The 115,343-nt window shown below is 57.2% G+C and carries 104 protein-coding genes, 1 tRNA gene and 2 pseudogenes (2 of these 107 cut by a window edge); 58 read left to right on the forward strand and 49 right to left on the reverse strand.

From position 1 onward, the window contains the following. Together BLV81_RS00250 and BLV81_RS00255 are read left to right on the forward strand one after the other, a co-directional pair. Window positions 1-599, forward strand: partial view of a sensor histidine kinase gene (locus BLV81_RS00250; RefSeq protein ID WP_255364832.1) — the 3' end only. 2,212 nt of this gene lie to the left of the window's left edge; the window shows 599 of its 2,811 coding nt (coding positions 2,213-2,811); the start codon falls outside the window, past its left edge; its stop codon occupies window positions 597-599. Window positions 600-915: 316 nt separating this feature from the next. Continuing rightward, window positions 916-3,186, forward strand: a complete 2,271-nt coding sequence (locus tag BLV81_RS00255; protein ID WP_092351251.1) for a TonB-dependent receptor — start codon at window positions 916-918, stop codon at window positions 3,184-3,186. A 233-nt stretch (window positions 3,187-3,419) separates the two neighbouring features. Here BLV81_RS00255 and BLV81_RS00260 read toward each other — a convergent pair whose 3' ends face one another. Then, window positions 3,420-5,000, reverse strand: coding sequence for a glycoside hydrolase family 28 protein (locus BLV81_RS00260; RefSeq protein WP_255364833.1), 1,581 nt, complete (start codon window positions 4,998-5,000; stop codon window positions 3,420-3,422). A gap of 588 nt (window positions 5,001-5,588) precedes the next feature. Between BLV81_RS00260 and BLV81_RS00265 the strand changes: the two genes are divergently transcribed. Beyond that, on the forward strand, window positions 5,589-5,855 hold the full coding sequence (locus BLV81_RS00265; RefSeq protein WP_092351255.1) for a hypothetical protein: 267 nt from the start codon (window positions 5,589-5,591) through the stop codon (window positions 5,853-5,855). A 130-nt stretch (window positions 5,856-5,985) separates the two neighbouring features. Beyond that, entirely contained in the window at window positions 5,986-8,982 is a 2,997-nt protein-coding gene (locus BLV81_RS00270; RefSeq protein ID WP_092351257.1) for a sensor histidine kinase, read from the forward strand. A gap of 39 nt (window positions 8,983-9,021) precedes the next feature. On the opposite strand, the gene BLV81_RS00275 is transcribed toward BLV81_RS00270, so the two are convergent. Next, window positions 9,022-9,654: a response regulator gene (locus tag BLV81_RS00275; RefSeq protein ID WP_092351259.1), complete on the reverse strand. Its 633-nt coding sequence runs from the start codon at window positions 9,652-9,654 to the stop codon at window positions 9,022-9,024. Next, the gene (locus tag BLV81_RS00280) at window positions 9,651-12,260 is read right to left on the reverse strand and encodes a PAS domain-containing sensor histidine kinase (RefSeq protein ID WP_176992681.1); all 2,610 of its coding nucleotides are present in this window, start codon (window positions 12,258-12,260) and stop codon (window positions 9,651-9,653) included. The genes BLV81_RS00275 and BLV81_RS00280 overlap by 4 nt, the downstream gene beginning before the upstream one ends. A 545-nt stretch (window positions 12,261-12,805) precedes the next feature. On the opposite strand from BLV81_RS00280, the gene BLV81_RS00285 reads away from it, so the two are divergent. The 9 genes from BLV81_RS00285 (at window position 12,806) to BLV81_RS00325 (ending at window position 22,228) form a co-directional block, all read left to right on the forward strand. Next, entirely contained in the window at window positions 12,806-13,267 is a 462-nt protein-coding gene (locus tag BLV81_RS00285) for a type IV pilin protein (RefSeq protein WP_304441226.1), read from the forward strand. Continuing rightward, window positions 13,258-13,842: a GspH/FimT family pseudopilin gene (locus BLV81_RS00290; protein WP_176992682.1), complete on the forward strand. Its 585-nt coding sequence runs from the start codon at window positions 13,258-13,260 to the stop codon at window positions 13,840-13,842. Before BLV81_RS00285 ends, BLV81_RS00290 begins: the two co-directional genes overlap by 10 nt. After that, window positions 13,843-14,322: a prepilin-type N-terminal cleavage/methylation domain-containing protein gene (locus BLV81_RS00295; RefSeq protein WP_092351265.1), complete on the forward strand. Its 480-nt coding sequence runs from the start codon at window positions 13,843-13,845 to the stop codon at window positions 14,320-14,322. It abuts the gene before it with no gap. Next, window positions 14,319-15,497: a PilW family protein gene (locus tag BLV81_RS00300; protein ID WP_092351267.1), complete on the forward strand. Its 1,179-nt coding sequence runs from the start codon at window positions 14,319-14,321 to the stop codon at window positions 15,495-15,497. Before BLV81_RS00295 ends, BLV81_RS00300 begins: the two co-directional genes overlap by 4 nt. Before the next feature lie 129 nt (window positions 15,498-15,626). Then, complete coding sequence (locus BLV81_RS00305) at window positions 15,627-16,157, forward strand: hypothetical protein (RefSeq protein WP_092351269.1); 531 nt, start codon at window positions 15,627-15,629, stop codon at window positions 16,155-16,157. Between the two features lie 59 nt (window positions 16,158-16,216). Then, complete coding sequence (locus BLV81_RS00310) at window positions 16,217-20,098, forward strand: pilus assembly protein (RefSeq protein WP_092351271.1); 3,882 nt, start codon at window positions 16,217-16,219, stop codon at window positions 20,096-20,098. A gap of 56 nt (window positions 20,099-20,154) precedes the next feature. Continuing rightward, the gene (locus BLV81_RS00315; protein WP_092351272.1) at window positions 20,155-20,718 is read left to right on the forward strand and encodes a hypothetical protein; all 564 of its coding nucleotides are present in this window, start codon (window positions 20,155-20,157) and stop codon (window positions 20,716-20,718) included. 16 nt (window positions 20,719-20,734) lie between these two features. Continuing rightward, a complete protein-coding gene (locus BLV81_RS00320; protein ID WP_143036240.1) occupies window positions 20,735-21,097 on the forward strand; it encodes a hypothetical protein in 363 nt (120 codons plus the stop codon). A 219-nt stretch (window positions 21,098-21,316) separates the two neighbouring features. Continuing rightward, the gene (locus tag BLV81_RS00325; protein ID WP_092351276.1) at window positions 21,317-22,228 is read left to right on the forward strand and encodes an amino acid ABC transporter substrate-binding protein; all 912 of its coding nucleotides are present in this window, start codon (window positions 21,317-21,319) and stop codon (window positions 22,226-22,228) included. Between the two features lie 156 nt (window positions 22,229-22,384). Here BLV81_RS00325 and BLV81_RS00330 read toward each other — a convergent pair whose 3' ends face one another. From BLV81_RS00330 to BLV81_RS00345, 4 genes are all read right to left on the reverse strand, one after another. Then, window positions 22,385-22,744 (reverse strand): hypothetical protein, encoded by a 360-nt coding sequence (locus tag BLV81_RS00330; RefSeq protein WP_092351278.1) that lies wholly within the window; start codon window positions 22,742-22,744, stop codon window positions 22,385-22,387. A 101-nt stretch (window positions 22,745-22,845) separates the two neighbouring features. Next, window positions 22,846-23,238, reverse strand: coding sequence for a roadblock/LC7 domain-containing protein (locus BLV81_RS00335; RefSeq protein WP_176992683.1), 393 nt, complete (start codon window positions 23,236-23,238; stop codon window positions 22,846-22,848). A gap of 27 nt (window positions 23,239-23,265) precedes the next feature. After that, entirely contained in the window at window positions 23,266-23,835 is a 570-nt protein-coding gene (locus BLV81_RS00340; protein ID WP_092351282.1) for a GTP-binding protein, read from the reverse strand. Next, on the reverse strand, window positions 23,790-24,584 hold the full coding sequence (locus BLV81_RS00345; protein ID WP_143036241.1) for a hypothetical protein: 795 nt from the start codon (window positions 24,582-24,584) through the stop codon (window positions 23,790-23,792). Before BLV81_RS00345 ends, BLV81_RS00340 begins: the two co-directional genes overlap by 46 nt. Before the next feature lie 729 nt (window positions 24,585-25,313). On the opposite strand from BLV81_RS00345, the gene BLV81_RS00350 reads away from it, so the two are divergent. Beyond that, on the forward strand, window positions 25,314-25,670 hold the full coding sequence (locus BLV81_RS00350) for a hypothetical protein (protein ID WP_092351286.1): 357 nt from the start codon (window positions 25,314-25,316) through the stop codon (window positions 25,668-25,670). 26 nt (window positions 25,671-25,696) lie between these two features. Here the strand turns inward: BLV81_RS00350 and BLV81_RS00355 are convergent, their stop codons facing one another. From BLV81_RS00355 to BLV81_RS00385, 5 genes are all read right to left on the reverse strand, one after another. Beyond that, window positions 25,697-28,972, reverse strand: a complete 3,276-nt coding sequence (locus BLV81_RS00355; RefSeq protein ID WP_092351288.1) for an autotransporter family protein — start codon at window positions 28,970-28,972, stop codon at window positions 25,697-25,699. A 155-nt stretch (window positions 28,973-29,127) separates the two neighbouring features. Further along, entirely contained in the window at window positions 29,128-31,263 is a 2,136-nt protein-coding gene (locus tag BLV81_RS00360) for an autotransporter-associated beta strand repeat-containing protein (RefSeq protein ID WP_092351290.1), read from the reverse strand. A gap of 799 nt (window positions 31,264-32,062) precedes the next feature. Beyond that, the gene (locus BLV81_RS00370) at window positions 32,063-32,938 is read right to left on the reverse strand and encodes a DUF6920 family protein (RefSeq protein WP_092351733.1); all 876 of its coding nucleotides are present in this window, start codon (window positions 32,936-32,938) and stop codon (window positions 32,063-32,065) included. A 30-nt stretch (window positions 32,939-32,968) separates the two neighbouring features. After that, window positions 32,969-33,940, reverse strand: coding sequence for an Acg family FMN-binding oxidoreductase (locus BLV81_RS00375; protein ID WP_255364834.1), 972 nt, complete (start codon window positions 33,938-33,940; stop codon window positions 32,969-32,971). A gap of 576 nt (window positions 33,941-34,516) precedes the next feature. Beyond that, the gene (locus BLV81_RS00385; protein ID WP_092351298.1) at window positions 34,517-35,131 is read right to left on the reverse strand and encodes a TetR/AcrR family transcriptional regulator; all 615 of its coding nucleotides are present in this window, start codon (window positions 35,129-35,131) and stop codon (window positions 34,517-34,519) included. Between the two features lie 133 nt (window positions 35,132-35,264). Between BLV81_RS00385 and BLV81_RS00390 the strand changes: the two genes are divergently transcribed. Continuing rightward, window positions 35,265-35,729, forward strand: a complete 465-nt coding sequence (locus tag BLV81_RS00390) for a nuclear transport factor 2 family protein (RefSeq protein ID WP_092351300.1) — start codon at window positions 35,265-35,267, stop codon at window positions 35,727-35,729. A gap of 116 nt (window positions 35,730-35,845) precedes the next feature. Here BLV81_RS00390 and BLV81_RS00395 read toward each other — a convergent pair whose 3' ends face one another. Then, the gene (locus BLV81_RS00395; RefSeq protein WP_092351735.1) at window positions 35,846-36,628 is read right to left on the reverse strand and encodes an IclR family transcriptional regulator domain-containing protein; all 783 of its coding nucleotides are present in this window, start codon (window positions 36,626-36,628) and stop codon (window positions 35,846-35,848) included. 131 nt (window positions 36,629-36,759) lie between these two features. Here BLV81_RS00395 and BLV81_RS00400 point away from each other — a divergent pair, with 131 nt between their 5' ends. The 8 genes from BLV81_RS00400 (at window position 36,760) to BLV81_RS23840 (ending at window position 44,222) form a co-directional block, all read left to right on the forward strand. Continuing rightward, window positions 36,760-37,659 (forward strand): VOC family protein, encoded by a 900-nt coding sequence (locus BLV81_RS00400; RefSeq protein WP_092351302.1) that lies wholly within the window; start codon window positions 36,760-36,762, stop codon window positions 37,657-37,659. Further along, window positions 37,652-38,500, forward strand: a complete 849-nt coding sequence (locus tag BLV81_RS00405; protein ID WP_092351304.1) for a shikimate dehydrogenase family protein — start codon at window positions 37,652-37,654, stop codon at window positions 38,498-38,500. The genes BLV81_RS00400 and BLV81_RS00405 overlap by 8 nt, the downstream gene beginning before the upstream one ends. Then, window positions 38,497-39,384 carry a sugar phosphate isomerase/epimerase family protein gene (locus tag BLV81_RS00410; RefSeq protein ID WP_092351306.1) on the forward strand — a complete coding sequence of 296 codons (888 nt, stop codon included), beginning with the start codon at window positions 38,497-38,499 and terminating at the stop codon, window positions 39,382-39,384. The genes BLV81_RS00405 and BLV81_RS00410 overlap by 4 nt, the downstream gene beginning before the upstream one ends. Window positions 39,385-39,466: 82 nt before the next feature. Next, complete coding sequence (aroQ, locus tag BLV81_RS00415) at window positions 39,467-39,940, forward strand: type II 3-dehydroquinate dehydratase (RefSeq protein WP_092351308.1); 474 nt, start codon at window positions 39,467-39,469, stop codon at window positions 39,938-39,940. Between the two features lie 70 nt (window positions 39,941-40,010). Further along, window positions 40,011-41,132 (forward strand): porin, encoded by a 1,122-nt coding sequence (locus tag BLV81_RS00420; RefSeq protein WP_092351310.1) that lies wholly within the window; start codon window positions 40,011-40,013, stop codon window positions 41,130-41,132. A gap of 90 nt (window positions 41,133-41,222) precedes the next feature. Continuing rightward, window positions 41,223-42,587, forward strand: coding sequence for an MFS transporter (locus BLV81_RS00425; protein ID WP_092351312.1), 1,365 nt, complete (start codon window positions 41,223-41,225; stop codon window positions 42,585-42,587). Window positions 42,588-42,617: 30 nt separating this feature from the next. Beyond that, entirely contained in the window at window positions 42,618-43,976 is a 1,359-nt protein-coding gene (gene shiA, locus BLV81_RS00430) for a shikimate transporter (RefSeq protein WP_092351314.1), read from the forward strand. Between the two features lie 78 nt (window positions 43,977-44,054). Continuing rightward, entirely contained in the window at window positions 44,055-44,222 is a 168-nt protein-coding gene (locus BLV81_RS23840) for a hypothetical protein (RefSeq protein ID WP_176992684.1), read from the forward strand. 47 nt (window positions 44,223-44,269) lie between these two features. Here the strand turns inward: BLV81_RS23840 and BLV81_RS00435 are convergent, their stop codons facing one another. After that, window positions 44,270-44,698 (reverse strand): hypothetical protein, encoded by a 429-nt coding sequence (locus BLV81_RS00435; protein ID WP_092351316.1) that lies wholly within the window; start codon window positions 44,696-44,698, stop codon window positions 44,270-44,272. Between the two features lie 59 nt (window positions 44,699-44,757). After that, window positions 44,758-45,534 carry a COG4705 family protein gene (locus tag BLV81_RS00440; protein ID WP_092351318.1) on the reverse strand — a complete coding sequence of 259 codons (777 nt, stop codon included), beginning with the start codon at window positions 45,532-45,534 and terminating at the stop codon, window positions 44,758-44,760. A 426-nt stretch (window positions 45,535-45,960) separates the two neighbouring features. Here BLV81_RS00440 and BLV81_RS00445 point away from each other — a divergent pair, with 426 nt between their 5' ends. The 7 genes from BLV81_RS00445 (at window position 45,961) to acs (ending at window position 55,363) form a co-directional block, all read left to right on the forward strand. Next, window positions 45,961-46,992, forward strand: a complete 1,032-nt coding sequence (locus BLV81_RS00445) for a beta-propeller fold lactonase family protein (protein ID WP_255364835.1) — start codon at window positions 45,961-45,963, stop codon at window positions 46,990-46,992. Continuing rightward, a complete protein-coding gene (locus tag BLV81_RS00450; RefSeq protein ID WP_092351322.1) occupies window positions 46,989-47,537 on the forward strand; it encodes a cytochrome b in 549 nt (182 codons plus the stop codon). The genes BLV81_RS00445 and BLV81_RS00450 overlap by 4 nt, the downstream gene beginning before the upstream one ends. Before the next feature lie 391 nt (window positions 47,538-47,928). Further along, on the forward strand, window positions 47,929-49,062 hold the full coding sequence (locus tag BLV81_RS00455) for a porin (RefSeq protein WP_176992685.1): 1,134 nt from the start codon (window positions 47,929-47,931) through the stop codon (window positions 49,060-49,062). A 356-nt stretch (window positions 49,063-49,418) separates the two neighbouring features. Continuing rightward, the gene (gene adh, locus BLV81_RS00460; protein ID WP_092351326.1) at window positions 49,419-50,939 is read left to right on the forward strand and encodes an aldehyde dehydrogenase; all 1,521 of its coding nucleotides are present in this window, start codon (window positions 49,419-49,421) and stop codon (window positions 50,937-50,939) included. Window positions 50,940-51,016: 77 nt separating this feature from the next. Beyond that, window positions 51,017-51,382 (forward strand): DUF779 domain-containing protein, encoded by a 366-nt coding sequence (locus tag BLV81_RS00465; RefSeq protein ID WP_092351328.1) that lies wholly within the window; start codon window positions 51,017-51,019, stop codon window positions 51,380-51,382. 103 nt (window positions 51,383-51,485) lie between these two features. Further along, entirely contained in the window at window positions 51,486-53,201 is a 1,716-nt protein-coding gene (locus BLV81_RS00470) for a PQQ-dependent methanol/ethanol family dehydrogenase (protein WP_255364858.1), read from the forward strand. Between the two features lie 179 nt (window positions 53,202-53,380). Next, window positions 53,381-55,363, forward strand: a complete 1,983-nt coding sequence (acs, locus tag BLV81_RS00475; RefSeq protein ID WP_092351331.1) for an acetate--CoA ligase — start codon at window positions 53,381-53,383, stop codon at window positions 55,361-55,363. A 53-nt stretch (window positions 55,364-55,416) separates the two neighbouring features. On the opposite strand, the gene pqqE is transcribed toward acs, so the two are convergent. From pqqE to BLV81_RS00510, 6 genes are all read right to left on the reverse strand, one after another. Further along, window positions 55,417-56,574, reverse strand: coding sequence for a pyrroloquinoline quinone biosynthesis protein PqqE (gene pqqE, locus BLV81_RS00480; RefSeq protein ID WP_092351333.1), 1,158 nt, complete (start codon window positions 56,572-56,574; stop codon window positions 55,417-55,419). After that, window positions 56,552-56,815 (reverse strand): pyrroloquinoline quinone biosynthesis peptide chaperone PqqD, encoded by a 264-nt coding sequence (gene pqqD / locus BLV81_RS00485; RefSeq protein WP_092351335.1) that lies wholly within the window; start codon window positions 56,813-56,815, stop codon window positions 56,552-56,554. The genes pqqE and pqqD overlap by 23 nt, the downstream gene beginning before the upstream one ends. A gap of 64 nt (window positions 56,816-56,879) precedes the next feature. Continuing rightward, on the reverse strand, window positions 56,880-57,590 hold the full coding sequence (gene pqqC, locus BLV81_RS00490) for a pyrroloquinoline-quinone synthase PqqC (protein WP_092351336.1): 711 nt from the start codon (window positions 57,588-57,590) through the stop codon (window positions 56,880-56,882). Beyond that, window positions 57,587-58,504 (reverse strand): pyrroloquinoline quinone biosynthesis protein PqqB, encoded by a 918-nt coding sequence (gene pqqB / locus BLV81_RS00495; RefSeq protein WP_092351338.1) that lies wholly within the window; start codon window positions 58,502-58,504, stop codon window positions 57,587-57,589. Before pqqB ends, pqqC begins: the two co-directional genes overlap by 4 nt. 105 nt (window positions 58,505-58,609) lie before the next feature. Continuing rightward, complete coding sequence (gene pqqA, locus BLV81_RS00500; protein WP_139217194.1) at window positions 58,610-58,684, reverse strand: pyrroloquinoline quinone precursor peptide PqqA; 75 nt, start codon at window positions 58,682-58,684, stop codon at window positions 58,610-58,612. Window positions 58,685-59,290: 606 nt separating this feature from the next. Next, a complete protein-coding gene (locus BLV81_RS00510; protein ID WP_092351737.1) occupies window positions 59,291-61,198 on the reverse strand; it encodes a sigma-54-dependent Fis family transcriptional regulator in 1,908 nt (635 codons plus the stop codon). Between the two features lie 284 nt (window positions 61,199-61,482). Between BLV81_RS00510 and pedF the strand changes: the two genes are divergently transcribed. The 10 genes from pedF (at window position 61,483) to BLV81_RS00560 (ending at window position 69,425) form a co-directional block, all read left to right on the forward strand. After that, window positions 61,483-61,953 (forward strand): cytochrome c-550 PedF, encoded by a 471-nt coding sequence (gene pedF, locus BLV81_RS00515; protein WP_092351343.1) that lies wholly within the window; start codon window positions 61,483-61,485, stop codon window positions 61,951-61,953. Between the two features lie 87 nt (window positions 61,954-62,040). Next, window positions 62,041-62,880, forward strand: coding sequence for a substrate-binding periplasmic protein (locus tag BLV81_RS00520; protein WP_176992686.1), 840 nt, complete (start codon window positions 62,041-62,043; stop codon window positions 62,878-62,880). 102 nt (window positions 62,881-62,982) lie between these two features. Further along, entirely contained in the window at window positions 62,983-65,223 is a 2,241-nt protein-coding gene (locus tag BLV81_RS00525; protein WP_255364836.1) for a TonB-dependent receptor, read from the forward strand. A 103-nt stretch (window positions 65,224-65,326) separates the two neighbouring features. Then, window positions 65,327-65,554 (forward strand): hypothetical protein, encoded by a 228-nt coding sequence (locus BLV81_RS00530; protein WP_092351347.1) that lies wholly within the window; start codon window positions 65,327-65,329, stop codon window positions 65,552-65,554. A 227-nt stretch (window positions 65,555-65,781) separates the two neighbouring features. Continuing rightward, window positions 65,782-66,261 carry an OsmC family protein gene (locus BLV81_RS00535; protein ID WP_092351349.1) on the forward strand — a complete coding sequence of 160 codons (480 nt, stop codon included), beginning with the start codon at window positions 65,782-65,784 and terminating at the stop codon, window positions 66,259-66,261. Window positions 66,262-66,398: 137 nt separating this feature from the next. Continuing rightward, window positions 66,399-66,602, forward strand: a complete 204-nt coding sequence (locus BLV81_RS00540) for a hypothetical protein (RefSeq protein ID WP_092351351.1) — start codon at window positions 66,399-66,401, stop codon at window positions 66,600-66,602. 39 nt (window positions 66,603-66,641) lie between these two features. After that, on the forward strand, window positions 66,642-67,583 hold the full coding sequence (gene rarD / locus BLV81_RS00545) for an EamA family transporter RarD (protein WP_092351353.1): 942 nt from the start codon (window positions 66,642-66,644) through the stop codon (window positions 67,581-67,583). Between the two features lie 74 nt (window positions 67,584-67,657). Continuing rightward, the gene (locus BLV81_RS00550; RefSeq protein ID WP_092351355.1) at window positions 67,658-68,350 is read left to right on the forward strand and encodes an HAD family hydrolase; all 693 of its coding nucleotides are present in this window, start codon (window positions 67,658-67,660) and stop codon (window positions 68,348-68,350) included. Window positions 68,351-68,419: 69 nt separating this feature from the next. Beyond that, window positions 68,420-69,061, forward strand: a complete 642-nt coding sequence (locus tag BLV81_RS00555) for a glutathione S-transferase family protein (RefSeq protein WP_092351357.1) — start codon at window positions 68,420-68,422, stop codon at window positions 69,059-69,061. Between the two features lie 61 nt (window positions 69,062-69,122). Beyond that, a complete protein-coding gene (locus tag BLV81_RS00560; protein WP_092351359.1) occupies window positions 69,123-69,425 on the forward strand; it encodes a hypothetical protein in 303 nt (100 codons plus the stop codon). An 11-nt stretch (window positions 69,426-69,436) separates the two neighbouring features. Here BLV81_RS00560 and BLV81_RS00565 read toward each other — a convergent pair whose 3' ends face one another. From BLV81_RS00565 to imuA, 3 genes are read right to left on the reverse strand one after another with little or no spacing between them, the layout of a single operon-like run. After that, window positions 69,437-72,616 (reverse strand): error-prone DNA polymerase, encoded by a 3,180-nt coding sequence (locus BLV81_RS00565; protein WP_092351361.1) that lies wholly within the window; start codon window positions 72,614-72,616, stop codon window positions 69,437-69,439. A 30-nt stretch (window positions 72,617-72,646) separates the two neighbouring features. Continuing rightward, a complete protein-coding gene (locus BLV81_RS00570) occupies window positions 72,647-74,146 on the reverse strand; it encodes a Y-family DNA polymerase (protein WP_092351363.1) in 1,500 nt (499 codons plus the stop codon). Then, a complete protein-coding gene (gene imuA / locus BLV81_RS00575) occupies window positions 74,079-74,861 on the reverse strand; it encodes a translesion DNA synthesis-associated protein ImuA (protein ID WP_369823773.1) in 783 nt (260 codons plus the stop codon). Before imuA ends, BLV81_RS00570 begins: the two co-directional genes overlap by 68 nt. A 160-nt stretch (window positions 74,862-75,021) precedes the next feature. Between imuA and BLV81_RS00580 the strand changes: the two are divergent. Beyond that, window positions 75,022-75,382: pseudogene (locus BLV81_RS00580) on the forward strand (type II toxin-antitoxin system RelE/ParE family toxin). 35 nt (window positions 75,383-75,417) lie between these two features. Next, window positions 75,418-75,720: a helix-turn-helix domain-containing protein gene (locus tag BLV81_RS00585; RefSeq protein ID WP_092351741.1), complete on the forward strand. Its 303-nt coding sequence runs from the start codon at window positions 75,418-75,420 to the stop codon at window positions 75,718-75,720. Here the strand turns inward: BLV81_RS00585 and BLV81_RS00590 are convergent. Continuing rightward, window positions 75,702-75,884, reverse strand: a pseudogene (locus tag BLV81_RS00590) (amino acid ABC transporter permease); the annotation flags it as partial. The gene BLV81_RS00585 and the pseudogene BLV81_RS00590 overlap by 19 nt on opposite strands. Window positions 75,885-76,007: 123 nt before the next feature. Here BLV81_RS00590 and BLV81_RS00595 point away from each other — a divergent pair. Continuing rightward, window positions 76,008-76,766 carry an SDR family oxidoreductase gene (locus BLV81_RS00595; RefSeq protein ID WP_092351367.1) on the forward strand — a complete coding sequence of 253 codons (759 nt, stop codon included), beginning with the start codon at window positions 76,008-76,010 and terminating at the stop codon, window positions 76,764-76,766. Window positions 76,767-77,006: 240 nt separating this feature from the next. Here the strand turns inward: BLV81_RS00595 and BLV81_RS00600 are convergent, their stop codons facing one another. The 9 genes from BLV81_RS00600 to BLV81_RS00640 form a co-directional block, all read right to left on the reverse strand. Further along, window positions 77,007-77,288, reverse strand: coding sequence for a DUF3303 domain-containing protein (locus BLV81_RS00600; RefSeq protein ID WP_092351369.1), 282 nt, complete (start codon window positions 77,286-77,288; stop codon window positions 77,007-77,009). A gap of 230 nt (window positions 77,289-77,518) precedes the next feature. Next, on the reverse strand, window positions 77,519-78,088 hold the full coding sequence (locus tag BLV81_RS00605; RefSeq protein WP_092351371.1) for a flavin reductase family protein: 570 nt from the start codon (window positions 78,086-78,088) through the stop codon (window positions 77,519-77,521). Window positions 78,089-78,169: 81 nt separating this feature from the next. Further along, complete coding sequence (locus tag BLV81_RS00610; RefSeq protein ID WP_255364837.1) at window positions 78,170-79,192, reverse strand: SIS domain-containing protein; 1,023 nt, start codon at window positions 79,190-79,192, stop codon at window positions 78,170-78,172. Then, complete coding sequence (nagA, locus tag BLV81_RS00615; RefSeq protein ID WP_255364838.1) at window positions 79,173-80,318, reverse strand: N-acetylglucosamine-6-phosphate deacetylase; 1,146 nt, start codon at window positions 80,316-80,318, stop codon at window positions 79,173-79,175. The genes BLV81_RS00610 and nagA overlap by 20 nt, the downstream gene beginning before the upstream one ends. Further along, window positions 80,315-81,238: a glucosamine kinase nucleotide-binding domain-containing protein gene (locus BLV81_RS00620; protein WP_092351373.1), complete on the reverse strand. Its 924-nt coding sequence runs from the start codon at window positions 81,236-81,238 to the stop codon at window positions 80,315-80,317. Before BLV81_RS00620 ends, nagA begins: the two co-directional genes overlap by 4 nt. Window positions 81,239-81,292: 54 nt before the next feature. Continuing rightward, a complete protein-coding gene (locus BLV81_RS00625) occupies window positions 81,293-82,414 on the reverse strand; it encodes an ABC transporter ATP-binding protein (protein ID WP_092351375.1) in 1,122 nt (373 codons plus the stop codon). 36 nt (window positions 82,415-82,450) lie between these two features. Then, window positions 82,451-83,335, reverse strand: a complete 885-nt coding sequence (locus BLV81_RS00630; protein ID WP_092351377.1) for a carbohydrate ABC transporter permease — start codon at window positions 83,333-83,335, stop codon at window positions 82,451-82,453. 12 nt (window positions 83,336-83,347) lie between these two features. After that, window positions 83,348-84,271, reverse strand: coding sequence for a carbohydrate ABC transporter permease (locus BLV81_RS00635; protein WP_092351379.1), 924 nt, complete (start codon window positions 84,269-84,271; stop codon window positions 83,348-83,350). 295 nt (window positions 84,272-84,566) lie between these two features. After that, the gene (locus BLV81_RS00640) at window positions 84,567-85,826 is read right to left on the reverse strand and encodes an ABC transporter substrate-binding protein (RefSeq protein WP_092351381.1); all 1,260 of its coding nucleotides are present in this window, start codon (window positions 85,824-85,826) and stop codon (window positions 84,567-84,569) included. A gap of 444 nt (window positions 85,827-86,270) precedes the next feature. On the opposite strand from BLV81_RS00640, the gene BLV81_RS00645 reads away from it, so the two are divergent. From BLV81_RS00645 to BLV81_RS00655, 3 genes are read left to right on the forward strand one after another with little or no spacing between them, the layout of a single operon-like run. Then, on the forward strand, window positions 86,271-87,629 hold the full coding sequence (locus BLV81_RS00645) for an ABC transporter substrate-binding protein (protein WP_092351384.1): 1,359 nt from the start codon (window positions 86,271-86,273) through the stop codon (window positions 87,627-87,629). 6 nt (window positions 87,630-87,635) lie between these two features. Next, entirely contained in the window at window positions 87,636-88,346 is a 711-nt protein-coding gene (locus BLV81_RS00650; RefSeq protein ID WP_092351386.1) for a response regulator, read from the forward strand. Then, on the forward strand, window positions 88,324-89,838 hold the full coding sequence (locus BLV81_RS00655) for an ATP-binding protein (RefSeq protein WP_092351388.1): 1,515 nt from the start codon (window positions 88,324-88,326) through the stop codon (window positions 89,836-89,838). Before BLV81_RS00650 ends, BLV81_RS00655 begins: the two co-directional genes overlap by 23 nt. A 21-nt stretch (window positions 89,839-89,859) precedes the next feature. Here BLV81_RS00655 and BLV81_RS00660 read toward each other — a convergent pair whose 3' ends face one another. From BLV81_RS00660 to BLV81_RS00670, 3 genes are all read right to left on the reverse strand, one after another. Beyond that, window positions 89,860-90,762, reverse strand: a complete 903-nt coding sequence (locus tag BLV81_RS00660) for a LysR substrate-binding domain-containing protein (protein ID WP_092351390.1) — start codon at window positions 90,760-90,762, stop codon at window positions 89,860-89,862. A gap of 457 nt (window positions 90,763-91,219) precedes the next feature. Then, window positions 91,220-91,645: a DUF4019 domain-containing protein gene (locus BLV81_RS00665; RefSeq protein ID WP_092351392.1), complete on the reverse strand. Its 426-nt coding sequence runs from the start codon at window positions 91,643-91,645 to the stop codon at window positions 91,220-91,222. A gap of 197 nt (window positions 91,646-91,842) precedes the next feature. Further along, window positions 91,843-93,030 carry an acyl-CoA dehydrogenase gene (locus BLV81_RS00670; protein ID WP_092351394.1) on the reverse strand — a complete coding sequence of 396 codons (1,188 nt, stop codon included), beginning with the start codon at window positions 93,028-93,030 and terminating at the stop codon, window positions 91,843-91,845. 224 nt (window positions 93,031-93,254) lie between these two features. Here BLV81_RS00670 and BLV81_RS00675 point away from each other — a divergent pair, with 224 nt between their 5' ends. Next, complete coding sequence (locus BLV81_RS00675) at window positions 93,255-94,484, forward strand: SorA family sulfite dehydrogenase catalytic subunit (RefSeq protein WP_092351396.1); 1,230 nt, start codon at window positions 93,255-93,257, stop codon at window positions 94,482-94,484. 9 nt (window positions 94,485-94,493) lie between these two features. Beyond that, window positions 94,494-94,829, forward strand: a complete 336-nt coding sequence (locus BLV81_RS00680; protein ID WP_092351398.1) for a SorB family sulfite dehydrogenase c-type cytochrome subunit — start codon at window positions 94,494-94,496, stop codon at window positions 94,827-94,829. A gap of 67 nt (window positions 94,830-94,896) precedes the next feature. Here the strand turns inward: BLV81_RS00680 and BLV81_RS00685 are convergent, their stop codons facing one another. Continuing rightward, window positions 94,897-96,012, reverse strand: a complete 1,116-nt coding sequence (locus tag BLV81_RS00685) for an alkene reductase (RefSeq protein ID WP_369823774.1) — start codon at window positions 96,010-96,012, stop codon at window positions 94,897-94,899. 171 nt (window positions 96,013-96,183) lie between these two features. Beyond that, complete coding sequence (locus BLV81_RS00690) at window positions 96,184-96,780, reverse strand: TetR/AcrR family transcriptional regulator (RefSeq protein WP_092351402.1); 597 nt, start codon at window positions 96,778-96,780, stop codon at window positions 96,184-96,186. Between the two features lie 201 nt (window positions 96,781-96,981). Here BLV81_RS00690 and BLV81_RS00695 point away from each other — a divergent pair, with 201 nt between their 5' ends. Beyond that, entirely contained in the window at window positions 96,982-98,322 is a 1,341-nt protein-coding gene (locus BLV81_RS00695; protein WP_255364840.1) for an MFS transporter, read from the forward strand. A 15-nt stretch (window positions 98,323-98,337) separates the two neighbouring features. On the opposite strand, the gene BLV81_RS00700 is transcribed toward BLV81_RS00695, so the two are convergent. The 4 genes from BLV81_RS00700 to BLV81_RS00715 form a co-directional block, all read right to left on the reverse strand. Then, a complete protein-coding gene (locus BLV81_RS00700) occupies window positions 98,338-98,793 on the reverse strand; it encodes a DUF4440 domain-containing protein (RefSeq protein ID WP_092351406.1) in 456 nt (151 codons plus the stop codon). Between the two features lie 118 nt (window positions 98,794-98,911). Next, a complete protein-coding gene (locus tag BLV81_RS00705) occupies window positions 98,912-100,351 on the reverse strand; it encodes an efflux transporter outer membrane subunit (protein ID WP_092351409.1) in 1,440 nt (479 codons plus the stop codon). A 2-nt stretch (window positions 100,352-100,353) separates the two neighbouring features. Continuing rightward, window positions 100,354-103,587 (reverse strand): efflux RND transporter permease subunit, encoded by a 3,234-nt coding sequence (locus BLV81_RS00710; RefSeq protein ID WP_092351411.1) that lies wholly within the window; start codon window positions 103,585-103,587, stop codon window positions 100,354-100,356. Window positions 103,588-103,668: 81 nt separating this feature from the next. Further along, window positions 103,669-104,880: an efflux RND transporter periplasmic adaptor subunit gene (locus BLV81_RS00715; protein WP_092351413.1), complete on the reverse strand. Its 1,212-nt coding sequence runs from the start codon at window positions 104,878-104,880 to the stop codon at window positions 103,669-103,671. Window positions 104,881-105,311: 431 nt separating this feature from the next. On the opposite strand from BLV81_RS00715, the gene BLV81_RS00720 reads away from it, so the two are divergent. From BLV81_RS00720 to BLV81_RS00730, 3 genes are all read left to right on the forward strand, one after another. Then, entirely contained in the window at window positions 105,312-105,935 is a 624-nt protein-coding gene (locus BLV81_RS00720; protein ID WP_092351415.1) for a TetR/AcrR family transcriptional regulator, read from the forward strand. Between the two features lie 213 nt (window positions 105,936-106,148). Then, window positions 106,149-106,622: a transposase gene (locus BLV81_RS00725; protein ID WP_092351417.1), complete on the forward strand. Its 474-nt coding sequence runs from the start codon at window positions 106,149-106,151 to the stop codon at window positions 106,620-106,622. A gap of 114 nt (window positions 106,623-106,736) precedes the next feature. Further along, a tRNA-Lys gene (locus BLV81_RS00730) sits at window positions 106,737-106,812 on the forward strand. Between the two features lie 26 nt (window positions 106,813-106,838). Here BLV81_RS00730 and BLV81_RS24385 read toward each other — a convergent pair. Beyond that, window positions 106,839-107,168, reverse strand: a complete 330-nt coding sequence (locus BLV81_RS24385) for a tyrosine-type recombinase/integrase (RefSeq protein ID WP_369823775.1) — start codon at window positions 107,166-107,168, stop codon at window positions 106,839-106,841. 317 nt (window positions 107,169-107,485) lie between these two features. Here BLV81_RS24385 and BLV81_RS00740 point away from each other — a divergent pair, with 317 nt between their 5' ends. Next, the gene (locus BLV81_RS00740; RefSeq protein ID WP_092351419.1) at window positions 107,486-107,815 is read left to right on the forward strand and encodes a hypothetical protein; all 330 of its coding nucleotides are present in this window, start codon (window positions 107,486-107,488) and stop codon (window positions 107,813-107,815) included. 489 nt (window positions 107,816-108,304) lie between these two features. Here BLV81_RS00740 and BLV81_RS00745 read toward each other — a convergent pair whose 3' ends face one another. The 3 genes from BLV81_RS00745 to BLV81_RS00755 all read right to left on the reverse strand — a co-directional run bounded on the left by BLV81_RS00745 (window position 108,305) and on the right by BLV81_RS00755 (window position 110,162). Next, entirely contained in the window at window positions 108,305-108,850 is a 546-nt protein-coding gene (locus BLV81_RS00745) for a GNAT family N-acetyltransferase (protein ID WP_092351421.1), read from the reverse strand. 10 nt (window positions 108,851-108,860) lie between these two features. Next, a complete protein-coding gene (locus BLV81_RS00750) occupies window positions 108,861-109,430 on the reverse strand; it encodes a helix-turn-helix domain-containing protein (RefSeq protein ID WP_092351423.1) in 570 nt (189 codons plus the stop codon). Between the two features lie 117 nt (window positions 109,431-109,547). Further along, on the reverse strand, window positions 109,548-110,162 hold the full coding sequence (locus tag BLV81_RS00755; protein WP_255364843.1) for a hypothetical protein: 615 nt from the start codon (window positions 110,160-110,162) through the stop codon (window positions 109,548-109,550). A gap of 287 nt (window positions 110,163-110,449) precedes the next feature. On the opposite strand from BLV81_RS00755, the gene BLV81_RS00760 reads away from it, so the two are divergent. From BLV81_RS00760 to map, 5 genes are all read left to right on the forward strand, one after another. Further along, complete coding sequence (locus tag BLV81_RS00760) at window positions 110,450-111,685, forward strand: RNA polymerase sigma factor (RefSeq protein WP_092351427.1); 1,236 nt, start codon at window positions 110,450-110,452, stop codon at window positions 111,683-111,685. Window positions 111,686-111,875: 190 nt separating this feature from the next. After that, the gene (locus tag BLV81_RS00765) at window positions 111,876-112,241 is read left to right on the forward strand and encodes a YciI family protein (RefSeq protein ID WP_255364844.1); all 366 of its coding nucleotides are present in this window, start codon (window positions 111,876-111,878) and stop codon (window positions 112,239-112,241) included. Window positions 112,242-112,309: 68 nt separating this feature from the next. Further along, window positions 112,310-112,783: a VOC family protein gene (locus BLV81_RS00770; protein ID WP_092351431.1), complete on the forward strand. Its 474-nt coding sequence runs from the start codon at window positions 112,310-112,312 to the stop codon at window positions 112,781-112,783. A 251-nt stretch (window positions 112,784-113,034) separates the two neighbouring features. Then, entirely contained in the window at window positions 113,035-113,262 is a 228-nt protein-coding gene (locus BLV81_RS00775; protein ID WP_092351433.1) for a ParD-like family protein, read from the forward strand. After that, window positions 113,262-114,056 (forward strand): type I methionyl aminopeptidase, encoded by a 795-nt coding sequence (gene map / locus BLV81_RS00780; RefSeq protein WP_092351746.1) that lies wholly within the window; start codon window positions 113,262-113,264, stop codon window positions 114,054-114,056. Before BLV81_RS00775 ends, map begins: the two co-directional genes overlap by 1 nt. A gap of 187 nt (window positions 114,057-114,243) precedes the next feature. Here map and BLV81_RS00785 read toward each other — a convergent pair whose 3' ends face one another. Both BLV81_RS00785 and BLV81_RS00790 read right to left on the reverse strand, forming a co-directional pair. Further along, on the reverse strand, window positions 114,244-114,516 hold the full coding sequence (locus tag BLV81_RS00785) for a DUF4242 domain-containing protein (protein ID WP_092351435.1): 273 nt from the start codon (window positions 114,514-114,516) through the stop codon (window positions 114,244-114,246). A 241-nt stretch (window positions 114,517-114,757) separates the two neighbouring features. Further along, window positions 114,758-115,343: the 3' portion of a C13 family peptidase gene (locus tag BLV81_RS00790; protein WP_092351437.1), read on the reverse strand. The gene runs 1,076 nt beyond the window's last position; only the last 586 of its 1,662 coding nucleotides appear in the window; its start codon lies beyond the right edge, outside the window — the gene reads right to left on this strand; its stop codon occupies window positions 114,758-114,760.

Genomic DNA, 115,343 nt, shown 5'->3' on the forward strand with positions numbered 1-115,343 from the left:
AAGAGCGCAAGCATCTGACGCGCGAAATTCACGATGAACTAGGTCAGTATTTGTCGGCGCTGCGCATGGGGGTTTCGGTGGTAGGGATGGAGTTTGGAGAGCAGAATCCGTCGCTGCAAGGAAAAATACAGCGCCTGGTATCGCTGGTGGACGGCACCATCAAGGTTGTTCGTAACATCGTCTCCGCGTTACGTCCTGGAGCGCTGGATATGGGGATAGTGTCGGCGCTGGAATGGCTGGTGGAGGAATTTTCGGAAAACACCGGCATACCATGTACTTTGCGCGTTTGCGAGAAAACAATCACCCTGGATGAGAAACGAGCGACGACCATTTTCCGCATTGTGCAGGAATCCCTGACCAATATCGGCCGGCATGCGGAAGCGAGCCAGGTGGCAATCCGGCTGAAGAGAAAAGATCAGCATTATCTGCTGGAGGTGTGCGACAACGGCAAGGGGTTTGATCCTGCCTTGCGTAAAAAGAAGTCATTCGGCCTGGTCGGCATCCGCGAGCGGGCTAGCATGCTTGACGGCCACGCGGACATCATCAGCGTGCCCAATGTCGGCACCACAATCAAGGTATTTATTCCGATTGGCGGCTAGATGTTCGCGCGAGTCCGCATGCATCGTCGTGGTGCATGAGGTTTCATGGTGCATCATCCCAACCTCCTGCTGAAACATATTATGTGAGAATGCTTATTTCATTTTTATTGGTACGTACCAATATTAAATAAGAAATCAAATAACCCATATTCTTAGAATAATATTGTTTTGTTTTGCATGAAATAATATTTATATATGCATTGATCTGGTGCGTACCTCTATGGCTCGAAATTTGCATGTGAAGTGCTTGCTTCCACCGCGGGCGCCGTTTGATGCTGCGGTGGCCGGACAACCTTGATCTGAAACTGGAGCAATCATGCGAGAACTTGCAGCAAAGCGTTTTTCCGTCAAATTCAGCCTGGTGGCAGGACTATTCGCACCGGGTGTCGATGTCTATGCCCAGTCCAATCCGGCGGCGTCCGGTCAGGCGCCCGCTGCGGGACAATTGCAATCGGTGACCGTCACCGCCGAGCGCCGCGAGGAAAACATCAAGAATGTCCCCGTGTCGGCATCGATCATCAGCGATGAAGCGCTCAATGTGCTCAATTCCGGCGGTCAGGATATGCAGATGCTGGCCGGCCGGGTACCGAGCCTGAATGTCGAATCCTCTCTCGGCAGAGCATTTCCGCGGTTTTATATTCGTGGCTACGGCAACGTCGACTTCCATCAGAATGCTTCGCAGCCGGTGTCGCTGGTGTATGACGACATCGTTCTCGAAAGCCCTGTACTTAAAGGTTTTCCGGCGTTCGACCTGGATCGCATCGAGGTGCTGCGCGGCCCGCAGGGCTCGCTATTCGGGCGCAACACGCCAGCCGGCGTGGTCAAGTTCGATTCGGTCAAGCCGTCTTTCAAGCAGGAGGGATATGTCAGCGTCTCCGACGCCACCTACAACACGGCCAATCTGGAGGCCGCCATCAACCTGCCCATCAACGGCGAGCTGGCGGCGCGCATTTCCGTGCTCGACCAGCATCGCGACGACTGGATCGGCAATTCCCATACCGGAAAAACCGATCAATATGGCGGCTACAATGACAATGCGGCCAAGCTGCAGCTGCTCTACAAGCCCAATGCCGATTTCAGCGCCCTGGCCAATCTGCATGAGCGCACGATGAACGGCAGCGCATCGCTGTTCCGCGCAAATATCATTCAAAAGGGCACGGATAACCTGATTCCCGGCTTCGACAAAAACAATATCGCGACGGATGGCCAGAACGGCCAGCATCTGGATAATTACGGCGGCAGCTTGCGTCTGCAATGGCGGCTGGGGGATTACACCTTGCATTCGACCACTGGCTACGAGACCGTGCGCATGTTCAGCCGCGGCGACGTCGATGGCGGTTATGGCGCGGTATTCGCACCGCCGTCCGGTCCGGGCGTGATTCCTTTTCCGGTCGAATCTGCCGACGGCACGTCTGGCCATCATCAGTTCACCCAGGAATTCCGTTTGGAGTCGGACCGCAAGCAGAAGCTGAGCTGGCAGTCCGGCCTTTTTTTCTTCGACGAGAAATATAATGTCGACAGCTACAGCTACAACTCTCTGGCCGATGGCGTGCTTACCGGCGACGTCAAGTCGCAGCAGAAAAACGAGGCCTTGGCCGTGTTCGGTTCGCTCAACTATGCATTGAGCGATCGCATCGACTTGCGCGCCGGCCTGCGCTATACCCACGACAAGAAGGATCTGGACACGGCGGCCATCAACAAGCCTGACGGCAGCTCCGACCTTGATAAATCGAACGGACTGAGTGCGTCGACCAGCGTTTCGAAAATCAACTGGGATCTGAGCGGTGTCTACAAGCTGAGCGACACAAGCAATCTCTATTCCCGCATCGCCACCGGTTTCCGCGGCGCGACCATCCAGCCAGCCGGGTCCTTCAATCCGATGTCGGTCGCCAATCCGGAAACGGTCACGTCGTACGAAGTCGGATTCAAGTCCGACCTGTTTGAGCGGCGCGCGCGCCTTAACTTCGACATCTACAATTACGACGTCAGGAACCAGCAGCTGAGCGCCGTGGGCGGCACCTCCAACTCGACCATTCTTCTCAATGCCAAGAAGAGCGTGGGACGGGGTGCGGAACTGGACCTCGAAACCTACCTTACGGAAAATTTGCTGATGACGCTCGGCGGCAGCTATAACTTCACCAAGATCGAAGATAAGGACCTTACCGTCGGCGCATGTGCCGCCTGTACCATACAGAACCCGACCTTCGTGAATGCCGCCGGCGCCACCTTGGTGCGCATCGACGGCAATCCTCTGCCGCAAGCGCCGCGCTGGGTCGCCAACTTCACTTTGCGATACGGATTGCCATACAAGAATGGTGAATTCTTCGCCTACACCGATTGGGTATATCGCAGCGCGGTCAACTTCACGCTCTACCGTTCCGCCGAATATGTCGGTAAGCCTTTGCTAACCGGCGGCCTGCGCCTCGGTTACAAGTGGGACCATGAACGTTACGAACTGGCGTTGTTTGGCCGTAACATCACCAATCGCGTACAACTGATCGGCGGCCTCGATTTCAATAACCTGACAGGTTTCGTCAACGACACCAATCCGCGTATCTTCGGCCTGCAGTTCACTACTCGCTTTTAATGCTGTTGGAAACGCGGTTAAGCTATGCAGCGCGACGACGTGACCGCTGTCGCCCGCGAGCGTAGTGTTCTTCGATACGCAAGTGGGCAGCTGTTCAGTCAAGTAAGATTCTGCGAAAGGCGGCAACATCGGCCGCCCTTCGGTTTCTTTTGCGAGACTTCCGGGAACCTCGAAAACCCCGTCATTGCCCCGAACGCGGGAATGACGGGGTTTTTAGAGTTTCCCCCTCGGCGTTAGATTGGCGACGTTGTCAAGACTGATTTGAATGGCACGAATGCGGAGCTGCAATCCACCGCGCTTCCGCTGCCCGCCGTGCCGCTGATGCTCACGCCGTTGGAGGAAGACGTGATGATAGACGATGCAAAACTTACCGGTCCTGGGCCCAGCGTGAAGTGGGTGGCAGCGGGGGTGACTGGTCCGCCGTTGTGGGCAGCGGTAAACGTCGGTTGCGTACCGTCGAAGACTACATCGTCCAGCGTTATCGCCAGCGGATTGTTCTGGCCATTGATAGCGTATCCGGAAAAGGTCAGCTTGCCGCCCGCATACTTGCTGCTTCCCAGGTCATGAAAATTCCGGACCGCGATGTTGGTGAAGCTCGGATACAGGGATCCTTTCGAGCTGCTATAGAACGGATCAAAGGTGAGCGGCTGGCTGACGTTGCGCATGCAGATCTGGCTATAGCTCACGTTTGAGACCGCGCCCCCGCGCGACTGGTCCGATTTGATGCGCAGGCCGCCGCTGGTGCCGCTGTTGAAACCGTCCACCGTCAGGTCGGCAACCGCGATGTTGCTTACGCCTGCATTGGTTTCGCTGCCGATGGACAGCGCATGTCCGTAATAGAAGTGGTTATGCGCGTAGGTGTGATTGTGGGCTCCTGCACCGGAGCTCGACTTGATCGCCACATGGTCGTCACCCACGCTGATGTAGGAATAGGCGAGCAGCACCTTGCTGGAATAGCCGGTGTCGAAACCGTCTGTGTTCACGGCCGTGTCCGGCGTGAAGCAGGTGGCAGGCGTGACGACATCCGGTGTCGTGCCGGCCGGGCACGCGTAGCCGTTCTTGGTATAGGCCAGGCTCGGCGTCAGTATCTTGATGCCCCAGGCTGTCAATCCTGTCACGCCATAGGCCCAGATATGGAAATTGGGTGAGTTCTGCAGCGTGATGCCATGCAGCGTAAAGTTACTGCCGTTCTGAATCTGCAGTATGCGCGGATTCTGCTGGTTCAGGCCGGAAGTGCGGTTCTGCCAGGCTACATCCCACCATGTACGCATGTTGGCGTTTGCTCCGCTGGTGACTACGCTGCCGCCGCGCCCATCGATGATGCCGCCGCCCACGACGCCGCTTTGGGCCGTCTTATCCGCCAGGATCAGTGGCTTGCACGATTTGATGCTGGATTTAGTGGCTGTACCACAGGTGCCGACGCCATTGTCGTAGTCCTTCGGGCTGCGCGAGGCAAAAAGCGTGACGCCGGTATCGATCCATAGCGTAACGCCGGACTTGAGATTTAATGGACCACTCAGGAATGCAGTTTGTCCTGCCGAACCGGCAACCAGCCTGACCGCTTGTCCGGCCGGGCAAGCGTTGATTTTATCCTGGATAAGCGACGCATCGGGCTGCGAGCGGGACGGGTCGCCATCCAGCGAATCGACCGAACCGTTGACCGGCGTCAGCGTAGCTGCCAGCGTACTGCAAACGGTGGCGGGAAATGCAGGCTCAGAGACTTGCCCCCATTGCGTACTGACGGGCGTGCCGGCGGCATGCGCATTTGCCAATCCGGCGACAGCCAGTATTGGGAAAAATCTGATCGGGCTCAACAATATATATGCTCCATGTAAAAGGAATTGGATTTTGATACTGCAGGCCCGGAATGGCTGGAATAAGAAGATGTATCAGTGCGGGCCTCTGCACCAGAGTTCATCCTGCGGAAATGCCGATGGCATATTCAAGTCCTTGCTTGCCGGCAGAACTCTCTTCGGCTTGTCAAGGAAAGCATCCGGCTGCAGCATCTTGCGAGAAAGATTGTTTCTTTCCGTAAATTATTCTACCTGCAAAAATATCGAAAATAACCATTGATTTCTCGAATCAAGAAACAAGGAAATCCTTACGTAAAAACAGGAATTACCTTATTTTCATTGATGGGTATCCGTTGAATGCTCCTGCGCGTAGCAACAGTCCGACCATGAGTGCGCAAAATGCGCCGCGAGGTCGATAACGAATACATCGCGCATGCGCGTGGCTGGGTAAGGAATTTCTTATGTCAGCTTCTTTCTTGCCTACACGGAAATCACGATTTCCCGATGACTTAAGTCTTTCGTATTGATTAAAATTTCCAAAAGGAAATATGTGAATTCTTCCAGGGTTTCACATAGCCGGGCTTTTATCTCAACTCTCGAAGGTCGCAAATGAAACGTAAAGACAGCACAGATGAATATATAAAAAACGCAAACAGATTGTTGGATGCGGTCACTACCAAACTCGAGCTCAAGAACGACGCCGCGCTTTCCCGCTGCCTTAAAGTGCGGCCGCCGGTCATCAGCAAGATTCGCCATGGCCGGATCTCGGTTGGCGCCTCGCTTTTGATCACTATGCATGAAACCTGTGATTTATCGATTGCTGAATTGAAGAGTTTCCTGCAAACGAATGATCATTCTTCGACCGGCTTGGCGTGAGGATGCCAGCTGACCAAGCCGGGGAATATCGCTGTCGCTTAAAAGCTGAAGATATTGACTTTGCATGAATTAAAGTGTTTCATCTGAGGAAATTTATTCATCTCACTAAAAACAGGCGATTGGATCAGGGATGCCGATGATCTTGCGCTGGCGTTGTAGATTGATTGTGCTGCTGTGGCTGATTTGCATGCCGCTGCAGGGGCTTTGCCAGCAACTGCCGTTGCGCTACTACAGCCAGAGCGATGGCCTGGGGAATCTGGCCGTGACGGCTGTGGCGCAAGAGCCTGGGGGGTATCTCTGGATCGGCACTCAAAACGGCTTGTTCCGATACGACGGCGCGCGCTTTCAACGCTTTGAATTGAGCCATGCTCTGGCCAGTCCGTTCATAACAACATTGCACGTCGACGGCAGCGGTCGATTGTGGGCCGGCACTAGCGAGGGATTGTACCGATGGCAGGGGCAGCGCTTCGTGCCAATGCAATTTCAAAATGCTAAGTTCGCTTTCCATCAAGGGCAGAATTTCGCAAGCCTTGGAGCGGATCGTCTGCTGGCGATAAGCCAGGACCGATTGTGGCTGCTGAAATCGGCCGATCACGGGCAATCCTGGCAGGCGCAGGAATTTTTCGACGGGGCGCAATTGTCGCACCATCCCGAGATGCGCAGCCTTTTCAGCATTCATGTCGGCCCGCAGGGAGACCTGTGGCTGGGGTGCGGACGAGCATTGTGTCATTACGATCAGGGAAAGCTGGCTGTCCTGGGAAAAGCCAACGGTTTACCCGTTGAGAATTGGCGCGCCATGTTGCATGACCGGCACGGGGCGCTCTGGGTGCGTGGCGATAGCCGCATATTCGTGTTGCCGGCTGGCGGCCACGTGTTCCAGGATCGCTCGCGCGGGCAAGGGGGGCAGAAAAAGGCCAACGGAGTCCCTTTCCTGGCGATGGATGCAAGCGGCCGGGTATTCAGCAGATACGACCAAGGCGTCATCCGCTGGAATGGCAAGCGTTGGGAATCGTTCGGCGAATCCAACGGGCTGACAGTGGGCGGCGGCGTCGACTCCATCCTGGTTGACCGGGATGGCGGTGTCTGGCTTGGATCGCTAGGGCATGGCCTGATTCATTGGACAGGCTATCCGAATTGGGAGAACTGGACATCCAGGCAAGGCCTGCCCAGCAACGTCGTGCTGTCCTTCTTGCGCGATCGGGAAAATCGCTTGCATGTAGGCACCCGTTCCGGTTCCGCCATATTGCAAAAACCCGGATACTTTTCCGTTGTGCCGGGAACCTATGGCGGCAACTCCTACCAATGGGGCGACATGGTAGAAGACGCCAAAGGGAATATCTGGGCCGGCTCAATGTCGGGATTCGTGGTGCGTCGCGGGCGCGACGCGGAAGCGGACGTCAAGATTGCAAAACTACCCTTCATCGGCGGCTTGTTCTTCGATCCGTCAGGGCAACTCTGGATTCCCACTGAGCGCGGCATTTACCGCGTCAGGCAACCCGAATCCAATCCAGTTCCGGTAAAGGTCACGGAATTCCCGTCAATTGGGAACATCAATGCCTATCAGGGATGCCAAGGCCGGGCGGGAGTGCTGTGGTTTGTCACCGATAAAGGTGTGTTGCGTTTTGATGGCGCGCATTGGCGCAAGCAGCGGTTCAGCCCGGAGGCACAGGTTATCCAGCCTAGCACCATCGCATGCGGCCGTGACGGGACATTGTGGCTGGGCGGCGAGACCGGAAAGATCTGGCGCGCCACCGAACAGGGCGAGGTGCTGGAAATAAACGACGTCACACCGCCGTTGCTGCTGGATCAATCGGTGATATCGCTGTTTGAAGATGGCCGCGGCTGGTTATGGGTGTCGACGGGGGCGGGAATCGGCGTATGGAATCGCGCGCAATGGCGGTTTTTCAATCAGGATAGCGGCCTGGTCTGGAATGACACCAATCAGAACGCATTTTATGAGGACGGCGATGATTCGATGTGGGTGGCAACCAGTAACGGTGCTTCCCATATCTTGCGGCCGGAGGCGCTGTTCGCGCCGCTGCAGCTGGGCGTGCTGGTGGAAAGCATCGATCGCGACGGTGTAGCGCTTGCTCTCGACCAGCCGGTTCACCTGCCGTGGACCTCGGGGCCGCTCAATTTCAAGCTGACCGCGCTGTCATACCAGAATCGCGAGACCCTCAATTTCCGTTACCGGATGCAAGGCCTGGAGCCGGACTGGGCAAAAACCAATATCCCGGAAGTGCGTTATGCGGCCTTGCCTCCCGGCCATTATCACTTCCAGGTGGCGGTCGACAATTCCGCCATGCAGGCTTATTCGCCGACGCTGGAAGTCGAGGTTGTGATCCTGCCGCCATGGTGGGGCACCAGGACTTTCTATGCTGTCTGCGGCTTGCTGCTGATGCTGCTGCTGTTTTTGCTGCATCGCTACCGCGTCCGCTGGCTGATCGCCCGCCAGCGTCTCAAGGAACGGCAGGCGCGCGAGCGCGCCTATGAACTGGAAGCGTCGCGCGAAGAGGAGCGCAAACACCTGACGCGCGAAATTCACGACGAATTGGGACAGCACCTGTCGGCGCTGCGCATGGGGGTGTCGGTGGTGGGGCTGGAGTTCGGTGAAAAAAATCCATCGCTGCAAGGAAAAATCGAAGGCATGGTAGCGCTGGTGGACGCCACCATCAAGGTGGTGCGCAATGTGGTCTCGTCACTGCGGCCGTCGGCGCTTGACATGGGGGTGGTGTCGGCGCTGGAATGGCTGGCCGAGGAGTTTACAAGGCACACCGGCGTTCCATGCAGCCTGGACGTGTGTGAAGAAAACATTGTCCTGGATGATCAACGGGCGACCACCATTTTCCGCATCGCCCAGGAATCGCTCACCAATATCAGCCGCCACGCGCAAGCCAGCCAGGTGAAAATCAGTCTGGAGAGAATCGACAAGCATTACGTGCTGCAGGTGCGCGATAACGGCATGGGATTCGATACTGCTCTGCGCAAAAAGAAATCGCTCGGCCTGATCGGCATTCGCGAACGTACCTCCATGCTCGGAGGCGAGGTCGCCATCTTCAGCGTGCCTGGCGTCGGCACCACAATCAAAGTGTCGATTCCCATCGCCGACGAGGCGCCGAATCAATGAGGGCGGAGATCGATATTGTTCGCGATATTACTTAATCAATTACTCGATCAGATTGTAGGTAATCGCGTAGCGCACCAGCTCGGCGTTGTTCTGGAAGTTCATCTTTTGCATCAGCCGGGCCTTGTGGGTGCTGACGGTCTTGTTGCTGATCGACAGCTCTTCGGCAACCTGGTTGACGCTTTTGCCGCGCACCAGCAGACGCAGGATGTGGAATTCCCGATCGGACAACATTTCATGGGGCGGGCGCTGATCTGAACTGCTGGATTCGAATACCATCTGCTCCGCCAGTTCAGGGTCGATGAAGCGTCCTCCAGCGACCACTTTGCGGATCGCGTTCATCAGTGTTTCGGGTTTGTTATCCTTGGTCAGGTAACCGGAGGCGCCGGCTGCCAGCGCGCGCCGTGCAATCGGCAATTCATTGTGCATGCTGAGCACCAGAATCGGCGGATAGGATTCATGGGCGCGGATGCGCTGGATAAGATTGACGCCGCTGACGCCCGGCATGGTCATGTCGAGCAATACCAGGTCTATGCCGCCCGCATGCACGGCGTCCAGCACCTGGCCGCCGTTGACGGCTTCACCCGCAACCGCCACCTCTTTGCCAAGAGCGAACAATTGTTTTAAGCCTTCGCGCATAATCGCGTGATCGTCGGCAATCAGTACTCGTATCATGAATCCCTCAATTTCTTGTGGATAGGAATGCCTACCCTGATTATTGTTCCTTGATCCGGCATGCTGGAAATTTCAACTTCACCCTCCAGCATCAGCACGCGTTCGCGGACGCCAATCAGACCGAAGGATTGTTTTTTTTGTAATAGCGAGTTGAAACCCTTGCCATTATCGCGCACCTCCAGCAGGTAGTGGCTTTCTTTTCGCTTCAATGCGATCTGCACTTCAGTTGCGTCCGCATGACGGCTGATATTGGTCAGCGATTCCTGTGTAATCCGGAAAATTTCGGTAGCGCGTTTTTCATCCAGATCGATATCCTCTTCAACCACGCGCAACATGCATCGTATGCCGCGATGTCCACGGTTGAATTCTTCCACCAGCCATTCCAGCGCGGGCACAATCCCCATGTCGAGCGCTGACGGGCGCAACCAGGTCACCAGCTTGCGTGCTATCCGAATCGTGGAATCGACCAGCGTTATCATGCGCTGAATTATTGCTTGCGACGACGCATGATCTTCATTGTATTGGAATTCAAGGACCGACATGCCCATGCGCAATGCCGACAGGCACTGACCCAGTTCGTCGTGAATTTCACGCGACAGGTGCCGGCGTTCATCTTCTCTTGCGGTTTCGTTGTGCGCGGCCAGTTGCCGCAGCAGCAGCTGCGATTCTTCAAGACGGCGCTGGGTTTCTTTCAGGACGGTGACGTTCTTGCCGATCGCCAGCGCGCCGGTCACTTCGCCATCCGGATTGCATTCTGCGACGACGTGGAAGGCATAATCGGCAGTTTGCAGATCCGCTTTGACCCCTCTGAGAAAAATCTGCGCAGGGATCCTGGTTTCCATGACTTTACATAGCGTCGCGTTGAATTCTTCGCCCGAGATGCCGGTCCGCCATTTTGCGTCCGGCATTTTATTCATCGATTGTCTTGCCGGAATGCCGGTTTCCTGTTCATAGGCCGGATTGACGTAGGTGCGCCGGCAATCGCGGTCGTAGCGCACGACCAGATCGGGCAGATTTTCGGCCAGCGTGCGGAATTCCTGCTCGCGCTTACGCAACAATTCATCGGCGTGCTTGCGTTCGGTGATGTCGCGCCCGATCGCAAGCACGCCGATGGTCGACCCGCAGCCGTTCTTCTTGGGGATAAAACGTATTTCAAAAAGGCGTTCCCCCTCCGGCGTAGTCCGTCTGTCTTCTATCGTATGGGGCGCACCTAGCCGGATGGTTTCTTTGATTTGTTTCCCCAGTTGTCCGTCCGGATCCAGCTGCAACTCATGCAGCGTTTTACCGATGAAATACTGAGGCGAGTGACCGTAAGCTTTCGCGACGGACGGATTGACGTAAGTATGGCGGCCTTGCAAATCAAAGCGGGCAATGAAATCGGGCAGATTCTCGACCAGGGTGCGCAGCCTCATTTCGCTTTCCTTGAGCGCGGTGATGTCCCGTCCCACCGCCAATACGCTGACTACTTGCCCGTCCGGGGCCAGTTCGGGCATCAGCTGGATTTGAAGGCAGCTGGTTTTGCCGTCGGGGGAGTGCACGAAGAGTTCGGTTTCCTGTTTTACGCCGCTCCGCAGGACTTGCTGTATTGCGTGCTGATATTCCACCGTCTCGTTGTAATTCAACTCAAATTCGACAGGAGTCTTACCCAGCATTTCATGTGCTGGAGTACCGGTGATACGTGTCAGTGCCGGATTGACGTACATGCGTCGGCATTCCCGGTCGTAACGGACAATGGTGTCGGGAGAGTTTTCCACCAGGGCGCGAAACTCCTGTTCTCGCTTGTGTAAAAGCTCTTCCGTGTGTTTGCGTTCGGTAATGTCGCGCACCAGCGTGACGTTGTAACCGCGTCCGCGGTATTCGAAATATCTGGCGCTGACCTCTACCGGGAAGATGCGCCCATCCTTGGTCCGATGGCGAGTTTCAATCTTGTTGGAGCCGTGGCTCCTGATGTGATCAAAGCATTCAGGCCAGCGCGCCGCCGGCCAGTCGGGATCGATATCGGCTATGCCCATGCCAAGCAGTTCCGCGCGGCTGTAATTGAGCGCTCGACAGGCTGCATCGTTGGCATAGTGAAAGCGGGCGTGCTGATCGATCAGGAACAAACTGTCATTGACCTGATTCAGGGTGAATTCGCCCAGCGCCACATCCCGCTGACAGATATCCAGATCCGCTTTACCGACGAATTCATCGGCGGATGCGAGGCCGAAGGCGTCGATAAGCCCATGCTTCTTTGGTGATGCCGGCTCGCCAATGCAGATAAGCTGAGAGAAAAAATACTGGAGTTCTCCGCACGCGTCACGCACTGGAGAGATGTGTAACATCCGCTGGGTGATTTGGCCGTTTTTGCGGATATATCGCGATTCCAGGCATAAGCCGTCGGCCGTGTCATGGATCAATCGATCAAATCCATTCTGGATTAAAAACCGGTCGTCAGGATGCAGGATATCTGCGAAATGCTTACCGATCAATTCTTCTGCCTCATGTCCGAGGAATGCGCGCATTGCGGCATTGAGCGCCAGGAAGGTTCGGCTCGGGCCGACGATCATCGACGCAGTTGCAGACTGCTCGAAGATTTTTTGAAAAAAATCTTCCTCATTGAGTGGCAAATTTATGGCGGGCTCATTTCGCATAGAAGTCATTCAGATAGCTTTTTACGGCAGAGTCTGGTGTGTCGCAGGTGTTCAGCAATCTCTCGTTGAGCACTTGAAATAACCGATCGCTATCGATTGTAGTGCGGGCATATCCATTTTTGCTATACATGATTTGATGCGACCGGTCCCTTCAACGGTTGCCGCCTTGATCCCGGCCGGCGGATGAACGGGCGATCACGGGACGATGCTCGATTTCCATAGGGATGCGGGGCGATGACAGTTTCGGGTGCGGTCACAAATGCAGGCATTGACTTACATTGACGGTAGAAGTCCCTACGATAAATTCAAGAAATTCCGACAGTGTTTTTGTCGTTTTTAACTCCAAGTCTGTCCGTTAGGAATGTCCCTACATCAAGATCAGGATGTGCCGATATTTCCTCGGCGAAAGAGTTGTTATTCTGGATTTTGTTTCGCAAAGCGGCTAGATTTTTTTTGCTGCGCGATTGAATTCCCCGCTTGCAGATGCATGGAGAGCCGTGCTAGCCGGTTCGCAAGAGCGCTTGTTTTTAAAAATCACATCTGAAGAGAAAGTCGACATGGTCACGGCAAGTAAAGGTTTTACGCTGATCGAACTGATGGTCACAGTCGCCATCATTGCAATCCTGTCTGCCATCGCCTATCCAAGTTATACCGATTATGTGCTGCGCGGCTATCTGGTGGATGCCACCAATGGCATGGCTTCTGCGCAGGCGCAACTGGAGCAGTTCTATCAGGACAACCGGAAGTACACCGGTGGCCCATGTGCAGGCAACACCACAAATTTTGGATTTACCTGCCCCGCCAACGCTGCCGGCACCGAATATACAATCACGGCCACTGGCCAAGGACCTGCTGCTGGATTTATATATACGTACACTTACACGGTTGCTGGCGGACTGGTGAAAGCCACCACGCAGGCGGGGCGATGGGGTGGTGCGTGCGACAAAGCCTGGATCGTCAAAAAAGGCCAGTCATGCGCGTGATGCAGGCCTCCCCGGAAGAACGAGGGTTTAGCCTGGTCGAGCTGATGATCACGATTGCCTTGGCAGCAATTCTGATGGCGGTCGCCATACCTTCGTTCTCCAGCTGGATCCGGAACACCAAGATCAGGTCCACCGCCGAGGCGCTGCAAAACGGCATCCGGCTGGCAAAAACCGAGGCGGTGCGGCGCAGCCGGCTGGTCGATTTCCGGCTGACCGCAGTAAAGCCGGAAAAGGATGCGGCAAGATCCAGGAGCGGTACCAACTGGTACGTTCAGCAAAATGCTGCGCTGCTGGCATCCGATTCAAGCGACGCGGATTACAACCTTTTTGTCCAGGGATCTTCACTGTCAGGCGCAAATGCCAATGTTACCGTGGCAGGCAGTGTGGACACAGTGACATTTGATAGTCTGGGACGTGTAGTGTCTATTTCAGGTAATAGCCCTCCCTACACCTTTGACATCAATACTGCCGATGCCGGTTATCGCAAGCTCAGAGTTGTTGTCACAGCTAGCGGCCAGATTCGCATGTGCGATCCCCAAATTACGTTATCCAGCACAACTCCGACAGGTTGCTAAATGATGAGCCAATCCCCGAAACAACAAGGCGGCTTCATGCTGATCGAGGTCCTGGTTGCGATTCTGATTTTTTCGTTCGGCATCCTGGGCCTGGTTGGTCTGCAAGCCGCAAGCACCGCTAACTCCATCAGCGCCGAAGACCGCAGCCAGGCAGCGCTGCTTACCGATAATCTGGTTGCCATTCTTTGGAGTAAAAGCAAATTGGTGAATGGCAGTTGCGATCTGCTATGTGCGGCCGATGGCGGCAATGCGAAAGACTACGCAAACTGGCAGAGCAAGGTAAAGACAGCGTTCCAGGGCGGGGCAGGGGTAGCCACGCTCGATGCCAGTAATCCCGCTTTGGTCACGGTCAGCATTACCTGGACTGCCGCTGTCAAAACCGCCGTCAAAACCGCTGCCGATACGGGCGGCAGCAGCAATAAAAAAACCGCTTCCGCAGCGGCCAGTCACAGCTATAACACTGAGGTAGTGGTGCAATGAAAAAATCATTCAAATGCACCGTAGCGCCGTTATATCCGCGATTTCAGCGCGGCCTGAGTCTGATCGAGCTGATGGTGGCGATGGTTATCGGCCTGGTGGTATCGCTGGCGATTTTCAGCGTGATGTCGGTCAGCGAGGCCCGCAAAAGAAATACCACCGGCGCCAACGACATGAACCAGAACGGCGCTTTTGCACTGTATCAGCTGGACCAGGCAATCAGGAGTGCTGGCACCGGGTTTTCCCAACGGTACGCCCTGACCTTCGGTTGTGCGATCAACGCCAACAATAGCGGCAAGGCGGTGATCCCGCCGGCCTCGCTGCCAAGTCCGTTTTCCAGCCTGACGGCAAATATCGGCGGCGCCTTCCGTATGGCGCCGGTGATTATCTCGCAAGATCCAAACGGCAAGCTTTCCGATACTCTGATCGTGATGGCGGGTTCCGCCGGCTACGGTGAAATGCCGATCGAGTCGACCAGCGTCCCCACTGCCAGCCCGAGTGCGCTACACCTGTTGAATACGCTGTCTTTTTCTGCAGGGCAGCAATTGCTGGTGGCCGAGCGTCCTGGCGACAGCAGCGGATCGCTATCCGCATGTCTGCTTGAATCGGTAGATAACACGTATTCGGGTTCCGCGAGTAGCGGTGTTTTGCCGCTGGGCGGGAAATTTTATACCGCCGGCACAGACAAGGCTCTGGCCAGCTATTCTTCCAGCTCGGTCGCTCTCAATCTTGGTTTCAATCCATCGTTCCAGCTTTATGGCGTGGGATCGAATAATGCCTTGGTCGCCTTCGATCTCTTGAATGGAACTGCGGCCGGTGCCGACCTGATTGCCGACGGCGTGGTCGAGATGCACGCGATCTACGGTGTCGACAACGCCAACAACGGCACTATCGCCTGGACCGCGCCAACGGGTACCTATGCTGCCAGCGCGCTGCTGGACGGCAGTGTCGATGCCGGCAAGCGGATTGCCGCCATCAAGGCAATCCGCATCGGCTTGATCACCCGTTCCGCGGTTGAGGATAAGAACGTGGTTTTATCAACAGCGACCTTGCCGGCCATGTTCGACGGCACGGCATTTTCCTATGCCAAGACCTTAAGCGAGGGGGAACAGAAATTCCGATATCGCGTGCTGGACGCCACGATTCCCTTGCGCAATGCGCTTGTAGTGAGCGACTGACGAAGACATGCCATGATCCCATCTCCCTATTTTCCATCCGCTCAATTAGAGTCCGGCGATTTGCTTCAAGCACCCACAATCAGTCTGGCATCAAACCGATGCATAAGGCAGCGCGGATCCGTATTGATCATGGCTCTGATTTCCCTGCTGATACTGATGCTGGCCAGCGTAGCGCTGATCAGTTCGACCGACACTTCTTTGCTGACCGCTGGCAACCTGGCCTTTAAGCGCGATCTGGCGAACCAGTCTGAACGCGCCGTAGCGCAGATCCGGAGCAAGTTTGTCAGCGGCGCGCTAGTGCCGGAGACGGCTCTGTACAACGACCACCTGGACCAGAATTACTGGGCTCACGCCTTGCCGTCGACTTCGAAAAAATTGCCCGGTATCCCGGATGTATTGATAGCATCGGCAAAAAAAGACGACATCAACGACGCCGCCGCAGGCATCAGGTTGCGTTACGTGATTGACCGGATGTGCATAGCGGGTACGACGGTGCCCGACAAATCGGCTTGCACCATGGGTTCGTTTGTCGATGACAAAGGGGGGGGCGTCGACTCCAAAAAGGTGAGTGTGGATCTGGGGCCCGTCTATCGGCTCACGATCATGGCGCTCGGCCCGCGCAATACCCAGACATTTACCCAGACTACGTTCACTCACTAAAGTGCAGACGGCTGGCGGGCGCATTCTTACCCATTCGGCATAAACAGGAGCATCAGTACATGAATCGAATCCCGAAAGTGAAACAGGCGTCGCATTGGCTGAACGGCTTGCTGCTAGCAGCGTTGATGCTGGGCAGCGTAGGCGCGCCGAGTGCGGCGCAAGCGCAAACCGCGCTTAACGACACGCCGATGTTCAGCAACATCATCGTACCCTCCAATGTGCTGCTCGCCTTGTCGGTTGAATGGCCTACCGCGACCAGCCGCGCGCATACAGACCCGTATGCATCGAGCTCAACGTTTATCGGCTATTTTGATCCTGGCAAATGCTACGACTACGACAATAACAACGGCTATTTTGCGCCAAGCCAGGCCGCCAATAACCACGTCTGTTCCGGCCAATGGAGCGGCAATTTCCTGAATTGGGCGACTACGGCAACCATTGACCCCTTCCGCTGGGCGTTGACCGGCGGCTATCGGGTAATAGACACCAAGACTGCCACGGTATTGCAAAAAAGCTTTGCGCCGGCAAATCAAGGGGGGGCGAGCAAATTTCCGGTTCAGTCCATTACCAATGATTCTGCGACGATCAGCGGCGCTACGCCGTTTAGCGGCAAGAACTGGAATAATATTTATGTGCGTGTGTATAACTTGGGGACTTCGATGCGGGTGTCGAACACGAATGACCGCACCAATATTCGCGCAAGTGCAGATACGACTTTCCCTGTTTTCGTTACCAAGGTGCCCAAGTCGAAAGAAAAGGACCCCGCGGCGTCGAGCACGACTGACGGCGGTACCTACGATATACCGGTAATGGTCAAGGTCTGCGATCCGAAGGCGGTGTCGCTGGAAGCCAACTGCACCAAATACGGCAGCGATATATACAAACCTACTGGCCTGATTCAAAACTATGCCGACAAATTGCGGTTCGCGGCGTTCTCATATCTCAACGATCCGAACCCGCTGCGTGATGGCGGCGTATTGCGCGCCAGGATGAAAGCGGTCGGCCCCAAGACGCTGGTGCCGGGCTCGACCAGTATCGACAACCTGCAAAAGGAGTGGGATCCCGATACCGGTATCTTTGCAGATAATCCCGATAACGCCGACGCCGCAGCCACCGGAAACGTCACCGGCAGCACCATAAGCAACAGCGGCGTCATCAATTACTTGAATAAATTCGGCCTTGCCGGCCACAGCTACAAGTCCTCGGATCCGGTTAGCGAATTGTATTACGCGGCGATCCGCTATCTCAGGCATGTAGGAAACGTTCCTGAATACACCGGCGGTCTGACTGATGCGATGGCTGACGGCTTTCCGGTAATTAGCAACTGGGACGATCCGGTCCAGTATGCGTGCCAGAAGAATTTCATTATCGGTATCGGCGACGAAAATACCCACGCCGATTCAAATCTTCCTGGAAGCGCCTTTAAGTGGGACGCTCAGTCCAGCCAAGACGCAACTAAAAAGAGTCCAAGTCAGGAACCGACCATGCCAGCGAGTGTCGCATCGGACCTGCCGGCGTCGAAGCAGGATAAGTGGCCATTCAATGTCACGGACGCAACCAATCAAGTTGGAACTCTGGATGGGATAGCTAATCTTGGAACGACTTACCTGGCGTTGTGCGGCGGTTGCCAGCAGAGTACTTTTTTTATTGCCGGCCTGGCCTATGCGGCCCACACCAGCGATTTGCGGCCTAACGATTTTACTAAATCTGCACGCGATGCGAATGGCAATCAAGTAACCTCTAAATTGTTCAAGACTACCGCTACCACCTACTGGCTGGATGTGATGGAAGGTGGGACAGAGAGTGCAAAAAATCAATACTGGCTGGCCGCCAAATACGGTGGCTTCACGGTTGCTGATGGTTATAGCACCTATGGAAATACCAGCCCGTTGGCGCAATCGAGCTGGAACAAAACCGGCGACACGGATCGGAACGGCGATTTGCGGCCGGATAATTATTACGACGCAGGCAAGGCTGACCTGATGGTGTCGTCCCTGAGCGATGCATTTAAAAGCATCAGTTCGGCATCGCAGTTTTCTTCGTCGCTGGCGGTGGCGTCTCCCAACAACATCACCGATGGCACGATCAGCTACAGTACACAATATTTCGCGGCTGACTGGTCGGGCGACCTGGTTGCCAGTACGTTGCAGTTCGATGCGACCAGCGGTCAAATAGCCTCGAAAACATCCGTATGGGATGCGCGTGCGCTGCTGGAGGGGCAAGCGGCTGTCACCGGCAGCGGCAAAAAGCAGGTCGCAGGCTGGGACACACAACGCTTCATCGCCACCAGCGACGGCGGCCAAGGCGTGCCGTTCCGCGCCACCAATATTGGCGACGCAGGCAATGCCGCCGCCCTGGCCGTGGCAGGCGCGAGCGCCGACGAAGTCGTCAATTTCCTGCGCGGCGACCGCAGCAAGGAAGGCAAGCCATTCCGTCAACGCGCTTTTCTGCTAGGCGATATTGTTACGTCCAAGGCTTATCCGGTGGCCGCGCCGGCGGCGACCTATGCGGATTCCAGCAATCCAGGCTATAGCAGTTTCGTCAATTCCCACAAAACGCGCGGCACGGTGGTGTACGTTGGTGCCAATGACGGCATGCTGCATGCTTTCGACGGCGGCTTGACCGGCGGTAAAGAGCTGTTCGCCTACGTGCCTAGTTTCTTGTACCAGGGGCCATCCGCCACTCCTGCAGTGAACGGCCTGGCTGCGCTGACCAGCGCCAATTACATCCATCATTTTTATGTCGATGCGACGCCGGTGGTGACCGATGTCGATTTTGGCAACGCCGGCAGCGTCAAGACTTCTGCCGATTGGCGTTCCTTGCTGGTGGGCGGCCTGGGCAAGGGCGGCAAGGGCTACTATGCGCTTGACGTCACCGATCCCGGCACGCTGAACAATGAAACCAATCTCGCCAAAGCTGTCCTGTGGGAGTTTAGCGACTCCACCATGGGTTATAGCTACGGTCCTGCGAATGTGGTGAAAACCGCCAGGTATGGCTGGGTGGTAATCCTGACTTCAGGTTACAACAATGCCGACGGCAAAGGCTATTTTTATATCGTCAATCCCAGCAACGGCAAATTGCTGGAACCACCGATTTCGACCGGCGCCGGCACTGCAAGCGCACCGGCCGGCCTGGCTCAGGCGACCGCCTATGTCGGCGACTATACCGATTACACCGCCGACGCCGTGTATGCAAGTGATCTGCTGGGCAATGTATGGCGCCTGGACTTAACCAAAACCACCGGTGCCGGTTACGATGCACCGACGCAAATCGCTTTGCTGACGGATTCCTCCAGCGCCGCTACGGTACAGCCTGTCACCACCCGGCCGCTGATCGAGGTTGACAAGAATTCACTGAAACGTTACGTGCTGATCGGCACCGGCAAGTTGCTGGCGGATAGCGATATCAAGAGTAGCCAGCAGCAAACTTTTTACGCCATCAACGATGGCACCGGCAGCCGCTTCGATACCAGCGCGACCTTGCCGGCCGCTGTCGGCAAATATCCGATTACCCGCGCCAACCTGAATAACGATACGGATGTGGCAAACGGCATTGGAGCAACTCCCCAAAAGCCCTCCGGCTGGTATATCGATCTGGGGTTGAACGCTAACAATATTGCGCAGCGCGTGACATCCCAAGCAGCTGCAAACGGCGGCATAGTGGCGTTTGCCGCCAATCTGCCGGATGGCGATGTCTGCACTCCCTCGGGCAGCAATGATGTTTATGCCGTCAGCTACGGTACCGGAAAGTCACAGTTTTCCGATCTGCCATTCGTGACTACGGCGGGACTGAACAATGGTATCTATTTTGGAAATGTGAATGGAAAGGTCCCGGTGGTGACTAGCAATACTGACGGCACGGGTGATCTGCATAAGACAACTTCTCCCTTGAATAATCCATTTAATCGCTTGAACTGGCGGCAGATTCCAGTTGTGAATTGATGGCATGTGCAGTGGTTTATCGAGGCCGCAAGGGACTGCGACAGGTCCGTTGCGGCATGAAGCTGCGTCATTGGCTTGGTGCTGCGGCATCCTTTGCGATCCATCTGTCGGTATTGATGCTGTGCTGGCATCGGACGAGTGTTGCCGGATTGCCGGCGGCGCCATCTGATCGCGATATGAGCAAGCGCATGGAAGTGGTCCTTATTTCTGCCACGCCTTCCACCGCAGAACGCGCGCAGTCAATTGCGGGGAGAGCTGTCTTTGAAACACCGTCGACAGTACCGCCGCCTGCGCCATCGCTGCCGATATTCTACGGGCCGCAAGAAGTCGACAAGAACGCTTCGCCATACAGTGCGCCAGATCCGGACTTGTTGGCAGGGGTTGTTGCTTCGGGATTGCCGATCCGCTTGCGCCTGTATATCGACGCCAATGGCGTGGTGACCAGTATCGAGAAATTGCAAGCTCTTGCGGATGATCAGGAAGCATTTGAACGGATAGAGCGGATGTTGCGTGGCACCGCTTTCATGCCGGCCAGGTTAGCGGGAGCCGATGTCAATTCATATCAAGACCTGGAATTTCATATCGGCCCGGAACTGAATAAAACGGCTGTAGCGGAATAGGATGCAAGGAAGAAGCATGGTTGCAATAGATGATGTTGCGTGCCAGGGATATACGAATGAAGTACAAGAGAATCGACAGGAAATAAAAATGGAAACTTCCAGGACTAACGATATGTGGCAATTCATACAGTCGCAAAACAGTCATCTGAGAATGACGGATTTGAAGGTGGCAAGTCTCTTGGGGGCTTTGACAGGGATAACGCTGGCAATTCTCATCATGATCCGCTGGCATAGGGACGGATGGAGCGCGGATCTGTATCTGATGAGCGCGATGTGTATCGTCGGAATAAGTGCATTTTTTGTCTATGGCAGCCTGGTCCTGGCGAGAAGCAAGGAAGATTCTCCACAGAGCACAGAAAGGCGCCGCGATCCCGCATAGGCGGGCGGTGGAAGCTGTCTGGAAAAGATTTTTTTGCCGGGCGGAATTTCAGGCTTACGAACTATGCCCGTTCCTAAGTTTTGTATTCCTACACCAAAATCAGGATCTCCTGATATTTCCCTGTCCAGACTCTCATTATGCTGAGTTCGGCACGATGGCTGCCACATGCGGGCATTTGGAATGCGCCGCATTTATTTCCTCATATGACAAGGTGGCTCAATGCACACTGGTGTTTTTTTTCGGCCGGGATATTCCATTCTTGCCTCGCTGCTGCTGGGCTCATCGCTGTTCTCTCCGCCGGCAATTGCCGGCGCCACGCTGGCGAAAATCCGTGACACCCAAACCATCACGCTTGCCTATCGGGAAACCACTGCGCCATTCTCGTATCTGGATGCGGATAAGAAACCTATCGGCTTCACGCTCGATCTCTGTTCGAAAATCGTTGACGGCGTACGACGGGAATTGAAGCTGCCGCAATTGAAAGTGAATTATCTGGCAGTGACGCCTTCGACTCGCATAGCCGCGGTCACCAGCGGCAAGGCCGACCTGGAATGCGGCACCACCACCAACAATGCCGAACGGCGCAAGCAGGTGGCGTTTACGGTGCCGCATTTTTTTGCGGGAGTGCGGATGGCGGTGCGGGCAGATTCCGGGATCAGGAATTGGGCCGACTTGCGCGGAAAACGAGTCGTGACAACCAAGGGCACCACCACCGTCAAGCTGCTAAACGATAGAAATAAAGTAAGAGCGCTGGCCTTGAACCTGGTTGATGGCGCGGATCACGCCGAATCGTTCAGCATGCTTGAAAAAGGGCAGGCCGACGCTTTCGTGATGGACGACGTTATCCTGTTCGGGTTGCGCGCGAATATGAGAAATCCTGCTGATTTCGTGATCGTCGGGGATGCAATGTCGGTGGAACCCTATGCCATCATGTTAAGCAAAGATGATGCGGAATTCAAAACGCTGGTCGACCGCGAGATGGCGAACATGGAGAACGATGGGGATTTCCGCAAGATCTACAACAGATGGTTCATGAGTCCGGTTCCGCCGAAAGGGAAGAGCATGGATATGCCGATGGGATATCTGTTACGGGATTCGATTATCTTCCCGACCGATAAGGTAGGGGATTGAGCACCGCCGCAACCTTCGCCGCACGCGGAAATTCACCGAAGACACATTGAGAAATAAGGCAGCCATCGGCATCGATGGCTGCCTGCTGCGCTTAAGCCCGGATTTTTTTTACGAAAAACAGGCGCGAAGAGATGCAGCTCGGACATGCAGCAGTGCTTACATCACCAGCGCTTGCTCTGCGTCCAGTACCTTGCGGCGGGCCAGCGCCAGGTTGGATTTGCTCTTGTCCAGAACCGCATAGATGAACAGGCCTTCATGTTTTTCTATCGGGCGCAAGATGTGATACTGCTTGCCGAGAGTAATCAGGATATCTTCGATGCTGTCTTTCAAGCCGAGACTTTTCATGGTTTTTGTCTTGGCGCGCACTACCTCGGTATTGCCGGCCGCAGCCAGTTCCAGATCGATGCCGGAGCCGCCGGAACCCAGGATCATCCCGCTATTGCTATCGACGATGGCTGCCGTCAATGCGCCATCGATGCCCAATAATGTGTCAATGATAACATTCATGTTACTCATATTTTCCCCCTGCTTATATAGATAGTGGCGTTGAATGGAACAGAAACATCACCGTCGGCCGACCAGCGCCGGTGATGCATAGAGCGGATTTGGAGATGGCTTTATTTATTGAGGTCTAACTGCTGGATGAAATTGCTGACAATCTTGTCGACCGTCCAAAGCGTGTGTCCCAGGATAGCGTCCCGATTGACAACGATGCACAGCAAATAAGGATATTGCATGCCGACTGGCCGGAAGATGATTTTCCCCTCCGGGGCTTCGAGCAGCAGGCGATCGCATCCGTGAAAATCCACTTCCTTGCCTACCGATCGCGCAATCGCCACCAGGGAGCTGGTCATTGCCGACAGGCGAACCGCGCTGAATTTCCGCCCCGGGTCGTGGATGGCGATTTCCTGGCCATCCAGGGTGGTCATGACTACCGTGGAGATGCCGTTTTGGGTCGTGCCGATTTGATTGAATACGTGATGGGCGGCGCTTGTTGCAGAAGCTAGCATGGCTTTCATGTCTCTTGATAGTTGAATTTATGTTGTTACCAGCAGTGAAGAAAATATGTCCAATGCATCAAGCATTTGCGATTTTTCCCGTACGTCCGCTGTGATCGCCGGCACCGGCATGCCCAGCATTTTTGTCAGCGCCGATGAAAACCGGTCGGTCGCCTCGGCACTGATCGGACGCGCCAGCAACAGCATGCATGGCATGGTTTCTGCGACCGACAAGACGGTGCGGATATATTGCGCTGCTATCTGAACCGAGTCCGGCTGGTTGGCGTCGACCATCACGATGACGCCGATAGACATGGAGAGCAGCCAACCGCGTACGAAATCGAAGCGATCCTGTCCGGGGCTGCCGTAAATATGCAGCTGCTCGCCGCCATCCAGTTCCACCACGCCGAAATCGGCGCCGACAGTGGTGTTTTTTTTGGCGGAAGATGAGGGATCCATGTTAGGGACGTCGCAATCCACCATGAGATCCCCGCACAGAGAGCGGATGGCGGTGGTTTTGCCGATCCCCATCGGCCCTAGCAGAACAATCCGGAGTATGCACACTATGGGGTTCTCTCCAACTCTTGTGACCGAGCCCGGCCCAGCCACTGATTGATTTTCTTGACGAATAATCCGACGCCGCCTTCCCTTTGCTCCAGCGATATCTGCTGCGAGGATTGGCGGGCGAGTTGGTGCGTGATGAGTTCATGAGCGCTGAGCGCCATATCTCCTTCAACAAGCACGCTCTTCTTTTTCAATTCATCAAGAAACAGATACGCATCGCGTTCAGTCAAGCCGCCATATGTCAACAGCCAGCGCCAGTTGACGGTCTGTTTTGTCATTACCGCAAGAATTTTTTTAAACCGGACCGTAGAGAAATCATGTTCGAGACTGATCCATTTCGAGATGCGATAGTTTTTTTGCGAGAATGGATCAGCATCCATGTCCGGGCTGTCGCCAATGGTTTTCATGTCTAGCAATCGCAAGGCAGCCCGATCCAGTGCGTTAACCAAATCCGAAAGGCTGAAATTGAGCGGCAGAGTCATGTCTCCTTTACGGCCTGGATAGGAGGCGGATTCGGAAATCCAGATACACACGCAGTTAGCCGGAAGCGCCTCGCGCGCATTGAAAATCTGCATGTCCAGAAGCGCCACCGAGGCACGCTTGAGATCGGAGGGGATCCATTTGAATACCGTTTTTCCATCCGCAAGCTGCATCAGGAGGTCATAGCGCAAGAATTCTTTCTCAGCGAGATATCTGAGCGATATAGGGGCAATTTTACGCATCGCGTACGCCGATTCGAGTGCTGCTGATGGAGGCGAAGGCGGCGGTGAGGCGGCGGAATTGCGCGCTTGCATTTTCTAATTGCCAATTCAGCATGGATTCTTCCTTCAAAGACGCGGTAATTCAGTCGACATTTGCTTGCCAGGCGAGCGGCGTCTGCAAGGCATGTGTATGCAAAGTATTTTTTCGTTCCCTGGGCGTGCGACAAGATTAAGCAATGCGACGAATAGGGGGTATCAGGGAATCTTTATATTTCCGTAGGCTCAGCGTTGCCGATTGTAAGGAAATCCCTAGTTCCTCTATGAAAACTTGAGCGCCGCAATGTTTTCAAGCAGCGAATTTTGTTGTTGCCGATCCAATTTATATCGGCTGACCAGCGGAATAATTTGCGATTCTGAAGGAAATTCTTACATGGATTTCAGGAAGACCTGATTGGAATTTTCTTTGACACTATTCACTATCAGGCATAGGACTTGGCAGATCAGGAAGGTAGCCGTTGATGAATCGAGCTCTTCGAAAAATTGCTCCGCCAGCAATCGATGCGAGTACGTCAGCGGCAAGCGCTGTCTCCGGCAGGAGATTCTGTACGAATCACCAGGGAGAAGTAGCGGCGGGCGAGGGCAGTCACGTTTTGCGCAGGAATTCAAAACGCTGGATCTGTTTTCGATGCCAGGAAATCATCCGGCGCCGCAGCTAATCGATATTTTTGAATATTTTCGATGATTGCCGAACCTTGAATACATCGAATTATCTGTATGACCTTTTGCGGCTATTCACGTTTTTCAGATCGACAGGGGAACAACATGCTACAAAATATTTCAGACGACGATGCTCTGTTGCTGGCGCAAATACTGCGTTCTTTTAATCTGGACGAAACAACCAGCGCTGCGCGATTCATAGAAAGCCTGACGTTCGACGCCATTTTTCTTGAGGAGTGGGAGAGCGTCTGCGGCAGCCAGCCTCAGCTGCGGTTTTACGGCAGGCTTGCCGACGCCATTCTGGATGGACTGGCGAACCATAGCGATGTGGACAATTCTGTGCGTGAAAAAGCCACTCAGTTGCTTGCCGAAATCGAGGCGCATTATGAATGGCTCAGTAACTATATGAATACAAGCAGAGCCGTCGATGCAAGACCCAGGATGGAATTTCTGCCATATTGACGCAGATCATGGCATTGCAGCGGCGCTTACCAGCTCCAGCGCGTGCCCGTATTCGCCATCAGCGTGCGCTGTTGTGTTCCGCCGAGGTTGCCGGTGTAGCTTACGGCAACGAACGCACTGGTCGATTTGCCGATCTTTGCGGCCAAGCCAAAGTTTAGCTGGCCCGCTGTCTGATTCGCGCTGGTGGAAATGGCTGTCGCACCGTCAAAATTGCTAGTATCGTGAGCGCCGCAGCTCCGCAGTATGTTGACCCGCAGATACGGCAGCCAGGCCGTTGCCGCTGTCTCAAACCGGCCTTGCAAGCGCATGCCGAGCCGAGCCAGGAAGGCGCTGCCGTGGTTGAAGCTCACAGCAGACACGCCGTCGTGTAAATCGTTGAACCGCAGATTTTGCCAGATCACTTGCGCCTGAGGTTCGATGCTTGCGCTGGCGCCAAGCGGCATTGGCAGGCCGCCCTCGATCGATCCGATGAGCGCGCTGCCATGCGTTGTGGCGCCGACGCCATCACGCGAACGCGGATCTGCCGACAATGAACTTCCCATCAGGACTGTATCCGTGTACCAGCCGCCGGGGCCGACCTGAGTCCAGTAAGCGCCCAGGCTGTAGGCGTCGACCGACAGCTGGCCGACATCGCGATTTTGCATGGCCATCGCAAAGCCGTTGACATTCCCGGCGGCGTGCGCAAAGCCGGCAAACAGACCGTAATGGTTGCGTTGCCCGCCAGCGCTGGTGTCGGCATAGATGTCGTGGCCGGCCTGCATTCCCGTCATTGATCCATCGAACTGGGGCGAAACAGTACCGTCCTGACCTTGCCTGGTGCTGCTACCCCAGACACGCCCCCATGCGGCCGGCAATGCGCCGTTCTCGGTCAGCAGCGATTGCTCTCCCTGGCGGTCGTGGAAGTTGTCGAGCTGCTGGAGGTTGAGCTGCCGGGCGACACTGGCAATTTCTGCATAAATCGGCACTTCGGGGCGATACAGCGGGATTGCGCCGGAGCCTGTCGTGGGCTGGGTGACTGCGGGTGTAGTCAATGGCGTGGCGGGGGCGGTGCTTGCAGGTGCGACCAAGGTCGTGCTTGGAGGCGTAGTTGCAGGCGTAGCGGGCATTTGCGGCAAGGTGTTGCGCAGATACCAGTTTTCGGATGTGCCGCTGGTCACGCCGCCTTTGGCAAGATAGTAAGAATATGCGCCAGCCTTGAGCGGGCCGGCCAGCGTGAATGCACCTGCGGCCGTCGTCGCCCCATTTACGGCCTGCACCACTTCAATGCCGTCAGCGACGATGGCGGCCCCGGGGCCGCCGATATTCGCGATGCGCAAACTTGACGTTCCGCTGGCGGCGCCGCCGTTAATCACCAGCCGGTCCGACGCCGCGCCGTCGCCTGCCAGGTAAGTGTTGAGGGCGATGCTGCCGTTGCGGCCGACATAGTTACCGACGACATTGAGCCGGTTGCCAATGCCTTGGCCGCCGATTTGCACCAGGCCGGCGTTCACCAATGCACCGTTGATCGTAAAGGCGCCGTTGCCCGAACTGGCAAACGGGGGCAAGGCGTTGGCCACCGCGACGGTGCCGCTGTTGGTCACTGCCCCTGTGATGCTGCCATAACCGCCGAGCACGGCGCCTGACGAGACGGTCGTACTGCCGCCGGACAATGCTGCATTGGCGTGAGAGGCGTCGCCCACTGCCAGTATTCCGGCGGCGGCGATGGTGCCGCCGGTATATGAATTGTCAGCATTCAGCATCGTCATGCCGGTGCCTGCCTGCGTGACAGAGCCGCTACCGGAAATCACGCCGGCGAAAGTCACGTTGTCTGAACGCATGAAGACAAGCGCACCATTGTTTGCGACATCGCCCACGATGCTGCCAGTCGTGCCATCGTTACCCAGCTGCAGCGTGCCGGCCGAAATCGTCGTGCCGCCGGTATAAGTATTGCTTCCTGCAAGCGTCAGGCTTCCTGTTCCCGCCTTGTTGAAACCGCCGGAACCAGCTATGCCTTGCGTCAGCGTCGATGCAAATCCTTGCGTGTCGATCGTGCCGCCCGCTGCATTGAGCGATACCGAGCGGGAATTGGCGAGATTGAAGCCTTGCAAAAGCTGCAGCGTACCGCCGTTGAATGTCAGGCCACCGGTATTTGCACCCAGTGCGTTGTCGGCGCCGGCAGCGACAATCCCGCCAGTGAGCGTGGTGCCGCCGGAATAGGTATTGCCGCCGGCGGCTGCCGGCGCCAGCGCCAGCGTGCCGCCCAGGGTCTTTTCGAGCGCACCGGCGCCGGAAATGAGACCGGTATAGGTCCCGTTGTCGGGCTGCGCAAAACGCACCAGGCCATTATCCGCAACGGCGAGCGGCAGGTTTTGCGCGCGTGCTTCAAGCGTGCCGGCCGCATCGACGGTCACTTTTCCGGTATATGCGCTGTTGTTAGCGGTCAAAGCCAGCGTGCCTTGCTGAACTTCGGCGGTCCTGATCCCGGTGATGGGGGTGGTCAGCGTCCAGGTTCCCGAATCGTTTTTGATGAGTGATGAGAAATTGGTGATATTGCCGGGCAGGGAGGCGCTCCCGGTGCCGCTCAGGAAGAGGGCATTGTTGCCGCCGCCGCCATCGAATTTGCCCGTGATGACCGATCCTGTATAGAGTCGCAATGTGTCGTCGCCGCCGGAGAAAACAAGGTTGCCGGCGATTCGCCCCTTGTTGCTAAAGTCCACCGCGCCGTTGCCGGATGCACCGATCACATTGCCCGGCGCCTGGATGACGCCGGTTTCATTGTTGATAACCGTGTTCAGCCCGCTCGCGTTTTGAAACCAGATGGCAACAGCGTGATCCGCCTTGATCGTGCCATTGTTGACGATAAGATTGCCACTGCCTTGCGGATTGACTGCTTCGGCACTGACCGCGGTGCCGGTCGCCAGGACCTGGCCTCCTTGAGCGACAGTCAGGGTGCCGTTATTGCGAAACTCGATCGTATTGGCGCCGGCCTTATATAGTCCAGGATTGCGGACCCCGTTGGCGCTTACCGTGCCGCCGTTCTGGACCGTTATGTTTGCGTTGTCGCGCAAGCTGATTGCGTTTGCGTCACCGACCGCGATCCGGCTGCCCGTGCCGACTGTGACCGTCCGGCCATCCTCGGCCGCCAGATTGCCTCTGCCAACCGGCGTGGTCCAGGGATTCGCCGCGCTGGCGTCGCAGATTGTCGATTGCCCAGAGGTGACGCAGGCCGCATAAGCAGTCCCGGGTTTCACACTCAGCGCGGGTATCAGCAAAAGGGAAGATGCGGCGGAAAGCGCAAAACGATAGCGGACGGGATGGGACATTTTGTTTTAACTTATGAAATCGGCGTGCGCCAAGAGTAGTCAGCAAAAAGGAGGTGCGGCATCAGGAAGCCATGATTTTTATACGGAATTGCGGCATTTAATCGTAGGGATTTCCCTACGATGCGGGCTGCGCCAGCCGCAGCCCGCATTTTTCTTCATTGCACCGTCACGTAGTAGCTCGTAGCATCCTGCCCGCCTACCAAAGTAACGCCGTTGCCGCTGATGCTGGAGAAGCCGCCGCTGACGCCGCCCGCGGCCTGCACCACCACGTAGCGGCTCCCTTGCGCCGGCGTCGCAGCGAAATTGAGCGTCAAGCTGCCGGACAGAAACGCCTGTCCGCCGGCCTTGAGCTGATCGCTGACGCTGCCGATCGACAATGTGAGATTGCCGCTCGCAGTCTGCGTGTAGTTGCCGCTGACGGTGATCGCATGCTGGCTGCCGGCGGTCGCCAGTGTTGCGCCGTTGCTGACGCTGCCACTGCCTAGTGCGGTGGCGCTGGCTACGTTCAGTGTGCCGCCGCTGATCGTGGTGCCGCCGCTGTAGCTGTTGGCGCCCGCCAGGGTGGTGCTGGCGGCGCCGGCCTGCTTGACCGCACCGCTGCCGCTGATGTTCGACAAGGTGATGGCGGTCGATGTGTTGGCGATAATCAGCGTGCCGTTGTCGACGATGGCGTTGCTCAGGCTGCCGTTGGCCGATTCGGCGGTCAGCAGGCTGCTGTCCCCGGTGTAGGTCGCCAGCGTGGTCTTGCGCGTGATAGCGCCATTCGGTTCGGCTGCTGTCGGCGCACCCACGGTCGCCAGCACCGCACTGACCGGCGCACCGTTGCCGATCTGCAGCGTGGCGCCGGCGCCGATGGTGGTAATGCCGTTGTAGTTCTGCGGCATGGTCAGTATCGCGTAGTTGCCCGCGGTGGCGGCGATGGTCAGATTGCCGGTTCCGGTCGAGCCGTCGGCGTGCGGGCCGCCGCCTCCTCCTGTAATACTCACGTTGCAGCTGTACCTGCCGTTGTAATCGAACACCAGGGTCGAGCCTCTGTGCAAATTGATATAGGCATTTTTTACAGAGGAATCGGGCGCAGCGGGCGATGGCGCCGAAGGCAGGAAGAACTGATTATTTGTGCCGTCGCCCCATTGGGTCGTGCCGCCCTCGATGTTGATGCCGCGGAAACTGGAATTATGACCTCCGGTAGGGCTGCCTGAGACATTCTGCACCAGCATGGTGTTCAAGCTGGGATCGCTCAAGGACGGCTTGAGCTGGTCGCCGCTGTTGCTGTAGCTGTAGACGCCGGAAAAAATCACCAGGCCGGAGTTGGTGTTGATATCGTCGCCGTAATGGCTTTCCCAGATGGTTTTAGGATACTTCAGCTGGTGGGCCGCGGTATCGCCGAACAAGCCCTCCGGGGCCGCCGTGATGAACGACTCGTTGCTGAAAATGGTCGCATTCGGCATCGAGAAGATGACATGGTCGACGCCGAAATAACCGCCATAGAGCTGCGAGTACACGCCGCTGAACGGATTGTCGCCGACGAAGCGGACAGTACCGCCGGTGGAGCCGATGGGGGGGCGCCGGATGACGCCGCTACCGCTCAGGATACCCATGTTCAGTGCCGGACCGGATTCCAGGACCAGGGTGCCGTCGATCTGGAAATTGTCGAGATTGATCGTGGTGCCGGCAGTGTTTGGAATATAGCTGCCGATGCTGCCCCCGGTCGATGAAGGCGTGCCCAGTTGCAATGTGGCGCCGGCATTGACGATCACTGCCGGCGGATTGGGATTGTGGATGACCCAATAATGCACGTGGTTGGGATCGAAGGGGCTCTTGGTTTGCGTGGCGGTTTCGGTTTGCTGCGAGGCCGGCAGCGTGAAATTGCTGTCAGCGGTGAGCACCAGGGTGCCTGCGCCGCCGGGGGCGCGCACCGTGAGCGTGCCGGTGCCGGAGATGACGCCGCTGTATGTGGTTGTTCCGGCGGGGATGTTGACGACAGAATCGCCATTGAGAACGATGTTCTGGTCGGCCAGGATCGACGCGCTGATGTCGATCAGCGCTACCGTTGTCACCGGCGTAGTGGTCGAACCGGTGGTGCTGGTGTCGCTTGTGTTAGTGGCAGTGCTGCCGCTCGAAGTGCTTGAATTGCTGTCGGTCGCGGTGCTGGTCGTGGTGGCCTGTGTCGCCGGATTGGCGGTATTCGCTGTGTTGCCGCTGCTGTCGCTGCTGTCGCCGCCTCCGCAAGCGCTCAGCGTCGAGATCAAGGCAGCAGCGATCAGCGGCGGAATATGGATTTTAATTTTCATGACTTATGAGTGGGATGAAATTGACATCTCGGTCTGAGCACGGATCGTGCCTGACAAAAATGGGCAGGTTGCCACGGTGAGAAGAGAGGGAAGGGCAATTGAAATCCATAATTTCGGCACATCAATTCAGGAATTTTCCGTCTTAGGCAATCATCGTCATGTCGACATATTTCGAGCCGCTATGGCTGCTGCCTGAAAGATTGACATCGAAGCCGCCGCCGACATGCTTTATTGGAGCGCCTCATATTAATGCTGGCAATGTTGCCTTTTGACATAGGAAGAGTAATCAATATTGTTCAAATTCCCGATAAGGAAATCTTGATTTTTGTGTAGGGAAAGCGGAAGAGGGGCCATCAGAAGTTAATTGGATGCAATCTAACCTTGCGCCGCTAATCCGAGTTACTGCTCGCAAATTGAGGGCGTCCATATATGAACCCCTCGGGCTGGACCAAGGCCAAGCGGCGGCGCGGTGCTTGCCACGCCACGAAGCAGACGGAAGCGCAAGGATGCAACCTGCGAACAAAGTCCAGGCGACTGTATGTGCAACCTTGATCGCCTTGAGAGCGGCAGAGCGCGCCGCAGTGAGCGTTTACAATTGTGTAGCGATAACGCCTGGCGATTCTTTCCCGGATGGGCTAGGGCCTGTTAACATTCAATTTGGGAGTGCGAACGCGCGGCAGGCGTTGCGTGCCTAGGCGCAGCGACGCGACGTAGCGGTGCTACGGCAAGGAGCGGATGGCCGCCCCGTTCAACAACGGCATGCGACGCCTGCCGCGCGTTCGCACTCCCAAATTGAATGTTAACAGGCCCTAGAACTTGGGAACTCATACGCTATTGAGGTGATTGTCCCGCGCCAGTAAGGCTTGCGCCCATCAGGGCGCAGCCATGACGCCTCAGCAGTAAGCGCTACCATCATGCCGTCGCGTTCCTGGTAGTTCGACATGCGCCCCTCCCAAGGTGTGGGAACGACGATATTGTCCACCAGAGCGGCTCGCGCTTCGACGCGTACCGATTCAATCAGGCCGGCTTCGTTGAAGCTCACCAGCATCGTCGCACCGACTTTCCCATCCACCAGGGTGGCGCTCGCAGAATGTTCATCGACCGCCTCCCAATGCACCCCCTGGCTTGGAAGCAAGGCAGTAGGATACCAGGCGGATTCAGCGAGGAATCGCACGAATTCGCCTTGGGCGAGATCGCGGGCGTCGATGTGGCCAGCCAGCGAGAATAGTCCAAGAATGGCGGGATTCAGAATGCCTTCGCCGTCCACATAGGCGTCGTGAACGTAGACGGCGATGCCCGGCGCCATCGCAACGCGGGCATTCCAGACGAAGCCGGGCCTGCGAGTGACCACCCGCTGTTTTGAGGTGAAGGGTTTCCATTGCTCGCCGGCCGGATTCAGGTTGAAGGTACCGACATGTTCAACCGTCGCGGCGGCAATGATCGGCTGGCCATCCTTCAGTACGGAACGGAAGTAGCGCTTGACCGGTGCCGGCAGACCTTCGAGTTCGTCCGCGTCGTACTGCGACGTTGTCGCCGGCAGGCGGTTGCCCTCAAGCCGGAACAATAGCGCACGCGTCGAGTCAGCCCAGCGTGCCGCGCCGTACGCGGCAAGGCCGGCCGCGATGGCGGTGATGGAGCCCACGGCAAGTCCCGCCCAGAATAATATCCAGTTCACGGTGGTTTCCATCTTCGATAATTGGCGGGATCAGACCAGCACGGACTGAACCGGCCGCCGCATGGACCAGGGCAGTGCCGGCCCGCGACCAAATCGCACCACCAGATCCGGTCGCAGATGGCCCAGGCCAAGTGCCGCGGCGAACTGAGGTCGGATCGACCCGACTTCGACCGCTTGATTCAGGAATGCGTTGCGGATCCCCAGCGAAGTAGCTTGCAAAGCGAAGCGCTCATAGCAGCGTCCGGTTTCCACCCAATGCGCCTTGTCGTTGGCGTCAGAGACGAACACTGCAATGCCGGCCGAGTTGCGGATTTGCCGCGCGTAGCGTTCATTTTCAGACTTTGGCGTGAAGAACAGGCGCATCATTCGGCTACCCAGCCAACGCGGCATCGCTGGATTGCCCGACGAGCCGGAGAAGAGGCCGTCGCCGGTTCGGACGGCCTCATCATTGCTGAAACGAATCCAGGCCTTCAGTTCTTCGACGAACGCCGGATCATTCATTTGTGCAGTGTTTCCGGAGACCACATATTCCAGAACCTTCTCCATGGCCGAACGCTCTGTAAGCAGCAGCACGGCTACGCCATTGCCGCGGGCTGCTTGTTCGAGCAGGCGGAGTTCTTCCATGGAAAGCGGTTTGCCATCGTAGTCACCACGGGTGCATTGCCGTTCGGTAATTGCCTGGAACAAAGGCGACGCTAGCGCTTTTGTCGCATCGAGACTGATTGAAACCGTGCCCATGCCGCTTGCATTGAATTTGGCGTTAGCCTTGAGACCATAGGCGAGTGCCGCGTGCATAAGGTTCTCTGTTGCACAACCCAGCGAAACAAACATGTGATGGTCATCCGGATCGACAACCGGACAGCGCCGCGCAAGGTCGGGCTCGATCGTGATGAGATTGCCCTGTGCGCGAAATTTCCAGCACTGGGTGTTGTGGCTCGACGGGGCCAGCGTCGCATAGCGCACCAGTTCGTGCAGCAGCACAGAGCGGTCGCCGGTGTTCATTAAGCCAGGACGCCGGAGGCTGCGAGCGGCCTCCTCATGGCCGGCCCCGGACGAACAAGCAATGAGCGTGGAAGAGGTTGTCGCCAACGCGGTCGCGCCCAAAATAAAATGTCTGCGTATCAAAATGGGGTGCCCCCAAGGGGATGACGGGTATGCTGGTTTTATACACGATAAGCAATCCCGGTTTCAACGTCCGTTGCGCACCCAACAGACGTTGAAACCGGATTTGCACGCACAGTATCTCACCTATAAAGGTCAGCGAGTCAATGTCCGGAGATACCCTGTCGATCCATATCAACGGATGCTCTACGTTCAAGCTATGGCGCTGGTGGAAATAAGGTTTTCGGCAGTGGCAAGAGCCTGACGGCGATGTTGGGGCGCAAAGACTTGGGGAGCCGCCGTATCCGCTCTATGACGGAGGGCGACAGACGGTCCAATATTGAGTGCAGAATCGCCCTCGCAACTCATGCTGCATATAAAGCCATGTTTAGCCATTGGGGCTTGGCAACGGTAAATGGCGGGTCAATGGCGTATAGACATCGGGCTGACCGTTTAGTGAAGGACGCAGAATTTGGTTTAACTGTCTGGTGAAAAGGCGCTGATCGCCCGATCTACAATCGCGTTGGCCTGGGCCTTGAATTTATCGGGTTCCGCGCTTTTCTCAAGTAGCAGGGACGCTTCGCAAATCATCGCGCCAATCATGCGAGCGGCTAGATAGACATTTTCCACATCAAATTTACCGGCTCTGTGCAGTTCGCGCAAACCGGCAATCAGCATGCCATAGGGATAGGCCTCACCTATTTCCCGGCAGAGCGCGCTGCCCAGCACGGCCGGCGCTTCTTGTATCACTAAGCGGCGATAGGACGGCTCCGAACATATTTCCAAGAAGGCGGCTGCACCTGCACGCAACTGTCCACGCGTATCCTTTTCCATGCGAGCGCTTTCCTGCAATCTGGCGGCAGCCTGTTGCTGCAACAACCTCACTATGGCTTCGAACAAGGCTCGCTTGTCTTCGAAGTGATGATAGAACGCTCCCCTGGTCACCCGCGCAGCGCGCGCAACGACCTCAATCCCAGTCTGCTGATAACCCTTGTCAGTAAATATTTCAATGGCAGTATCCAGCAGGGCCGCGTGCGTCGCACCTGCATATTCTTCGCGGCGGCTTTTCTGGGGGATAGGAGAAATAGGCATCGAATTATTATAGTCCCAAATACCTCTTGTACTTTTACATTCTTGAAGTATATTGCATACACAGTGTATGTGAAATCAACTTTACCTGAATTTTCACATTTACTGTCATTTCTATTAACTACGAAAGCAAACCATGAGTACTTCAGTCCCAGCCTTAGCAGCAAACAAATATATCGCCCCCAACGCCAGCCAACTGGCGCAGGCGCAAAAAGTGGTCGCCCGCTTTGCCGAGAAGTGGGACAAGCCAGATGCCGACGGCCTGCGTGAGTTGATGCATTCCGACACGCAAAACCTCATACCGCCAATGACCCAACCGGCCGACCGCGAAGGCGTGGTCGAGCATTTCCGGCAGATTTTCAAGCAATTGCCGGACTTGCGCCTGGACGTTGATCGTTGGGCGCCTACTGGCGATATCGTCATGGTGGAGTGGACTGCGACAGCCACCGTCGCCGGCAAGCTGCTGAGTTGGAGCGGCATAGACCGTTTCCGCATCCGCGGCGACCGCATGGATCAGGGTATGGTTTATTGGGATACACGTCGACTGGCCGAAATGATGGCAGCTGCGGCGCAGGCTGCGAACCCTGAGAAGAGCCGGTGAGCCGCTGTTAAGGCGGACGTCGCAGACAGACTCACAGTTTTAATCCGCATATTAAAACAGGAGCGATGTCTGCAAAGGTGAAGCCCAGCCGATTCCAGTGGAAATCGGTCCCCGATTCAAACCCACATCATCAAGGTATTGGCGGTAGACTGCAGTACCGGCAGGCAGCGCGCGGTCGCTTCGGCTTTTGAACAACTGGAGATCATCATCGAGACGCTTAAAGCGCCGATCAAGGCGCCGCGGCGGCTCTTGATCGGCACGGAGATGCCGCGCAGCCCGATTTCATACTGGTTTTCGGTGACGCCGAAACCATCTTCGCGGATGGCGATCAGCTCCCGGAACAACTGTTCCTTGTCGGTCACGGTCAGGTGGGTGTAGGCGACCAGGTCGATCCGGTCCAGATAGGCACGCAGCTCGGCGTCCGGCAAGGCCGACAGCAGTACCCGGCCGGCGGTCGAAGTGTAGGCCGGCAGACGCGTGCCGGGTTCGAAGCCGGTGGTCAGCAGCCGCGGCGCATTGACGCGGCTGACATAGACCACATCGTCGCCTTCCAGCACGGAATAATTGGTCGATTCCTGCAGTTGCAAGGTCAGCCGCTGCAGGAAGGGGACTATCGCGCGCGGCAGCCGCGCCGAATCCAGATAGGAACGTCCCAGGTTGAGCACCTTGGGCGTGAGCCAGAAACTGCGGCCGTCGGTTGCCGCCAGGCCGATATGCACCAGCGTCAATAAATAACGGCGCGCTGCGCTACGGCTGAGCGCTACTTTTTCCGCCAGCTCGCTCGCCGTCAGGCGCACCGTGTCGTCGTTGAAGGCAGTGATCACATCGATGCCCTTGATCAAGCCGTCGATCAGATCGCGCTTGGCGACTTCGACTTCCAGTAATTCAGGTTTTTTCACGCCAAATAACTCCAAGAATGCGCGTTAATCGCTCAATCTGCGCGATTAGCGCAATATTACACGTTTTCGGCACTGTTTTTCTCGATACGCCATTCCTATACTTGGCCTGACTACTTCAGCCAAGGATCAGCATGACTGCGCAAGAACACAATCCGGAACCGAATAATCCGCTCGGCATAGACGGCATTGAATTCATCGAATATGCCAGCGCCCAGCCGTTGGCGCTGGGGGCGTTGCTGGAGCAAATGGGATTTGTAGCGACTGCCCGCCATCGTTCGCGTGAGGTGACCTTGTACCGCCAGGGCACGATGAATGTGATCGTCAATGCCGATCCATCCTCTTTGCCGCAAGCCGGCAGCGAGCCGCAAGCGACGGTGATCAGCGCGCTTGCGTTGCGGGTACGTGATGCAGACGCCGCGTATCGCCATGCGATCGAGATGGGCGCCTGGGCGATCCAGACCCGCGCCGGAGTGATGGAACTGAATATCCCGGGCGTGCACGGGGTCGGCGATTCGATCCTGTACTTCGTCGATCGCTTTCGCGACTTCTCCATCTACGACGTCGACTTCAAACCGATCTTGAACGCGCCAGCCAACCCGCCAGCACTGGCCGGCATGCATTTTTTTGGCGTGGTGCAAACGATAGGGCGCGACCGTTCGCCGGAATGGATAGATTTTTACCAGCAGCTGATGGATTTCAGGCCGCTGCCGCAAGGCTGCTATTTCGGGGTTTTGCCAAAAGGGGTTTTGCTGGAAAGCCCTTGTCATGGCTTTTATCTGCAACTGGTAGAGCCGCCCGAGGGCGCCGCCGGCTTGCAGTGGGATGAACAATTGGTGCGCGTTGGACTGGGCGCGCCTGATGTGCTGGACGCTGTGCGGCAGCTGAAACAAAGAGGCATCGTGTTCATCGACCGCGAACCGGCGCAGGCCAGCGCAAAGGGCGCATTGACGCAGCTCTACAAAAGCGGCATCAGTTTCGAGCTGGTAGTTAGCCGCCAAGATATCAGCCGCCAGGAGCAGCAACATGCTTGAGATTTCCGGCAACACCCGTATTTTCCCGGTGATCGGCTGGCCGGTCGAGCAAGTCAAAGCGCCGGCCTTGTTCAATGCTTACTTCAAGCAACACAACATCGATGCCCGCGTGATTCCGCTCAAGATCGCGCCGGCTGGCTATATTTCCGCGGTGCGCATGCTAATGGCGGCAGAGAACGTGGGCGGCATCCTGGTGTCGATCCCGCACAAGCCGATGAGCGTGGACGCGGTAGACCAGCCGACTTCGCGCGCAGTACTGGCGGGCGCTTGCAATGCCATCTACAAAAGCCAGGATGGACAGACCCTGATCGGCGATCTGATCGATGGCGAAGGTTTCATCCGCGCCTTCGACCGCACCTGTGGCAGCACGCCATTCGACTGGCCACGCGCCAGGGCCTTGGTAGTCGGCAGCGGCGGCGTCGGCTGCGCGGTGGCTGCAGCGCTGGCGGCGCGTGGCATTGGCCATGTCGCCATTTACGATACGCGGCGGGAGCAAGCCGAAGCGCTGCGGCAGCGCCTGCTGAACATGTTCAGCGCCACCGAAGTGGTGATCGGAACGCCGTCTGCCGCGGGTTATGACCTGGTCGTCAATTCGACGCCGCTGGGCATGAGCGCGGACGATCCGCTGCCGCTGGACCTGAATTGCGTCGCGCCGTCTTGCATCGTCGCCGACTGCGGCATGAAGATAGAAATGACGCGGCTGCTGGTGGAAGCGCAGCGCCATGGCTGCCGTATCCAGAAGGGGCGCGAGATGATGATCGAACAAGCGCCGCTGTATCTGGAACTGTTCGGCTGGCCGGGGGTGTCGTCAGATGCTTTTCGCGTGCTGGAGGCGATATGAATCTGAGTAATTTCGGCATGGACAGCATTACCTTAGCCGGACCGCTGGAGTCGAAACTGAATGCCTCCAAGGCCGCCGGGTTTTCACAAATCATGTTGTGGGCCAAGGACCTGGCCGGCCATCCCGGCGGCCTGGAGCAGGCGGTGCACCTGGTCAAGGCCAGCGGGGTTCGCGTTACCGGCATCCAGGTCATGCGCGACTTCGAGGGACTGTCCGGCGCCTTGCATGAATACAAGCTCGACATCGCCAAGAACATGTTGCATGTGTGCCAGGCGGTCGGCGCACCGCTGCTGATGGTCTGTTCCAGCACCTCCAGCCAGGCTAGCGGCGAATTGCCCTTGATCGCGCGTCACCTGGCAAAGTTGGCGACGCTGGCGGTGCCGCTGGGCGTGCGCATCGGTTACGAAGCATTGTCGTGGGGCCGTCATGTCAACCAGTATACGCAATCGTGGGAAGCGGTAGAACTGGCCGACCACGCCAACCTGGGCGTGGTGCTCGATTCCTTTCACATGCTGGCGAATCAGGCCGATCTGGACGGTTTGCAAGATATTCCCAGCGACAAGATCGCGCTGGTGCAGTTATCCGATTTCATGTGGCGCGATATCCGCAGCGCCGAAGAGCGGCTGGAAACGGCGCGTCATCTGCGCGTGTTTCCAGGCGAGGGCGCGCACTCGAAAGAGCTGTCCGATTTGCTGCGCCGGCTGGATCGGGGCGGCTATCGCGGCGACTACAGCTTCGAAGTCTTCAATGACGATTATTTGCAGCTGTCGCCCGATATCGTGGCGCGCCGTGCTCATCGCGCCGCCAAGTGGGTGACCGATCAGGTCCTGCGACGCAGCCTGCAGCTGCGTCAATCCGGCGCCGGACACCCGACCATGGCTTAGCCGGCAGTAGTAAGCCTTACAAAAAACAATAGCTGCAAACAAAAAAATAAAGCAGCTTTAGCAAGGTTATCGAGGAGACAGCATGACCCCACACCCAAAATCCGTTCTGGTTCTGAACGGTCCGAACCTGAATCTGCTTGGCGGCCGCGAACCGGCTGTGTATGGCGGCCAGACCCTGGCCGGCGTTGAAGCGATCTGCCGCGACGCCTGCACGAAGCACAACTTCACGCTGGATTTCCGCCAGTCGAATCACGAAGGCGTATTGATCGACTGGATTCACGAAGCGGGGGCCAGCCAGGCGGCCGGCGCCTTGGCTGGCGTAGTGTTCAACGCCGGCGCCTATACCCATACCTCGATTGCCCTGCATGACGCCATCAAGGGCGCTGCCGTCCGCCTGGTCGAATTGCACATCTCGAACGTCCATGCACGGGAGCCGTTCCGCCATCACTCGTGGTTATCGCCGGTGGCCCAGGGAGTAATCGCCGGGTTCGGCATTCACGGCTATGCGCTGGCGATTACTGCAATCGCAACGCAATCGATAACAACGCGGCACTGAACATTGTCGCGGCAGCATTGATCATAAATATTTAATCATTAACCATAAAAACAAACCAAATGGAGATGTCATGAAGATAAATTTCGTCGCTGCCTGCAGCCTCGCCGCTTGTTCTGCTCTGGCGCAAGCCGAGCCCAACGTCACCTTGTATGGCGACGTCGACCAGTACCTGGGCTACATCCACAGTAGCAGCGGCACCAGCGTCATCGGTCTCAACGATGGCGCCATCTTGCGCAGCCGCCTTGGCTTGCGCGGCGTGGAAGAACTGGGCGGCGGCTACCAGACCAAATTCACGCTGGAGCAAGGTTTGAACGCCAACACCGGCGGTGCGGCGGATTCCAGCCGTCTGTTCGACCGCCAGGCATGGGTCGGCATGAATACGCCGGCAGGCGAATTTCGTATCGGGCGCCAGAACAGCATTCCATTCTTCATCGGCGGCGCTATCGATTACACCGAACGCACGACTTACGGTTCGGTCATCAATACCTTCGGCGTGCCGTCGCGCTACGACAATGATCTTTCCTACAAGTCGCCGCGTTTAGCCGGTTTTCAGCTTGACGTGCATTACGCGCTGACCGAAACCGCAGGTGAGGGTGTAGGCGCACGCGGCGTCTATCAACTCGGGCTGGACTACAGCAAGGGGCCGTATCGTGCAGGTTACGCCGGACTGTGGGCCAAGCCGGCGGCGAAGGCGCTCTATTCAGAACGGGTGGTTTATCACAACCTGTATGCGGATTACGACTATGGCAAGGGCAAGCTTTATCTTGCCTACGTACGCAGCAACAACGTGACAGCCAATGCCAGCGGCAACAACGCCACCGCCATCCTCAGCAACGTCAGCATCCCCGGCAATGCCTTCGCGGGAAATAATCCAGACGTGCTGCGCATGTACAACATTTACCAGATATCGGCCGACTATCGTCTCACCCCGCAATGGCGGATCGGCGCCTTGTATGGGGTGATGAAGGACACTTCGCACCGGGATTCAGGAGCGCAGGGCGGCAACCTCGGGGCTTACTACGATTTATCCAAGCGCACCACGCTCTACAGTTTCGCCAACTACATGAAGAACGACGCCAACGCCGGTTTCCGTTTCAGCGGTTCCGCCGGTCCTACCGCCAACCTGGCCGGAGCAGACATCAATGGCAAACGCCTGGTCGGCTTGCAAGCCGGCATCCTGCATCGATTTTAAGCGCGCTATTTAAATCGCACTCTGAAAGCTATGATGAAGAGAATTCGTTCTCTTCATCAAGAAAACCACCTATAGATCATCGAGGACGTTATGTCTACATCTACAGTATCGAAACAAATTCGGACGCCAGGCGCGACCAGCGCTGCCAATGCGGCGCCGCAGGCCGCCACTCGTTCACCGCGTAAAGCGGCGCTGGCCAGCTGGATCGGCAGCGCGGTCGAGTATTACGATTTTTTCATCTACGGCACTGCGGCCGCGCTGGTGTTCGGCAAGATATTTTTTCCATCGTTCGACCCGGTAGCGGCGACTGTAGCGGCTTTCGCCACGTTCGGCGTCGGTTATGTGACGCGGCCGATCGGTGCGGTGCTGCTGGGCCATATCGGCGACAGGTACGGGCGCAAGAAAGTGCTGACCTTTACTTTGTTGCTGATGGGGATATCCACCTTCACGGTCGGTTTGCTGCCAACTTACGGCCAGGTCGGTATCGCCGCCCCGATCATGCTGGTGATACTGCGCATGCTGCAAGGCGTGTCGGCGGCAGGAGAGCAGGCGGGCGCCAATTCGATGACGCTGGAACATGCGCCGCCGCATCGGCGCGCCTTTTTTACCAGCTTCACCCTGAGCGGAACCCAGGCCGGCCTGATTCTCGCCACCCTGGTTTTCCTGCCTATTTCAGCGCTGCCTGAAGAGCAGTTATTGTCCTGGGGCTGGCGCATTCCATTTTTCCTGAGCGCGATTGTGGTGTGGGTTGGCATCTGGGTGCGCCGCACCTTGCCCGAGACGCCTGCCTTCGAACAGGAAAAATCGCAGGCGCAGGGGGATAAACAAACCAAACTGCCGTTCATGGTGCTGCTGCGCGAGCATAAGAAGAGCCTGGCGCGTGTCATCTTTGCTGCCCAGATCTCGGTAGTGAGCACGATTTTCAGCGTGTTTACGCTGTCATACGCAGTCAACACCATCCATATTCCGCGTGCCACCATGCTGACCGTGCTGATATTGGCAAATGTGGTGGCGCTGGCGGCGATTCCGGCGTTTGCCGCACTGTCGGATCGCATCGGCCGCAAGCCTGTGTTCATCTTTGGCGGGCTGGCCTGTGCCGGTCTGATCTGGCCCTATCTGTGGAGCATCAGCCAGGCCAATATCCCGCTGATCTATGTTTTCGGCCTGCTTTTGTCCGGGGTTGTCTATAGCGCGGCGAATGGCGTCTGGCCATCCTTGTACGGCGAAATGTTCGATACCCGGGTGCGTCTGTCCGGCATGGCCATCGGTACCCAGATTGGGTTTGCCCTGGGCGGCTTCGCACCGACTATCAGTGCGGCGATCTTGAAACCTGGCGCGGACGGCTGGATGCCTGTAGCGATATTCGTCAGCGCTACCGCGATCATCTCCGCCATCTCCGCAGCCACGGCGCGCGAGACCTATCGCACGCCGATGCAAGAATTGGGAAAATCGTAAGCAGCATGAATTTGACATGTGGAGACAACAATGAAAACAATAATACTTACAAGCGAGCAGATGATTGCCAACCGCCGATCCCGCAAGGCGGCGTTCGGCAGCTTCGTCGGCGCAGTCGTCGACTGGTATGATTTTCTGCTTTACGGCATCATCGCCGCGCTGGTGTTCAACAGCCAGTTCTTCCCCAGCGTCAGCCCGACCATCGGCACGCTGGCCGCCTTCGCCACCTTCGGCGTCGGTTTTCTGTTCCGGCCGCTGGGCGGCATTGTGTTCGGCCATTTCGGCGACCGGCTTGGCAGAAAACGCATGCTGGTGATCACCGTAATGATGATGGGCGTGTCCACCGCATTGATCGGCTTGTTGCCTACCTACGCCAGCATCGGCTGGTATGCGCCGCTGGCGCTGGTGGTGCTGCGCGCCTTGCAGGGTTTTGCGGTCGGCGGCGAGTGGGGCGGAGCGGCGCTGATGGCGGTCGAAAGCGCGCCGGAAGGGAAGAAGGCGTTCTACAGCAGCGGTGTGCAGGTCGGTTATGGCGTCGGGCTGGTAATGGCAACCGGGATAGTTTCGATTCTCACCCACACGCTGGACAACGACGCCTTCATGGCGTGGGGCTGGCGCATTCCTTTCCTGATCAGCATCGTGCTGGTGCTGGTGGCGGCCTGGATCCGCTCGACCATGGAGGAATCGCAGGAATTTGTCGAGAAGGTCGGCGTCCATGGCGAGCATAAGGTGAAGATCCCGGTGCTGGCGGCGCTGCGCAATCATCCAGAGAGTTTCTTGCTGATCATTGCATTGCGCATGGCGGAGATGTTCACGATGTATATCGTCACCGCCTTTGCCTTGGCCTATTCAACCAAGAATCTGGGCATGTCGCGCGATCTGTTCCTGAATATCAGCCTGCTGGTGGGCGCCGTGAGTTGCGTCACGATTCCTGCTTTCGCGATGCTGGCCGACCGGATCGGCCTGAAGCGCGTGTATGTAACAGGGGCGGTGATCGGCCTGCTTTCGGCATTGCCGTTTTTCCTGGCAATGGAAGCCCGTTCAGTAGCCTGGATCGTGATCTTTTCCGTGCTGCTGGCCAATATTGCGCACGACATGGTGGTCAGCGTGCAGCAACCTTTGTTCACCGCGTTTTTCGGCGCGGAATACCGTTACAGCGGCGCCGGCGTCGGTTATCAGTTCGCCAGCGTGATCTGCGGCGGATTTACCCCTTTTATTGCTACCGCCTTGCTTGGCGTTGACGGTTCATGGCATGCCGTGGCGGCCTATCTGGCAGGCGGTTGCCTGCTGTCGGTAGTCGTTTCCTCGCGCATGACAATGGGAAAGTCGACGGTGCAAGCGTGTGCTGCTCCAGCCTACCAGCCGCCGCAGCAACCTGAATACCAATGACCTGCGATGCGGCGATGATTTCCTCAAATAGACAGTGTATTGGAATTATTTTGAATATGGATTTTTTGAGGGAATGGAATGATTAGTGCGCCAAAAAAAAAGGGCAAACCACACCAATTTGCAAGAAAGGGCGATTACCCCAAGCCGGTAGCGATATTCGTCAGCGCTGCCGCGATTAGCGCCGCTATCTCCGCAGCCACTGCGCGCGAAACCTATCGCACGCCGATGCATGCGCTCGGCAAATGATAAAAGAGACGAATCTGCGGCGCGGGCCGCACTTTTTCCGCACTTTTTCAGTTCTTGCCGCTCACCTGGTCAAAGGTCTTTATCAAATCGGCCAGCGACTGCTTGCAAGCTGCTGCATTCGGCGTGCTTGCCCGCAGCGCCTCCAAAGCACGGTCTATGGCTTTGTCGACCAAGTGCCAATCGGCTGCCGCGCGCGGCTTCAGGCCCGCTTCGGCCGAATCCCAAGATAACTCCAGGTCTTTGATGCGCTTTTTCGCCCCTGGCAGATCACCTTTGTCCACGACAGAGGCGACGTCAACAGCGATGGCACGGAAAGCAGTCAAATCCCCAAGCTTCGATGGCGTTGCTGCTTCGACTGAAGCTATCATGCCGACGGATGACGGCGCGGCATATCCAGCGATAAATACGACGGAGGCAAACATTACTGCAGAGAGAAGGCGGGTAATATTGCTTGAATTATTGTTGATTGAATTCATGACGTTTTCCTTTAAGAACAAATTGATAGTTGCATCCGGCCGGCTAAATTATTGAGCGATTATTGCGCAGTTTCCGTCTTGAAGACTGCATTGCGCTGCGCCGCCACAACCAGTCCGATGATCACCACGAGGAACAACACACTCGTCAATTGCGCGCCGAGACCGAGACCCCCGTACTTCTCAGACTGCGACAGCAAGTCGCCAAGCGCTGCACCCAGCGGCCTCGTGAGGATGTATGCGACCCAAAAGGTCAGCACCTTATTCGCGCCCAGACGGAATGCCGCCATTGTGATGGCAATCAGCAAGCCAAAGACCAGCACTCCCCATCGGAAACCCAGGCCCAAGGCCTCGGTGGCCAGGTCGCCCGCTGCGGTGCCGAGTGCAAAAGTGCACAAGATGGCGGCCCAATAGAACAGCTCTCGACGGCGCGTGAAAATCGCCTGGATGGAAAGCGTTCCCTCCCTTCGGTGCCACACCGCAAATATCCCGGCAAGAGCGGCAGCAAAAACTGTCGTACTGAGATAGAGGCTTACGCCCAGGCCATCGGTTAACGCATCGGTGATCTGGGTGCCCGCCACGCTGACCAGCACCACGGTCAACCAGTACATCCACGGAACGTAGCGCCGTGCGCGGAGCTGCACGAAAAGTGCAATCGCCAGTAACGTTGCCATCACGCTAGCGGTAACGATTTGGCCGAAACCTGCGTTAACAGCAAGATAGTCCGCGCCGGTTTCGCCGACCGTGGTCGACATGATCTTGACGATCCAAAAACCTAGCGTGACTTCAGGAACTTTGTTTAAGCAGTCAGATGCCATTCGATTTGCCAATTTATTCATGGCGCGCTCCAGTGGTTACGATGGGACAGACTATGAGCCTAAAAACTTAGGTCAGACATAGTTGCAGGAAACGAAAAAATTGGCGCCACGGTAGCTGTGGTTTTACGAGAGGACGGCTTCGCAAGACGAATATCGGAAATATGCCGGCGGCGACGTCTAAATGACGGCTTACCCGAACGCTGAGAGCTTGACGAAGTGTCTGATGATCGGTGCAGGACGTGGGCAACTGTACCAATCTGCATCAATTCGTTGTTTGAAATTGAAACACTTCGATATCAGCTCCCAATTGTAAGTGAAGTGCCAGTCAAGCAACCAGCACCTGACTCCTATGCGGGCATGTTGGGCATGCATATTGCGTCATATGAATCGTGGCACTCATGGACACCATCGCATCCCGCTCAACCCTATTCGATAGGCAGCTGCATTATGAAGAATAACTACTTTCCGCATATCTTCTCGAAGTCGTCATTTATCGGACCATGTGCCGACCCTGGAGACAAGTTTGCCAGCCTTGTCAAACGAATGGCCTTGGCCGGGGCATTGTCTGCGTTATGGCTGCCGTGTACGTCGAGCGCGCTGCCGTTTGCCTATGTTCCTAATGAAAAATCGGGCACGATTTCGATCATCGATTGCGCCGACGATAGCGTGGTGGGGCAAATCAAGGCCGGAACCAAGCCGCGCGGCGTGGCGGTCAGCAGCGATGGCAATACCTTGTATGTCAGCGACCAGCCGGCTAATGCCTTGCTGCTTATCGATCTGAAAAAAAGAGAGCAGATCGGCGCGATTCCTTTGGGGGAGTCGCCCGAGGGCGTCGATATTTCGCATGCCGGGGATTGGGTCGCCGCCGTCAGTGAAATCACGAACACGGTCAGTTTCATTTCTACCGCGACAAACAGGAAAGTGTTCAGCGTCAAGACCGAAGGCAAGAATCCTGAGCACGCTACCTTCAGTCCGGATGGAAAATGGCTATATGTCAGCGCCGAAGAAGCGGATTCAGTGGATATCGTCGATGTGGCGAAACGCCGGCAAGTCGCATCGGTCAAACTGGGGCTGCGCCCTCGTGGCGTCGCCTTCAGCCCGGACGGCAGCCAGGCCTACATTGCGGCGGAACTGGCAAGCATGGTGTATGCGGTAGATGTGGCCACGCAAAAGGTCGTAGCGGAAATCAAGCCGGGCAATTTTTCGAATGGCGTCACCATGTCGCCTGACGGTAGCCGCGTCTATATCTCTAACGGGAAGGATGGCACGGTGTCGGTGATAGACGCGGGTAGCAATACGGTGATTGCGACGATTGCGGTCGGGAAGCGTCCGTGGAACATGGCGATCACGCCTGACGGCAAGAAACTGTATGTCGCCAATGGCCGTTCCAATTCAGTGTCTGTCATCGATACTGTAAGCAACCGCGTCAGCAAGGAAATAGCGGTCGGCGAGCTGCCGTGGGGAGTGGCGATCAGATGAGCGCGCTGCCTGCCAGCGCTGACAAAGTGCGTTATGCATTGCCGGCGATCGCTTTGCACTGGCTGATTGCCTTGCTGATCATCGGCATGCTGTGCCTGGGTTATTACATGGCGGATATCCCCAAGAGTATTCCTGGCAGAGCAGTGTATTTCAATTTGCACAAATCCCTGGGCGTTCTGGCCGGTGCGCTGATCCTGCTGCGCCTGGGATGGCGCCTGGCGTATCCGCCGCCAGCGCCGCCGCGCGGTATCTCGCGCCCGATGGCAAGGGCTGCGCAATGGAGTCATGGCCTGCTCTACCTTTGCATGGTGCTGCAGCCGGCGACCGGCTATCTGTCGTCTTCCTTCAATAAATATGGCGTCAGGCTTTTCGGTTTGGCGTTACCGAAATGGGCCTGGGAAGACAAGCATTTGCGTGAGCTGTTCATGGCTTATCACCAGCTGATCGCTATCGCATTCATCGCGCTGATCGCGATTCATGTGCTGGCCGCGTGCAAACATGTGCTGATCGACCGCGACCGGATATTCGGGCGCATGCTGCCCTGATCGGCAATGGCGGCGCGGCGTCTGCGCCCGCGATGTACGCAAGCCCGGGGTCGTCAGGTCTAGCGATCAAGATTTGAACAGCGTGTGGCACAGATGATCCTGATTTGCACAGCTGACGTCCTATGCGATTGCCCCGCATCGCTGCCGTTCGAGATTTCTGCCGATTGAATCCGAAGCCGTCATTTGGATCAAATGCAGTTTCGGAAAACACGGCATTTCATCCCTGAAAGCGACGTCTTTCCAGTGGCGGCTGCGCTTTATGCGAATGCAGTTGCGGCCGCAAAAATTTCACACGGCAATACGAGAATTCCACAGGCATACATCTTGCCCATTGGCTGTTGCATCTGCATGTCGATGCTTAGAAAAAATCAACTATACAAAGGAGATCCAGGTGGGAAAAATACTGAATAAATCGCTGTGCACATTGCTGGCCTTCGGCGCCGCAGCCGGTGCAGCGCACGCACAATCGTCGGTGGCCGTCTACGGTGTGGTCGATGCGGGACTTGTGGCCGTCAATAAGCAAAATGCGCCATCAGGCGGTACCGGCAGCGTGTTCGCACTCAGCTCGGGCGGCGTCAGTCCCAGCATCTTCGGCTTCAAGGGCGCCGAAGATCTGGGCGGCGGATTGAAAGCCAATTTCGATCTTGAAGGCCATTTCTTTTCGAATTCCGGTGCCGGCAATCAATGGGGCGGTTTGTTCGGCCGCCAAGCCAATGTCGGTCTTTCCAACAGTTACGGCACGGTGACGCTGGGTAAGCAATATTCGCCTGCGGTGCTGGCATTTGCCGCCACCGATCCGCGCGGCTTGAAAGAGACTTTTTCCGGTTTGATTTCATGGGCGCTAACCCAGAATCCCTTGAATGCCGGTATTGCAACTGCACCCGCCAATACAAATGCCGTGATTGATGTTTTTGTCGCGAATGCGATCAGCCTCAGTACAAAAATTGCCGATGTCAATTTGAGCGCTTCCTACAGCCTTGGCGAAGTTGCCGGCAATAACTCGGGCAACAGCGTCATTGCGCTGGGTGCAACGTATACCGGCCCGATCACGCTGTCGGCCGCCTATCAATCCGATCGCGGGCAAGCAGCGGGGCTGACCGGTGGCAGCGGTGTACAAACCAGGAAATACAGTGTCGGTGCGGCATATTCGATAGGCGATGCAACGTTGACCGCCAATTACCTGAACAACAAGAACAGCGATCCGGCATCGGGTTCCAGCCTGGCGCAATACCATGTCTATGGTGCGGGCCTGAATTATCGTACGTCGGCCAGCAACACCGCGACGCTGGCGTATTACTACTCCAGCAATAAGGAGGGCGTCAGCGATACCTCCGGGACATGGATACTCAGCGACGATTATGCATTGTCCAAGCGTACCACCCTTTACGCGCTGCTCTCCGGCGTCAATGCAGGGAACGGCTACACCGCCGGCGCGGCCTTCGGCGTTGCCAACGACAACGCCTTTCTCGCCAGCGCAGGAAAGACAACAAGCGCTGTGCAATTGGGCATCAAACATGCATTTTGACGTACATGCCGATGCTATCTCGACTTGAGGTTTACCGATCTTGATGGCAGCGGGGCGGCCGGAAAGTCATATGTCCCGGCCGCCCCCCGTCACGCGTTCCGGAGCAACAGGTTTCAACAATTTGGAACAGTCGATTCAAGGAGTGTTCAAAAATAGGACAGTTGCAATCTGGCCAGCCGGAGTGTTCGTTCTGCAGTTAGCGGCTTCTTATCCGACAACCGGTGCTTCTCCTCTGCGGAATTGCGATTTTAGCGGCTGGCATGGCGATTGCTGAGTAGTCCTGTATCGGAGATGGCCTATCCGAAAATTTTGATTCAACAACACACGATTCAAGCACACATTAACCGGAGGATGACATGAATCTCGCAGACATTAGTAAACTAGGTGTCAAGAACCCGTTCAAGAAGCGTTACGATAATTTCATCGGCGGCAAGTTCGTGCCTCCGGTCAATGGCGCTTATTTCGAAAACGTGACACCGGTGACGGGGCAGGCATTTTGTGAAATCGCCCGCTCCTCGGCAGAAGATGTCGAACTGGCGCTGGATGCCGCGCACGCTGCCAAGACCAGCTGGGGCAAGACCTCGCCTGCCGAGCGCGCGAATATTCTCAACAAGATTGCCGACCGTATGGAAGCCAATCTGGAAACGCTGGCAATCGCCGAAACCATAGACAACGGCAAGCCGATCCGCGAAACGATGGCGGCGGATATCCCGCTGGCAATCGATCATTTCCGCTACTTTGCCGGCTGCATCCGGGCTCAGGAAGGCTCGGTAGCCACGATTGACGACCAGACCTACGCTTACCATTTCCATGAGCCTCTGGGCGTGGTCGGCCAGATTATCCCGTGGAATTTCCCTATCCTGATGGCCGTATGGAAGCTGGCGCCGGCATTGGCCGCAGGTAACTGTGTCGTACTGAAACCGGCCGAGCAAACACCGGCGTCGATTCTTGTGCTGGCGGAACTGATCGCCGATCTGTTGCCGCCAGGCGTGCTGAATATCGTCAACGGCTTCGGCCTGGAGGCAGGCAAGCCGCTCGCTTCCAGCAAGCGCATCGCCAAGATTGCCTTCACCGGAGAAACCGGCACCGGCCGCCTGATCATGCAGTATGCATCGCAAAACATCATTCCTGTGACACTGGAGCTGGGCGGAAAGTCGCCTAACATTTTCTTTGCCGATGTGATGGATCAAGACGATGCATTCTTCGACAAATGCCTCGAAGGTTTCGCCATGTTCGCGCTGAACCAAGGGGAAGTGTGTACCTGTCCGTCGCGGGTCCTGATCCAGGAATCGATCTACGACCGTTTCATCGAACGCGCAATCAAGCGTGTCGCCGCGATCAAGCAGGGCAACCCGCTCGACAATACGACGATGATCGGCGCCCAGGCTTCGCAAGAGCAGCTGGAAAAAATCCTGTCCTATATGGACATAGGCAAACAAGAAGGCGCGCAAGTCCTGATTGGCGGCGAACGCAACAATCTGACGGGCGACTTTGGCGGTGGTTACTATGTGCAGCCTACGATCTTCAAGGGCCACAACAAGATGCGCATCTTCCAGGAAGAGATTTTCGGCCCGGTAGTGTCTGTAACCACTTTCAAGGATGAAGAAGACGCGCTGGCAATTGCCAACGATACCTTGTACGGCCTGGGAGCCGGTTTGTGGACACGCGACGGCTCGCGCGCATTCCGTATGGGGCGCGGGATTCAAGCCGGCCGGGTATGGACCAATTGCTATCACCTGTATCCGGCGCATGCGGCGTTCGGCGGCTATAAGCAATCGGGCATAGGACGCGAAAACCACAAGATGATGCTCGATCACTATCAGCAAACCAAAAATCTTCTGGTCAGCTATAACCCCAACGCGATGGGCTTCTTTTAAGGGCGTATAGCGTTGGTGGGACGCGCCTGCCTCACGGCGGGCGCGTCGCAAATCTGAGTGAGCCCAGTGAGGAAAACATGACACAGCCAACCGTTCAGCGTGTGGTTGCGACCGCTGCTGCCGAAGAATTTATCAGCTTGCTGAGCGAGCGGCACGGACCAATGATGTTCTTCCAGTCAGGAGGATGCTGCGACGGCAGTTCACCCATGTGCTATGCGTTGGGCGAATTCGGTATCAGCGATACCGACGTGCTGCTCGGAACACTGTGCGGCCAACCCTTCTACATGGGAGCGGAGCAGTTCGAATATTGGAAACATACGCAACTGATCATCGATGTCGTGGCCGGAATGGGAGGAATGTTTTCTCTGGATAACGGATCGGGGAAACGATTCCTGACACGTTCGCGATTATTTTCCGATGAAGAATACATGCAGCTCGTATAGGCAGCAGCGCCTCCCGGGGTGGATGCCATAAATCGGTAGTGAATTAGTGTTTAAAAAAAAGGAGGATGACATGAAGAGAAATCTGATAGCAGCATTGCTTGGGATGATGGCGTACAGTGCGTTTTCTGCCCACGCGGCAGGGGTTACCGATGCAATGATTGCCAACGACGCGCAGGCGCCGGACAACGTTTTGTCCTGGGGCATGGGTACGCAAGGGCAACGCTTTTCGCCACTGACGCAAATCAATACGCGGACCGTGGGCAAGCTGGTTCCGGCCTGGTCCTTCTCGTTCGGCGGCGAAAAGCAGCGCGGACAGGAATCGCAACCGTTGATCTATAACGGCAAAATGTTCGTCACCGGCTCGTACTCCCGCATCTACGCGATCGACCTGAAAACCGGTGCCAAGCTGTGGAAATACGAACACCGGCTGCCGGACGGCATCATGCCTTGTTGCGACGTGGTCAACCGCGGTGCGGCGCTGTACGACAATCTGGTCATCTTCGGTACGCTGGACGCGCAACTGGTCGCGCTCGAACAGGATACCGGCAAGATCGTCTGGAAAGAAAAGGTGGATGACTATGCTGCCGGATATTCGATGTCTGCAGCACCGCTTATCGCCAACGGACTGCTGCTGACAGGCGTGTCCGGCGGCGAGTTCGGCGTGGTAGGCCGGGTCGAGGCGCGCAATCCCAAGACCGGGCAGCTGGTATGGAGCCGGCCGATGATCGAAGGCCACATGGGGTACAAGTACGACCAGGACGGCAAGGCCACGGAAAACGGCGTTACCGGCACGCTCAACAAGTCATGGCCCGGCGATTTGTGGAAAACCGGCGGCGGCGCCACATGGCTGGGCGGAACCTATGATCCGGCCACCAAACTGGCTTATTTCGGCACCGGCAATCCTGCGCCATGGAACAGCCATCTGCGTCCTGGCGACAATCTGTATTCTGCGTCGACAGTGGCGCTGGATGTCGATACCGGAAAAATCAAATGGAGTTATCAGACTACGCCGCACGACGGCTGGGATTACGACGGCGTCAATGAGTTCGTTACCTTCGACATGGATGGCAAGCGGATGGGCGGGAAAGCCGATCGCAACGGCTTTTTCTATGTGATCGACGCCAAAAACGGCAAGCTGGAAAACGCCTTTCCGTTCGTTAAGAAAATCACCTGGGCATCCAGCATCGATTTGAAAACAGGTCGTCCGAACTACATCGATAGCGGCCGCCCGGGCGACCCTACCAAGGGCGAAGAAGGCAAGAAGGGCGCGACCGTGTTTGCCGCACCTGCTTTCCTCGGCGCCAAGAACCAGATGCCGATGGCGTACAGCCCGCAAACCAAGCTGTTCTATGTGCCGGCCAATGAGTGGGGGATGGATATCTGGAATGAGCCGGTCAGCTACAAGAAAGGCGGAGCGTTTCTCGGTGCGGGCTTCACTATCCATCCGCTTAATGAAGACTACATCGGCGCCATGCGTGCGATCGATCCGAAGACCGGCAAGATCGTCTGGGAAATCAAGAATAGCGCGCCGTTATGGGGTGGTGTCATGACGACCGCGGGCGGCCTGGTGTTTTACGGCACGCCTGAAGGATTCCTGAAGGCGGTCGATGCCAAGACCGGCAAGGAACTCTGGAAATTCCAGACCGGTTCGGGCGTTGTAGCGCCGCCGGTCACCTGGAAAGACGGCGATACCCAGTATGTTGCGGTGACCTCCGGATGGGGCGGCGCAGTACCGTTGTGGGGTGGCGAAGTGGCGAAAAAGGTCAATTTCCTGGAGCAAGGCGGCTCGGTATGGGTGTTCAAGCTTGCTTCAAAGTGATGACGGCTGCCCGCCAGGCTGTTGCGGTATAGCGTCGGCTGCTCCGCTCCTCCCTGGGCAGTTTTGGCTGACGACTGCGGTCGTCAGTTTTTTTTGCTGGTCGCCATGGCGATTGCGTATTGCATATGCATGGCCACCGGCTCAGGCAGCAATCAAACACATGCAGGATAGAGATAGATATGGACGACATCACACTGTTAAAGCAAGCATCCAGGCAATTCCACCCTTCGGCGGAGTTTGTGAAAAACGCCGCGATCTCCGGCATGGATGCGTATCGCGCCCTCTGTGCAGAAGCCGAGCGCGACTATCAAGGCTTCTGGGCGCGGCTGGCGCGTGAAAACCTGATCTGGCAAAAACCGTTTACCAAAGCGCTGGATGAATCCGATGCGCCGTTTTACAGGTGGTTTGAAGACGGTCATCTGAATGTTTCCTACAATTGCCTGGACCGCCATCTTGTCAACGGCAATGCCGATAAAACGGCGATCATTTTCGAAGCGGATGGCGGCGAGGTGACCAGGGTCACTTATCGGGAATTGCATCAGAAGGTATGCAAATTGGCGAACGGCCTGAAAGCCTTAGGCGTAAACAAAGGCGACCGGGTTGTCATCTATATGCCTATGTCGATCGAAGGTATAGCCGCGATGCAAGCCTGCGCGCGCATAGGGGCGATTCATTCGGTCGTATTCGGGGGATTCTCGGCCAAGTCTTTGCAAGAGCGCATCATCGACGCCGGCGCTGTTGCCGTCATTACGTCGGACGAACAGGTACGCGGCGGCAAATCGTTGCCGCTGAAATCAATTGTCGACCAGGCGCTTGAGATGGGCGGCTGCGATGAGGTCAGGCACGTCATCGTCCATCGCCGCACGGGAAACATGACAGGACAGGTCGCCGGACGGGATCTGTGGCTTGCCGATTTGATGGCCGCTCAATCGGAGCTGTGCGAGCCGGAATGGGTGAGCGCCGAACATCCGCTCTTCATCCTCTATACATCGGGTTCGACCGGCACGCCCAAGGGTGTGCAACATGCAAGCGGCGGCTTTTTGCTATGGGCGATGCTGACGATGAAGTGGACATTCGACCTCAAGCCGTCCGACGTGTTTTGGTGTACCGCCGATATCGGGTGGGTGACCGGCCACAGCTATATTGCATACGGCCCGCTGGCGGCCGGTGCGACTGAAATCGTGTTTGAAGGTGTGCCGACTTATCCCGATGCAGGACGTTTCTGGCAAATGATAGAGAAACATAAGGCGACGATCTTTTATACTGCGCCAACGGCAATCCGCTCCCTGATAAAAGCCGCCGACAGCAATCCGGACGTGCATCCGCAGCAATATAATTTGACGAGCCTGCGGTTGTTAGGCTCGGTCGGCGAGCCGATCAATCCGGATGCCTGGCTTTGGTATTACAAGCATATCGGGCGCGAACAATGCCCGATCGTCGATACGTTTTGGCAGACCGAAACCGGCGGCCATATGATTAGCCCCTTGCCTGGTGCGACTGCCATGGTGCCCGGCTCGTGCACTTTGCCGCTGCCGGGCATCATGATCGGCGTGGTCGATGAAGCCGGCAGGGAGCTGCCTGACGGGCAAGGCGGCATCCTGGTTGTCAAGCGCCCGTGGCCGTCGATGATCCGTGACATCTGGGGTGATCCGCAGCGTTTCATCAAGAGCTATTTTCCGGAAGAGCTGGGCGGCAAGCTGTATCTGGCTGGCGACGGCGCAATCCGCGACGTCGATACCGGCTACTTTACGATTACCGGACGCATCGACGACGTATTGAATGTATCCGGCCACCGGATGGGAACGATGGAGATCGAATCGGCGCTGGTTGCCCATCCGCTGGTGGCGGAAGCAGCGGTAGTCGGCAAGCCGGATACGACGACGGGCGAGTCGATTTGTGCTTTCGTGGTCCTCAAGCGAGCGCGGCCTGCGGGTGCAGAGGCGCAGCTGATTGCGGCCGAACTGCGTAACTGGGTGGCAAAGGAAATCGGTCCGATCGCGAAACCGAAAGAATTGCGCTTCGGGGATAATCTGCCGAAAACCCGTTCCGGCAAAATCATGCGCCGCCTGTTGCGTCTGCTAGCCAAGGGAGAGGCCGTCACGCAGGATATCTCGACATTGGAGAATCCGGCCATTCTGGAACAATTGAAAGAGGTGAGCTGAGGGGGCCGCCGGCGCTGCCGGCGGCCGGGTATATTTTTTTGGCGAGGCCGGCGTCAACCCTTGTTCTCAAAGAAAAGACGCGAATTGGCGTCGGTCCGGAACAACACCGGTTTTTCCACAGATGCCGCATCGTCCCGCGACCTGGCGTGCAAGACGATCTTCTTTACTTCGTCGTGATGCGGCGACTTGCCGCACACCGGATCCGCGCCGGCCGCATCGCCGGTGAGCGCGTATGCCTGGCAACGGCAGCCGCCGAAATCCTTTTTCTTTTCGTCGCAACTACGGCAAGGTTCCTGCATCCAGTCGTCGCCGCGATAGCGGTTGAAGGCGTCGCTATGTTGCCAGATGTCGTGCAGGCTGTACTGCGTTACGTTCGGGAATTCCATGCCGGGCAATGATCTGGCCGCATGGCAAGGCAGGGCGGTGCCGTCGGCGCCAACCGCGAGAAAGACCGAACCCCAGCCGTTCATGCAGGCTTTTGGCCGTTCCTCGAAGTAATCCGGAACGACGAACAGGATCTTGACCCGGTTGCCGATCCGGGTGCGATAGTCGTTGACGATGGCTTCCGCCGTTTCGACCTGCTCGCGGGTCGGCAGGAGCTGCGCGCGGTTGACCAGGCCCCAGCCATAGTACTGCGTATTCGCCAGTTCCAGGTATTCGACCCCCATCTCGAGCGCCATATCGATGATGCGTGCGACATGATCGAGATTGTAGCGATGCAAGACGACGTTAAGCACCATGGGATAGTCGTAGGCCTTGATCATTTTGGCGACGCGCGACTTCAGGTCGAAAGTCTTGGTGCTGGACAGGAAATCGTTCATTTCCCTGGTCGAATCCTGGAACGACAGCTGGATGTGGTCAAGTCCCAGCTGCTTCATCCGGGCGATGCGGGTTTCCGTCAGGCCGATACCGGATGTGATCAGGTTGGTATAGTAGCCGAGCTTGCGGCCTTCCCCTATCAAGTCTTCGAGATCGTCGCGCAGCAAAGGCTCGCCGCCGGAAAATCCGAGTTGCGCGGCGCCCAGTTTGCGTGCCTGGCGCATCACGTCGATCCATTGCGCGCTGCTCAATTCCTTCCTGTTTTCTGCGTAGTTGAGCGGGTTGTAGCAAAACACGCAATGCAGCGGGCAACGGTACGTCAGTTCGGCCAGCAGCCAGAGCGGCGGCGCAGCGAGCTGATCGCCCTTTTCAGGAAATCCAGTTGCGTTCATTGGCAATCCGTAGGAAATCGTTGACATCTTCTTTTAATCCGGCGACTGAGAATGCGCGTTCCAGGTCGTGCGTGATTGCGTGGACGTCGCGCTCGCCGTTGCAGAGTTTGAGGATCTCGGCGGCGCTGCGATTCAGTTTCACCATGCCTTCGGGATAGAGCAGCACATAGTCGCTTTGCGCGTCCTCCCACTGCAGCCGAAACAGTCTGGATAATTTTGGTTTTTCTGGCGGGGCATTCATGATGGTTCCAATGTGAGAAATCAGAAATGAGTTAGAAATAAGTTGGCAATAAGTTGGCAATAAGTTAGCAATAAACCTTTTCGATCGCGTCCAACATGCTCCATAACACGTCGAGTTTGAATTGGAGTATTTCCAGCGCACGTTCCTGCTGCGCACGCGTGACGAAATGATCCAGTGTCACTTGCAGGCCATGTTCGACGTCGCGTTCGGCCAGCGAGATACGGCTGCGGAAATACTGCAAGCCGTCAGGTTCGATCCATGCATAATGCCGGGGCCAGTTGGCTAATCGATCCTTATGGATTTTCGGAGCGAACATTTCAGTCAGCGACGAGCAGACGGCCTCCTGCCATGGCGCACTGCGCGCGAAATTGACATAGGCATCGACTGCAAAGCGCACGCCGGGAGCGACGTGCTGCAATGACCACAGTTCATCGCCGGGAATGCCGGCTGCCATGGCGAGCCGCGCCCAGGCTTCGATACCGCCCGCATTATCTTCCCAGCCGTCGTGGTCGAGTATGCGTTGCACCCATTTGCGACGGGTTTCGCGCTCAGGGCAATTGGCAATGATGGCGGCATCTTTTTGCGGAATCTTGATTTGATAGTAGAAGCGGTTGGCGATCCATCCGCGTACCTGATCACGGCTGAGCGAGCCGTCGTTCATCTTGAGGTTGAACGGATGATGAATGTGATAGCCCGCTCCTTTGGCGCGCAGCTGCGCTTCGAATGCGGTGCGATCCCAGGCCGGCAGGATGTTGCTTTCCATTGCGTCTTTCATAGCGTGATTTCCATTCCGTCAAATGCGACTTCAATCCCATGCTGCGCAAGTGTCGCGCGCTCAGCGGAATTTTCGTCAAGGATAGGGTTGGTGTTGTTGATATGTATCAGCACCTTGCGCGTGTCGCGAATCGCGTCCAGCACTTCTATCATTCCGTCCTTGCCGGATTGCGGCAGGTGCCCCATGTCAGCGGCCATCTTTTTTGAAAAGCCCAGCTGTATCATTTCGTCGGCGCTCCAGAAGGTACCGTCCACCAGGATGCAATCGGCGCCGTGCATCGCCTTGAGGACGTGGGGCTCGATCTGGCCGAGGCCGGGCGCGTAAAAGACTTTTTTTCCGCTCTTCTTGTCCTCGATGATCAAGCCCAGATTGTCGCCAGGCTGCGGCATTTCCCGATGCGGCGAATAGGGGGGCGCCTTGCTTGAAAGGCTCAGCGGGGTGAAGCTGATATCCGCTATCTGCGGCAACTCCACCGGCGCGGCGTTGTGACTGGCGGCGAGCATATGCCATTGGACGCCGCAATAGTGCGACAGCACGTGGACCAGCGGCAGGCCGCCGGTCAGGTCGTCCCACACTGCGCTGGTGCAATAGAGCGGCAGCGGTTTCCCTTCCCGCAACATTAATAATCCGGTGACATGGTCAATCTGCGCGTCCATCAGCATCACTGCAGCGATGCCGGTATCGCGCTTGCCGCGCGCCGGCTGCAAAGCCGGATTGGCGCGGATTTGCGTCAAGATGTCTGGAGATGCATTGATCAATACCCAATCTCTGCCGTCGGATGACACGGCAATCGACGATTGCGTACGTGCGCGGGCGTTGATGCTGCCGTTGCGTGCGCCGTTGCAGTTACGGCAGTTGCAATTCCACTGCGGGAAGCCGCCGCCTGCTGCAGAACCTAATACGATGATTTTCATTGTGCCTTCGCTTAAGCCTTGAATGAAGCGCGGTAACCGTTTTGCGGTCGCCGCGCAATCCTCATGAATCAGAGGCGACGAATAATTAAGAATTAAAGCTGAGGATTAACGATTGGCGATATACATCGTGATTTCAAAGCCAAAACGCAGGTCGGAAAATTCAGGTTTGCTCCAGGTCATGATTGTCTCCATTCAATTAGAAAAATACCGGGTACGATTTGTGATTGCATGTCAGCATTGGCTATCGTGCTTCTTGATAACTGATGCAATCATGTCGATAAACGCAAGTTCCATGCCGAAGATTTTTCCTGAACCGTTGCATGGCGGCCCGGGCAGCAGTTGTCACGCGGGCATGTGCTGGACTGCTTCGATTTGCCGCGCCAGCGCGGAGCCTGCTTGCTGCCTTGTTGGCGCATAACCGGACCTCTGACCTGGTTTTTTCAATCGCTGCAGGCGCTGGCGCCGGAGACCTGGGTAGAACTGACAAATGGATGGACACGGGAGCAAAAGGACAATGTGCTCCAATTCCTGACAGCGTTGTTGCAGAATGGAACAGCGGAACAACAACGCGACGCCGCGACGGCGCTGACTATTTTGATCCATGGCACGCGTGACTGGATCTGCCCGCCGGAGAACGCATGCCGCAGGCAGAGTTAAGGTCGCAACGCATACCCCGCCAGATGCTGCGATAAAGGCCGCGTTGACGCAGGCAATCCGCGATATGGGATGGTTGGCCTGAACGGTAATTTCGGACCGATCGTCGGCGTCAACGACAGCGCCCGGAATTTATTTTTGGACGGGAAGTTTTCGGTAAATGGTGTTGCGCGATACGCCCAGTGCCTTGGCCGTGGCGGAGACATTGCCGCCATTGGACTCAAGCGCTTGCTGGATGACCGAGATTTCCATCTCCTCAAGATTGGCGCCGTTGGACACCCGCCAGTTTGTGTTTTCTTCAGGTTTCGGCGTGCGGAACAGTTCGATGTCTTCAAGGAAATCGTCCGGCAAATGCTGGCGCTGGATGATGTTTTCGCGGTCGGCCATGACGATCGCGGTGCGCAGCAGGTTCGTCAGCTGGCGGAAGTTGCCCGGCCAGTTGTGTTGCTTGAACAGTTGCATGATTTCTGGCGAGACCGTATAGGTTTTCCCCGCAGATTCCGCCAGCAGTATTTTTTCCACGACCGTTTCGATGTCGGTGCGCTCGCGTAGCGGCGGCAACCTGACCACCAGGCCATTGAGCCGATAGTAGAGATCTTCGCGAAATTCACCCTTGGCGATCATGTCGCGCAAATTGCGATTGGTCGCGCAAATGAGTTCGATATTCACAGGAATCGACTTGATGCTGCCCAGGGGCGTGACCATGCGTTCCTGCAGCACGCGCAGCAAACGGGCTTGCAGGCTAAACGGCATGTCGCCGATTTCGTCCAGGAAAAGCGTGCCGCCGTTACCTTGCAAAATCTTGCCGACGGCGCCTTTTTTGCGGGCGCCGGTAAAGGCGCCGTCCTCGTAGCCGAATAATTCCGACTCGATCAGCGTTTCCGGGATCGACGCGCAGTTGACGGCCACGAAAGGGCCGTTGGCGCGTGGCGAATCATTGTGTATCGCTTGCGCCAGCAACTCCTTGCCAGTGCCTGTTTCGCCCATGACCAGGATCGGGATGTCGCGCCCCAATACCTTGTTGACCTTGTCGATCAATGCGGCGACCTGCGGGTCTCCGGTGTTCAGATAGCGCAGGCCGGACAGGCGCCTGGCGTTCTGGTTCGTGGCATGGGAAGACGGGGAACCCAGGTTGCTGCCTTTGACGCCATCTCTGGCTCCATCGTCATTGTAGCGGACCAGCTCGGCTGATTGCTGGAATATGCTGTTGGTGGAATTCAATTCAGCGCGTCCGTATACGCGAACGCCGCTGGGCATGCAAAGATTGAGCAGGCCTGGCATCGCCGTGCGGTAGTGGTCGAACAAGGCCGAGATGGGCAGGCCGAACAGGGAGCTGAAGGTGTGCGATTGCAGTGCCGAGAGCGACAAGCCAAGCTGGAACAAGCCGGTCTTGTTTGCGGAAAGAAAACTGCCGCTGGGCGAGAACGAAGCGATGCCTTCCATCAGTGTGCCGATGAATTCCGGCCTGGTGTTGAAGTGCAAGGTGATCGAATGCTGGAATGCGCTTGAAAACAAGTGATTTTCTATCATCTGCGCAGACATGCGCACCAGCGCCATCGTGTGCTTGTGAAAGCTGGATTGATCGCCTGTCACGTCCAGCACGCCGATCACATTGCCCTGATGATCGGAAATTGGCGCTGCGGAACAGGTCAGGAAATGATTGGCTTGCAGATAATGTTCATTCGCGTGGATTTGCACCGCTTGGTTCTCGGCGATTGCAGTGCCGATCGCATTGGTTCCCTTGCTCGCTTCGGACCAGACGACACCGGGCTTGAGCGCAACCCGATTGGCTTTTTCCAGGAAATCGTCATCGCCCAGGGTATGCACGATCAAGCCGTTGACATCGGTCAGTATGACCATGTTGTGCGTATTGATGATTTGTTCGTACAGCGTTTCCATTACCGGCAACGCATGTGCATGCAGGATGCGGTTCTGTTCCAGCAATAGAGAAAGGTCGGTCCGCGCGATGGGACTGAAATCCGGCTTTTCCGTTTCGGACAAACCGTAGGCGATCGAACGTTGACGGGATTCTTCTATCATCATATGCGCATCGCATGCAGAAAACGTGCCACTGCCTGCGGCGGTCGTAGCTATCCCCTTGGACGAACTTTTATCTGCTTCTTTCGTTGTCAATCGTGACATGACTTGTCTCCTGCTGAACTCCTGCTGAATCTGCTGGTGTTCCTTTTTATATTTTGCATTGTTGATTAATGTAGCACCTGTTCAGTTATGTGACAGAAAAATTGTGTTGCATGTGGAATTTCCGCTGGCACGGCGTTTGCTGAACTCTCCTCATTCTTTTAAAAAACTGTTGAGGAGACTGTATGAAAACCATCCGCACCATCATTTCAGCGTGCGCTTTGCTGGCTGCTGCATCCATGCCCCTGACGGCGTCAGCGCATGGCGACGTAACCCCCCAGGCTATCGACACCAAAACCTTGCCGGCACTCGGCGCCGAATGGCGAGACGAGAATCCTTACCGGGACCAGAAAGAGGCGATCAAGATCGGCACTTCGGGTTACGCGGAAAACTGCGCGCGCTGCCATGGATTGCAGGCGCAATCCGGCGGCATCGCTCCCGACCTGCGTTTGTTGGATCGCGATTGCGCCGACCTGAAAGGGGATGTCAAAAAACAAGTTTGCTACAAGGAAACTGATAAATATTTCCTGACATCCATCCGGCACGGGAAGGTGCGCAACGGCGCGGTCTACATGCCGCCGTTCGAAGGCATCCTGAATCAGGAAGCGATGTGGTCTATCAAGGCTTACCTTGAGACTGTGCGCGCGATTAAATAATTGAAGCGGCCGCGCCGCTGGCTGAGATCTGGCTGGCGCGATCATCCGGCCGATGACTGCCGATACCAAACACTGGAGCGCCGCACCATGACCAAGATTTCTTACAGAGCCTGTATCGCGTTACTGGCGCTCGTTTGCCTGTTCCTGGGCATGAGTCCGCCGGTAAGAGCCGGGGAGGATTTTTCAAAAATAAAGCAGTCGGGAATATTGAAGGTGGCGGTGTACAAGGAGTTCGCGCCATTTTCGGCAGGCGGCGGCGGGATCGACATCGATCTGGCCGAAGCGCTGGCGAAAAAAACCGGATTGAAGCTGAGTCTGCTGCCGTTCCCGGCCGGCGACGATCTCGACGAAGATTTGCGCAATATGGTGTGGAAAGGCCATTATCTCGGCTACGGTCCGGCCGATGTGATGCTGCATGTGCCGGTGGACCCGCGCCTGATGAAACAGAATGACAAGGTAGAAATTTTCGCGCCGTATCATCGCGAGCTCGTACGCCTGGTCACGGACGTGCGCAAGGTAGCGCGATTCGAGGATCTGGATTCGATCACCGGGAAAAAGATAGGCGTGGAAAAAGTGTCGATAAGCGCGGTCGTGCTGCTGGGCGCGGAAGACGGGAAATTCCGGGATGACGTAAAAATCTACCCGACCGCAACGGCAGCGCTGGAGCAGCTGAAAGCAGGCGAGCTGGATGGCGTTGTTGCCAGCCTGTCTGAAATCGAATCGGTGTTGAGAGGCGATCCGAATTATCGGATCAGTGAAGTCATGTTTCAGCGCTTGCCGCCCAAAGGCTGGGTGCTTGGCATGGCGGTGAAGAAGAGCGACCCGGAGCTTGTCAAATTATTGCAAGACGCGACGAATGCGTTGGCGGCATCCGGCGAGATGGCGGCAATCTTTGCCAAACATGGCGTGAAGCTGCTCACGCCCTGATATTGCCGCTGTTCTGATAGCACAAACAGAAAAAATCAAATAATGAGACACGCTGTTGCTGGCTTGCTGCCGGGGCTTCCCTCCAGGCGCAAAATTGTTGTCATGTTTGCTATTTCGTTCGTTGCTTGCCGGTCCGGCCAGGTACGCGCCGTCAATCCGGCTGAAGCCATGGAATTGCCGGCAATTGAAGTCATAGGCACGACGCCGCTCGCCGGGCTTGGTAGCCCGATTCGTGACGTCGCCGGCAATGCGCAGGTCTTTACGCGTAAGGATCTCGCAGTTCAGCGACAGGGCAATCTCGCCGAATTCCTGGAGCAGAATCCGACCAGCGTCACTGTCAATTCGGCGCAGGGTAATCCGTTTCAACCGGACATCAGCTTTCGTGGATTTACCGCATCGCCGCTGCTCGGCTTGCCGCAGGGCTTGTCGGTATTTCAGGACGGGGTGCGTATCAATGAAGCGTTCGGTGATGTGGTGAACTGGGACCTGCTACCGCAATCGGCGATTTCCAGCATCCAGTTGATTCCTGGATCGAATCCGGTCTTCGGCCTCAATACGCTGGGCGGGGCATTGGCGATCTACACCAAAAGCGGTGCGCAAAATCCGGGTGGGACAGTGGAAGTATCGAGCGGCTCTTCCCGACGCAAGAGCGTCGAATTCGAGCAGGGAGGGAAGGCTGGGGCGGGCGGCAATCTGGATTATTTTTTTACCGGGAATTATTCCAAAGACAATGGCTGGGCCGATCACAATCCGAGCAAGGTGCAGCAGTTCTTCGGCAAAGTGGGCTACCAGACTGGCGCCACCGATCTGGACATCAGCCTGAGCGCTGCCGACAATACCCTGCAAGGCACGCAGACCTTGCCTGTGTCGTTTTCCAGCAATATCCGCCAGGCTTATACCTATCCCGATAGCAACCGGAACCAGCTTGGTTTTTTGACGGTGAAAGGCAGTCATTTCGTTAACGAGCAGCTGCTTGTCAGCGGCAATCTGTATTATCGCCACTACAAGAACAGTGGTTTCAGCAGCAATGTCAACGGCAATGGCGGCCAGGCAGATGCTGCGGCAGGTCCGGTCGATATGGCGCAGGCGAGGAATAATCGCTCGGAAATCGATCAGACCGGATACGGCCTCGGCCTGCAGATGACCTTGCTGGGCCAGTTGGCCGGCAAGAAGAACCAGCTTGTAATGGGCGCCAGCGGCGATTTTGGCGACGCCCGCTTTACTCAGGCAAATCAGGATGCGGAATTCACGCCGACTCGCGGTACGGTCGCGATCGGCGATTTTCAGCAGGCCACCGATGCCAAAACCCGCAACAGCTATTCCGGGATTTTCTTCTCGGATGCGCTATCGATGTCTGAGCGCTGGACGCTGACATTGTCCGGGCGCTACAACCTGGCGCGTATCAGTATCGCCGACCAGACCGGCGACGCGCCGAAGCTCAATGGCGATCACCAGTTTTCCCGTTTCAATCCGGCCATCGGCGTGAACTACAACCCGACGTCGAAGCTGACCATCTATGCTTCCTACAGCGAAGGAATGCGTACGCCCACGCCAGTGGAACTGACTTGCGCCGATCCGGATGCACCTTGCCAGCTGCCGAATAATTTTATTGCCGATCCGGCGCTGAAGAAGGTGGTTTCACGCACGCTGGAGTTCGGTGCGCGCGGCAAATTCGGCACGGAGTCGCAATGGAGCGCGGCGCTCTACCGGACCGATCTGGACGACGATATCCAGTTCATCAGCAGCAATGGCGTCGCCACTAATGCCGGTTATTTTCAGAATGTCGGCAAGACGCGTCGGCAGGGACTGGAACTGTCCGCAAGCACCAGGTTTGGCGCTTTGGGGGTGTCTGCCCACTACAGTTTTATCGATGCGGCTTTCCAGTCGCCGTTTGCGGAAAGCAGTCCGAACAATTCTGCCGCGGACGCCAACGGCGTCATTCAGGTCAAGCCGGGCAAGCAGATTCCGGGCATTCCGCGTCATTCTTTCAAGCTGAGGCTTGACTACGACATGAATGAAAAATGGTCGGTCGGCGCCAACGGCGTTCTCAATAGTGCGATCTTTGCGCGTGGCGATGAAAACAATAGCGACAAGCAAGGCAAAGTACCTGGCTATGGCGTGATCAATCTCGATACCAGCTACAAAATCAGCCGTGATCTGGAATTTTTCGCACGCGTCAATAACCTGCTGGACAAGCGGTATGCAAATTTCGGCATTCTTGGCCGGAACTATTTCAACGGACCTGGCCATGCGTATGACGCCGCTAACCCCGCTATCGAGCAGTTTCGCGGCTATGGCGCGCCGCGCGGAATCTGGGCAGGTCTGCGCTATAGCTGGAAATGACAGCGGCGCCGCCTGAAGATTTCAGCTCGTTCAAGCAGTTTCAATACGTCGTGGCCGGTTTGGCGCATGGTAGGATCGCTCCTCTTAAAAGAGAGGTGCAGTGATGGAAGTAAAAGGCTATCCATATAAGGGGCATGCGGTATTTCCCCGGCTGGAACAACAGGGCAGCGGCAAATATGCGGCGTGTTTTACGATTCAGACGGGCAAAGATGGCGCCGGCGAAACACGTTACGCGCGAACCATGCCGACCAATGAATTCGATACTGAAGACGATGCAATCGCCTACATTCTCGATTTCGCCGGCGACTGGATTGACGAAAATCCGATCTAGCCGGATGCCATTGCGATACCCGCAATCTTGCAATCCGATTTCTCGGTTTGTCAGATACTATAGTCTTTTTCATCTTTTCCCGTAGAAACGCGGCCGATGCCGCACCGGTCTGGGCACAGGCGACCTCGGTCAGGCCGAGGAGAGGAATTCCCTGTATCATCAACGCCGCAGAAATTCACCAGCCTGTGTCGCCAATCCAAGCATAACCAAGCCTGAAAGGAAATCTCATGTCCAGTCATGTCGCAACTATCGAGTGGCAACGAGCGGATGCGGTATTTGTTGATAACCGCTATAGCCGCGCCCACCAATGGCAATTCGACGGCGGCGCGGTAGTGCCCGCATCGAGTTCGCCGCACGTGGTCAGGGTGCCTTTGTCGAATCCGGCAAATGTCGATCCGGAAGAAGCTTTTGTCGCCTCCTTGTCGAGTTGCCACATGCTGTGGTTCCTCGACATCGCGCGTAGTGCGGGCTATGTGGTCGACCGTTATGTCGATCAAGCCACGGGGCATATGCAACGCGGAGCGGATGGTAAAAGCTGGATAGCATTGGTCGAATTGATGCCGGCGGTGGCTTTCTCCGGCGCCAAAGTTCCAGATGATGCCGCGCTCCAGCAACTGCACCACAAGGCGCATGAAGAGTGTTTCCTGGCGCGCTCGGTGAAGAGCGAAATCCGGATCGCGGGCACGTGGAGCCATGCCGCGTTATGAACCCGTCTGGCCATCTTTATCTTGAGCAGCGCGGAGACGGGTAGAATACCGGCGGCGCATGTTTGCCGCCGGGGCCGGGATTCGCCGGCGCCGGCGTTGGCAAACTGCCGCTATAAGACGTTTAAACAGGAAAAATGATGGCAAAGAAGAATGAAGAGCTGGACCCGGAAACGCTGGCCTTGATCAATTGGTGTATCGAAGTCGAAGCTTTCCTGGTGGCCGGCGGCGCCACTCTGGAGCAGGCGCAAGAACATATCGAAGAGCAGGTGGAATGGTTCACCGACCAGTTTTATGATGGCCTGACGCCAGAGCAGGCGGCCAAAGCGGCGCTGAACGATTAATGAGCGATTAAAGATGTTTGCCGAGGCGCGTTTGACACAATGAATCAACATGAAACAGGGCGCGGCATCGGCTTGTCGGTTGCTGCTTCGATGCTGTTCGCCCTGATGTCCGGCTACACCAGATTGCTGGCGCCGCTCGACGGCCTCGATATATTTGCGTGGCGGGTAGTGTGGACGGTGCCCGGCGCGCTGGCCTTGCTGGTCCTGCGTCAGCGTTTGCCGCAGGCGGGCGCCTTGCTGCGCCGTCTCGCTCGCGAGCCCTTGACGTGCGTTGCCTTGGCGGCGGCGGCGGCGTTGCTCGGGCTGCAGGCCTGGATTTTCATGTGGGCGCCTTTGCATGGCCGCGCGCTGGAGGTCTCGCTCGGCTATTTCCTGCTGCCGTTGACGATGGTGCTGGTCGGCCGCTTCTATTATCGCGAACGACTGGATATCCTCCAATGGCTGGCGGTCGCTTGCGCTGTGGCCGGCGTGTTGCACGAGCTGTGGCTGACGCGCAGTTTCGCCTGGCCAACCCTGGTGGTGGCACTTGGCTATCCGCCTTACTTTATCCTGCGCCGCAAGATCAATGCCGATCCGGCGGTGTCATTTGCTTTCGAGATGGCTTTACTGTTGCCGATGGCAGCCATCATGCTGTATGCGCGCGATTCCTTGCCGGTGATTGCCCACAGGCCGGATATGTGGCTATTCCTGCTGCCGGGGCTGGGCTTATTGAGCACCGTGGCGCTGGGCGCTTACCTGGGCGCCAGCCGGCTGTTGCCGATGGCCCTGTTCGGTATCCTCGGCTACGTCGAGCCGGTATTGCTGGTTGGCGTCGCCATCATTTTCCTGGGCGAATCCATGGCGCCGGGACAGCTGGCGACTTACATCCCCATCTGGTGCGCGGTGGTGTTGACTGCGGTGCACAGCGTGCGCCTGTTACGCAAGGAGCGGAGGGTGAAACAGGGGCGGCAGGCAAACCGATCGGATGCGGCAGAAGTTTGACTGTCCTTCAAAGTCATCGTGCTGTCACAAGACTGCTATAAGTTGCTGTACTGTGTCCCGTGGCCAGGTAAATCATGTACAACAATAGCAAACGATTAATTATCCTTGATGCAGACGGCACGACTATCGATGCCTATAGCGCCATCGACAAGACGTTTTCCCGGCACGGCATGGTGATCGGCGATGAAGAACGGTTCCAGAAACGGCGCCGTCTGTTCAAATACCTGGGCGGCTTGAAAGAGTTTCCGTCCAATCTGAAGCGGCAGATCGGCAAGCAGAGCCGCAAGCAACTGATCGCCACCCTGACCGAGGTGTACCGGGAAGAAGCGAAACTGTATCCGGGCATTGCCGGGCTGGTGCAGAGCCTGATGGCGGCGCCGGACATTGCAGTCGGCCTGGTGACGCGGAACATGACCAATGAGCCCGAACAAACATTGAGATTGTTGTTCAGTCGCCATGATATCGATCTGGATGCCTTCGATTTTTTCGCGCATATTCCGCTGCACCTGGAAAAAATGCAGCAATTCCGGGCGATTCGCGAGCGGCTGGACATCAATCCGGCGCGCGCCTACATCTGCGGCGATGAGCACAAGGATTACCTGGCCGCGATCGGCTCCGGCATGCATCCTTTCATGGTTTCCTACGGATTCGAGAGTTACAAGCGGCTCATCAAGAAATTCATGGTGCCGGAAGAAATCATTTCCCGCTCGCCCGCGGAACTGTGCGGGCGCGTGCGGCACGCCATGGGCTTGGCGGACACTGCCTGAAAGCGCTCCACTGCATAGGCTCGCTCCCTGTTAGAATTTATTCTCCGATAGATAGATTGAGCAGGGCGCATGTACACTTTGTATGGTTTCAAGGGCTCCGGTTCTGCCGCAGTGGAACTTGCATTGGAGCTGGCTGAACTGCCTTACCGTCTGGTTGACGCGGCTTCCTGGGAGCCCGGCTCGGCAGTCGACGAGTTGCAACGTTTGAACCCCCTCAGGCAGATTCCCACCTTACGGCTGCCGGATGGCAGTATATTGACTGAAAGCGCGGCGATTCTGCTGCATCTCGGGCTGGCTCATCCATCTGCGCGGCTCTTGCCTGTCGACCCAAACCCGCGCGCGCAAGCGATCAGAGGCCTGGTGTTTATCGCCGCGAACTGTTATGCCGCAATCGGCGTAATCGATTTTCCTGAGCGTTGGTGTATCGATGCCGATGATGCCGTGAAAGAGCAAATCCGAGAAGGTGCGCGGCAGCGCTTGCACAGCTATTGGGAAATTTTTGCCGACACTTATTCTGACACTTATTCCGCGTCGCCATTCTTGAACGGCGCAACGCCGGGCGCGCTGGATCTGCTGGCTGCCGTGGTGTCCAAATGGTCGGGAGCACGGTTACATCTGGAACGGATGCGGCCTGCTTTTTTTAAGCTGATAGAGAGCGTGGAAGTCCATCCCAAAGTGGCGCCGGCATGGCGCCGTCATTGGGACATTTGATTGCCTTTATCTGCCGGCAGAGACCACGGATTGACTCTAAATAAAAATGCGGAGGCCCATCATGCAATCACAAACCGAGTTGTCCGAAGATCAGTTGACGAAGGAGCCGGCATGGTGCCGGATGCCATTGCTGATTCCGGCGCTTTGCCTGGCGCTGCTCGGCGCGGGCGCCCTGATGGCGATGCGCTGGCAGCGCAAGCGCGGCCTGGCGGCTGAGGATGACAGCGCGCGGCAGCGTTTGGTAGAGTTTCAGGACGATGGCAGCGAGGATCCTGGCGCCGGTATCGATCAGATGCTCGATCTGCATCCTGATCATCTGGAGATGCCCCACGAAAAACCGCACGCAAAACCGCCAACGCATTAACTTCGGCGTTATCAGTGAAAATCGCGGCTGCTGGTCCCTAGCTTGCCCAGCATCGGTGACATATCGATTAACAGCTTGGCGACCAGATGCCTGACGCCGTCCTGGGATTGCCAGATGCCGTTCACGCCCATCAGCGCCGCTCCGCGCAATTCCTTGCGCTGGCGGTCGGCCAGGTCCGGCCAGACGATGACATTGACGGTGCCGGTTTCGTCTTCCAGGGTGACAAACACCACCCCTTTGGCGGTACCTGGACGCTGGCGCACCGTGACGATGCCGCAAGCCCTGGCCAGCCGGCCGTTGCCGAATGTGTTCAGCACCTCGGCCGCCATGAAGCGCTGGGCGTTTAAGCGCGGACGCAGCAGCGCCAGCGGATGGCGGCCCAGGGTCAAACCTAGCGCACCATAATCGTTGACCAGGTTTTCTCCTTCCGAAGGTGCGGCCAGCAACAGTTCTTCTTCCACCACCCGGGCCTGCTTGAGCAAGCCTTTTTCCGGCGTGCTGACCAGCGCCTGCCACAGCGCCTGGCGCCGATTGCCGACCAGCGGGGCGAGCGAATTGGCGGCCGCCAGCGCCTGCAACTGATCGCGCTTCAAGCCGCTGCGCAAGGCCATGTCGTTGAGATCGGTGAACGCACGCACTGCGCGCGCCGCTTCAATTTCCTGCGCATTATCGAAGTTCAGGCCGCGTACCAGGTTGAGTCCCAGCCGCACCGCCGGCCGGCTGGCCGATGTCGGCTCCAGCGTGGCCTCCCAGTTGCTCAAGTTGATGTCGACCGGCAGCACTGCGACGCCATGCCGGCGTGCGTCTTGCACCAGTTGCGACGGCGAATAAAATCCCATCGGCTGGCTGTTCAGCAGCGCCGCCAGGAAAGCTTCGGGTTCGTGGCATTTGAGCCAGGAACTGGCATAGGCCAGCAAAGCGAAACTGGCCGCGTGGCTTTCGGGGAAACCGTATTCGCCGAAGCCCTGGATCTGGCTGTAGATGGCCTTGGCGAAACTTTCCTGATAGTGATTGTTGACCATGCCGTCGATCAGCTTACGTTCGAATTTTTCGAGGCCGCCTTTGCGCTTCCAGGCTGCCATCGAACGCCGCAGGCTGTCGGCCTCGCCTTCGGTAAAGCCGGCCGCGATGACGGCGATCTGCATTACCTGTTCCTGGAAAATCGGGATGCCGAGAGTGCGTTCCAGCGCCTTCTTCAATTTATCGCTGGGATAGACGATGTCGTCAGGATCTTTTTTCCTGTTTTGCAAATAAGGATGAACCATGCCGCCCTGAATCGGCCCTGGCCTGACGATCGCGACCTGGATCACCAGGTCGTAGAATTTGGCCGGGCGCAGGCGCGGCAGCATGCTCATCTGGGCCCGGCTTTCGATCTGGAACACGCCTATGGTGTCGGCCCGGCGAATCATTTCATAAGTCGCCGGATCTTCACGCGGGATGTCTCTCATTTCGAAAGGTTCGCCGCGTTGCAGCGCCACCATCGCCAGCGCCCGCCGCAGCATCGACAGCATGCCCAGCGCCAGCACATCGACCTTGAGTATGCGCAGCGAATCCAGGTCGTCCTTATCCCATTGCACTACGCTGCGGTCTTTCATGGCGGCGTTTTCAATAGGCACCAGCCGCGACAGCTTGCCGCGCGCAATCACAAAGCCGCCCGGATGCTGCGACAGATGACGTGGAAATCCCATCAGCGTATGCGACAGATCGGCCCATTGTTCTGCAATCGGCGTGTTTGCCGCCATGCCAAGCTCGCTGAAATTCTGTTGCAGCTGCTGCTTGTCGTCCCACCAGCGCTGCGATTTGGCGACCTGATCAACCAGGCCGGGATCGACGCCTAACGCTTTGCCGACATCGCGCAAGACGCTGCGCGGCCGATAACTGATGACCACGGCGGTGAGGGCGGCACGGCGCCGGCCGTATTTGTTGTAGATATACTGGATGACGTCTTCGCGTCGCTGATGCTCGAAGTCAACATCGATGTCAGGCGGTTCATTGCGCTCCCGGCTGATGAAGCGGCCGAACAGCAAGGTGCTTTGCGCCGGATCGACCTCGGTAATGCCGAGGCAGTAACACACCGCCGAGTTGGCCGCCGAGCCGCGGCCCTGGCACAAGATCCCTTGTCGGCGGGCAAACTGGACAATGTCGTAGACCGTCAGGAAATAAGCTTCGTATCCGAGTTCATGGATCAGATCCAGTTCGTCTTCCAGCTGTTTTTGCACCGCAGCCGGAATTTCATCGGAGAAGCGGCCGCGCGCGCCGATATAGGTTTGCTGGCGCAGATAGCTGGCCGGGGTATATCCCGGCGGCACAATCTCATCCGGATACTCATAGCGCAGCTCATCCAGCGAGAAGCTGCACGAATCGGCTATCGCGATGGTTTCGGCCAGGGCAGCGGCCGGATATAAATTGGCCAGCCGCAGCCTGGCGCGCAGATGCTGTTCGGCATTCGGCGCCAGCGCATAACCGCAGGCGGCGACAGGCTTGCCGAGCCGGATCGCAGTGAGGGTATCTTGCAGCGGTTTGCGCGAGCGGCGGTGCATGCAAACGTCGCCGCTGGCAACTACCGGCAAACCGAGTCCCTGCGCGACTTGTTCAACTACGGCGCGTTGCCGCTCATCGCCGGCCTGATGCAACATGGTCAGGCCGATCCAGCCGCGGCCAGGAAACGTGCTGCCTAGCCATGTCGCCTGGCGTGTCAGCGTTGCGCTATCGATACCATGCGCGGGCAACAGGATCAGCAGGCAATCGGGCAGCTGGCGCAGATGGGCGTTGACGCTGTCTGGCATCTCCAGGTCCTGCGGCGTGAGCAGATAATGGCCTTTGCCGGCGCGGTTGCGCGCCAGGGTGATGAGTTCCGACAGATTGCCGTAGCCTTCACGATTTTGCGCCAGTGCGATGAGGGAAAAGGCCGGGCTGCCATCGGCCTCATGCAGCTGGAACTGGCTGCCGATCAACAGCGAAAGCTGATGTTTCTTGGCTTCCATGTGCGCCCGGACTACCCCGGCCAGCGAGCATTCATCGGTAATCGCCAGCGCCTTGTAACCGAGCTGGGCGGCACGCTCTACCAGTTCCTCCGGATGCGAGGCGCCGCGCAGGAAACTGAAATTCGAGACGCATTGCAGCTCAGCATATTCTGGCAGCATGGCTGGAGAAACAGGCGGCAGCGAGGTTGCGGGGAAATTTTCGTCCATATCTACATTACCCTTGAAATTACCCGCACATCAGGCAAACAAGCCATGCAGAAACCAGCGGATTTCATCGCCGCTGCGCTCTCGGTATATCCAATAACAAGCGGCTTCTGCGCTTTCTGCGACGAAATAATCGCGTACGGTGGCGGCGCCATCCCACCAGCCGCATTCGATGCGCTCCGGCCCTGACAGCAGGCGCAGAGGCGAACCATAAAACGGCCGGTGTTGGCGCAACAACAGGGCTAGCGGTTGTTGCAAAAGCCAGAATGGCCGCTGCGGCTGGATCCGCCGCGGCGTTTCCTCCGGCGCCTGGCGGCGCTTGTTGTCAGTCGCAGCTTGCCAGGCGTTGGCGATTTCCGGCCGGTGATCGGCCAGCGCGGCCGGTTGCAGCACATTGTCACTGCCGAGCCGTGCGCTTAACAGTTCCAGCAAGCGCGCATATGCGCCGGGCGTGCCGCCCGGTTCGGGAAACAGCGAAGCAGTCGGCGCCAGCATTGCGGCTACCTGCGATGCCTGCAAGCGCAGGGCGATCACGGGTGCATCGAGTTGCAGCCGGCCTAGCCGTTCCTTTAACAAGCGCAGCAGATGCTCTTCATGCCAGGCCGGTTCGGCCAGTGAGATTTCCAATGGCGTGGGGGCGATTGCCTGGCGGCCGCGCTCGTGTTCCAGCGACAGTGAAAAGCGCGACACCGCCAGTTGCCGGGCCACCAGCCAGCCGATCATTTGCAGGATCAGGCGGCGTGCAGCAAACAGCACTGCTTCGGCATGTTCGATGCGGTCTGGCAGTTCCAGCCAGGCGCAGAATGTTTGCGGCGCCTGCACCCATTCAAACATTTCCGGCGCCGTGCCGTAGGCGCGATCCAGGGTTTCCAGGACGTGTTTGTCGCTGCGCCGCTGCAAGCCCGCGCGCGGCAATCTGCGCAAGTCGGCCAGGGTCTGGCAACCGATGCCCGCCAGCCATTCCTGGTAAGGACGCGCCGCCGGCAAGATCATGAACGGCAAGCGGTCCAGCCGGCGCTGCAGGCTGGCTAAGCGCAAGCTGCGGCGTTGCCGGGCTGAATTCGGTGAATGGCGGCTAGCACGGGGCAATTCGCAAGCCAGCAGCCATGCCCCTTGCGCCGTCGGCGCCATGCTGACACGCGGCGTGAATCCAAGTGCCTGGATACTCGCGCGGATGCGATGGCATAGCGCCAGCCGGCCGCCGAAAGCGCTCAGGCTGGCGCTGACATCGAGCAGCAGCGAATCTTCTTCGGCATGCGCCACTTCCGGCGTGTATTGCAGCAGGGTCAGCGCGATATCGTCGCGCGCGCCTTGTTCGCGCGCCGGGTCGCGCTCGCATAGCAACGCCTGCGGCGCCAGCGCCAGCGCGCCGCCGCGGCGCATGCCCGGCCGGATGCCGCTGGCAGCCGCGCTGGCGGTCATGGTCAGCACCTGGTCATGCTCCAGAACCGCGAGCATGCAGGGCTCAGACCAGCGCGGGCGCAATGTTTCCAGCGCTAGCAGCGGCAGATGTATGCCTATCCAGAGAGCCATGATTGCGTACGGTAGAAGAGTTGAGCGGAGTGAGCGGAACAGCGGCGGCCGGATCAGTCCCGGGGATGACTGCCGGCAGGGGCAGGTAAAACGCTTGTTCGTGTTGCGGTCCTTTGCGTTTGAGCAGCTGGATTTCGACGCCGCCGCGCGCCGGCCGCAAGCTCAGGCGTAAAGGCGATGGCGAGGATTCGTGGGCGGCGTTGAGCGGACGCAACACCCACAACATGGTGTCGCTGGCCTGGGCTGCCAGATGCAAACGACGCAAAGCCTCGCCCCGGATGTGCGACTGCCACAACAGCAGCGCGCCGCAACTGCCGTTACGCAACACCTGTTCCGCCGACCACAATGCATCGGCGCTGCGTACAGCCTTGATCCATAGCAGTTGCTCGCTGGCCAGGCCGCAGGCGTTCCAGGCGCCGATCTGCGGCAAATGCGGCGGTTGCAGCAAGACGATCCGGCGCTGCCGGGCAATGCGCGCCAGCGCCGGCTGCAACAAACGTATTTCGCCGCTGCCGGCTTGTTGCAACAACAGCTCTATCAATGCCGAATGCGGCCAGCCGCCATTCGGCAACTCGCGGTCCAGGGATGGATGGCCGGAAGCGGTGACTGCGCCCTGGTAAGAGCCCATCTGGTCGGCGCGCCACAAGGCATGCGGCAAAGTCGCAACGACCGATTGGGCGGCGGCGGAAATGCTGGATGGGGCGCTGGCAGGCATGGGCATGACGAAATGATATTAGGTGAAAGCATAAGCGGAGAAACATTATACTGTACATATATACAGTATAAATCCGATTTGAGCTTAGTCAATCCGTTCATCTATCTGCGTCGTGATGAGGCCATGCCACGCGTTTATCTATATTTGGGTATAATTTATGATGTCTGCTTTTACGAGGCCGCTACGCTGGGTAGGTTCGGCGAAAAAAGACCTGACAGGGATGCCAATGGAAGTGCAGGCCGCTTTTGGTTATGCGCTGCATTTGGCCCAAGCCGGAGGCAAGCATGATCAGGCTAAACCGTTGAAAGGTTTTGGCGGCGCTGGCGTATTGGAAATAGTGGAAGACCGCCAGGGGGATACGTATCGAGCCATATACACGGTGCGCTATGCCGAGGCGCTTTACGTGTTGCATTGCTTTCAGAAAAAATCCGTTAGCGGTAGCGCCACACCCCCGGCCTGATATGGATCTGATTCGGGCCCGATTGAAAACTGTCATCGCAATGCAAAGGAGTGGAGAGTGAATCAGAAAGTCACTATTAACGGTATCGATATAGAAATGGGCAGCGACAATCCCTATGCCGATCTCGGCTTCCCCGATGCCGATGAAATGTTGATCAAGGCCAAGCTGGCGCACCAGATCGCACAGATCGTCAAGAGCCGGCATCTGACTCAGCAGCGCGCGGCCGACTTGCTGAGCATGCCGCAGCCTAAACTCTCAGAAATGTTGCGCGGAAAATTCAGGGGCATCAGCCAGGCAAAGATGATTGAATGCCTGAATCGCCTCGGGCGCGATGTGGAGATCGTGGTGAAGAAGGGCGGTAGTTCGAGCCTGGGACGCACTCAGGTGGTAGTGGCCTGAAAATACGCCGCAGCCCGATCCGCGAACCGGCCCAGTCCCGAACACAGCACAAAATAAATCAAGCCGATGAACATGAATATCTCCGCCGGATAAATAATCAACCGGCTATTCACCTGCGCCGCCACGAACGACAGTTCGCCAACGCCGACGATATAGGCCAATGATTTGAATATTGCAAGTTTGTGCGACGTGTTCAGGCGATGCCGGCCTTGCACGGAAACGCCGTTAAAATGAGGGAAGTGAATGTAGAAAATCAATGTGGAAAAACCGGTCAAGGGGTACACGATATGGCAATAACGAAAAAAGTCGCGTTGGTCACAGGCGCGGGTTCCGGCATCGGCAAGCACATCGCTCTGGCCTTGCTGCGCAATGATTACAGCGTGGTGCTGGCGGGCCGCCGCATCGCGGCACTGGAGCAAACACTGGCCGCAGCAGGGGCGCTGGGCGCACATGCCTTGCCGGTGCCTGCGGATGTCAGCGATCCGGCATCGGTCAAGGCGCTGTTTGAAAAAATCAGGGAACGGTTCGGCCGGCTTGATCTGCTGTTCAATAATGCCGGCATTTTTACCAAGTCGGCGTCGCTGGAAGATGTCGATTTCGCGCAATGGAAGGCGTCCGTCGATGTCAATCTGAGCGGTGCTTTCCTGTGCACGCAGGAAGCGTTCCGCATCATGAAGGCGCAAACGCCGGGCGGCGGCCGCATCATCAATAACGGCTCGATCGCGGCCCATGTGCCAAGGCCCAACTCGGTGGCTTATACCGCGACCAAGCACGCCATTACGGGCCTTACCAAGTCGGCCTCGCTGGACGGCCGTAAATACAATATCGCCTGCGGCCAGATCGATATCGGCAATGCCGCCACCGACATGACTGAACGGATGGAGCAGGGCATCTTGCAAGCCAACGGCCAGATCGCCGTGGAACCGACGATGTCAGTTGAAAATGTCGCCAATGCAGTGCTGTACATGGCTAGTTTGCCGCTGGATGCGAACGTTCAGTTCATGACGGTGATGGCGACCAATATGCCGTTCATCGGGCGCGGATGATGCCGGCGCCGCCATGGGGCTGAACGATCGCTTCATCTCCAGCTCGACGTTAAATACTTCGTGGTAACAAAGACGATGGCGTCTGTCGTATAGGGCGCGACCGTTGTTGCACATCGGAAAATGCCGGCGATCCGGCGCATTCATGCTGCGCCAGTTCGCGCCCGCGATCGGGACTCATTCTTCAGGATTTTATCAATTCGTCCCGCCAACGGGCGCTTGCGCCAATTTGAACACTGCCTTTTAGCCGCCGAAGCGCTGCAATACCGCAGCCAGCGCTTCATCTTCAAGAACAGGGACCGTCGTTAGTTCCATCAGGTCGTTCCACATCAATGAAAACTCCGCGATGGCCTTTGGATCGTCACTCTCAATCAGATCAAAGCCGCCGCTTAAATCGACATTTGTCCAGCGTCCCAGCAACGTGACCCCTTTTGGCGGTAGTCCGCCAGTCTTTTTGAAGCGGGCAATACTTTCCTCGCGGATCTTCGGGTCAGGTTTCCAAGAGAACGTCGTTATGAATTTCATGGGATTCCTCCTTCGTCATCGGTGAAGCGCTGTCTGGCCGGCGATTTTGTCTTGACTCCTCCTATTGTCCTATCGTTTGAGCAGCGCGTTATGGCGTGCGAACACGCACGCTAAACTGAATGCTAGGTCAGATTAAGCCAATATCAATCAGGTATTAAAAAGGTCTGAGCGAAGTTGAAAATCCGCGTCGATTACGGCTGATTCCTTGTCTGCGGGGAATTGAATCCTCGTTACGTCTTTAGTTCGACATTGAATGCTTCGCCGGTGGCAAAAAATGCGCCGCCGGACAAATAATGCAGCGACCGTTGAGCGTCGGCCGGGAAATGCCAGCGGCCTGCCGAAAAGGCCGTCGCATCGGCCCAGGCGGCGACTACCTCGGCGATAAACAGATCGTAGCGCTGCTGGTTGTGCAGCTCGGGAATCACCTTGCATTCCAGCCATGCCAGGCAACCCGAGATTAGCGGTGCAGCAATTTTCTCGGATGGAAATGTCGCGATATCGAGTGCGGAAAATTTGTCGCCATCGCGGCCCGAGCTCGATCCTACCGCCAGCGTGGTTTCAGCCAATGCCCGTGTCGGAATATTCAAGGCGAACTCGCCTGACGCATCCACCAGTTCACGGGTCAGGGTGCTGCTGTCGATCACTACCAAGACTTTGGGTGGATTGAAATCCAACGGCATCGCCCACGCCGCCGCCATCACATTATTTACGCCGGCATGCGCGCTGGTGACGATGGTGGTGGGGCCGTGATTGAGCAGGCGATAGGCTTTGGCTAATTCTACTGGCTGGATATTTTGCATGTGGCTTCCGAGTGTTGCGATAGCCTCTTAGTTTATCCGAGATATCGCATCCACTGCGGACAGCAACTCAAGCGAGTCGAGCTACTGCGTTTTGGTCACTTTACTCAAATGCCGCGGCTGGTCAGGATCCATGCCGCGCGCCGCCGCCAGCTGTGCCGCCATGACGTAGAAAGCCTGGATTGCCACGATCGGATCGAGATCCGGAGCAGCGGCGACCGGCAAGGTCAGGTCGCGTGCGGCGACATCGTCCGGCGCTGCCAGCAGCACCTTGGCGCCGCGTCCGCGCATTTCTTCGGCCAACTTGAGCAAACCGGCCTGGGTCGGTCCGCGCGTTGCGAAGATCAACAGCGGATAGCCTTCGTCGATCAAGGCCATGGGACCATGTTTGATTTCAGCGCCGCTGAAGGCTTCGGCCTGGATGGCCGAGGTTTCCTTGAACTTCAATGCCGATTCCAAGGCCAGCGGCAAACTGATGCCGCGGCCCACCACCATGATGCGCGAGGAGGGCGCCAGTACTTCGATGGCGGGTGCCCAGTCGAGCTGGGCGGCGGCGCTCAACGCCTGCGGCAGGGCGTCGATGGCGGCCAGGAATGCGGCGTCGTCTTGCCAATGCGCAGTGAGTCTGGCGGCGGCAACCAGGCTGGCGATAAAGCTCTTGGTGGCGGCTACGCTCAGTTCGGCGCCGGCATGCAAGGGCATGGTCCATTCGGCGGCAGCGGCCAGCGGCGATGCGGCGTCGTTCACCAGCGCCACGGTGGTGGCGCCGCTGTCCCGGAAATAACGGATAGGTTCGATCACGTCAGGGCTTTGGCCCGATTGCGAAATAGCGATGGCGAGCGCGTTGCGGGCGAGCAGCGGCGCTTTGTTCAGGGTCACCAGCGATAGCGGCAGCGAGGCGACAATCCGGCCCAGGCGCGCCATGATCAGATAGGCGCAATAATTGGCGGCATGGTCAGAACTGCCGCGCGCCACCGTCAGGATGGTCGACGGCGGTGCGGCCCTGAGACATTGCCCCAGTTGTGCGTAGCGGTCGCTATCCTGGCTGAGCAGCAAGGCAACATATTCCGCCGCCGAGCGGGCTTCTTTAAGCATCAGCGAGGTCAATTCTTTCTCCTTCTACATATACGGCTTTGAGTTTGAGCTGGCGATCCAGCACCAGAATGTCGGCGAAGCAGCCTTCCTTGAGGCGGCCGCGTTCCTGCATGCCGAGATAGTCGGCCGGATAGGTGGAGACGCGCAGCGACGCCTCGGCTATTTCCAGGCCGAGCGAAACCAGGTTGCGCAAGGCTTGGTCCATGGTCAGGGTGCTGCCGGCCAGCGTGCCGTCGCCAAGGCGGACGCCGCCCAGGCATTTATGGACAACCTGGCGTCCCAGCATGTACTCGCCGTCCGGCATGCCGGAGGCGGCGGTGGAATCGGTGACGCAATACAGGCGCGGAATCGCCCGCAGCGCGGTCTTGATGGCGCCCGGATGGACATGCAGCAGATCCGGGATCAGTTCGGCATATTCGGCGTGGGCCAGGGCGGCGCCGGCCATGCCCGGCTGCCGATGATGAAATGAACTCATGGCGTTGAACAGGTGGGTAAACCCGGCCGCGCCATTTTTCAGGGCCGCCACGCCATCTTCATAAGTACCCAGGGTATGGCCGATCTGCACCCGCATGCCGAGTTTGGACAAGGTTTTCACCAACGCCATGTGGCCATTGATTTCCGGCGCGATGGTGATCAGTTTCAACGGCGCAAAACTGCGCAGCCAATCTACCTGTTCCAACGTCGCGGCGATCGCAAAATCGGGTTGCGCACCGAGCTTGCCGGGATTGATATAAGGGCCTTCCAGATGCGCGCCCAGCACCCGCGCGCTACCTGCGCGGCGGCCGCGGCAAGCGCGGCCGATCGCGCCCAGCGCTGCTTCCAGTTCTTCCGCCGGTGCGGTCATGGTGGTGGCCAGCATGCTGGTGGTGCCATGCTGCGCGTGCAGGCGCGAGACCACATGCACCGCGTCGCCGGCTTCCATGATGTCCTTGCCGCCGCCGCCGTGGACGTGCAAATCGATAAAGCCCGGCAAAATATAATCGCCGTCGGCCGGCGCGTGCTCCAGCGCATCGCCGCGGATTTCGGTGATCATGTCGCTGAAGCCTATGCTGCCGGCAACCCAGCCGCCGGTAGTCAAGACGTTGCCATGCAGTTGCGTCGTATCGCTACCCGTGTTGCTGCTCATGCTGCTACTCATCTCGTTTCTCCTACAGACTCTGCTTCGAGCTGCTGGCGCAGCAGCAGCAAGGCGCCGGTTGCGGCGTTGGCGCGCGGCGTAATCGCGCGGGATTTTAGCGGTTCCGGCAGATAGGCATGCAGCGGGCCGGCGAGGCCGCCGCACAGGGCGATCGGCAATTGCTGCGAAGGATCGAGCGCGCTGGCGATCTGGGCGATTTCATGGCCCGCCTTGCGCAAGATGGCGAGCGCGGCTTCATCCTGTCCGGCGTGGGCTACTACCAGCGGCGCCAGTTGCGCAAACAGGCTTTGATTGGCGCTGTTGGCCCAGGCCAGCACGCGCTCCCGGTTTTCGCCGGCGCTGCAGGTTTCACCACCGCCGCAGAAACGGACGATGGCGCTGGCCAGCGGCCCTCCTGCGGCACGGCCATCCAGCACGCGCTCCACATGATTGGCTGCGCGCAGGCCGATCCAGCCGCCGCTGGCTTCGTCGCCGGTGATGAAACCCCAGCCGCCGACCTCGCTGCGGCTGCCATCCGACCGCAAGACTTCGCCGACGCTGCCGGTGCCGATCGCTACCACCACGCCGGCCTGGCCTAAATGCGCGCCCAACAAGGTGGTGAAGGCATCGGTGCCAATCGCAAGCGCGCCGAAGCCAGGATTCTGCTCAGTAAATTGCGCGGCCCACAGCGGGTTGTTAACACCCGACAAGCCGCAACCTGCTGCAATCGCCTGCAACGGCGGGCGGCTGATGCCGGCACTCTGAAATGCACTATCCAGCGCCGCGACGATGGCGTCCCAGGCCTTGCCGGCGCCATGCATCAGCGCCGATGGTCCGCTGCTGCCGTCGGCGACATGACTGCCATCCGGGCGTTCGATGCGGATGTGGGTTTTGGTGCCGCCGCCGTCGACGCCGATCAGATATTCGTACGCTGTATTCAATTCAACTCCCACGCCTTTTTTTGAAGCTGCATAGTTTATCGTGGATCCGCATCATCATTGTTTAGATGAAATCATATTTCCTGGTTTCAACCTTGCCAACGCCAGGCCCTGGGCGTCGAATACGTGGAAAGCGTTGCTTGGCGCCGACAAGGTGACGCTGTCGCCGATATGCACCGGGTTGTTGCCGTCGCCGCGCACCAGCAGATCCTGGCCATCCTGCAGCGTGACGTAGATGAAGTTGGCTTCACCCAGATGTTCGACGATGCTGACTTTGCCGCTGAACACTTCACCACTATGCGCGTTTTCCAGAATATGTTCAGGCCGCAGTCCAACCGTGACGGCATCGCCGGCCTTGCTGCTTCCGGCGCTCACGTCGGCACGGATTTCCTGGCCGCTGCTGAGTTTGATTCTCAGGCAGTCAGCCTCGACCGCCGCCACCGTGCCGCTGAACAGATTCATTTTCGGCGAACCGATAAAGGTCGCGACGAACAGGTTTTGCGGGCGCTGGTACAGCTCCAGCGGCGAACCGGCTTGCTGGATATAACCGTCGTTCATCACCACGATCTTGTCGCCCAATGTCATGGCCTCGACCTGGTCGTGGGTGACGTAGACGATGGTGGCTTCCAGTTGTTTATGTAGCTTGGCGATTTCGAGCCGGGTCTGGACCCGCAATGCGGCATCCAGGTTGGACAGCGGCTCGTCAAACAGGAATAGTTTCGGCTTGCGCACGATGGCGCGGCCGATGGCGACGCGCTGGCGCTGGCCGCCCGACAGTTCCCGCGGCAAGCGGTCCAGCAGGTGATCGATTTTCAGGATACCGGCTGCGTGGCGGATACGCTGGTCGATGGCGGCCTTGTCGGCGCCGGCGATCTTCAGGCCGAAGGCCATGTTCTTGTACACCGTCATATGCGGATACAAGGCGTAGCTCTGGAACACCATCGCAATGCCGCGTTCGGCCGGCGGCAAATGATTGACTACCCGGTCGCCGATAGCCAGCTCGCCGCTGGTGATGCTTTCCAGCCCGCACAACATGCGCAGCAGGGTTGATTTGCCGCAGCCGGAAGGGCCCACCAGCACGACGAATTCGCCATCCTTGATTTCCAGGTTGAGGTCGGCCAGCACGTTCTGCTTGCCGTCATACGATTTGGTGACTTGCTTAACGCTTACGTTTGCCATGGAATGTCTCGTCTTCTGCTGTGTTTTACTTGATGTCTACTTTACGGCGCCGGAAGTCAGGCCGCGAATCAATTGCCGGGAGAATATTACGTACATGATCAGGATAGGAATCACGGCCAGCGACAGTGAAGCCAATACCGAATTCCAGTCGGTCACGTACTGGCCGATGAATTGCTGCACGCCGAGGGTGACGGTTTTGGTTTCATCCGAAGGCGCCAGGATCAGCGGGAACCACAAGTCATTCCAGGCCGGAATCATGGTGAATACGGCTACCGTGGCAATCGCCGGGCGGATCAGCGGCAGGATGATCTGGAAGAAGATCTTGAACTCGCCGACGCCGTCGCAGCGCGCCGCATCCTTCAATTCCTTGGGAATCTGGCGGATGAATTCAGACAGTATCATCACCGCCAGCGGCAGGCCTTGCGCGGTATACACCAGGATCAGCGCACTGCGGGTGTTGATCAGGTTGAGGCCGACCACCAGTTGCAGGATGGAGACAGTGCCGAGCCGGATCGGAATCATGATGCCCAGCGCCAGATACAGCGCCATCAGGCGGTTGCCGCGGAATTTGTATTCCGACAAGGCCCAGCCAGCCATCGCGCCGAACAGCACGATCAGCAGCAGGGAACCCAAGGTGACCACCAGGCTGTTGCCGAAGTACAGCATGAAATTAGTGTTGTGCAATACCTTTTCAAAGCCGATCAGGGAAAACGACTCCGGCGTCGGGAACGCCAGCGGGTTATCGAAGATGGCGTCGCGCGACTTGATCGAATTGATCAGGATCAAGGCAATCGGAAACAGCGCGATCACGGCATAGGCGCACAGCACCACGTGGACCCAGATGCGGCCCAGGTTGGCAAGCCGGCTAGGGCGGACAATCGGCGCAGCTGCGACTGGAGAGAGCGAGGAAATGGATGTCATGAGCGGTCCTCGTTACAGTTCGTAGCGTGTCAGCTTGCGCTGCACGAAATAGAAATAGCTGGCAACGCCGAGCAGGATTACCAGGAACATCAGGGTTGCCACTGCGGCTCCCATGGTCGGGCTGCCGATCTGCGCCTGGTAACCGAAGAAGGTGCGGTAGAAGAAGGTGCCCAGGATGTCGGTGCTGTAATTAGGGCCGGCCAGCGCTCCCTTGACCGAATAGATCAGGTCGAAGGCATTGAAATTGGCGACAAAAGTCAGGATAGTCACCAGTCCCAGCGTCGGCAGAATCAGCGGCAGCTTGATCTGCCAGAAAATACGGAACGAACTGGCGCCTTCGGCATACGCCGCTTCCAGCACTTCTTCCGGCACCGCGAGCAGGGCCGCATAGATCAGCATCATCGGGATGCCGACGTATTGCCAGACCGAGATCAGGCCCAGGGTCAGCAGCGCGCTGCTTTCTTGTCCCAGCCATGGCGCAAAATAGTCGCCCAGGCCGACATGCGTCATCAAGCCTTCGCCGACGCCCCACAGCGGCGACAGGATCAGTTGCCAGATGAAGCCGATGATCACCACCGACAGCAGGGTCGGCAGGAAAATCAGCGTGCGGTAGGTGCGGGCGCCGCGCAGGCCCTTGAGGCTGAATAGCGTGGCAAGCAGCAGGCCGATCGGATTTTGCAGCAGCATGTGAATCCCGAAAAATTTCAGGTTGTTCAGCATGGCGTTCCAGAATGCCTTGGACCAGTCCGAATCGAACAGGATGGTGTGGTAATTGGCGAGGCCGACGAAACTGTGGACGCCGGCGTCGTTGCTGGTATAAAAGCCCAGGCGCAGGGTATCCAATAAAGGCAGCGCGCTGAACATGGAATAGATGATGACTGCTGGCGCCAGGAATATCGCGATGTGCCAGGGGAATCTCTTTTTTTGAAGATACATACCGGTTTTCTTTGAGTGCAAGAAACGCAGTTCGCCCGGGGGCGCAACGACTGTCACGGGGGAGATCGTGACAGCCGCTACGGCCCCGCTGAGCGGACCATGGACGTGATGACGGCTTATTTTTGTGTCAGTGCCGTTCTTCACGGACCTGCCTTGGCGGCAGGCCTTGGCTGCAAGTGTAGTACTACTCTGGAGAATCTACACCTGCCAGCTTGTCGGCAAAGGGCGGGGGGGGGGGCGATCTGCAACCCCGCCCGCGCCAACAGATGGCATTATTGCAATGCTGGCAACAAGCTTACTGTTGCGGCTTATACCACTTGGCGAAACCGGCCTGGATTTGCGCCGCAGCTTCCTTGGGCGCCAGTTTGCCGTTGAGAACCTGGGCATTCACGTTCCACAGCTGGTTTTCCATGCTTGGTTCGCCGCGGTTGAGGATTTGCGCGTTGAGGCGGATGGTCGACGAGCAGGATTTGCGCCAGTCGATCATCTGCTTGGCAACCGGGTCCTTGACCGAGATCAGATGATCCGACAGCGAGAAAAAGCCGGTGACTCTGTTGGTATAGATGTCGGCAAATTCTTGCGAGCCAAGCCAGGCCAGGAATTTGTAGGCATCTTCCTTGTTCTTGGATTTCTTGTTGACGCCCATGCCGATATCGTTGTGATCGGAGATATAGCATTTGTCACCGGCTTTAGGCACCGGCGGCGGGAACGCACCCATCGAGATTTTTGAATTGTCGTTGAAGTAGGCGATATCCCAGGAGCCGGCAGGATAGATCGCTGCCTTGCCCAGTGCAAACTGATTCTGGCTGTCGCCGTAAGTTTGCGAGCTGGCGCCCTTGGACAGGTATTTACCCAGCTTGGCTTCATATTCAAAGGCGTTGACGAAGTTGGGATCGGTGAATTTTTCCTTGCCCGCGATCAGCGCCTTGCGGCCTTCTTCGCCTTTCCAGTAGTTGGGACCGATGCCGGTAAAGATAATCTGGCTGGATTCCCACTGGTCGTTGGTGCCCAGCGCCAGCGCTGCGTATTTGCCGTTGCTCTTGATGGCGTCAAGCACCTTGAAGAATTCGGCCTCGGTCTTCGGCGCTTGCAGGTTCAGGTCTTTGAAAATCTTCTGGTTGTACAGGAAACCGTGGATCACCGAGGCCATCGGCATACAGAACGTGTCTTTGCCATCATCGCTTTGCCAAGCCGTCTTGGCCGAAGCAGGGAAGTGTTCCATGCCTGGTTTGCCATCCAGTTTTTCCAGGTTGCCCTTCTTGTACAAAGACAAGGACACGTCGAAAGGGCGGCAGGCGATCAGATCGCCCGCGGTGCCGCCGGCCAGGCGGGCGGTCAGGCTGGAGTCGTATTCGGTAGGAGCGGTGGGCGCAAATTTGACTTCAATCCCAGGATTTTTTTTCTGGAAAGCCGGGATCAGCACGGTTTCCCACAAGGTCTTGTCATCGACGCGCCAGCTTTCAATCGTCAGCGTGCCGGCTTGTGCCGTGCCAACGGTCGCCAGGGCGATCAGTACGGCATTGCGGATAGTGCGAATTCGGTTGATGGTTTGCATCAATGTCTCCTCTTGGATTTTTATGGCTTGGATTTTATCGCTTGGGGTCTCAACTGCTTCTTTAATGCGGCTCTTTCTGGAGCTCGATGCTGATTAAAGTGCCGCGAACAGACATTAGCATCATAAAAAATGTGCTGCCATCTTAGTTGCAATCTATCTTGATAATTTGTTTAAGTAATTGATTTTATTGGTAAAAATTAAATTTCATGATTTTTGTCGATTACATATCTTTACAGTGCAAGCCACCGATTATTGTTTCTTCATCCGGCCGCGGGATCGATTGCCGGTGATACGGCCCTTCCTGAACTATAGATAAAATTACGAAAACTTACGTTTCTTTACAAAACGAGAAGAGCGTTAACGTTGTGCAGCGGACTTGCGCTATAGTCACACGCGATGCGGGAGACGGAACAAGCATTTATAAGAATATCAACAAGGCGCTAGATGATTGATAAGCGACACGCGAATAACAGGGGGGACGCGAAAGCCCGGGCTGCAAGTTCTCGCAGCTGGATCGTACTCCTGGCAGTACTTTATTTATTCAAATACACGATCAGCACGGCCGATGCCGCCACCATGGCGCCGCTCTCTCCCGCGAGCCAGGCCGCCGCGGCATTGCAGGTGGTGCACTGGTGGACCTCCGCCGGGGAGCGCAAGGCGGTTGACGTGCTGGCAAGCAAACTTGCCGAAGAAAATATTCAATGGCGCGATCTGGCAATTCCTGGCGGCGCCGGTCTTGGCGCCAGCAAGGTACTCAAGAGCATGGTGCTTGCAGGTAAAGCGCCTGAAGCCACCCAGCTCAACGGGATAGTGTTCGGCGAGTGGGCCGATCTCGGCTTGCTGCTGGAGCTGGACGATATTGCCGCGCCGGGCAACTGGCAAAAACTATTGTTTCCCACCGTGTGGTCGCTGGTGCATAATCGTGGCCATGTGGTGGCGGTGCCGCTGGGCATACACCGCATCAACAATCTGTTCTATAACAAGAAGATTTTTGACCGGCTCGGTTTAGCGGCCCCCAGGACCTGGGCTGAATTCGACCGGGTGGCGGAAAAACTCAAGCATGCCGGCATTACCCCGCTCGCGCAAAGCAGCGAGGCCTGGCAGGTCGCGACCTTGTTTGAAGCGCTGGTGCTGGCCGAAAGCGGCCCTGCTTATTACCGTTCTTTGTTCGTCGATCTGAATCCAGGCGCATTTGGCGACGCCCGCATGACCCATGCGTTGCAGCGCCTGCGGGCGCTCAAGGAATGGATGCCGGCGCCGCTCAAGGAGCGCCCGTGGCCGGACATGACCCGGCAGCTGGCCAGCGGCGACGCCGCCATGTTTGTAATGGGCGATTGGGCCAAGGGCGAGTTGCTGGCCTGGGGCTTGACCACCGATCAGGATTTTTCTTGCGTCGCGCTGCCAGGGACTGCAGACTATCATCTGTACAGCGTCGACACCCTGGCCATGTTCGCCGGCGACTATTCGCATCAGCCGGCGCAGGAAAAGCTGGCGCAGCTGATCATGTCGCAGCCGGTGCAAACCGCTTACAATCAAGCCAAGGGTGCGATCCCGGCGTGGCGCTCTCCGGATCTGTCGAAAATGGATAGCTGCGCGCGCGCCTCGTGGAGCGCGTTCAGCAAGGGCAGTGCATTCCAGGCGCCGAGCCTGGTGCATCGCATGGCCGCCGACGAAACCGCGAAAGACGCCATCGTGGCTGAAGTGCATCGTTATTTCATGGACGACAAGATGGCCGAAAGCGATATCCAGCGCAAGCTGGCGAGCATTGCCAGGTCCTTGTCGAAAACAGGTAAGCAGGAATAGGCCCAAATGCGCAAGATATTGATTGTCGACGACGACCAGAAAACCAGGGTGCTGTTAAAAGCTTATCTGGAAAAAAATCAGTATGAAGTGCGCCTGGCGCATAACGGCGAAGCGTTCCTGGCAGAGTTCCAGCGCTATGCGGACGAGCTGTCGCTGGTGATCCTGGATGTGATGCTGCCGGATACCGACGGTTTTGCCTTGTGCAAAACGGTCAGGCGCCGTTCCAACGTGCCGATCATCATGCTCACCGCCAGCTCCGATGAGACCGACCGGGTGGTCGGCCTGGAACTCGGCGCCGACGACTATATCGCCAAGCCCTACAGCCCGCGCGAACTGCTGGCGCGGATCAAGGCCATCCATCGCCGCAGCGGCATAGACAGCGCAGTCGCGCCGCGCTACTACCGCTTTGTCGGCTTTACGTTGGATACGGTGGAACGCACCCTGAGCGATCCGGACGGCCGACTGGTGGCGCTCACCGGCCTCGATTATCAATTGCTGAAATACTTTGTCGAGCACCCGGGCGACGTGCTCGACCGCGGCGTGTTGTGCGAAGAAACCCGTGGCCGCGATGCCGGGCCGCTGGACCGTTCGCTGGATGTGCAGATCAGCAAATTGCGCTTGCGCCTGAACGACGGCGGCAAAGATCCGCATTTGATCAAGACGGTGCGCGGCGCCGGTTATGTATTCTCTGCCGATGTGGCCGCTGCGCAAATCTGAAGCGGCGCCCAGGCGTAGCTGGTCAGCCAGATATAATCAGCTGCTGTCCTGGCTGTTGCCGCATACCTTGCTGGGGCGGCTGTCGGTAGTCATGGTGTTCGGCGTGCTGGTGACGCAATTGGCCGGCGGCTTGATCTGGTCTGCGCAGTTACGCAGCAAGGCGGAAGTCGAAACCAAAACCGCGGCCCAGCATCTGGCCCACACCGCGGCCAGCGCGATCCGTTTTTTCATGAGCTTGCCGGCAAACTATCGGCCGATCCTGATCCAGCAATTACGTGAAATGGGCGGCACCCGATTTTTCGTGAATACCAACGACGGCCCCGTCGCCATCCACAAGATTGCCGATAATGCCTTGGCCAACATGGCGCTGGCCGATATCGGCGCGACACTGAAAACCGATCTGCCTTTCCTGCCCGGATTCCGCCTGGCGTTTGCCTGGCCCGGCGATCTGATGGTGTCGCCCGAAGGTCTGCAGGTTGCGGACCTGCCGGACAGCTGGGTCCAGCACACGCTGCTGATCAAGCCGAATCCGGCGCCGGTGCTGGTGATCCAGACCGAGCTTGAACCTGGCAACTGGCTATACCTGGCGGCTCTGATGCCTAACCCTTATTTCCTTGATAGCGATAATCCCTTGTCGCCGGAACGCTTGCTGTTGCAAGGCGTGTCGCTGGCCACCGTGCTATTGCTGTCGATCCTGGTGGTGCGCTGGACCACGCGCCCGCTGGCGGCGCTATCGGACGCCGCCGAAGCATTCGGCAAAGGCGAGACAGCGCCGGAACTGCCGGAAACCGGCAGCCGCGAATTTATCAAGACCGCGCGCGCTTTCCGCGCCATGCGCGAGCGCATCAAACGCTATCTGGATGATCGCGAGCGTTTGTTTGTCTCTATCTCGCATGATTTGCGGACGCCCATTACGCGCCTGAAGCTGCGTACCGAATTGCTGGACGACGAGCAGTTGCGCGGCGAGTTCCATGAAGACCTGGATGAGCTCGACATGATGGTGAAAGGCGCTTTGCAATCGGTCAAGGACAGCGATATCCATGAAAACCGCACCGAGGTAAAGCTTGATGGGCTGGTCTTGCGCATGATCCGCGACGCCCGCATGGCGGGGCATGAAGTGGCGTTCAGCGAATCGGGATTGACGGTGATGGCAAAGCCGCTGGCGCTCAAGCGCGCTATCGGCAATTTGTTCGACAACGCCTTGCACTACGGTGAAAAAGTCGAAATCGCGGTGACTGCGATGACAGACGAGTCAGGCAAGCAAATCCGGATCCGGATTCGCGATCACGGCCCCGGCGTACCTGAAGAAGCCTTGCACAGCTTGTTTGATCCATACACCCGGCTGGAGCATGGCCGCGACCAGAACGCCGGCGGCATGGGACTGGGCTTGGGTATCGCACGCAATATCGTGCAAGCGCATGGCGGCGAGCTGCAGTTGCGCAACCACGCCGATGGCGGCCTGGTGGCGACCATCGTCTTGCCTGCCAGCTAAGTCAGCAGGCCTTAGGCTGTGCTACAGGCCGAAACCATAGTTCTTTGCAACGTGCAAAGCCGCCTCGCGCAGGTCATGGCCCAGTTCCGAGCGGATGCCGCCGCTTGGGTAGGCGAGTACGTATTTGTAAGTGATGTCGGCCTTGAACGGGCGCGTGATGACGCCGTGAGGGCGCCAGATCTTGGCGGCAAACGGCTCCACGATAGCCACGCCGAAACCATTCGCAACCATGGCGTAACGGGTGTGCGAGGTGTGCGTCTGAATCGTGTAATTGGGACGGATCTCGGACGATTTCAATGTCGATAATTCGCGGTCATAGGATTGCGCGCTGTTGGGCATCCAGCCGATCACGTTTTCGCCGTCAAGATCTTCCGGCAGGATGATTTCTTTTTGCGCCAGGGGATGGGTCGCCAGCATGGCGCACAGTACGGTTGCCTCCATGATCGGCTCGACCTCGATGCCGGCAAATGGCGGAAACGCCAGGCTCAACGCCATGTCGACCTTGAGGTCTTGCAGGCTGACCAGGATTTCGGGCACGGTGCAGCTATCGATCTTGACTGAGACATCCGGATGCTGTTTAAAGAAGCGCTGCAATATCTCGGGCAGCAAAGTGGTGGATAACACCGGCAGGCAGGCAATGGAGAGGCCTTCCGGCGCTTCATGGCGAATGCTGCCGGCCACTTGCATCAGCCGCTCCAGTCCCAGGAAATTTTCTTCAACCGCCTTATAAAAACGCACCCCGGCGTTGGTCGGTTCCAGGCGGCCTTTGGCGCGGTTGAACAGACGGAAACCGAGGTCTGCCTCTAAATCGGCGATCAGCCGGCTGATTGCCGGCTGGGTCACATGCATACGGCGGGCGGCGGCCACGCTGGTGCCGGAAATCATGAGTGAACGGAAGGCTTCGATTTGTCTGAAACGGATCATGGTCTTATATCAAAACAGAGTGCTGTCTCGTGCGCACCTTGCGCTATATAACAAACTGCTATGGTGCATACGAATTTGTGAGTGGACATGATATTCCATTCTTGTAACACTGTGTGTATTGGAGATGTGGTGATTGGCGCTGCCAATAATACCCGTCTTACGAAGAATTACACCGAATACATTCGATGGTATTCAGTATGCGCACGGACGGATCTACGCTGTCATCTGCGCGAAAGAATTCTGGTTATGTCCAGATTTGCCCACAAGGCACCCTGCATTAAGAGATTTCGAGGCCCTCACGAGGTGGCTTTCGGATCCTGGGGTTAAGCTGAGCCGCCAAGGCCGCAACGCTGTCAATCACTATTCCTTCCGGTTTGCCCCGTCTGCAACCATCTGCTGCTTCCATACTTCGCTTTTGCTGTTTCCTACTATTCCCTGCTATTACCTTCCATTCCCGTTAACGAATGAAATAGCCTGAAACTTTCCAGCTGCCGTCTTTTTCACGCATAGGCGTGATGGTTTCAACTGCGGATTTTTTGTTTTCGAACTGTGTTTCGTACTGGATCACCACGTATTCGCCATCGGGCGCACCGGGCAAGGTAGTCGCATATTCCTTGCTTTTGAGCTCACGTGCCTTGACCGGACCAAGCGGCGCCCTTAACGAACGGATGCCGGTTTCCCATGTGTTTTTTGCGATGCCGGTCTTAAAGAACGTACCTGCACGCTCCCAGCTCTCGCCGTACTTGCCGGCATCGGTTAGCGACATCCATGCGGTCGCTGCGGTTTGGGCTTGTTTGATGAGCTCGGCTTGCTGGTCTGCCGCGAAGGAGGGGGCGGTGGATGTCAGCAGCACGGCGGCGACTAGCGTCAGTATGGTTTTCATTTTCCGTTTCTCCCTGGATCAAATCTCAGTAGGTCGCGCAGATGGGCTTATGCCTTGCCGATGCGCTCAGATCATAGGGGCCGCCGCAGCTATCTGCAATGCAGCCGTACTGCCCATGCCGCCCGCTAACGAACTGCGGCGGCAAAAAAACATTTTCAGGGCTTTACATGGACATATTGACGTGGCTTAAGAGTGATTCAGTTGGCAAATGCCGCTATCCCGGTTTGCGCCCGCCCCAGAATCAGTGCATGCACGTCTTGCGTTCCTTCGTAGGTATTGACCACTTCCAGATTGACCAGATGGCGGATCACGCCGTATTCATCGGAAATGCCGTTGCCGCCCAACATGTCGCGCGCAACGCGCGCAATCGCGAGCGCCTTGCTGCAGGAATTGCGTTTCATGATGGAAGTGATTTCGACCGATGCACTGCCGTCGTCCTTCATGCGCCCGAGTCGCAGGCAGCCTTGCAGCGCCATCGTGATCTCGGTCTGCATGTCGACCAGCTTGACTTGCACCAGCTGATTGGCGGCCAGAGGCCGGCCGAACTGCTTGCGATCCATGGTGTATTGGCGCGCCGCATGCCAGCAGAATTCCGCTGCGCCCAGCGCACCCCAGGCAATGCCGTAGCGGGCCGAGTTGAGGCAGGTGAACGGGCCTTTCAAGCCGCGCACATCCGGGAAGGCGTTTTCCTCAGGGCAGAATACCTGGTCCATCACGATTTCACCGGTGATGGAAGTACGCAAACCGACCTTGCCTTGGATGACCGGCGTCGACAGGCCTTTCCAGCCCTTTTCAAGAACGAAGCCGCGGATAGCGCCTTCATCATCCTTGGCCCAGACCACAAACACGTCGGCAATCGGGCTGTTGGTGATCCACATCTTGCTGCCGGAGATCTGGTAGCCGCCGTCGACCTTGCTTGCGCGCGTGACCATGCTGCCGGGATCGGAGCCATGATCCGGTTCGGTCAGGCCGAAGCAGCCGATCAGCTCGCCGCTGGCCAGTCGGGGCAGGTATTTTTGCCTGGTGGCCTCGCTGCCGAATTCAAAAATCGGCAGCATCACCAGCGAGCTTTGCACGCTCATCATCGAGCGGTAGCCGGAATCGATGCGTTCTATTTCGCGGGCAATCAAGCCATAGCTGACGTAATTCAGGCCGGCGCCGCCGTATTCTTCCGGAATCGTCGCGCCGAGCATGCCGAGCGCACCCATTTCCCGGAAAATCGCGGTATCGGTTTGCTCCTGGCGAAACGCCATCAGCACCCGCGGCGCCAGCATGTCGCGGGCATAGGCAGCTGCGCTGTCGCGCAACATGCGTTCATCGCCGCTGAGCTGCTGCTCCAGCAAGAGCGGATCGTCCCAGTGGAAGCTGGCGTGTGATGAGGACATTTTTTCTCCAAAATTATTTTCGATGCGATCTGCCTATCTGCCTATCTACCTATTGCATAGGTAGATGTCAGCTTCGCAATTTGCTTTACGGCTCGTTGCTATCGAGCTAAAGTTCTTGTCATATTACCCGATGAAAAATGAGCTGGACCGGCCGCAGCGCAGTAATTTTTGCTGGCAGGCCAGCTCTCATAACTACAACAATGTTGATATTGCAGGAGAATGCCATGAAATCCGATGAAGGCAATGCAGCATCCAGCCGCCGCAAATTTTTGCAGCACGCGGGGCTTGCTGCAAGTTCACTGGCGCTTGCGCCGTTATATAGTGTTGCCGCCACCACCAGCATACCGGTGGATAACGGCGAGCGAGACCTGATCGCCTATCCGCAAAAACGCCCGTTGATGCGGATTACGACGCGTCCGCCGCATCTTGAAACGCCGTTCAGTGTGTTCAATGAAGGGCCGCTTACTGCGAACGATGCATTTTTCGTGCGCTACCACCTGGCCAATATCCCGACCTCGATTGATGCCGCCACCTATCGCTTGAAGATCGGCGGCCGGGTCACGCGCGAGCTGTCGCTGTCGCTGGCCGAGCTGAAGGCGATTGCGCCGGCAGTCGAAGTAGTGGCGGTCAACCAGTGTTCCGGCAACAGCCGCGCCTTTTCGACGCCGCGCGTGTTCGGCGCGCAGCTCGGCAACGGATCCATGGGGAATGCGCGCTGGGTCGGCGTGCCGTTGAAGGCGGTGCTGGAACATGCCGGCGTGCTGACGGACGCTAAACAGGTGAGCTTCAAAGGGCTGGATCAGCCGGTGCTGCCGACTACGCCGGATTTCATCAAGGCGCTCGATATCGAGCACGCCCTCAGCGGCGAACCGATCATCGCCTGGTCCATGAACGGCGCCGATATTCCTTTCTTGAACGGCTATCCGATCAAATTGATCGTGCCCGGCTATTTCGGCACATATTGGGTCAAGCATCTGAATGAAATCGAAGTGCTGGACCATGTCTACGACGGCTTTTTCATGGCGACGGCGTACCGTGTTCCCGACAACGATTGCATGTGCGTGACGCCTGGAACCGCGCCAGGGAAAACGCGGCCGATTTCGCGTTTGAAGGTACGCTCCTTCATCACCAGCCTTCACGATGGCTCGGTGGTCCATGCCGGACGCCGGATCGAGCTGAAAGGGATTGCATTCGATGGCGGCAGCGGTATCAAGACCGTCGATATTTCGGCTGACGGCGGCCAGACATGGAAGAGCGCAGTGCTGGGTAAGGATCTCGGAAAATACTCTTTCCGCGAATGGCGCTTCGGCATCACGCCGTCGCGCAAGGGGGAGTTGCAGCTGATGGTAAGGGCGACCGCGCAGAGCGGCGAAATCCAGCCGCTGGAAGCTACCTGGAATCCTGCGGGATATGCGCGCAACGTGATCGAAACCACAAAAATAAGCGTTGCTTAGGAGATCGCCATGAACTACGTAAAAACGATGCTTGCCGGCGTCCTGCTTGGCGCAGCTGCGATTGCATCGGCAGCGCCCTTGAGCATTACGCTGCCGCAGGAAACGGCCCAGCTCAAGCCTTCCACTCATCCGGGTTATGTGGTCGCTACGCAGATGTGCGCGATCTGCCATTCTGCCGACTACATCAACCAGCAGCCCGGCAAGATGAGTCTGACGCAGTGGACTGCGGAAGTGGCGAAAATGCAGCACGCATATGGCGCGCCTCTGAGCGATGACCAGGTTAAGCAGATTGGGGAATACCTGGCGATCACCTATGGCAGTGAAAAGCCGGCGGCAGCGCCGTAAGCTGCGCCGGCCGTGAGTCGCGACCGCTTGTGCAATTCGTGCACAAGCGGATCGATAAGATGGTTGCTTAGGCCTCGCTCAACGCCGGGTAGTCGGTATACCCATGCTCACCCACGCCGCCATACAGCGGCGCATCGGCAAACGGCACATTCAACGGCAGGTTGTGCTGCAAGCGATATACCAGGTCCGGATTGGTGATGAAGGCGCGGCCGAAAGCGACCAGGTCGCCATGACCGCTGGCGATGGCTTCGCGCGCCATCATGCGGTCATAGCCGTTATTCACCAGCCAGGCGCCGTCAAAGCGTTGATGCAGTGCTTCGTAGTCGAACGGCGCGTTATCGCGCGGGCCGCCGGTGTGGCCTTCGACCACGTGCAGATAGGCCAGGCCAAACCGGTTGAGCTGTTCCACCAGATAGTTGAACAACGGTTGCGGCTGGCTTTCGCTGGAATCGTTGACCGGCGATACCGGCGAGATGCGCACGCCGACCCGGCCGCCGCCGATCTCGGCGGTGGTTGCGGCCACCACTTCCAGCAGCAGGCGGCTGCGATTCTCAATGCTGCCGCCGTAGATGTCGCTACGGTGATTCGAGCCGTCGCGCAGAAAACTGTCGAGCAGATAGCCGTGCGCACCGTGGATTTCAATGCCGTCGAAACCTGCGTCCATGGCGCGCCGCGCCGTTTGACGGAAATCATCCACTACGCCTGGGATGTCTTGCAGCGCCAGTTCGCGCGGCACCGAGGTGTCGACATAACCCTCGCCGGGTACAAAGGTCTTGGCTTCGGCGCGGATGGCGGACGGCGCTACCGGCGCCTTGCCGTCCGGCTGGAAGGAGACATGCGACATGCGGCCGGTATGCCAGATTTGCACCACGATGCGGCCGCCTTTTTCATGCACGGCGTCGGTGATTTTTTTCCAGGCGGCGACTTGTTCCGGCGTATGCAGGCCCGGCGTGTTGGCGTAGCCCTGGGCTTGGGCAGAGACCTGGGTCGCTTCGGTTACGATCAGGCCGGCAGATGCGCGCTGGGCGTAATATTTCAGGTTCAATTCATTTGGCACATTGCCTTCGCCGGCGCGGTTGCGGGTCAGCGGCGCCATCACAATCCGGTTGGATACTTCGATGTCGCCGATGCGGGCGGGTTGGAACAGGCTGTCTTCGGTACGGGTTTCTGGGGTGCGGCTCATGTGCATTCCTTCGTGAATAAATCGCTGTCAGGCGATTGGTGGTTTGACTTGCTGCTTTAAATAAACGGCGTTACAGATTAATAAATGACAAATAAGCGACAAATAAGCGACCGGTCGTCTCGGATTTGTTTTAAAAAAATGGATTCAATTCCCGCTGTGGCTTCCGTGGCTTCATGGCAGAAAAAAATGATCGAACATCAGATTGACGCAGGCGCGCACCGGCGCCGTCGAGCGTTCGATTTTCATCCGTAGCAGGGCGCCTTCCCAGGCGTTCCAGAAAAAATCGGTCAGCTGTTCCGCGTTCAGGTCGGTGCGTACCGAGCCATCGGCCTGGGCTTTGCGCAGATAGCTGGCAAAGCGCTTGCGCCAGCCGCCGACCACTTCTTGCAGCGTGAGGCGGCAGAGTTCGCTGGACTCCGACATTTCGGCAGCAAAATTGCCCAGCAGGCAGCCGGCTTTCACTTCGCACTGTTCGTGATAGCTGATGATACGTTCGTAGGTGTAGCGCAGCGCAGCCAGCGGCTGTTCCGGACCCTCGGCAAAATAGGCCGACCACTGGTCCGCGAAGCCGGTCGCGTAGAACGAGATGACCTCGGCGCCGAAGTCTTCCTTGCTCTTGAAGTAGTTGTAAAACGAACCCTTGGGCACGCTGGCGGCATCGACGATTTCCTTGATGCCGGTGCCGTTGTAGCCTTGCTCTGCGAACAGCCGGAGGCCGGTTTCGAGCAGGCTTGCACGGGTATCGTTGGGGACGTGGAGTTTATTCATTCCGCTATTATATGACCAGTCGTCTCAAATTGCTTGGACTTAAAAAATATTAATTTATTATCATCTTTGGCGCGCTGCGAAATTTTCTCGAAAAACTGCGGAATGAGTCTTCGCTCGCGCTCATTTCACCTATGAACATCCAACATATTTAATTTGCGGCGGCAGGTAAATGCTGACGGCATTACTGCTATCATTTGGTTAATGTTCCCACCAGGAACTGTCCATGCCGCGCTTACTTACCCAGTGTTGCCGCTTTCAGAGAGTTGCCTTATTTTTAACGCATTCCGTCAATTTTTCACACGCAAGCTGTCGGCCGATCCGATGCTGCGCCATCGCGATTTCCGCCGCTTCTGGCTGACCACCGTCATCGCCAGCTTCGGCGAACAGATCAGCAGCCTGGCGATTCCACTCACTGCGGTGCTGCTGCTGCAAGCCAGCCCGGCGCAGATGGGCATGCTGATTGCATTGCAGACTTTGCCGTTCGCCTTGTTCTCGCTGCCAGTCGGCGTCTGGCTGGACCGGCGCAGCAAGTATCCGGTGTTGCTGTGGTCGGAATTCCTGTTTGGCGTCGTGCTGGCGGTGATTCCGCTGAGCTACTGGCTGGGTTTGTTGAACATGCATGTGCTCTACGCGGTCGGCTTCCTGATGGGGATAGGCTTTGTCATCGGCGGCAGCGCTTCCCAGGTGTTTTTGGCGCAGCTGGTGGGACGCGAGCATTTGCTGGATGCGCAAAGCAAGTTTGCCGCTACCGACTCGATGGCGCGCCTGGTCGGCCCGGGCATCGCCGGCATACTGGTGCAATTGCTGACGGCGCCGGTAGCGGTGCTGGTCGATGCCCTCGGCTTCGTCGGGTCGTGGTGGAATTTGCGTTATCTGCGCAAGCGCGACACTTATCCCGCGCCGTCCGATCGTCACCCCTTCCGCGAAATGGTGGATGGCATCAAGATGGTGTGGAATCATGAAGTGCTGTGGGCGCTGGCCTGGGGCACCGCCTTGTGGCAAGTGCTGTTCAACGGTTACCTGGCTTTGCAGATCCTGTTCGCCACCCATCAGTTGGGCATGTCGCCGGGGGTGTTGGGTGCGGCGCAAACGCTGGGCGGCCTGGGCGTGCTGGTCAGTTCCATATTGCTCAAGCCTTTATCGCGGCGATTCGGCAGCGGCCGCACGATCCTGATCGGCCTCGGCGGCACCGGTGCGGCGTGGCTGCTGCTGGCGATGATCCCGGCAAACCTGTTCGGCTCACCGCTGCTGAGCGCACTGGCTTACGGCGTGGTGGTGTTCATCTTCGATTGCAGCGCCATGCTGTATTTCATGCCTTACCTGGCGCTGCGGCTGAAACTGACGCCAGACGCGTATCACGGCCGCATGGTGTCGACCATGCGTTTCATGACCGTGGCGGCGGCGCCGCTGGGCGCCTTGTCGGCCGGCTGGATTGCCGAGCATCTGGGGGTGCGCAGCGGCTTGATTGCTATCGCGGCGGGCGGCAGCCTGCTGACTTTCGGCTTGCTGAAGACTTCGCCGTTACGCGATATCCGGGATTGAAATTCGAGATTAAAGTCAGATCCGATCCGGCACAGCGAGGCCGTCCCGTTCGTCTTCCCAGGCAAGCGAGACCAGTTTCCAGCTGTCGTCCATGCGGATCAATTGCAAAGTCTTGACGCCACGGGCTTGAAACGCCTGGCCGTCAAGGATTCCCGATTTTTGGTAGATGCAATAGCGCTGCGCGATGCCGCCGAAGATATCGGTGCGGGCCGATACTTCCTGCTCCTGAAACTCTGTCAATCGGCCGCAGCTCAGCAGTTGCCGGCGCGGTTCGATGAATTCCTGCAGCGTGTAGATTGCGCGCTCGGGGCCGTTGCACCTGATAATCAAGCCTTGCGGAATGAACATGCGGTGAATGGCGTCGACATCAGGCTTGATGCCGTTTTTGTTGGTAAATACGGAAAAAAAAGCCCGCGTCAGCGCGTCGATTTCGGCTGATGCAGGCAGGAGCGAAGCGTTATGTGTTTGCATGGCGGCCGGGTGAGTTGGTGGTGCTGAAAGATTAAGCCCTCGCCAAAAACCAGGCAAGCAGTATCTTCGACTATGGCGATGCGGCGCCAGTCACGCCACTGCACCGCCATACTTCAGACTACTTAGCCAGAGCCAAGGCGCTGCTGCCGGCGGCAGCTTCATTCCAGCCGCCACCCAAGGCCCGAATCAGGCCCACCGACGCCACTGCACGCTGGCCAACGGTCTGGCTTTTTGCGCGTTGCGCCGAGAGACTGGAACGTTGCGCGTCGATGACTTCAAAATAGCTGGTAGAGCCATTCCGATAGCGCGAATCGGCGAGACGGGCTGCCAGTTGCGCCGACTTCACCGCATCTTCCTGGAAGCGGATCTGATTGTCCAGGGTGCGCAGGGCGCTCAGGTTATCTTCCACGTCCTGGAAGCCGACCAGCACCTGTTGCCGATAATTCGCCACTACCGATTCATAGTTGGCGTCGGCCCGCGCCAGGTTGGCTTTGTTGCGGCCGCCGTCCAGCAAAGGCAGGTTCAGCACGGTGCCGACCAGCGGCCCCAGCAGCCAGCTGCGGCTCGACCACTGGAACAGATTGTGCAAGGCGTCTGAAGCGTAGCCGCCAGACGCTGTCAGCACCAGGCTCGGAAAGAACGCTGCCTTGGCGACGCCGATGCGGGCGCTGGCGGCAGCCAGCTGGCGCTGCGCCTGGGCGATGTCCGGCCGCCGTTCCAGCAGATCGGAAGGCAAGCCGGGCGGAACGCTGACCGTCACCGGTTGCAGAGCTTCAGTCGCCAGTGTGAACTGCGCCGGCGCCTTGCCGAGCAGGATCGCCAGGGCATGGTCGCGCTGGGCGCGGTTGCGGCTGACGCCTTCCTGTTCCGCCTGGGTGACCGACAATTCCGTATTGGCTTGCGCCACATCCAGCTCGCTGGTGTCGCCGGCATCATAACGATGCTGGACCAGGCGCAAAGCCTCCTGGCGCAGCTTGATGGTTTGTTGCAACACATCGAGTTCAGCATCCAGCGAACGGATCGCAAAATACTGCTGCGCGACGTCGGCCTGCAAGGCCAGCAAGACCGAGCGATAGGCGGCTTCCTGTCCTTCCGCATCAAGGCGAGCCGCGCGGCTGCTGTCTGACAGCCGGCCGAACAGATCGACCTCGTAAGAGGCGTTCAATTGCGCACGCCATTGGGTTGAAGCGCCGCTGGCGTCACCTTGGCGGGTTGGCCCGAAGCCGGCGCCGAGCTGAAATGCGCGGTCGGCATCGGCCAGTCCGGCCGTGGCGCGTGCTTCCTTGACGCGCGCCATCGCCATCACCAGGGTCGGGCTGGATTGAGTCGCCTCATCGATCAGCTTGCTGAGTTCGGCATCGCCGAATACCGACCACCACACGCCGCGATCGGCGGCGTCGGCAGGCTGCGCCAGTTTCCACTTGCCATCCAGTGCCGCTGCCTCGCGATACTGGCCAGGCAGGTCGAGTTTGACCTGCTCGGGCGGTTTGGTGGTGGAGCAGCCGGCCAGCACCAGTGCGGCAACCAGCGTGCTGAGTTTGAGATTGAAAGTTTTCATGTTCAGATTCCTTCTATGGGCGCCACGGTTGCAACGGCTGGCGCTGCCGGTCCGTGTGCGGTCGGCGCCGGGCCGGCATGTTGTTCCGCTATTGGTTTGGCGCTCGTAAAGCGCGATGCCAGGGTACGCAGCAATACGTAAAATATCGGTGTCAGGAACAGCCCGAAAGCGGTCACGCCAATCATGCCGGAGAACACCGCGACTCCCATCGCATGGCGCATTTCAGCGCCGGCGCCGGTCGACAGGATCAGCGGAATGACGCCGGCGATGAAAGCGATCGAGGTCATCAGGATAGGGCGCAGACGCAGGTGGGCGGCTTCGATTGCAGCGGCGTAGATGGAACGCCCTTGCAATTCCAGCTCATGCGCAAACTCCACAATCAAGATCGCGTTCTTGCACGCCAGGCCGACCAATACGATCAGGCTGATCTGGGTGAAGATGTTGTTGTCGCCGCGGGTCAGCCAGACGCCGACGATTGCCGACAAGATCCCCATAGGCACGATCAGCAGCACCGCCAGCGGCAAGGTCAGGCTCTCGTATTGCGCCGCCAGCACGAAGAACACCAGCAAGATCGACAACGGCAGGATGATAAACAGCGTATCGCCGGCGATCTTATCCTGATAAGTGATTTCGGTCCATTCGTAGCTGATGCCGCGCGGCAGCGTCTCGGCGGCGATGCGTTCTACCGCGGCCTGCGCCTGGCCGGTGCTGTAGCCAGGCGCCGGTCCGCCGTTGACGTCGGCCGAAGGGAAGGCGTTATAGCGTATCGCCTGATCGGGGCCGTAGCTTTGCGTCATCTTCAGCAAGGACGACAAGGGCACCATCTCGCCGCGGTCGTTGCGGGCTTTCAGCAAGCCGATGTCTTCGGCATGCGCGCGGAACGGCGCATCGGCCTGGACCCGTACCTGGAAGGTGCGGCCGAACTTGTTGAAATCGTTCACGTACAGCGATCCGAGGTAGATTTGCAAAGTGTCGAATACCGCCGGGATCGATACCCCCAGCTGCTGGGCGCGAACCCGGTCGACATCGGCGTACAGCTGCGGCACATTGATCTGGAAGCTGGAAAACATGCCAGCCAGCTCAGGCGCTTTTTGCGCTTTCGCCATGAATGCCTGCAAACCGTCACTCAATGCCTGGTTGCCGAGCGCGGCGCGATCTTCGATCTGCAGCTTGAAGCCGCCGATAGTACCTAAGCCCTGCACCGGCGGCGGCGGGAAGACGGCGATGAACGCACCTTGGATAGCCGCGAACTTTTGATTCAGCTGCTGTGCAATCGCAATGCCGCTCTGGTCGGCGCCACGGCGCTCGTCAAACGGCTTGAGCGTGGTGAACACGATGCCGGAGTTGGGGCTGTTGACGAAGCCGTTGATCGACAGGCCCGGGAAGGCCACGGCCGATTCCACGCCGGGTTGCTTCAGCGCGATTTCCGACATCTTGCGCATCACGTCTTCGGTACGGTCCAGCGATGCGGCGTCAGGTAACTGCGCAAAACCCACCAGGTATTGCTTGTCCTGGGCCGGGATGAAGCCATTCGGCACGGTATGGAACAGCAGCACGGTGACGCCGATCAATACCGCATACACCGCCAGCGCGGCAGACTTGCGTTTCAGGATGCCGGCCACGCCGCCGCTGTAGGAGTCCGAGGCGCGATGAAAGACCCGGTTGAACACGGCAAAGAAGCCGCCGAAGAAGCGATCGATCAGGCGTTGGAATGCATCCTTCTTGGCGCCGTGGCCTTTCAGCAGCAGGGCTGCCAGTGCCGGCGACAAGGTCAGCGAATTGAACGCGGAAATCACGGTTGAAATCGCAATCGTCAGGGCGAACTGCTTGAAGAACTGGCCGGTCAAGCCGCTGACGAAAGCCAGTGGAATAAACACGGCGCACAAGGTCAAGGCAATCGCCACGATAGGTCCGGAAACTTCACGCATGGCTTTATAGGTGGCCTCCTTGGCGGATAAGCCGTTTTCGATATTGCGCTCGACGTTCTCAACGACCACGATGGCGTCGTCGACCACAATCCCGATGGCCAGCACCAGCCCGAACAAGCTCAGGGCATTGATCGAAAACCCCAAGCCCATCATGACGGCAAAGGTGCCGATCACCGATACTGGCACTGCCAGCAACGGAATGATCGAAGCGCGCCAGGTTTGCAGGAAAATGATCACCACGATCACCACCAGCAAAATCGCTTCCAGCAAGGTGTGGACCACGGCCTCGATGGACGAGCGGACGAACTGGGTCGGGTCGTACACGATCTTGTAGTCCACGCCTTCCGGCATATCTTTCTTCAACTCGGCCATGGTGCGGCGGACGTTGTCGGAGATTTCCAATGCGTTGGAGCCGGGCGCCTGGAAGATAGGAATCGCTACTGCCTGCTTATTGTCGAGCAAGGAGCGCAACGCATATTCGCTGGCGCCGAGTTCGATGCGCGCCACATCTTTGAGATAGGTGACGACGCCATCCGGCGAAGTGCGGACCACGATATTGCCAAATTCTTCCTCATTGGCGAGGCGGCCGCGGGCATTTACCGAGATCTGATAATTTACGCCGGGCACCGACGGCGAAGCGCCAATCACGCCGGCGGCGACATTGACGTTTTGCTGACGGATGGCGTTGACTACATCGGTGGCGGCCAGACCGCGTTCGGCCACCTTGCGCGGATCGAGCCAGATGCGCATCGAGTAATCGCCGGAGCCGAACAGCTGGACCGAACCGATCCCTGGCAGGCGCGCCAGCCGGTCTTTGACATTCAGCACCGCGTAGTTACGCAGGTAAGCCATGTCGTAACGGTCGTTGGGCGACAGCAAGTGCACCACCATGGTCAGGTTGGGTGAACTCTTGACCGTGGTGACGCCGAGCCGCTGGACCACGTCCGGCAATCTCGGCAAGGCCTGATTGACGCGATTCTGCACCAGCTGCTGGGCCTGGTCCGGCGAAGTGCCCAGCTTGAAGGTGATGGTCAGCGTCATCAAGCCGTCCGAAGTGGCTTGCGAAGACATGTACAGCATGCCTTCGACGCCGTTGATCTGTTCCTCGATCGGCGTCGCCACGGTTTCCGCAATGGTCTGCGGATTGGCGCCCGGATACTGCGCCTTGACGATCACCGATGGCGGAATCACTTCCGGGTATTCGGAGATCGGCAGGCTGAGCATGGAAATCAAGCCGCCGATCAAGATGATCGCAGATAGAACGCCCGCAAAAATCGGGCGGTCGATAAAGAATTTTGAAATATTCATGGTGTTGGGCTCTGCTGAGTGTTTGGCATTGATGCCGGCGTCGATGCGATGGTGCGATGGTGCTGGTCGTCGTTGCCTTTCTTATTTAGTGCTAGCCACCGTCACTGCGGCCTTGGCGGAAGAAGTGCTTTCTCCCTCCATGGGGACAGTCACCGGCGTGACCAGGTCATTCGGGCGTATCCGCTGCAAGCCGTTGACGACGATCCGTTCATCTTTCTTGAGGCCGGAACGCACCACGCGCAAGCCATCGACAATCGGGCCGAGCTTGACCGGGCGATACGTGACCTTGTTGTCGGCGCCCAGCACCATGACGTATTTCTTGTCCTGGTCGTTGCCGACGGCCTTGTCGTCGATCAGCACCGCCGTTTCAGCCGCCGAACCGCCGGTGCGTACCCGGGCGAACATGCCGGGGGTGAGGGCGCCGTTCTGATTGTCGAACACGGCGCGCACGCGCATGGTGCCGGAAGCGGTGTCAAGCCGGTTGTCGAAAGCCTTGATCTGGCCTTGATGCGGATAACCGTCTTCGCTGGCCAGGCCGATAGAGACCGGCAAGCGACTCACGCCGGAATTGCCGACAGCGCCGTTGGCGGCGTAGCGGATGTAGGTTTGTTCATCCACCTCGAAGCTGACATACACCGGCGACACCGATACCACGGTAGTCAAGGCCGGCGACGCGACGCCGGCGCCGACCAGGTTGCCGACCGTGATTTCAGCGCGTGAGACACGGCCGCTGACCGGCGCTGAAATCGACGTGTATTGCAGGTTCAGGCGCGCGGTTTGCACCGCCGCGTCCGCCGCCTTGAGGCTGGCGTCGGCTTCCAGCAGAGCATTGTTGCGCTGATCCAGTTCGCGCTGGGCTACCGCGTGTTCTTCGATCAGGCGGCTGGTGCGGGCCAGTTCGGTTTTTGCCAATGCCAATCCGGCCTGGGCGCCGGCCTGGGTCGCTACTGCACGCGCCAGTTCGGCTTGATAGGGACGGGGATCGATGGTGAACAGCAGATCGCCCTTTTTCACCAGCTGGCCTTCCTGGAAATGCACGGCGTCGATGGTGCCGGATACGCGTGGCCGTATTTCAACCCTTTCGATGGCCTCCACCCGTCCCGAAAAATCATCCCATTCAGTGACCGTTTTTTCCAGGGCGGCAGCCACCGAGACCGATGCCGCGGCAGGCGGCGGGCTGACCGCTTTAGCCTGGCGGCTGCTCAGGGTGAAGGTGCCGGCGGCGGCAAGGACGAGGATGCCTACCGCAATCGCAATTGCTTTGCGAGAAAATAATGGTGTCGAAGTTTGCATGTGAGACCCCTGGATATATGTGTGGAAACTGCGTGAAAACGGAAACGGATAACTGCGTAATTGGAAACAATCGCTTGAGCGGACGGCCGTATGGCGAAGATTTCGGCTAAGTCGGGCGACCGGCATTGGCGTTCTTGATTGGCTGGGAGTGCCTTAAATCATGATTAGCAATATATGGGCGTCTGGCCTTCAGCCGATAGCCGCTTACTGCACGCTTCTTGTCCGATCCTCCAAATGTGCCGATTTTCTCCTTGCCTGAAAGCAAAAAAACGCGCTCGGAAAGCATCAAATTTAATTCTGTGAGACACTAATATTTCTTTTTAGCCACATCCGGCATCTTCACAATTTATATTTAATAGCGATCACTACGTATTAGAGTGCGACTCTAACGGGCTTGTTTTGCGCTGTCAAGTGGTTTAATATCGATCACTATGGAAATGACACAAGACAAGCCGCGCAAGAAGGCCGGCCGTCCTTTATCGTTCGATAGGGAAGCTGCGCTGGAGCGCGCGATGATGGTTTTTTGGCGTTACGGGTACGAGGCGACTTCGCTCAATGACCTGACCGCCGCCATGGGAATCACGCCGCCCAGCCTGTACACGGCGTTCGGCGACAAGGAACGCCTGTTCCTGGAAGCGGTGCAATATTACCTGGCCAAAAAACCCTGTTTTTTTGAGTCGATCGTGGCCGAGCCGCTGACCGCAAAGGAAAGCATCAGGAGCTATCTTGAGGTAATCGCGATTTCACAAACCGACCCGAATCAGCCGCCCGGCTGCATGGTCGTGACTTCAGCCACCAATTGCACCGCCGCGTCCTCGCATGTGCAGGAAGTACTGGCGGATTATCGTGGACAGATGGAGGCCGGCATCAAAAAGCGGTTGGATCGCGGCGTCGCCGAAGGCGAGATGGCTGCCGATACTGACACCGCATCACTGGCCAGTTTTTTTGTCACGGTCATCCACGGCATGTCGACCCAGGCACGTGACAATGCCGGCCGCGAGAAGCTGCTGGCGATAGGCGCGCAAGCGATGCGCGCCTGGCCGGATCCGCTCTGAGATCGACTGGGCAGGGCAGCACATTGCCCTCCAATTTTAAGACATGTCCTATATTCTTTGACGAGCCAGGTTGCTAGACTGCTAAGTCTGAGCCTCAGGTAATTGCTATGTAAATTGTTTCTGTAGCGACAGAAGTACTTGCTGTCAGGTACAGGTTCAAGCGATATCAAGAGAGGCGATTAGCGCAACAGAAATTTTCCAGGGGCCGCCAAGATGAACGATGTGCAAGAACAAGAAATCAAGCTTCAAGATGAGCAATGGCAAAAGCTGGCACCGTTCCTGACAGGCAAGCAGAGCGATCCCGGCGCCAGAGCAAAAAACAATCGTCTGTTTATCGAGGCGGTATTGTGGGTAGTGGTGAATAAACGCGTGTGGCGTCAGCTGCCGCAGCAGTTTGGCAGTTCCAGCACGGCTTACATGCGTTTCCGGCGCTGGACCGAATGCGATTTCTGGCGCCAGCTGGCGCAAAGCGTCATCGATGATGCGGAATTGGTGCAGACCTTGGAGAAAATTGTTGAATACAGCGATTTGTATACCCGGCGCATCGAGCAACGGTTGCTGAGAAAAAATCAAAAGATCATCTATAAATCGACTATCGCAGCCGCCAAGGCCGTCAAGCCCCCCAAGCGCACCGAGTTTGCGGTGGAAGAATCAACCTTGCATTGGGTCGGTTTGGTCACGGCGTGAGCATCCGCTGATGCGTGGGGAAGGGTGGAAACAACGATTGATATTCACTCTGATAGAAATTCCTACGAAGAACTAGCAAAAATAATAAACAGCGGCTATAATTCGTCCCCTGTTGGGGCGTTAGCTCAGCTGGTAGAGCAGCGGACTCTTAATCCGTAGGTCGTGTGTTCGAATCACACACGCCCCACCAACAGAATACAAGGGCTACATAGGTTTCTATGTAGCCCTTTTCCTATTGTGGTGGGGGATTTTTTGACCAATCCTCCCAATTGCCTCCCTAAGTGACTCCGTCGCGAGGTGAGCATATCGCTTTGTGCTACTTGGCGACTTATGCCCAAGCACTGCGCCAACCGTGTACAAATCGACCCCTTCGTTAATCATTGAGCTGGCCGCGCTATGACGCAGATCATGGAAATGCAGGTAGCCCAGCCCAGCCCAGCCCGTTCTCTCGCCTCTCTGAAATATTTTCCAACTTTTGAGGCATCTGGGATTTTGACTCGAGCGCACCCCCTTACCTTCGGATGGATTACCGTCATTTGAAAACATCCCGTCTCTGTATTTTCCTGGCGTGGAAGAAAATTGACGCAATGTGGGATAGCGAACGGATCTTAGACTGAATAGGTTTTATAAGATCGTTCATTGAGCGAGTAATGCGGAATCCCTCCTCGTTGCATGCGCTATTCCATACTCACTCAATACTCAAAAGAGAGAACGATCATGGAAAAGTATGTGCTGGGATGGATTCTGGGCGCATCGATGGTTATGTTGGCGGCGCTCTGGTTTTTGGTGCACTGATCGATTGAAGTTGCTATTTTGCGCGCAAAAATTTTTATCGAATCGCCTCCTGACAAAAGGACCGCAGCATGGGAATCGAATGGTTTAACGGATGGGCCAGAAGGTACGCGGTGACGCCGGAAAAATTGGCGAAAAATGAATTGAACGATGCGCGCCTGTCATTATTCCAGTCGGAAAGACAGTTGTTGGAAGCGGGAATGCGGGTCGATTACCATCGTAGCATTCTGGTTTTCCTCGAAACTATTTCTACCGAAGGCGTGGAAAATTTCGCCAACAAGCAGAGGCCGCAACAGCCGTCCTCAGCGCAGCAAGTTCCTCTTGTACTGCATCAGATATTACAAGAGGAACCGGGCGATACGAGGAGGACGATGCGAGCAGGGAAGGTGAGTTATGAGTGAGCCGTAATTTGAAGGAGCCAGAACTGGAAGACGTGAAAGCCGGAAGCACAAAGTAGCAGTGGCACAAACAGTGCGGAAAGTGCGGACCGATGCAGGGAGCGCGGCAGAACCTGATGCACTTTCAATCGAGTCTGGGGAGTGCATTTTTTGCCATCCGATATGCGAGAAGCGCAGAGGTTAAAGTCTATCGGCAGGCAGTCCACGCAAGGTTGGCAGATATAGATTTCGCTCCGATAGAAAAGGTGGCAAAAGAACTTGCGTCGGGGCGAACAGTCCGGCATACTCAGTTCCGATGTACGTGTCATCACACGCAACTAAAAATTATCTGATGGCAGATACCTGAGTAGATTCATTCGCGGCGCAATCACTTTGCAGATAGCATTGGATGGCGCGAATCTCCTCAAGTATCGGTAATTATCAAAGCCCGCTTCGGCGGGCTTTTTTTATGCGGAAGAGCATCATCAGCCTCGATTGATCTTGCTGCCCTTGCTAGGCCAATTCATCGCTTCCTATTTTCTTGTAGAAGACGGTAGTTGCGCACAGGCCGCCAGTCGGCCACAACGCATAGTCAGGAATAATCCCGGACACCTGCCACCCGAGCCGTTTGTACAGTCGTTCCGCCGTGCCGCCGGTAACCGTATCCAGCACCAGCAAACGCTTGCCGGCAAGCGCGGCGGAATTCTCGGCTGCCGTTACTAATGCGGCTCCCAGTCCCGCTTGCCGTGCCTTGCGGTGAACCAGCAATTTTGCTACATCGGCGCGATGCGGCTGGTTCTCCGGTTGGCTCAGTAGCACCTGGATGGTCCCCAAAATTGTTGCATCCCGGTCTTGAGCGACCAGCAATATGCGTTCGCCGGCAGCTACGCCGGGAGCGACGCCGCGCCAGAAATTTTCAGCCCGGGTGAGCGTGAGGGGATGCATGAAGCTGACCGAGGCGCCGCCGTCCACGCAATCGATCAGGATCTCGCTCAACGCGGTAATTGACGCCGGCTCGCCGAGTGATGTCAGCCGATTGATTCTTATGTCTTCTTGCATGCTTGATTCCTTATGGGCGCGCGATGTCCGTGCTGGTGATCACGGCGTAACGCGCAGGTTTGCGGTGGGGATTGTGAAAGGCGGTGGGGCTGTTTAACTGGAATGCAAGGCAGTCGCCAGCTTCGATCGAATAGTGCGTTGCGCCGACGGTGACATCCATCCTGCCTTCCAGCACCCATATCTGCTGATGCACCAGAGCGTCGCGTGCGGCGGTTTCATAGTTTACTATGGCGCCCGCAGGAAACAGCACTTCCACAATCCGCAGCGGCGATAGCGGATCAGGCGGCGAGATATTGCGACGCAGATATCCCGATTGCGGATCGCGCCACTCCGGTTGATCGGCATGGCGGATGAGCGGGCTGGGCAGGGGCTGCGGATCTTCGAACAGGGCCTGCAGCAGAACGCCCAGCCCGGTAGCCAGTTTTTCCAGGACGACAGCGGTGGCGTTGCTTTGGCCTCTCTCGATCAAGGAAATCATGGAGCGGCTGACGCTGCATTTGGTCGCCAGCGCATCCAGCGACAGACCGCGTTCCTGGCGCAAGAAGCTCACGCGGGCCGCAATGCGGGCGTTAATATCCATAAGAGCTTGTTTTCCTTGATGTCTACAATGATGGAAATAGTATCCAGTATATTGGATATCAAGGTCAACTATAAAATGACTAAGCCGTCGACGTCTCTATGGAAAAGTAGCTGCGGCTTAATCCCGCACGCGTGAGTGATGTGCGATCCAATTGGTCTCCCAGGTTTTACCGCCATCAGCCGATAGCGATTGTTCCCATGTCGCGCTGTCGGCTGACAGCACAGACCATTTATAGCGGACCCGGATCGGCGTGTCGTCCCACATGTCGTCGCCTTCAAAAATTCCCACGCCTTTGATGAATTTGCCGACGACCGGCGCTTGCAGCGAACCTGTTTTATCCATCCCCCCGGTCTTGTTGTCGAGCCAGTAGATGCTCCAGAGCTTGGTTTCGGGGTTGAATATACGCAGCGACATGGCGGCAAATCCGGGGCGCCAGTTGATTGGCCGAAAGTCATCGTAGTTGCCGATGCCGGCGGGCAGCCTGCGCGCTTCTTCGGTGGATTCGAAGGTCTCCCATTCGTTTGAATCTTTCAAACTCGCCAGCCGCCGCTGGTTAACCGTGTGCCAGCGGCCTATGACGAAATCGAAATCTCGTGCGCCGTCGGATGGCTGATCTGTTGTCTTCATGGGTGCATCTCCTTTTTGAGTGCTAGCGCAGCCGCTTAAAAATGATGTTGATAAAAGTATCGCCAACACAAACGACAGGCGACGAAGGTGCAATGCTGTTGTCATTTTCTTCCTTTCGTTGGAATTGCTTTCTGCTTGCAGGAATGGCCGCCGTGGACCGGTTGTTTGTTTGATGCTGCTTGCATGGTAGGAGCAAAATAGGAGGTTATTCGCCCTGTTTTAAGGAAGACGAAAAAATGATTTCATTATCTTTTTCACACAGATCGGAAGCGCCGGAAGGGCAGTAATTCAAGGTATTATTCCGGTGGTACGGGAACCGGGAAACCTATCCGCGCAGGCAGCATTCGCAAGCCGATGTGCTGCGCCGCGCAAAAAAGCAAGCACCATAGACGATGCCAATAAGCGACACGATTGAAGGTATTTACCGCAGCGAATCGCGACGCGTATTCGCCACCTTGATTCGTCTGCTGGGCGACTTCGACACGGCCGAAGAAGCCTTGCAAGAAGCATTCAAAGCTGCGCTCGAGCAATGGCCGCGCGACGGCATTCCGGACAAGCCGGTGCCGTGGCTGGTATCGGCAGGGCGCTTCAAGGCGATTGACGGCATCCGTCGCGCAGCAAGATTCACCGCCTATGACGAGGTGGCCGAAACGATAGCGGCGATTGCCGACGAGACGCCGGCCCTGGACGAGCGCGAACATGTCGAGGATGATCGCTTGCGCCTGATTTTCACTTGCTGCCATCCCTCGCTGGCGCCGGATGCGCAGATTGCGCTGACCTTGCGCGAGGTCTGCGGCCTGACCACCGAAGAGATCGCGCACGCTTTCCTGACTCCCGCAACCACGCTGGCGCAACGGATTGTCCGCGCCAAAGCCAAGATCCGCGATGCCCGCATTCCGTACCAGATTCCAGGCCGCGACGAATTGCCTGCGCGTCTTGAGACGGTCTTGCGCGTCATCTACCTGGTTTTTAACGAAGGCTATTCCGCCTCTTCGGGAACGACGCTGACCCGCCATGATTTGTCGCAAGAAGCGATTCGCCTGACGCGCCTCTTGCTGGAGCTGCTGCCCGAACCCGAAGTGATGAGTCTGCTGGCCTTGATGCTGTTGCATGAATCGCGCCGCGCCGCGCGCAGTTCCGCGAACGGCGACCTGGTGCCGCTGGACGAACAGGACCGGACTTTATGGAACGCGGAACACATAGCCGAAGGTTCCGCCTTGGTGGCGCGCGCCTTCTCAACGGGGCGTTTCGGAAGCTATGCGTTGCAGGCTGCGATTTCAGCCGTCCATGCAGAAGCCCGCCATGCCGACAGCACCGACTGGGAACAAATCGTCGGCCTGTACGACGCTTTGCTGCGGCTGGAACCTACGCCGGTGATCGAATTGAACCGCGCGGTGGCGGTCGCCATGCATCAGGGGCCGGCAGCCGGGCTGGCCCTGGTAGATAAGTTGCTTGCGGGTGGCCAGTTGCAAAATTATCATCTGGCGCATGCGGCCCAGGCCGATTTGCACCGGCGCCTGGGGCACGTTGCGGAAGCACGTGCCGCCTACGGGCGCGCGCTGGCTCTGACCAGGCAGGAGCCGGAACGCCGATTTCTGCATCGGCGTCTGGCTGGCTTACCGGATTAGTAACCTTTCGTTGCGTTTGCTGGTGGCGGCAAAATAAAAATATCGACGTAGTTGTCGATTAGTTGTCGATCGGTTGTCGATTTCGCCCTTCGTGGTTCGACTATCTAATGTAAATGCTTATGAAGCGACGCCTGCGGGGCACTGCACCGCAGGCTGTCATCCACCGATGTCCATCCATCTATTGGAGACCATGATGAACTATTTGTGCCTCGTCTATCTTGCCCAGGACAAGCTGCATGCCTGTCCTGACAGCGTCTGTTTTGCGTACGGGGAGGAACTGCGCAACAGCGGCCATTACATCGCCGGACAAGCGCTGCAGTCGACCGACACCGCGACCACCTTGCGCGTACGCAACGGCCAGCTCTCCCTGACCGACGGCCCGTTCGCTGAAACCAAGGAGCAGCTGGCGGGATTCTACATGATCGAAGCCAAGGATCTCAACGAGGCGATCCACCTGGCCTCGAAAATCCCGCCTGCGCGGTTTGGCAGCATAGAGGTGCGCCCGGTGCGGGAGCTCGAGGTTAGCGGCACGGCATCGACTCAAGTAGCCGTCTAAAGTTGATTTGGCTGCAGCGCCTTTCCTCAGGAATTGCGCAAGCTCTGAACGAGATAAGGAGCAAGAAAATGCAAAAAATTACGCCATTCCTGTGGTTTGACGGCAAAGCCGAGGAAGCAATGAATTTTTATACCTCGATTTTCAAGGACGCGAAAGTCGGCAACATCATGCGCTACGGCGCTGCCGGACCGGGCCCCAAGGGCGCCGTGATGTCCGCCACATTCCAGCTGCATGGCCAGGATTTCATCGCCTTGAACGGCGGGCCGCAATTCAGTTTTACGCCCGCCATTTCATTCTTCGTGAATTGCGAGACACAGGAAGAAGTCGATGAACTGTGGGGCAGGTTTTCCGAAGGCGGAGAATCGCAGAGGTGCGGCTGGATCAAGGACAAGTTCGGCCTTTGCTGGCAAATCATTCCGACCATTTTGGGTGAACTGCTGCAAGACAAGGATACGCAAAAATCGCAAAGAGTCATGCAGGCGATGATGAAGATGGACAAGATCGACATCAAACTCCTGAAACAAGCTTACGAACAGCAATGAGGATGCAAGCCGCCGCGCCCCGGTTTAGTTGAGCAGCGGGTGTTCTGACGCGTAGGAATCGTGATTTGGTTTGATCAGTTGAGTGCCGGCGTCACCGATGTGCCGGGTTTGCGCCCACTGAACTCATCCACAGCCCAAAGCAGACGCCTCGCTTGCAGTCTGTCGATGCGAAGCAGCACCATTTCCATAACCATCATGTTAATATACGTTTTATATATATTTCATATATATTTCATGTAAATGGACATCATATGGGAATCGTCAAAATCACTGAGCAGATGCATGCGAATCTGCGTCTCACAAGCGGCGCAATGAGCCGCTCAATCAACTCGCAAGCCGAGCACTGGCTTCGCGTCGGCATGATGGCGGAGTTGAATCCTGGTCTTTGTTATAACGATATCTGCCAAAAACTGATAGAGGCGGAACAGCAAGCTGCGGAATCGCCCCAGGAAATCACCCTGTCACTTGAGAAATCATGATGGCCGCTCAAGTTGAAATCAAGACGCCTTCCGATATTGCGATGCTACGGAAGGCCGGCGCATTGGCGGCAGACGTCCTAAGCATGATTGCCGAACACGTTAGGCCCGGAATCACGACCAATGAGCTGGACCAGCTATGTCACGATTACATCGTAGATGTTCTTAAAGCAGTGCCAGTCAATATCGGCTATAACGGCTACCCTAAAACGGTCTGCACGTCGGTCAATCATGTCATCTGCCATGGCATACCTTCGGACAAGGCATTGAAGAATGGGGATATCGTCAATATCGACGTTGCATTAACGAAGGACGGATGGCATGGGGATACAAGTCGCATGTATTGTGTGGGCCAGCCCAATATCTTGTCTAAACGCTTGGTGAATGCGACTTACGAAGCGATGCGTGCAGGAATTCTCGCAGTAAGACCGGGAGCAACGTTAGGCGATATCGGTTATGCCATTCAATCAGTAGCGCATAGGGAAGGTTTCAGCGTGGTCCGCGAGTATTGTGGCCACGGTATTGGCAAGGTGTACCACGACGAACCGCAGGTGCTGCACTACGGTCAGCCGGGCGAAGGTCTGACGCTTCAACCGGGGATGGTATTCACGATTGAACCAATGATTAACGCGGGCAAACGACATTCAAAAGAATTGCCGGACGGATGGACCGTCGTTACCAAGGACCACTCCCTATCTGCCCAATGGGAGCACATGGTTGCAGTGACAGAAACGGGCTTTGACGTTCTGACGCTGTGGCCTGATGGATTCGGAGATTATTCTCCGTTCGTCCCCTGATTCAAACACTGCACATGTCGTCCATGTCCACAATTGGCCGCCTGCGCCTGTCGTGACCAGCTGCACCCGATCCATATTGGCAGGTCAATCTACTCCGAAGCGCTCATTTAATGCGCAAGCTCAGCCGCCGCCCGGCCGGAGCGAAGCTGGGAAAGGGGCGTCGGCTGGAATGCCTTGTTGGGCTACGCTACTCTGCCGTAGTCGGGTCAATTACCGAGGCGACTTCGGAGACCCTGTTTGCAGGGAAGCCCCCTTGCTGGGCATGTTCCCGAACTAGCTCTTCATTCGCCGCGATGTAAACGCAGTAGATCTTGTCGCCAGTGACATAGCTTTGGAGCCATTGAATCTGTGGTCCCATCTTGCTTAGGACGCCGCACGATTTCTGCGAAATGGCTCGGAGTTCTTGCTCTGATAACTTCCCGGCACCGGGAATATCACGCTCAATGACGTACTTTGGCATAGCACTCTCCTCATGATGATTTCCGAGCGAGCACCACACTCGCCGGCCCCACTCGTCACACACGTCGTGACACCTAATAGTTATACACCACACCGGTCGGAATTGTTAAAATTATCAGAACATGCCGATGCGCAATAACTGCTTGGTTCGTTGTGAAACTCTTGGCTTAAATGCGTGTCGGTATCGGCCGCACCCTGACGCCGAAACGTGAAATCGATTGAGCGTGTCTTCCAGCCTGGGATTACCTTGCATTCCCTGCGGGCGCTGCAGTTTTTGCCTGTGCCCGCCATTTTTTCAAGTACTGATCGAGCAGGGCGGTGTGATGTATTTGCGGTTCTGAATGGCTAACTTCAGAGGATTTTCCGGCGGCCTTGATGTCATCGTTTTCCCAGCTTGTGACCAGTGCCTTGGCTTTATCGAAAGCTTCGCTGAAGGATGCGCTGCCAGGCAAGGATCTTTGGAAAAAAGCTTTGCCGAAGTAAGTGAAGTCGTTGTCATCGGCACATCCGAAGGAGGTTCGGTCCTGGCGTGCGGCGGCAATCACCATGGTGTGTTCGTCTTTTAAGGGCTGGATGAAACCACCCGCGTAGCAGGCTGAGACCACGACCACTTTCCAGCGTATGCCTGATTCAGACAGCAGTTTTCCAAGCTCCTGTGCTTGAAGGTTGCGCAACTCCATGCCATTCTGGGCCAGACTCAATTCATGATCTTTCGATCCGTGGCTGGTCAGGTACAGGAACAAGATGTCGTTTTCCTTATCCATCCGGCTGGCGATGACGTTCAGGCTTTCGCGGATGCTGGTCACTGTCGCCATCGGCGCCTGGGCT

Origin of the sequence: Collimonas sp. OK242, assembly GCF_900107095.1 — a bacterium.
Taxonomy (GTDB): Bacteria; Pseudomonadota; Gammaproteobacteria; order Burkholderiales; family Burkholderiaceae_D; genus Collimonas.

Coding starts and splice junctions, on each gene's coding strand:
- BLV81_RS00255 (WP_092351251.1), top strand. CDS start 916: ATGCGAGAACTTGCAGCAAAGCGTTTTTCCGTCAAATTCAGCCTGGTG.
- BLV81_RS00265 (WP_092351255.1), top strand. CDS start 5,589: ATGAAACGTAAAGACAGCACAGATGAATATATAAAAAACGCAAACAGA.
- BLV81_RS00270 (WP_092351257.1), top strand. CDS start 5,986: ATGCCGATGATCTTGCGCTGGCGTTGTAGATTGATTGTGCTGCTGTGG.
- BLV81_RS00275 (WP_092351259.1), bottom strand. CDS start 9,654: ATGATACGAGTACTGATTGCCGACGATCACGCGATTATGCGCGAAGGC.
- BLV81_RS00290 (WP_176992682.1), top strand. CDS start 13,258: ATGCGCGTGATGCAGGCCTCCCCGGAAGAACGAGGGTTTAGCCTGGTC.
- BLV81_RS00295 (WP_092351265.1), top strand. CDS start 13,843: ATGATGAGCCAATCCCCGAAACAACAAGGCGGCTTCATGCTGATCGAG.
- BLV81_RS00300 (WP_092351267.1), top strand. CDS start 14,319: ATGAAAAAATCATTCAAATGCACCGTAGCGCCGTTATATCCGCGATTT.
- BLV81_RS00305 (WP_092351269.1), top strand. CDS start 15,627: ATGGCTCTGATTTCCCTGCTGATACTGATGCTGGCCAGCGTAGCGCTG.
- BLV81_RS00310 (WP_092351271.1), top strand. CDS start 16,217: ATGAATCGAATCCCGAAAGTGAAACAGGCGTCGCATTGGCTGAACGGC.
- BLV81_RS00315 (WP_092351272.1), top strand. CDS start 20,155: ATGAAGCTGCGTCATTGGCTTGGTGCTGCGGCATCCTTTGCGATCCAT.
- BLV81_RS00320 (WP_143036240.1), top strand. CDS start 20,735: ATGGTTGCAATAGATGATGTTGCGTGCCAGGGATATACGAATGAAGTA.
- BLV81_RS00325 (WP_092351276.1), top strand. CDS start 21,317: ATGCACACTGGTGTTTTTTTTCGGCCGGGATATTCCATTCTTGCCTCG.
- BLV81_RS00330 (WP_092351278.1), bottom strand. CDS start 22,744: ATGAGTAACATGAATGTTATCATTGACACATTATTGGGCATCGATGGC.
- BLV81_RS00335 (WP_176992683.1), bottom strand. CDS start 23,238: ATGCTAGCTTCTGCAACAAGCGCCGCCCATCACGTATTCAATCAAATC.
- BLV81_RS00345 (WP_143036241.1), bottom strand. CDS start 24,584: ATGCAAGCGCGCAATTCCGCCGCCTCACCGCCGCCTTCGCCTCCATCA.
- BLV81_RS00350 (WP_092351286.1), top strand. CDS start 25,314: ATGCTACAAAATATTTCAGACGACGATGCTCTGTTGCTGGCGCAAATA.
- BLV81_RS00355 (WP_092351288.1), bottom strand. CDS start 28,972: ATGTCCCATCCCGTCCGCTATCGTTTTGCGCTTTCCGCCGCATCTTCC.
- BLV81_RS00360 (WP_092351290.1), bottom strand. CDS start 31,263: ATGAAAATTAAAATCCATATTCCGCCGCTGATCGCTGCTGCCTTGATC.
- BLV81_RS00375 (WP_255364834.1), bottom strand. CDS start 33,940: ATGAACACCGGCGACCGCTCTGTGCTGCTGCACGAACTGGTGCGCTAT.
- BLV81_RS00385 (WP_092351298.1), bottom strand. CDS start 35,131: ATGCCTATTTCTCCTATCCCCCAGAAAAGCCGCCGCGAAGAATATGCA.
- BLV81_RS00390 (WP_092351300.1), top strand. CDS start 35,265: ATGAGTACTTCAGTCCCAGCCTTAGCAGCAAACAAATATATCGCCCCC.
- BLV81_RS00400 (WP_092351302.1), top strand. CDS start 36,760: ATGACTGCGCAAGAACACAATCCGGAACCGAATAATCCGCTCGGCATA.
- BLV81_RS00405 (WP_092351304.1), top strand. CDS start 37,652: ATGCTTGAGATTTCCGGCAACACCCGTATTTTCCCGGTGATCGGCTGG.
- BLV81_RS00410 (WP_092351306.1), top strand. CDS start 38,497: ATGAATCTGAGTAATTTCGGCATGGACAGCATTACCTTAGCCGGACCG.
- aroQ (WP_092351308.1), top strand. CDS start 39,467: ATGACCCCACACCCAAAATCCGTTCTGGTTCTGAACGGTCCGAACCTG.
- BLV81_RS00420 (WP_092351310.1), top strand. CDS start 40,011: ATGAAGATAAATTTCGTCGCTGCCTGCAGCCTCGCCGCTTGTTCTGCT.
- BLV81_RS00425 (WP_092351312.1), top strand. CDS start 41,223: ATGTCTACATCTACAGTATCGAAACAAATTCGGACGCCAGGCGCGACC.
- shiA (WP_092351314.1), top strand. CDS start 42,618: ATGAAAACAATAATACTTACAAGCGAGCAGATGATTGCCAACCGCCGA.
- BLV81_RS23840 (WP_176992684.1), top strand. CDS start 44,055: ATGATTAGTGCGCCAAAAAAAAAGGGCAAACCACACCAATTTGCAAGA.
- BLV81_RS00435 (WP_092351316.1), bottom strand. CDS start 44,698: ATGAATTCAATCAACAATAATTCAAGCAATATTACCCGCCTTCTCTCT.
- BLV81_RS00440 (WP_092351318.1), bottom strand. CDS start 45,534: ATGAATAAATTGGCAAATCGAATGGCATCTGACTGCTTAAACAAAGTT.
- BLV81_RS00445 (WP_255364835.1), top strand. CDS start 45,961: ATGAAGAATAACTACTTTCCGCATATCTTCTCGAAGTCGTCATTTATC.
- BLV81_RS00450 (WP_092351322.1), top strand. CDS start 46,989: ATGAGCGCGCTGCCTGCCAGCGCTGACAAAGTGCGTTATGCATTGCCG.
- adh (WP_092351326.1), top strand. CDS start 49,419: ATGAATCTCGCAGACATTAGTAAACTAGGTGTCAAGAACCCGTTCAAG.
- BLV81_RS00465 (WP_092351328.1), top strand. CDS start 51,017: ATGACACAGCCAACCGTTCAGCGTGTGGTTGCGACCGCTGCTGCCGAA.
- BLV81_RS00470 (WP_255364858.1), top strand. CDS start 51,486: ATGATGGCGTACAGTGCGTTTTCTGCCCACGCGGCAGGGGTTACCGAT.
- acs (WP_092351331.1), top strand. CDS start 53,381: ATGGACGACATCACACTGTTAAAGCAAGCATCCAGGCAATTCCACCCT.
- pqqE (WP_092351333.1), bottom strand. CDS start 56,574: ATGAACGCAACTGGATTTCCTGAAAAGGGCGATCAGCTCGCTGCGCCG.
- pqqD (WP_092351335.1), bottom strand. CDS start 56,815: ATGAATGCCCCGCCAGAAAAACCAAAATTATCCAGACTGTTTCGGCTG.
- pqqC (WP_092351336.1), bottom strand. CDS start 57,590: ATGAAAGACGCAATGGAAAGCAACATCCTGCCGGCCTGGGATCGCACC.
- pqqB (WP_092351338.1), bottom strand. CDS start 58,504: ATGAAAATCATCGTATTAGGTTCTGCAGCAGGCGGCGGCTTCCCGCAG.
- BLV81_RS00510 (WP_092351737.1), bottom strand. CDS start 61,198: ATGATAGAAGAATCCCGTCAACGTTCGATCGCCTACGGTTTGTCCGAA.
- pedF (WP_092351343.1), top strand. CDS start 61,483: ATGAAAACCATCCGCACCATCATTTCAGCGTGCGCTTTGCTGGCTGCT.
- BLV81_RS00520 (WP_176992686.1), top strand. CDS start 62,041: ATGACCAAGATTTCTTACAGAGCCTGTATCGCGTTACTGGCGCTCGTT.
- BLV81_RS00525 (WP_255364836.1), top strand. CDS start 62,983: ATGTTTGCTATTTCGTTCGTTGCTTGCCGGTCCGGCCAGGTACGCGCC.
- BLV81_RS00530 (WP_092351347.1), top strand. CDS start 65,327: ATGGAAGTAAAAGGCTATCCATATAAGGGGCATGCGGTATTTCCCCGG.
- BLV81_RS00535 (WP_092351349.1), top strand. CDS start 65,782: ATGTCCAGTCATGTCGCAACTATCGAGTGGCAACGAGCGGATGCGGTA.
- BLV81_RS00540 (WP_092351351.1), top strand. CDS start 66,399: ATGGCAAAGAAGAATGAAGAGCTGGACCCGGAAACGCTGGCCTTGATC.
- rarD (WP_092351353.1), top strand. CDS start 66,642: ATGAATCAACATGAAACAGGGCGCGGCATCGGCTTGTCGGTTGCTGCT.
- BLV81_RS00550 (WP_092351355.1), top strand. CDS start 67,658: ATGTACAACAATAGCAAACGATTAATTATCCTTGATGCAGACGGCACG.
- BLV81_RS00555 (WP_092351357.1), top strand. CDS start 68,420: ATGTACACTTTGTATGGTTTCAAGGGCTCCGGTTCTGCCGCAGTGGAA.
- BLV81_RS00560 (WP_092351359.1), top strand. CDS start 69,123: ATGCAATCACAAACCGAGTTGTCCGAAGATCAGTTGACGAAGGAGCCG.
- BLV81_RS00565 (WP_092351361.1), bottom strand. CDS start 72,616: ATGGACGAAAATTTCCCCGCAACCTCGCTGCCGCCTGTTTCTCCAGCC.
- BLV81_RS00570 (WP_092351363.1), bottom strand. CDS start 74,146: ATGGCTCTCTGGATAGGCATACATCTGCCGCTGCTAGCGCTGGAAACA.
- imuA (WP_369823773.1), bottom strand. CDS start 74,861: ATGCCTGCCAGCGCCCCATCCAGCATTTCCGCCGCCGCCCAATCGGTC.
- BLV81_RS00585 (WP_092351741.1), top strand. CDS start 75,418: ATGGGCAGCGACAATCCCTATGCCGATCTCGGCTTCCCCGATGCCGAT.
- BLV81_RS00595 (WP_092351367.1), top strand. CDS start 76,008: ATGGCAATAACGAAAAAAGTCGCGTTGGTCACAGGCGCGGGTTCCGGC.
- BLV81_RS00600 (WP_092351369.1), bottom strand. CDS start 77,288: ATGAAATTCATAACGACGTTCTCTTGGAAACCTGACCCGAAGATCCGC.
- BLV81_RS00605 (WP_092351371.1), bottom strand. CDS start 78,088: ATGCAAAATATCCAGCCAGTAGAATTAGCCAAAGCCTATCGCCTGCTC.
- nagA (WP_255364838.1), bottom strand. CDS start 80,318: ATGAGTAGCAGCATGAGCAGCAACACGGGTAGCGATACGACGCAACTG.
- BLV81_RS00625 (WP_092351375.1), bottom strand. CDS start 82,414: ATGGCAAACGTAAGCGTTAAGCAAGTCACCAAATCGTATGACGGCAAG.
- BLV81_RS00630 (WP_092351377.1), bottom strand. CDS start 83,335: ATGACATCCATTTCCTCGCTCTCTCCAGTCGCAGCTGCGCCGATTGTC.
- BLV81_RS00635 (WP_092351379.1), bottom strand. CDS start 84,271: ATGTATCTTCAAAAAAAGAGATTCCCCTGGCACATCGCGATATTCCTG.
- BLV81_RS00640 (WP_092351381.1), bottom strand. CDS start 85,826: ATGCAAACCATCAACCGAATTCGCACTATCCGCAATGCCGTACTGATC.
- BLV81_RS00645 (WP_092351384.1), top strand. CDS start 86,271: ATGATTGATAAGCGACACGCGAATAACAGGGGGGACGCGAAAGCCCGG.
- BLV81_RS00650 (WP_092351386.1), top strand. CDS start 87,636: ATGCGCAAGATATTGATTGTCGACGACGACCAGAAAACCAGGGTGCTG.
- BLV81_RS00655 (WP_092351388.1), top strand. CDS start 88,324: ATGTGGCCGCTGCGCAAATCTGAAGCGGCGCCCAGGCGTAGCTGGTCA.
- BLV81_RS00660 (WP_092351390.1), bottom strand. CDS start 90,762: ATGATCCGTTTCAGACAAATCGAAGCCTTCCGTTCACTCATGATTTCC.
- BLV81_RS00665 (WP_092351392.1), bottom strand. CDS start 91,645: ATGAAAACCATACTGACGCTAGTCGCCGCCGTGCTGCTGACATCCACC.
- BLV81_RS00670 (WP_092351394.1), bottom strand. CDS start 93,030: ATGTCCTCATCACACGCCAGCTTCCACTGGGACGATCCGCTCTTGCTG.
- BLV81_RS00675 (WP_092351396.1), top strand. CDS start 93,255: ATGAAATCCGATGAAGGCAATGCAGCATCCAGCCGCCGCAAATTTTTG.
- BLV81_RS00680 (WP_092351398.1), top strand. CDS start 94,494: ATGAACTACGTAAAAACGATGCTTGCCGGCGTCCTGCTTGGCGCAGCT.
- BLV81_RS00685 (WP_369823774.1), bottom strand. CDS start 96,012: ATGAGCCGCACCCCAGAAACCCGTACCGAAGACAGCCTGTTCCAACCC.
- BLV81_RS00690 (WP_092351402.1), bottom strand. CDS start 96,780: ATGAATAAACTCCACGTCCCCAACGATACCCGTGCAAGCCTGCTCGAA.
- BLV81_RS00695 (WP_255364840.1), top strand. CDS start 96,982: ATGTTCCCACCAGGAACTGTCCATGCCGCGCTTACTTACCCAGTGTTG.
- BLV81_RS00700 (WP_092351406.1), bottom strand. CDS start 98,793: ATGCAAACACATAACGCTTCGCTCCTGCCTGCATCAGCCGAAATCGAC.
- BLV81_RS00705 (WP_092351409.1), bottom strand. CDS start 100,351: ATGAAAACTTTCAATCTCAAACTCAGCACGCTGGTTGCCGCACTGGTG.
- BLV81_RS00710 (WP_092351411.1), bottom strand. CDS start 103,587: ATGAATATTTCAAAATTCTTTATCGACCGCCCGATTTTTGCGGGCGTT.
- BLV81_RS00715 (WP_092351413.1), bottom strand. CDS start 104,880: ATGCAAACTTCGACACCATTATTTTCTCGCAAAGCAATTGCGATTGCG.
- BLV81_RS00720 (WP_092351415.1), top strand. CDS start 105,312: ATGGAAATGACACAAGACAAGCCGCGCAAGAAGGCCGGCCGTCCTTTA.
- BLV81_RS00725 (WP_092351417.1), top strand. CDS start 106,149: ATGAACGATGTGCAAGAACAAGAAATCAAGCTTCAAGATGAGCAATGG.
- BLV81_RS24385 (WP_369823775.1), bottom strand. CDS start 107,168: ATGTTTTCAAATGACGGTAATCCATCCGAAGGTAAGGGGGTGCGCTCG.
- BLV81_RS00740 (WP_092351419.1), top strand. CDS start 107,486: ATGGGAATCGAATGGTTTAACGGATGGGCCAGAAGGTACGCGGTGACG.
- BLV81_RS00745 (WP_092351421.1), bottom strand. CDS start 108,850: ATGCAAGAAGACATAAGAATCAATCGGCTGACATCACTCGGCGAGCCG.
- BLV81_RS00750 (WP_092351423.1), bottom strand. CDS start 109,430: ATGGATATTAACGCCCGCATTGCGGCCCGCGTGAGCTTCTTGCGCCAG.
- BLV81_RS00755 (WP_255364843.1), bottom strand. CDS start 110,162: ATGACAACAGCATTGCACCTTCGTCGCCTGTCGTTTGTGTTGGCGATA.
- BLV81_RS00760 (WP_092351427.1), top strand. CDS start 110,450: ATGCCAATAAGCGACACGATTGAAGGTATTTACCGCAGCGAATCGCGA.
- BLV81_RS00765 (WP_255364844.1), top strand. CDS start 111,876: ATGATGAACTATTTGTGCCTCGTCTATCTTGCCCAGGACAAGCTGCAT.
- BLV81_RS00770 (WP_092351431.1), top strand. CDS start 112,310: ATGCAAAAAATTACGCCATTCCTGTGGTTTGACGGCAAAGCCGAGGAA.
- BLV81_RS00775 (WP_092351433.1), top strand. CDS start 113,035: ATGGGAATCGTCAAAATCACTGAGCAGATGCATGCGAATCTGCGTCTC.
- map (WP_092351746.1), top strand. CDS start 113,262: ATGGCCGCTCAAGTTGAAATCAAGACGCCTTCCGATATTGCGATGCTA.
- BLV81_RS00785 (WP_092351435.1), bottom strand. CDS start 114,516: ATGCCAAAGTACGTCATTGAGCGTGATATTCCCGGTGCCGGGAAGTTA.